Origin of the sequence: Polymorphum gilvum SL003B-26A1, assembly GCF_000192745.1 — a bacterium.
Lineage (GTDB): Bacteria > Pseudomonadota > Alphaproteobacteria > Rhizobiales > Stappiaceae > Polymorphum > Polymorphum gilvum.
In genome coordinates this window covers 1,591,567-1,705,466 of record NC_015259.1, presented here as the reverse complement: position 1 = coordinate 1,705,466, position 113,900 = coordinate 1,591,567, and the positions used below count along the sequence as shown (strand labels likewise).

Below are 113,900 nucleotides of genomic sequence, written 5' to 3'. Positions count from 1 at the left end.
GCAGCGGCGACAGGGCCGAGGGGTCGACGAACGGCGCCTGTCCGGCGATCATCTCGGCGATCAGCCGCCCGGTCACCGGCCCCAGCGTGAAGCCGACATGGCCATGGCCGAAATTGAGCCACAGGCCCGGGGCGATCGGCGAGGCGCCGACGACCGGCAGCGAATCCGGCAGGCACGGCCGGCTGCCCATCCAGGGCTCGGCCTCGGCCGGCGCGCCGAGCGGGAAGATCTCCTTCGCGCAGGCCTTCGCCCGATCGATCTGCACCGGTGTTGGCGGCGCATCGCGCGCAGCGAATTCCACGCCTGTGGTCAGCCGCACGCCCTTTTCCATCGGCGTCAGCACATAGCCGTTTTCCATGTCGACCACCGGTCGGGTCAGCGACACCCCCGATACCGCGCGAAAATGCATGTGGTAGCCGCGCTTGACCGCCATGGGAAACCGATGCCCGAGCGGTCCGAGCACGTCCATCGCCCACGGCCCGAGCGCGACCACCGCGGCGCGACCCCAAACCGGTCCCCGGTCGCTCATCGCTGCCCAGCCGCCCTTGGAGCGCGTCAGGCGGCGCGCGTCCCCGTTGTAGAGATGGCCGCCGAGCTCGCCGACCTTGCGCGCGAAGGCCTTGGTGACGGCGCCGGGATTGGACACCGATTCGGTTTCCGGCCAGAACACGCCGAGGCAGTCGTCTGCGGTCAGTCCCGGTTCAAGTTCGTTGAGATCGAGCGCGCCGAGCTCCTGGTATGCGGCTCCGAAGATGCGCGCATAGTGCCGTGCAGTCTCCGCGGCGGCATAGGCTGCCTCGGTGCGGAACAGGTGGATCCAGCCGGTCCGCCGGTAATAACGCTCGCAGTCGGCGAGCGCTGCCAGCGCCCTGTGTTCGCCGACCGCATGGCGCTCCAGCGCGTCGATCGCATGGGCGAAGCGTTGCAGGGCCACCCGGCTCGACTGGCGGCGCAACGCCTGCAGCCAGGGCAGCAGCCGGGCGAGCGCCTTGAGATCGTAGTTGACCGCAACCGATCGTTTCAGCGCGATCTCGAGCAGCAGCCGCGGCTTGTCGGGAAACGTGACCGGGACGAAGCCGTTGCGCTCGATGATGCCGGCATTGCCGTGCGAGGTCTCCTCGCCGGGCTGCCGACGGTCGATGAGGGCGACCTCCAGTCCCTTGCGCTGGAGCTGCAGCGCCGTCGAGGCCCCGACGATGCCCGCCCCCAGCACGATCACGTCAACTGTCTGCACCCCATGCACCTTCCCGAACGCACGAACCGGATGTTGCACCGGGCATTCTTGGCCATATACCGTGTTTCGCCAACCCGGCACAGGAGTGTTTCTGCAATGATCAGAGGGGCAACGGCCGCGCTCGCGTGGATCGGACGGCGCGGTACGAGCGCCGTCGCGCTCAGCGCGCTGGCCGGCATGGCGGTCCCCCAGTTGTCCGCGCTCGCCCGCCCCTGGGTCGCGGAAGCGATCTTCGTGCTGCTGGTGTTCGCGTTCCTGCGCGTCGATCCGGCCGCCGTCCGCGTGCGCCTGCGCCGGCCGCGTCTCGTCCTGCTCGCCGCCCTTTGGATGACGGTCGCCGTGCCCCTCGTGGCCGGCACCGCGGCGCGCGCGGCCGGCCTTGCCGATCTCCAGCCCGACCTGATGCTCGCGCTGTTCATCGTCACTGCAGCTCCCGCGATCATGTCCGCCCCCGCCTTCATGTATCTGCTCGGCCTCGACGGCGCCCTCAGCCTGACGGTGCTGGTCGCCTCGATCCTGCTCGTGCCGCTGTCGGCGCCGCTGATCGGCGAACTGATGCTCGGCGACGTCCTGCCGGTCGACGGGCTGACCCTTGCGGTCAAGCTGATCTCGCTGCTCGCCGGCTCGATGCTGATCGCCTGGCTCCTGCGCCGGCTCGTCGGGCTGGAGCGGATCGCCGCCGCCCACGACCACATCGACGGGGCCAACGTCCTGCTGCTGCTGTTCTTCGCCGTCGCCGTCATGGATGGCGTCGCCGCCAGCTTCTCTTCGCGTCCGCTGCTGTCGGCCGGCATCGCCCTGCTCACCTTTGCCGTCGCCCTCGCCCAGATCGGCCTGACCCTCCTCGTCTTCGCCCCCGCTGCACGCGGCGACGCCTTCGTCATCGCCCATGCCGTCGGCAACCGCAACATGGGGCTCATGGTCGCCGCCCTCGGCGGCACGCTGCCGGATCTCACCTGGCTCTACTTCGGCCTCGGCCAGTTGCCGATCTACATGCTGCCGCTGTTCCTGCGCCCCTTCTCGCGCCGCTACACCGGCCGTTCCGCGCCGGCCCCGGCGCCGCCGGTGTGACGCAGGCCACGGTTTCGGCCGTCCTGCCGGACTAAAGTAGAACCGACCAGGGAGAACCGATGCCATGCCCCGCCCCATGAAACTGCGCCGCGGCCTCAGCGCCGCCGTACTCCTCGCCGTCGCCATCGGTTACGGCCCGGCCGTCGCCGGCGATGTCGCCGAGGTCGAGATCCTCGGCTTTTCCGCCGACGGCCGTCATTTCGCCTTCGAGGAGTTCGGCCTCCAGGACGGCTCCGGCTTTCCCTATTCCAGCATCTACGTCATCGACGTCGCCCGCGACGCCTGGGTTCCCGGCTCCCCGCTCCGCCGCCGCGACGAGATCGACGACGCACCGCCCTACGATCCCGACGCAGCGCTCGCCAGGACGCGCGAAGCCAACCGCGCCGCAGCCGTGCCGGTCCTGCGCGGTGCCGGCATCGCCGGCTTCGGCACGCTCGTCGGCCACAATCCCCCGACAGAAATGTCCGCCGATCCCCATCACCTGATGGTCGTGCCGCGCCGGGTGCTGCCGCCGATCGACGATCCGCTCGAGTTCGCGCTTACCGAGTTTCCGCTGCCCGCCGGCCACTGCGCCGACTATGGCGCCGAGACCCGCGGCTTCCGCCTGACGCTCGTCCGGAGCGCCCGCACGACCGTGCTCGCCGAGGACAGGACCCTGCCGGCGAGCCGCAACTGCCCGCTCGGCTACTCGATCGAACGTATCCTTACCCACTATCCCGCGGACGGGGATCCAGTCTTCGCCGTGCTGCTTCTCATGGAGACGGTCGGCTTCGAGGGTCCGGACGGCCGCTATCTGGCCGTCACGGGCCGATTCTGACGCTCGCGCGCGCCGCTATCCATCGCTTGTTAGGCTTTGCCGGCAACACTGTTCCGATAACCTGAAGATCCTGCGAAGACGACGAGCATGCGTGCGGAACGGCAACACATCTGGCCGGCAAGGCCGACCATCGCGGCAACGGTGCGGGTCGCCCTGCCCGATGCCGCCCTGTTCGCGCCGCTGTGGGCGCTCGCCATGGCCGGCCTCGCCGCGGGCCACCTGTGGTGGGCCGAACAGGGCCTCACCGCCCGCACCCTGGCGATCGTCCTCCTGTTCGCCGCCGGCGGCCTGCTGGGCTCCTTCGTCGCCTGGATCGCCGCTGCGGTGGTCGCCTGCCTGCGCCGGCACCCGTCGGCCAGGTTCGCCGCCATGGTCCTGTCGCTGGGCATCGGGACGGTCGCCACGACCGCCCTGCTGTTCTTCCTCCAGTTCCGCGCCTATTACGCGCAGTGGCACGACGCGACCCTTTCGAAGGCCTGGATCGTCGAGACGCTGATGACCGGCGCCACGGCCGCCTATCTGTTCGGCATCGAGGGCATGCGTATCCTGCTGCCCTGGGGCCTGCCGCTGCTGCTTCTCGCCGCCCTCGTCTTCACCCGCCGCCAGGCGCTCCCGACCCGAGCCGGTCCGGGCATTCGCCGCCCGTCGCATTGAGCCCCGTCGCGCTCTCTGCTATTGCGCTTCGCGACGCCACCCCCCGCGTCTGCCAAGAACGAGGACAGCGATGATCCCGCGCTATTCGCGACCCGACATGGTCGCCATCTGGTCGCCCGAAACCAAGTTCCGCATCTGGTTCGAGATCGAGGCCCATGCCTGCGACGCGCTGGCCGAGTTGGGCGTGATCCCGAAGGAGGCCGCCAGGACCATCTGGGACAAGGGCGGCGCGGCCACCTTCGACATCGATCGCATCGACGAGATCGAGCGCGAGACCAGGCACGACGTCATCGCCTTCCTGACCCATCTGGCCGAAATCGTCGGCCCGGATGCCCGTTTCGTCCATCAGGGCATGACGTCCTCGGACGTGCTGGACACCTGCTTCAACGTGCAGCTGGTGCGCGCCACCGATCTGCTGCTGAAGGACATGGACGCGCTGCTGGCCGCCCTCAAGCGCCGCGCCTTCGAGCACAAGGACACGGTCTGCATCGGCCGCTCCCACGGCATCCACGCCGAGCCGGTCACCTTCGGCCTGAAAATGGCGGAAGCCTACGCCGAGTTCGACCGCTGCCGCACCCGCCTCGTCAACGCGCGCGAGGAAATCGCCACCTGCGCCATCTCCGGCGCCGTCGGCACCTTCGCCAACATCGATCCGCGCGTCGAGGAGCACGTCGCCCGCGCTATGGGCCTGAAGGCCGAGCCGGTCTCGACCCAGGTCATCCCGCGCGACCGCCACGCCATGTATTTCGCCACGCTCGGCGTCATCGCCTCGTCGATCGAGCGCGTCGCCACCGAGATCCGCCACCTGCAGCGCACCGAGGTCCTGGAAGCCGAGGAATATTTCTCCCCCGGCCAGAAGGGCTCGTCGGCCATGCCGCACAAGCGCAACCCGGTGCTGACCGAGAACCTCACCGGCCTGGCCCGACTGGTGCGCGGCTACGCCATCCCGGCCATGGAGAATGTGGCGCTGTGGCACGAGCGCGACATCTCGCACTCGTCGGTCGAGCGCATGATCGGTCCGGACGCGACCGTCACCCTCGACTTCGCCCTCGCGCGCCTGACCAATGTCATCGACAAGCTCCTGGTCTATCCGGAGCGCATGATCGGCAACATGGACCGGCTCGGCGGCCTGGTGCACTCCCAGCGCATCCTGCTGGCGCTGACCCAGGCCGGCTGCTCGCGCGAGGACGCCTACCGCCTCGTCCAGCGCAACGCCATGAAGGTCTGGGAAAGCTACCAGGTCTCCGGGGCCGCCGGCGTCGACTTCCTCACCGAGCTGCTGAACGACGCCGACGTGCGTCGCTATCTTTCGGAAGAGGACATCAGGGACCGCTTCGATCTCGGCTACCACACCAAGAACGTCGACGTGATCTTCAGGCGGGTGTTCGGCGCGGCGTGACGGCGCCCGTCGGGAGCCCCTCCCGGGTCCGTAGTTGCCACGATGAAAACCGGCGCCGGTGATGCCATACTGAAACGGCATCGTCGGGCGGGCGTGTTTTTACACGCCGGATCGGTCGGCGAGCGGTGTCGACCCCGGGAACCATTCTTGACCTGAACGGTTGTCCGGGTGAAGCGCGAAGCGACCACCGAGCGAGGAAACCCCATGACCCGCAGGAACAGACTGATCGCAGCCCTGGCAGCCGCCGCCATCGGCGTCGCGGCGATCGCCCCCGGCGCCACGGCCCTGCCGCTGCCCAAGGCCGGCCCCGCTGCCGGCGCCGTCGTCGACGACAATCTCGTCCTCGTCCAGAAGCGCCAGCCGCCGCAGCACCCGCACGGCAAGGGCTACTATCACCACCGCGGCCATCCCTACTACAACGGCCACCGCGGCTACCGGGACTACCGTCCCGGCTATCGCCAGTACAACGGCTGGTGGTTCCCGCCCGCCGCCTTCGCTCTCGGCCTGTTCCTCGGCCAGGGGATGGCCCAGCCCGCCCCGCGCGGCCTGCCGGCGGCCCACTACAACTGGTGCCAGCGGCGCTACAAGTCCTATCGGGCCTACGACAACACGTTCCAGCCCTACAACGGCCCGCGCCGCGCCTGCCGGTCTCCCTACTGGCCCTGACCGAGCAGCGATCGCCAGACCCATCGCGACACCCTCGGGGGATGCCGTCACCGGCATCCCCTTTTTCGCGTCGTCGCCCTTGATCGCCCGCCGCCTCCCGCTCTACAGACGGCGCACGCGCCGAACAGGACGGGAGACGGGTCCATGAAGATCGCCGAGGCGGACATCCTCATCGTGCCGGGCTGGGGCGGCTCGGGACCGCAGCACTGGCAGAGCCGCTGGATCGAGCGCTTCTCGACCGCGCGCCGGGTGGAGCAGGACGACTGGGACACGCCCAACCTCGCCGACTGGACGGGCAAGCTCGTCGACGAGGTCCGGTCCTGCACGCGGCCGGTGGTGCTGGTCGCCCATTCCCTCGGCGTCGCCGCCGTGGTCCACGCCCTGCCGCAGGTCCGCCCCCTGGTGCGCGGCGCCTTCCTGGTCGCTGCTCCCGATGTCGACGACAGCGCCCGCGTGCCCGCCCCCTGCCGGGCCTTCGCGCCGCTGCCGACCGCCCCGCTCGGCATCCATGCCTGGCAGATCGCCAGCCGCGACGATCCCTATTGCTCCTTCGAGCGCGCCGACCAGCTGTCGCGCCTGTGGGAGACGACCCTGCTCGATGCCGGCGCGGCCGGCCACATCAACACCGCCTCCGGCCACGGTCCCTGGCCGGAGGGCATGATGAGCTTCGCCCATTTCATGGCCGCGCTGAAATAGCCCCGCTCAGGCGGTGCGCGGGCCCCTGGGCTGGATCAACTCGTTGACGCGCCGAGCGACCAGATAGCTGACCGGCAGCGCGACGATCGCGCCGGCGGCCGCGCAGCCGGCCAGGATCAGCGGGTCGAAGGCATTGACCCCGAACACGGTGAGCGGGATCAGGGCGCCGATCCCGGCGAGGGTCGGGCCGATGACGATGAAAAAGACGACGGCGAGCTTCCACATGGCGGCAAGGCTCCTGTCGGATCTGCAACGGCGGACGGGTCCCGGCCGTCCGGGCGCCGCGCGCCCCCTTCAGACCCGCCCTTGGACGGCGGGAATCCTCGCGCCATTGCCGCCCTGCGTCCTTGCGGCAGATCAACCGGCCGCCTTGACCGCCTGCTGCGCCGCGCCGAGGAACAGCGACATATCGCCGCCATAGGCCATCAGGCGGTAGCCCATCGCCTTCGCCTTGCCGACCGTCTCCGGCTCCAGGCAGAAGATGCCGGCAATCTTGCCCGCCGCCCGCGCCCGCGTCGCGATCTCGGCCGCCGCCGCCAGCGTCTTCTCCCCGCCCGGATCGAGCTTTGCCCCGCCCGACAGTGTCAGCGACAGGTCGCTCGGGCCGACGAACACGCCGTCGATGCCGGGCACGGCGAGGATCTCGTCCAGCGCGGCGATCGCCGCCGGCGTCTCGATCATGGCCAGCGCCAGCGTCTCGTCGTTGGCCCGGACGAGATAGTCCGGCACGCTCAGGCCGGCCAATTGCGCGCCGCGCTGCGGTCCCCAGCTGCGCGCCCCGAGCGGGGGATATTTCATCGCCTCGGCGAAGGCCCGCGCGTCGGCCGCCGAATTGATCATCGGCGCGATCACCGCCTCGGCCCCCATGTCGAGCAGCCGGCTCGCCGTGGCAGTCTCGCCGACCGGAATGCGCACGATCCGGTGCGCGCCGCCCAGCGCGATCGACGCCACGCCCTCGCGCACGCTGGCAAGGTCGTGCAGGCCGTGCTGCATGTCCAGCGTCACCGCCGCATAGCCGGCGCGGCCGAACAGTTCGGCCAGGATCGGCACGGCAAGGGTCGACCAGGCGGTCACGATGGCTTCGTCCGCCTTCAGGCGGCTGGCGAGGATGGGCTGCGCGGGGGTCATGGTAGACGTGTTTCCTCCTTCGGCGTCCGCGTGTCGGCCTGGGCCGGAGGACGGGACGGACGGGCATCAAAGCCGCTTCGCACCGCCTCCGCAAGGGCCACCGCCGCCCGGATCGGCCCGGATCGGCCCGGATCGGCCCTGATCGGTAAGCGCGAACCGGAAACCACGCAGCAAAAAAGGGCTCCCGCGCCGCGGGAGCCCTTGCTTGTCCGAACCGCGCGCCAGCGAAAGGCGGTCAGCCCCCGGTCTGGATCTGCTGGACGGCGGTCTGCAGCAGTTCGTCCATGGTGCGGCGAATCTGGTGGTCGGACTGGTCGACGCCGGCGGCATCGAAGTCGCCGCGGATCTTGCGGAACACGTCCTCGTGGCCCGGCTCCTCGAAATCGGCCCGCACCACTTCCTTGGCATAGTCTTCCGCCTTGTCGCCCGACAGGCCGAGCTTCTCCGCAGCCCACAGGCCGAGCAGCTTGTTCCGGCGGGCGTTGGCCTTGAACCTCAGTTCCTCGTCATGCGCGAACTTGTTCTCGAAACCTTCCTCGCGCTTGTTGAACGTGCTCATCCTGGTGCCTCCTGAACTGCGGACAGTGCGTCCGGCGCCCCTCACATATGGGCCCTGTCTGAGCCTCTGCATAGCCTCGGCACCGACGCAAATCAACGCGATATGCGCGCCATGCCCCATAAGCATGAGAGCCCTGCGGGAAACCGGCAAAGCTTCACGTTGTACTTTGACCGGCGATCGGGTAAGTTCCGCGCCGCTAATGCGGGACTGGATGTCGATGCATCGGTGATTGGTCAGCACTTGCGCCACCCGGCATCGGAACACAAAGGAGTTACCCGCCTCGATGGATTTCCTCAAACGAACACGGTACGTGCCTATGAACCGCCGCCGGCGCATCTATGAAGGCAAGGGCAAGATCCTCTACGAGGGCCCGGAGCCTGGAACCCTGATCCAGCACTTCAAGGACGATGCAACCGCCTTCAACGCCAAGAAACACGAGATTGTCGACGGCAAGGGTGTCCTCAACAACCGCATCTCCGAGTTCATCTTCAACCAGCTGAACGGCATGGGCATTCCGACCCATTTCATTCGCCGGATGAACATGCGCGAACAGCTGATCCGCGAAGTCGAGATCATCCCGCTCGAGGTCGTCGTGCGCAACGTCGCGGCCGGCTCGCTGTCCAAGCGTCTCGGCCTCGAGGAAGGCACCCAGCTGCCGCGCTCGATCATCGAGTTCTACTACAAGAACGACGAACTGGGCGACCCGATGGTGTCCGAAGAGCACATCACCGCCTTCGGCTGGGCCACCCCGCAGGAACTCGACGACATTATGGCGCTCGCCATCCGCGTCAACGACTTCCTGTCCGGCCTGTTCCTCGGCGTCGGCATCCGCCTGGTCGATTTCAAGATCGAGTGCGGCCGCCTGTTCGAAGGCGACATGATGCGGATCGTCGTCGCCGACGAGATCTCGCCGGACAGCTGCCGTCTGTGGGACATCGCCACGAACGAGAAGATGGACAAGGACCGCTTCCGTCGCGACATGGGCGGCCTGCTCGAGGCCTATCAGGAAGTCGCGCGCCGGCTCGGCATCCTGAACGACAACGACCGCCCGACGGGTTCGGGCCCGACCCTGGTCAAGTGACCCGGCGACGCGGCGCCTCCGTGTGAGGATGGCGCCGCGTTCCCCCTGCGACTGACCGCGGGCGCCATCGGCGCCCGTCCGTTTCTGCACCGTGCGGCGACAGACCGCTTCGCAAGAAGGCCACCGGCACATGAAGGCACGCGTAACCGTCACCTTGAAGAACGGCGTCCTCGACCCCCAGGGCAAGGCGATCGAGGGCGCGCTCGGCGCGCTCGGCTTTTCCGGCATCGGCGGCGTGCGCCAGGGCAAGGTGTTCGACATCGAGCTCGACGGCCGCGACGCCGCCGCCGCCCGCACCGACCTCGCCGCCATGTGCGAGAAGCTGCTCGCCAACACGGTGATCGAGAACTATTCGATCGAAATCCTCTGACACGCAGGCCGGCGACGCCATGGACGACGATACCGCCCGCGCGATCCGCTTCCTGGCCGTCAAGGCGGCGGTCTTCATCGTTCTGCCGGCCGTCGTCAGCGTGATCGCCGTTCTCGTGCTGCTGTGATTCGCCTGCCGTAACCGCTCCTGACCACCGGGAACCCGCGACCATGAAATCCGCCGTCATCCTCTGCCCCGGCCTCAACCGCGACCGCGACATGCTCCACGCGCTGGAACTGGTGACCGGCGTGAAGCCGGTGACGGTCTGGCACACCGAGACCAAGATCCCCGACGTCGACCTCATCGTCGTGCCCGGCGGCTTCTCCTACGGCGACTACCTGCGCGCCGGCGCCATCGCCGCACGCTCTCCCGTACTTCGGGCGGTGATCGACAAGGCGGCCAGCGGCGTCTATGTCCTCGGCGTCTGCAACGGCTTCCAGATCCTCACCGAGGCTGGCCTGCTGCCGGGCGCGCTGATGCGCAACGCCCATCTGAAGTTCGTCTGCCGCGAGGTGAAGCTGGAGACGGTCAACACCCGCACCGCCTTCTCCAACCGCTTCGACGCCGGCCAGGTCTGGCGCTGCCCGGTCGCCCACCATGACGGCAACTATTTCGCCGACGCCGAGACACTGAAAGCCATCGAGGACAACGGCCAGGTCGTCTTCCGCTATGCGGAGGGCAGCAACCCGAACGGCTCGATCCACGATATCGCCGGCATCGTCAACGCCAGGGGCAACGTGCTCGGCATGATGCCGCACCCGGAGAACCTGGTCGAACCGCTCCAGGGCGGCACCGACGGCCGACTGCTGTTCGAAAGCCTGATGGGCGAACTGGTCGGCTGACCGTCCCTCCCCGCATCCCCGGCCAAGCGCAGCGGAAACCCGCAGCCCGCTCGCGCATCGTCGCTCCGCAAGGTCGCAGGAGCGCAGCGGTGCGGGCAGAGCCATGCAACCACCGCTCTGCAAACGAGGGAACCCCGGCCTCGCGCTGCTCGCCCGGGGCGACCGCTGGCGGGACGGCGGCCGGGGGGAATGACGGCCGCCCCCTTGCGTGCATCGAGCCCCGCCTCTTGTCGCTGCCCGGCCCGTTGTGCATGCTGGGTGCAGAACGGGGGCTGAAAATGACGGGTGACGACTTTTCGTTCGAGCCGGTGTCCGGCTTCGACCTGCCGCGCTTCGCCGGCATTCCGACCTTCATGCGCCTGCCGCATGTCCCGCTGACCGACCCGCGCGCGGCGCAGGTCGACATCGGCCTCATCGGCGTGCCCTGGGACGGCGGCACCACCAACCGCCCCGGCGCCCGCCACGGCCCGCGCCAGTTGCGCGACGCCTCGACCATGATTCGATTCGTCCATCCGCACACCGGCATCAGCCCGTTCCGGCTGGTCCGCTGCGCCGACCTCGGCGACGCGCCGGTCAATCCGGCCGACGTGCAGGATGCGCTCGCCCGCATCACCGGCTTCTACGACGCGGTCGTCGACCGGGGCATCATGCCGCTCACCGCCGGCGGCGACCATCTCGTCTCGCTGCCGATCCTGCGCGCCCTCGCCCGCTCCGGCCCGCTCGGCATGATCCACTTCGATGCCCATACCGACCTGTTCGACGGCTATTTCGGCGGCTTCCGCTACACCCACGGCACCCCGTTCCGCCGTGCCATCGAGGAAGACCTGCTCGACCCGGAGCGCGTCGTCCAGATCGGCATCCGCGGCACCATGTACGACGGCGAGGACATCGAGTGGGGCCAGGCCCAGGGCGTGCGCATCGTCATGATCGAGGAACTGATGGAGCGCGGCCTCGACGACGTCATGGCCGAGGCACGCGAGCGCGTCGGCCAGGAGCCGACCTATGTCAGCTTCGACATCGACGGCATCGACCCCGCCTATGCGCCGGGCACCGGCACGCCGGAGATCGGCGGCTTCACCACTTTCCAGGCCCAGCGCATGGTGCGCAAGCTGAACGGCCTCAACCTGGTCGGCGCCGATCTGGTCGAGATCTCTCCGCCCTTCGACCCCTCCGGCGGCACCGCCTGGGTCGGAGCCTCGATGATGTTCGAACTGCTCTGCGTCCTCGCCACCGCCCGCGACGAAATCGGCTAGGCCGGCGGGGCGCCACGGTCCGGCAGCGGGCCGGCGGCATGCAAACAGTTCTCCGGCAACTCTCCGGCGGGTCTCAGGAGGGAAGTAGGACACGTTCCGGAGTCTCTCGGACGTCGAATTATACGTATTTATACGCAGTCTCGCCACCCTCGACGCGCGTCAGGGCGCGGCGCAGGCGTCGAATCCGGCCGTTCTGGCGATCGCGATGAGTTCCGGACGATATTCGAAATGCATCGTGTCGAAGTGATACCAGCGTCCGCCCCAGATGAACCCATGCCGTTCGAAGACCTCCACGATCTCCATCGGCACCCTGTTCTTGTAGTATGGCACGTCTCCCGGCCTTCCTCCCGCCCATAGCCAGTAATCGGCATAGGCTGTATCGAGATCTATCGCTGCACCGAAACTGTGAACGGACAGCCTGTCTGTTCCCGCTATGACTCTCCAGTTGAAGGTTCCAGCACTCTTTGACGCGGGCTGCATGACGGTTTCCGGAAGCTTCGCAAGATCGTCTCGAACCTTCAGGAGCGCCCGGTCCATGCCCTGGGCCGTCGTCACTTTCAACCGGGCGCCGAACCAGTCGATGGTGGTCAGCTGTCGGATAACCGCCTCCCGGCTGGCGCCATAGAGGCGCTTCAGCAACGCCTCGGAGCGGACGCGGCCCGGATCGATATCGACCTCCGACCGCGTCTCGCACGGCCCGATCGGATAGGGCTGCGACAGCATGTCCTCCACGTCCGCGCTTTCCAGCGCCTGCGCATGGGTCTTCGTCCGCCCGTCGTCGATGGCGAGCGGCGGGCCGCCGTCGCGGAAGTGCAGTCGCCCGTCCGCCACATGCGACAGGCTCTGCGGATAGGCGGCGACCAGTAGCGCGAGCTTGTCGTCGAGGCTCAGTCCCCATGCCGGCGCGGCATGACCCGCAAGGACGCAGACCAATCCGCACCACAGGGACAAGACATTGAAAAGACGTCTCAATTGACAGTCACATTGACCGAGTTCGGGTAGATCTCGACCCGAATCCAGACGTTCTCGTTGACGATCCGCCACGCCGCGCTCGGGTCGATGTAGCCGTTCAGGATCATCCGCTCCATGCGCTCGCGGTTGTTGGCCGAGGCGAAGAAGCGGTCGCCCTGATCGCCCGGATCGCGGATGCCGAAACGGTGGAAATTGGCCCGGTCCTGGCGGATGATCTGCCAGGGTTCGGTCAGCCTTGCCCCGCGGGAATTGTAATGGTCGGCCGGCCCGAGGAAGGCGACATAGACCTCGAGCAGTCCGCCCTGCGCCCGGCCGGCATCGGAACCGGCCAGGGCTGCGGCCGCAGCCAGACCGGTGATAGCGAAAAACCGTTTCAAGGCGCTGACCATGGCTTGTCCTCCATCCTGTCGATATCCGCAGCCATCCTACAGACCCGTCGCCAGGCCCATGTTGATCTTGGTCAACGGCGCCCGCGATCCGCTATTCTCTCCCATTCCGCCTCCCGATCTGGTAAACCGGCCGTCAAAATCGCCCCCGGCCCCCGAATCCGCCAACGCACCGGACGCCCATGATTCCCAACGACATCAAGATCACGCCCGACCTGGTTGCCGCCCACGGCCTGAAACCCGAGGAATATCAACGCATTCTGGACCTGATCGGGCGCGAGCCGACGTTCACCGAACTCGGCATCTTCTCGGCCATGTGGAACGAGCACTGCTCCTACAAATCGTCGAAGAAGTGGCTGAAAACCCTGCCGACCACCGGTCCGCGGGTCATCCAGGGTCCGGGGGAGAATGCCGGCGTGGTCGACATCGGCGACGGTCAGGCCGTTGTTTTCAAGATGGAAAGCCACAATCATCCGTCCTACATCGAGCCCTACCAGGGCGCGGCGACCGGGGTTGGCGGCATCCTGCGCGACGTCTTCACCATGGGTGCTCGCCCGATCGCGGCGATGAACGCCCTGCGCTTCGGCGAACCGGACCATCCGCGCACCCGGCACCTCGTCTCCGGCGTCGTCGCCGGTGTCGGCGGCTACGGCAATTCCTTCGGCGTGCCAACGGTCGGCGGCGAGGTCGAATTCCATGCCCGCTACAATGGCAACTGTCTCGTCAACGCCTTCGCTGCAGGTCTTGCCCGCACCGATTCTATCTTTCTTTCCAAGGCTGAAGGTATCGGCCTGCCGGTTGTCTACCTCGGTGCCAAGACCGGACGCGACGGCGTCGGCGGCGCCACCATGGCTTCGGCAGAATTCGACGACACCATCGAGGAAAAGCGCCCGACCGTCCAGGTCGGCGATCCGTTCACCGAGAAGTGCCTGCTCGAGGCCTGCCTCGAACTGATGGCGACCGGTGCCGTCATCGCCATCCAGGACATGGGGGCGGCGGGCCTGACCTGCTCGGCAGTCGAGATGGGCGCAAAGGGCGATCTCGGCATCGAACTCGATCTCGACAAGGTGCCGGTGCGTGAAGAGCGCATGTCGGCCTACGAGATGATGCTGTCGGAAAGCCAGGAGCGCATGCTCATGGTCCTGCGGCCCGAGAAGGAAGCCGAGGCGGAAGCCATTTTCCGCAAATGGGGCCTCGACTTCGCCATTGTCGGCAAGACCACCGACACGCTGCGCTTCATCGTCAAGCACCAGGGCGATGTGGTCGCGGACCTGCCGATCAAGGACCTCGGCGACGAGGCGCCCGAATACGACCGGCCTTGGGACCAGTGGCAGAAGCGCCCTATCCTGAACGCAGCCGACATCCCGGAACCTGCCGACTATGCCGAGACCCTGCTGAAGCTCGTCGGCGGCGCCAACGGATCCTCGCGCCGCTGGGTCTACGAACAGTATGACACCCTGATCCAGGGCAACACGGCTGCTCGGCCCGGCGGCGACGCCGGCGTCGTCCGTGTCGAAGGCACCCGCAAGGGCCTTGCATTCACGGTCGACGTCACGCCCCGCTATTGCGAAGCCGACCCGTTCGAAGGCGGCAAGCAGGCCGTCGCCGAGGTCTGGCGCAACCTGACGGCGGTCGGCGCCGAACCGCTGGCCGCGACGGATAACCTCAACTTCGGCAACCCGGAACGCCCCGAGATCATGGGCCAGTTCGTCGGCTGCATCAAAGGCATCGGCGAGGCCTGCCTGGCACTGAGGTTCCCTATCGTCTCGGGCAACGTCTCGCTCTACAACGAGACCCAAGGCAAGGCGATCCTGCCGACGCCGGCCATCGGAGGCGTCGGCCTGCTGCCCGACGTCACCGTCCGCGCCGGGTCGGCCTTTGCCGGCGAGGGCGATACGATCATCATCGTTGGCGGGATTGGATCCCACCTCGGCGCCTCCCAGTACCTTGCGGAGATTCTCGGCCGCGAAGAGGGGACACCCCCACCGGTCGACCTCGCGGCGGAGCGGCGAAACGGGTTGCTGGTGCGCCAGTTCATCGGCGCCCGCCGCGTGACTGCCGTCCATGACGTGTCCTCCGGCGGCCTCGGCGTCACCCTGGCGGAAATGGCCATGGCCAGCGACCTGGGGGCCACCGTGAAGCTGTCCGGGCTGGCCCATGCCGCCCTTTTCGGCGAGGATCAGGGCCGCTATGTCATCACCGCACGAGCGGACGATGTCGACAGCCTGCTGGAGGATGCTGTTGACGCTGGTGTCGAGGCACAGCAGATCGGCACGGTCGGCGGCACCGATTTGACTGTTGAGGGCATCCTCACCATATCCGTTGCAAAGCTGCGGGAGGCACACGAGAATTGGTTCCCAGCCTACATGGCGATGCAGTAGTGCCAGCAAGACCTCCAGAAAAAGACCAGGACAAGGACCGCCCAAATGCCGATGGACGCAAACGAGATCGAAACCCTGATCAAGGCAGCCCTGCCTGACGCAAAGGTCGAGATCCGCGATCTGGCAGGCGACGGCGATCATTACGCTGCAAACGTGATCTCCGAGGCGTTCCGGGGCAAAAGCCGTGTCCAGCAGCATCAGATGGTCTATCAGGCGCTGAAGGGAAACATGGGCGGCGCATTGCACGCCCTGGCGCTGCAGACCAGCGCGCCGGACTGATCGAACCGATCCGACATACGACGGGACCTGCCCACCCCAATTCGACCGAACTCCAGGCCTTCGATGCCTGGCCTATCATCAAGGACGGACACATGAGCATTCAGGACTGGATCAAGAACGAAGTCGACAGCAACGACGTCGTGCTGTTCATGAAGGGTACGCCGAACTTTCCGCAGTGCGGATTCTCGGGTCAGGTCGTGCAGATACTCGACTACCTGGGCGTCGACTACAAGGGCATCAACGTGCTCGAGGACGACGAGATCCGCCAGGGGATCAAGGAATTCTCCAACTGGCCGACCATTCCCCAGCTCTATATCAAGGGGGAGTTCGTCGGCGGGTGCGACATCATCCGCGAAATGTTCCAGAACCGGGAACTGCAGTCGGCCTTCACCGACAAGGGCATCGCGGTCCAGCAGAGCGCCTGACCTGATCGCGTCTTGCCTTCCGGCTGTGGACGGCCGCTCCTGCGAGCGGCCGTCGTTTTGTGCCCGCTCGGCAATTTTTGCCGAATCGCCTAGCATGAACGTCAGGTGAATGCCGGATTAAGGGTCAGTACAGTCGTGTACCGCCATTCTCCGTCCTGTCGGACAAGGACCTGGACAGGTCCGCCAATCAGGGAGCGGGGACGATGTTGAAGCTTTCGATCGCGACTTTGGGTATTGGTCTGGTGGGATATGCCCTCTCGCCGCAGGCGGACGACAGGGCGATGAACCTGCGCCGTGTGGAGTGCTCTACCCTCACGATTTTTGCTCCGGCCGAACGGCTGACGGACGAGGAACTCTGTCGCGCCCACGGCGGGTTGGCCAAGGCGGGCGCCGCGCCGTCCGAATCTGGTCTGGTCATTCTGGTGCGCAACCGCCCGGCGGGCGGGTTCGAGGGACTCGGCGACATCCGTTGAGCGGATCCCACCACCAAGGTTCAGAGGCAGGCATTGCCTCTACTGCGCGGCGAACAGGGAACCGAGCATCGCAAGGCTGGCGCCGCAAGGCTCCTCCGAACTAGAGGACGCTGCCTCGACAGCATCAGCCCTTGGACTCAAGCCATTGAAATCATAAAGGGACCGATCGAGCAGATGCGACGGGCGGGTGTGCGCGAGGGCGCGCGCCATGACCCCGAGCCGGCCCGGCGCCTGTTGTTCCCAGGCCTGCAACATGCGCTTGATCTCCTCGCGCTGCAGGCCGTCCTGGGATCCGCACAGGTTGCAGGGGATGATCGGGAACGCCATGGCACGCGCGAAGCGGGCGATATCGTTTTCGGAGCAATAGGATAGCGGACGCAGAACGAACAGGTCGCCGTCGTCGTTAAGCAGTTTCGGCGGCATCGATGCCAGCCTGCCGCCGTGGAACAGGTTCATGAAGAAGGTTTCGAGGATGTCCTCGCGGTGATGCCCGAGTACAATCGCCTCGCACCCCTGTTCTCTCGCGATGCGATAAAGGATTCCGCGACGCAACCGTGAGCACAGTGAACAATAGGTCTTGTGGGCAGGGATCTTGTCGGTGACGATCGAATAGGTGTCCTCGCGCACGATGACGTGCTTTATTGCGTTCTTCTCGAAGAAGGCCGGCAGGACATCGGCCGGAAACCCCGGCTGAGCCTGATCCAGATTACAGGCGATCAGATCTACTGGCAGTAATCCGCGCCATTTCAGGTCCATGAGGACGGCAAGCAGGGTGTAGCTGTCCTTGCCGCCGGACAGGCAGACCAGCCATTTCGGGGGGTAACCGTCCGCGCGGGCCGGCAGCATGGCGTAGTCCTCGATGGCCTGGCGGGCCTGGCGCAGCAGGCGCTTACGCAGCTTCTTGAACTCGACCGAGGACGGCGCGGAGCGGAACAGCGCCGGGCAGTCGCCGTCTTCCCCCGCCCCGTCGAGATCCGTCTCGGCCGTCGTCGCATTGCCATCCGTCACTGCCTGTCCCCCGTTGCCTTCGGTGGTGCGCTTGCTTCGCCGCGATGTTTATACCCTGCCTCGCCGCCTCGCAATTGTGCCGTCGAAGCGCGACAGGCCGCACAAGGCCTTGGCCGGCCGGCCGGACCGACCCGTCCCGGCCCGGCCCGGCCCGCAGTTTGGCAATCCCCCGAAATGCTGTAGACAGGAACCGGCGGGCCAGCCGCGCGTATACGCATCGACCCGTCCCGTCCCAACGTCCAGCCGGTGCCCGACCCATGACCTACTGCCTTGGAATCCTGTTGCGCGACGGCCTGCTGCTGGCCTCCGACTCGCGCACCAACGCCGGCATCGACCAGATCGCCACCGTGTCCAAGCTGACGGTGTTCGAAACGCCGGGCGAACGGGTGATAACCGTGCTGTCGGCCGGCAACCTGGCGACGACGCAGGCGGTCATCGCCTGGCTGAAGCAAAGCTATGGCAGTGGCGATCAGAGCCGAGATCTCACCTTGTCTCTGACACTCTTCGATGCGGCGCAGAAAGTCGGCGACACCTTGCGCGATGTAATCGCCCGCGAGGCCGAATTCGTCCAACCCCACGGCGATCCGTCCGCGTCCTTCATCATCGGCGGCCAGATCGCCGGCGAGGATCCCCGCCTGTTCCAGATCTACTCTGCCGGAAACTTCATGGAGGCCTCTGAGCGGACACCGTTTCTTCAGATCGGCGAGACCAAGTACGGCAAGCCTATCCTCGACCGGCTGCTGGGCTCGGACACCAGCCCGAGCGAGGCGGCCAAGCTGACGCTGCTGTCCTTCGACGCCACCATGCGAAGCAACCTGTCGGTCGGCCCGCCGTTCGATCTGATGATCTACGACAGGGACAGCTTCACGAGCGCGCGGCAATACTGCTTCAACATCGAGAACGACTATCTGAAGGCGTTGCGAGAGCAGTACAGCGCAGGTCTGCAGGACCTGGTCAAGGGCCTGCCGGAACCGCCCCTCTAGGCGCTCGCAAACACCGCTAGAGACCCGCCGGAAACCCGCCGAAACGCTGCCAAACAAGCAAAAAGGGCTGCCCGAACGGGCAGCCCTTTGACATTCCGATCGCGAACCGGTCAGCGCGAATAGAATTCGACGACCAAGTTCGGTTCCATCTGCACCGGATAGGGAACCTCGGAGAAGCTGGGGATCCGGGCAAAGGTAGCGGTCATCTTGCCATGGTCGGCGTCGATGTAGTCAGGCACGTCGCGCTCGCCCGACTGCGCGGCCTCAAGCACCAAGACCATCTGCTTGGAGCGCTCGCGCACCTCGATGACGTCGCCCGGACGGCAGCGGTAGGAGCCGATGGTGACGCGCTTGCCATTGACCTTGACGTGGCCGTGGCTGACGAACTGGCGCGCGGCGAACACGGTCGGCACAAACTTGGCGCGGTAGACGATGGCGTCGAGACGACGCTCGAGCAGGCCGATCAGGTTCTCCGAGGTGTCGCCCTTCATGCGCGAGGCCTCGGTATAGACCTTCTGGAACTGCTTTTCGGAAATGTTGCCGTAGTAGCCCTTGAGCTTCTGCTTGGCGCGCAGCTGCACGCCGAAGTCGGACAGCTTGCCCTTGCGGCGCTGGCCGTGCTGGCCGGGGCCGTATTCGCGCTTGTTGACCGGGCTCTTGGGGCGACCCCAGATGTTCTCGCCCATGCGGCGGTCGATCTTGTGCTTCACGCTGTGGCGCTTCGACATCGCGGTTTCCTTGTCGTGTCGTGGTTTTTGTAAGGAAACGCGCCCTCCTTTATCCTCAGGCCCGAAGGCCGACGGATCGACAGGGTCCCGGCTGAGCGGCGCCGGCCGGAAACCCGCGGGTGCGTAGTCCGCCCGGAGCCCTGCCCCGCGCGGATCGCGGGTGTCTAGCCGAGGTGGGGCGAAAAGTCAAACGGCCACGCGGGCAAAGCGCGGGGGACGATGGCTTTTCCTCGGTGCCCCGGATACCTGCCGCCGGTAATCGCCAAGAATGCCGCATGCCTCCCGCCCTTCCGGACCAGCACGGCACCGTCTCCCGCCCTTAGCCCGCCACCGTCAGGCCGAAGCCCTGCATCAGGCGGCGGGTGGGGAAGTCGGGGCTGCCGGAGGTGAAGACGGCGTGGTCGGTCTGGGTCCGGTCCTTCAGATGCGCCAGCGCCGGCACCAGGCGGCGGGCCTGGCGGGCGATCGCCTCGGCCGGGTCGAGCCAGTCGACCGGCCACGGCGACAGCCGGCGGAACACGTTGGCGAGGAACGGGTAATGGGTGCAGGCGAGCACCACGATGTCGGTGCGCGCGCCGTCCTTCTCCAGAAAGCAGTCGGCGATCTCGGCGCCGACCGCCTCGTCGGAAAGCGGCTCGCCGCGGATATAGGCCTCGGCCATGGGCGCGAGGTTCTGCGAGCCGACCAGACGCACGTGGCACTGGCTGGCGAAAGACTGGATCAGTTCGCGCGTGTAGGCGCGCCTCACCGTGCCCGGCGTGGCGAGCACGGAAACCAGGCCGGAGCGGGTGCGCTCGGCCGCGGGCTTGATCGCCGGCACGGTGCCGACAAAGGTGCGGTCGGGGAAGGCGGCGCGCAGATCGGCGCCGGCGAGCGTGAAGGCGGTGTTGCAGGCGACGATGGAAACGACCGGATCGAAGCGGTCGAACAGTTCGGCGAACAGCGCCAGCAGCCGGGCGCGCAACGGCGCCTCGTCCCAGCCGCCATAGGGAAAGGCGGCATCGTCGGCGACATAGACGAAGCTGCGCTCCGGCATCAGCACGCGGGCCTCGCGCAGCACGGTGAGGCCGCCGATGCCGCTGTCGAACAGGAGCACGGGGCCGCTCACGCGCTGCCCTCGCCCGCCTCGCCCGCCTCGCCCCCCTCGCCGCCGAGCAGGCCTTCGTCGGTGGCGTCTTCAGGCGGCATGTCCTTGCGCGGCCGGCTCGGCCGGCGCTCCAGGGCGGCTACGATGCCGCGCAGGGTCTTGACTTCCTGGTCGGTCAGCCGCGCCTTCTGGAAGATGTTGCGGATGTTGCGCACCATGTGCGGGCGCCGCTCGACCGGGCGCAGGAAGCCGGCGCCGTCGAGCGCGCCTTCCAGATGCTCGAAGAAGCGCAGGAGGTCGGCCTTGCCGGCCGGCGGATTGGCATCCTCGTCGAGGGCAAAGGGCAGCGCGCCGCGCGTCGCCGTCTTGCGCCACTCGTAGGCGCAGACCAGCACCGCCTGGGCGATGTTGAGCGAGGCGAAGGCCGGGTCGACCGGCAGGGTGACGATCTCGTCGGCGAGCGCCACCTCGTCGTTGTTGAGGCCCCAGCGCTCGCGGCCGAACAGGTAGCCGGTGGCGAGCCCCGTGGCGCCGTAGCCAACCACGGTCGCCGCCGCCTCGTCGGGGCCGCGCACCGGCTTGGCGACCTCGCGCGACCGCGCCGTGGTGGCGAAGACGAAGGAAAGGTCGGCGACCGCCGCCTCCAGGCTGTCGAACACCTGCACGGCATCGATGACATGGTCGGCGCGGCTCGCCGCCGCGCGCGCCTTGTCGCTCGGCCAGCCGTCGCGCGGGTTGACCAGGCGCAGGTCGACGAGGCCGAAATTGGCCATGGCGCGGGCGGCGGTGCCGATGTTCTCACCGAGTTGCGGCTCGCACAGGATCACCGCCGGCGGACGGATATCCACGGCCAGCGCCTCGTCGCGTATATTGGCGTTGCGTGTCATGGGCCGGGGATGTAGCGGAAGCCGCGGCGAAATGCCAGCGCGCGGTTGACGCGCCGCAGGCGGCAGGCAGGCGGCTCGGTGCGTATCGTCCCCCCGTCGTCTCCCCGTCTTCCCGATGACGCAGGCCGGGCCTATCCTCGGCGGCACCGAAACACGCGACGAAAGGCGAAACCCCATGGCAGACAGCGCACGGCAGAGCGCCGACTACAGCGAGAAGGTGCGGGAAAGCTGGGTCTGGTTCCTGCTGCTCGGGATCCTGCTCGTGGCCGGCGGCCTTGTGCTCGTCGCCGCGCCGCTCGCCTCGTCGATCGCCATAACCCTGCTGATCGCGCTGGTGCTGGTCGGCGGCGGCGCGGTGCAGATCTACCACGCCTTCCGGTGCCAGGGCTGGACCGGTTTCCTATGGGACCTGATCACCGGCCTGATCGCGCTGATCGGCGGCGTCGTGATCTACACCCAACCGCTCGCCGGCACGCTGGCGCTGACGCTGGTGGTCGCCGCCGTGTTCCTCGCGCAAGGAGCGGGACAACTCGTCTTCGCCTTCCGCCTCAGGCCGCACGACGGCTGGGGCTGGATCGCGGCGGCCGGCGTCGTCTCGCTCGCCGCCGGGGTGCTGATCTGGTTCGAGTTCCCCTCCTCCGCTGCTTGGGCGCTCGGCCTGGTCGCCGGCCTGTCGGTCGCCTTCAACGGCTGGAGCTACATCACCATCGCGCTCGCCGCACGCCCTGTCGCTTAAAGTATGACCGGCGGCCACTGGCGCTCGATTGAATGCAAGCGTATACATCTGACCGGATCCGCCGCGGCGGGTCCGGCAACCGAGTTGCGAGCGAATGGCGAGCAAGTTGCGACTGGGGGGCGGTTCGACTAAAACTGCGGCGAAACGGGAGGGTCCACCGCAACCGGGACCCAGCGGCGGGAGGCCGCAGGGCGTCTCGAGGGTCCGCTGATTTCGTCGATCGGGCGCGGCCGGGGCGGATGCCGGCGCGCCTGCCGCTTCCTTCCGATCCCACATCCAGCCTCAGGAACGACACCATGGCCGAAAACGGACGTCCAGACATCCTCTACACCAAGGTCGACGAAGCCCCGGAACTGGCGAGCGCCTCGCTGCTGCCGATCATTCGCGCCTTCACCAAGCAGGCCGGTATCACCGTCGGCATCAAGGACATCTCGCTCGCCGGCCGTATCCTGGCCGCCTTCCCCGACTACCTGGCCGACGCGCAGAAGCAGCCGGACGACCTCGCCGAACTCGGCACGCTGGTCACCGAGCCGGACGCCAACGTCATCAAGCTGCCCAACATCTCGGCCTCGCAGCCACAGCTGAACGCGGCGATCAAGGAATTGCAGGCGCAGGGCTACAAGCTGCCCGACTATCCGTCCGAGCCGGCGACCGAGGAGGAGAAGTCGGTCAAGGCGCGTTACGACGCCATCAAGGGCTCGGCCGTCAACCCGGTGCTGCGCGAGGGCAATTCCGATCGCCGCGCGCCCAAGGCGGTGAAGGAATACGCCAAGAAGAACCCGCATTCGATGGGCGCCTGGGCACCGACATCCAGGACCCATGTCGCGACCATGGAGCATGACGACTTCGCCTCCAACGAGAAGTCCGTGACCGTCCCCTCCGCCTCCGCCGGCAAGGCGCGCATCGAGCATGTCGCCAAGGACGGCACGGTGACCGTGCTGAAGGACAACTTCGCCCTGGAAGCCGGCGACGTCGTCGACGGCACATTCATGAGCGCGAAGGCGCTGGCCAAGTTCCTCGTGGAGCAGATCGCCGACGCCAAGGCGCAGGGCGTGCTGTTCTCGGTGCACCTGAAGGCGACCATGATGAAGGTCTCCGACCCGATCATCTTCGGCCACGTGGTCTCGGCCTTCCTGAAGGACGTCTTCGCCACGCATGCCGAAACCTTCGCCGCGCTCGGCGTCAACCCGGACCTCGGCCTCGGCGACCTGGAGGCCAAGGTCGCCACCCTGCCGCAGCCCAAGCGCGGCGACGTGGAAGCCGACATCAAGGCCGCACTCGACGCCGGCCCGGCCATGTACATGGTGAACTCCGACAAAGGCATCACCAACCTGCACGTCTCCTCCGACGTCATCATCGACGCGTCCATGCCGGCCCTGATCCGCGCCGGCGGCAAGGGCTGGGGCCCGGACGGCAAGGAGCACGACGCCAAGTGCGTGATCCCGGACAGCTCCTACGCCGGCGTCTATGACGCGGTCATCGAGTTCTGCAAAAAGAACGGCGCGCTCGACCCGGCCAAGATGGGCACCGTGCCGAACGTCGGCCTGATGGCGCAGAAGGCCGAGGAATACGGCTCGCATCCGCAGACCTTCAAGGCGGCCAGCGACGGCACCATCCGCATCGTCGACGCGGCCGGCAGGACCCTGATCGAGCACGCCGTCGAGGCCGGCGACATCTGGCGCGCCTGTCTTACCAAGGATGCCCCGATCCGCGACTGGGTCAAGCTCGGCGTCAGCCGCGCCCGCCTGTCGGGCATGCCGGGCGTGTTCTGGCTGGACAGGAACCGGGCCCACGATGCGGAACTGATCAAGAAGGTCGAAACCTACCTGCCGGAACACGACACCTCCGGCCTCGACCTGAAGATCATGGCCCCCGCCGACGCGGCGCGCTACTCGACCGAGCGCATCGCCAAGGGCCTCGACACCATCTCGATCACCGGCAACGTGTTGCGCGACTACCTGACCGACCTCTACCCGATCCTGGAGGTCGGCACCTCGGCCAAGATGCTGTCGATCGTGCCGCTGATGAACGGCGGTGGCCTGTTCGAGACCGGCGCCGGCGGCTCGGCGCCCAAGCACGTGCAGCAGCTGGTGGAGGAGAACTACCTGCGCTGGGATTCGCTCGGCGAGTTCTGCGCGCTCGGCGCCTCGCTCGAGCACCTGGCAAACGCCAAGGGCAACGCCAAGGCCCAGGTGCTCGCCGACACGCTCGACAAGGCGATCGAGAAACTGCTCGACGAGAACAAGTCGCCGCAGCGCCGGGTCGGCCAGATCGACAACCGCGGCAGCCACTTCTACCTCGCGATGTACTGGGCACAGGCGCTCGCCGCCCAGGACAGGGACGCGGCGCTGAAGGCGCATTTCACGCCGATCGCCGACGCCCTGACGACGAACGAGGCAAAGATCGTCGCCGAGCTGAACGGGGTGCAGGGCAAGCCGGCTGACATCGGCGGTTACTACCACGCCCCGGCCGACAAGGTCGTCGCCGTGATGCGCCCGAGCGCGACGCTGAACGCGATCATCGGCTGAGCCTCACAGAAAAGCGTAAGAAACCCTCGGGGGCGGCCATCGGCCGCCCTTTCCATTTTGACGCGTCTCGTCGCCCTGCGTCGGCGGTGTGCCGCAGCAACGGCGGCGCTACCCGGCCGATCGGGCCTCGATCCAGGAAAGGTAGGAGGCACTGCCGGCCGTGATCGGGAAGACGTAGATCGCCGGCTCCTCGTAGCTGTGCATCGCCCGGATCAGCGCCTCGATCCTCGGCCAGGCGGCGTCGGCGGCCTTCAGCATCACGCGTATCTCGCGGTCCTCGGCGAGCTTGCCGTCCCAGACGTAGAGGCTGTCGATCTCGTCGAGATGGGCGCAGGCGACGAGGCCCGCCTCGACGCAGGCCCGCGCGATGGCGCGTGCTTCCTCCCTCGTGGCGGTGGTGGTGCAGACGGCGATCGGCATCGTTTCGGTCTCCCGGCACGGCTTCGCCAAGTGCCTACACCACCCGCCGCCTGAAGGCCAGACGAGGGCCCGCGCCGGCGACGCATCGAGGTGGCCCCAGCCCCTTCCCGGCCTCACAGCACCTTTTCGAAGAAGAAATCCGGATAGGGATCGTCGTTGAAGCGATCGATCTCCCGCCAGCCGGTCTTCCGGTAGAGAGCGATCGCTTCCGGCAGCGCACGGTTGGTGTCGAGGCGCAGGACCCTGATCGACAGGTCGCGCGCCGTCTCTTCCGCCGCCTGCATGAGCCTGCGGGCAAGGCCGAGGCCGCGCGCGGCGGGAGCCACCCAGAGCCGCTTGATTTCGGCGTAGCCGTGGTCCGTGCCCTTCAGCCCCACGCAGCCGAGCGGCAGGCCATCGGACAGGGCGACGATGAAGGCGCCGCGCGGACGGCGCATGTCCGCGGCGTCCGGATCACGCGAGCGGGAAGCCTCGAAGCCTGTCTCGAAACGCCGGTTCAGTTCCGCGTAATATTCGCCAAGGCAGTAGCGGGCCGCGTCGTCACGCGGATCCATCTCCTGCACAAGCCAGTGCTGCCGGCCGAGGGCGGAGGCGATCAGGTCCATGGCCGCGAGCAAGACGTCCGGATCGGAATGGGAGGCCAGCAGGCGTTCCGCCCGTTCGTTGGACAGCGCCTCATAGACGCCGAATTCGCATCGCCCGGCCTCGGTCAGTTCCGCCCGGCGTCTTCGGGCATCGACCGGGTCGGGCGTGACGACGATCAGCCCTTCTTCCTCCAGCCCGCGCAGGAGACGGCTCATCAGCCCCGAATCCAGACCGAGATAGGCACGCACGGCCGCCACGTCGGCACGGCCGTGGCCGATGGCATTGAGCACGCGCGCAGCGCCGAGCGGGCGGCCTCGACCGAGAAACGAGGTGTCGAGCGCCCCGACCTGGGAGGTGACGGCCCGGCTGAAACGACGGACTCGGGAAATCGGATCAAGCATGATTTATCTGACTTAAGTCAGATAAATCGGACTGTCAATCGGGACGCAGGACCAAGCAGCCTTCAGAGGCATCCCACGGGCGGCAAGGAGGGCCGAACCGGTCACAAGGGCACGCGCCGTCGCACCGGGTCCCGCATTGCGGTCGAACGCCTCCCTCTCGGCCAGGGGAAATGCTAAACCACCCCCACCCGTTGCGCGTCGGTGGCAAAAATTGTATACGGACGCACACAATCCTCCCTTCCCCCAAGACGAGGCCCGCAGACCCATGGCGAAGATCAAGGTTGACAATCCGGTCGTCGACATCGACGGCGACGAGATGACCCGGATCATCTGGCAGTTCATCAAGGACAAGCTGATCCACCCCTATCTCGACATCGACCTGGAATACTACGACCTGTCGATCCAGGAGCGCGATCGCACCGACGACCAGGTGACGGTGGATGCTGCCAACGCGATCAGGAAGCACGGCGTCGGCGTCAAATGCGCGACCATCACGCCGGACGAGGCGCGGGTCGAGGAATTCGGCCTGAAGAAGATGTGGCGCTCGCCCAACGGCACCATCCGCAACATCCTCGGCGGCGTCATTTTCCGCGAGCCGATCATCTGCCGTAACGTGCCGCGCCTGGTGCCGGGCTGGACCCAGCCGATCATCGTTGGCCGCCACGCCTTCGGCGACCAGTACCGCGCCACCGACTTCCGCTTCCCCGGCAAGGGCAAGCTGACCATCAAGTTCGTCGGCGAGGACGGCCAGACCATCGAGCACGAGGTGTTCCAGGCGCCCGGCGCCGGCGTCGCCATGGCCATGTACAACCTCGACGATTCGATCCGCGACTTCGCCCGCGCCTCGTTCAACTACGCGCTCCAGCGCGAGGTGCCGTGCTACCTGTCGACCAAGAACACCATCCTCAAGGCCTATGACGGCCGCTTCAAGGACCTGTTCCAGGAGATCTTCGACGCTGAATTCAAGGATGCCTATGCCGACAAGAAGATCTGGTACGAGCATCGCCTGATCGACGACATGGTCGCCGCCAGCCTGAAATGGTCGGGAGGCTACGTCTGGGCCTGCAAGAACTACGACGGCGACGTGCAATCCGACATCGTCGCCCAGGGTTTCGGCTCGCTCGGGCTGATGACGAGCGTGCTGATGACGCCGGACGGCAAGACGGTGGAGGCCGAGGCCGCGCACGGCACGGTCACCCGACACTACCGCCAGCATCAGGAAGGCCACGAGACCTCGACCAACTCCATCGCCTCGATCTTCGCGTGGACGCGCGGGCTCGCCCACCGCGCCAAGCTGGACGGTAACGCCGCCCTGGCCGGCTTTGCCCGGACGCTGGAGAAGGTCTGCATCGACACCGTCGAGGCCGGTTTCATGACCAAGGACCTCGCCCTGCTGGTCGGTCCGGACCAGAAATGGCTGACCACCACCGGCTTCCTGGACAAGATCGACGACAACCTGCGCCGGGCGATGGCGGCCGAATAGCGCCTGGGAGCACGGGTCCCCCCACAAGCCGAGGCGCCCATCGGCGCCCTCGGCTTGTCGACAAACGTGTAGCCTCTCCCGTGTCATACCGGCCAAGCGTGAGCTGCGAGCCGGAACCGGAGAGCCACGGTATCGATGATGTCAATGAAGGAGACCGAGAGGGCCTCGGCTCACCGATCCCGCATCTGCACTTCGCTGCGTGCGGGAGGACGAGTTTCTTTCTTGGGGGGTGTCAGCACTCCGAGGACGCCGATCGGCGCCCTGCCTCATCCGTCGGTGGGCCTGACCTCTTCGGGGCCGTCGCCAGTCTCCGCGGCCGGCTCCGCGAACAGTTCGGGCTCAGGTTCCCCGGCTGACCCGCCCCCCTCCTCCTCGACCATGCCGGGCTGCTGCAGTTCCTCCTCGGCCAGGTCGCCGACCTCCTTGCGCCCCATCGCCGTACGCTCCCCGGCCTCCTTGAGGATGCGCCTGGCCAGGTCCGGATTGCGGTCCATCAGCCGGCGCAGGTCGTCGGCCTCCAACTCCAGCAGTTGGACGCGCGAGGACGCCCGCACGGTGGCCGCGCGGCGGCGTTCCCCGAGCAGCGCCAGTTCGCCGACGAAGCCGCCCTCGCCGAGCCGCAGGGTCTCGCCCGGCAGGATCAATTCGATCTCGCCGGAAGCGACGAAATACATCGAGGCGGCGAGGTCGCCGCGCTCGGCGATCACCTGGCCGGCGCCGACACGATGGGCGCGCAGCAGCTTGGTGACCTCTGCGATCTCGGCCGCCTTGAGATCCTCGAACAGCGGCACACGCGACACCATCGACCAGGTGACGACGAATTCGCGGCTGTGGATCTCGCGCGCGAAGGCCGAGGCGATAATGCCGACCGGTAACGCCAACATGGCGTAGCCCAGCAGCATGACGAGGCCGGCAAGCATCTTGCCGGCGACGGAAACGGGAACGACGTCGCCGTAGCCGACCGTGGTGGCGGTCGTGATCGCCCACCACATGGCATGGGGAATGGAAGCGAAGGCATCCGGCTGGACATCCCGCTCGACCAGGTACATCAGCGTCGCGGCGAACAGGATGATGCCGCCGATGATCATGAAGGATCCGATCAGCGCGCGCTGCTCCGAGGCGATGGCGGACAGCAGCGAGCGCAACGCCGGGGAGTAGCGCACCAGCTTGAAGAAGCGCGCCAGGCGCAGGATGACCACGACCGCGAAAGCGGACCCGGGCAGCACGAAGACGAGCAGCAGCGGCAGGGCAGCGAGCAGGTCGATGATCGCGGTCGGCTGCAGGACATAGCGGAGCCGGCCGCCAACCGGTCCAAACCGGCGCAGCGGCGGGTGAAGGTCGGCGACATAGAGGCGCAGGCCATATTCCAGAGCGAACACCACGCCCGTGGCAAACTGGAGGTCGGCGAGCACGTCGCCATAAACGGCTCGGATGCCGGCGACCGTCTCAAGCACCGACACGACGACATTGACGACGATCAGTCCGATCAGTCCGCGGGTCACCCAGCGGCCGGCCCGGTCGCTCTCGCGCCCGTCCTCGAGAAGCTCGTAGAGTCGCTTCTTCATCACGCCTGGCACGTTGGTTGCTCCCGCCGGCCCGCGCGGGACACCCGCACGGCGGTCCTTCATAGACCATTTCCTCCTGAATTTTCGTAAAACGAAGACAGGACGGCACCGGGTGCGGTTCGCCCGCACGGCAGGGCCGAAGCGCGCCGCGAAGGCGGCGGGCCTGCGGCGCGGCCCCGGATGCGACCGGTCTGCGGTCGCGCTCAGAGCCCGGCGAGATGCGCCTCGATCGCGGCGACCGCCGCCTCGGCCCTCGCGCCGTCCGGACCGCCCGCCTGGGCCATGTCCGGCCGGCCGCCGCCGCCACGCCCGCCGAGCGCCTCGGAGCCGAGGCGGACGAGATCGACGGCGCTGACCCGGTCGGTCAGATCCTTGCTGACGGCGGTGACGATCGCCGCCTTGCCGTCCTCTGCGACGCTGATCAGCACGACCACGCCCGAGCCGACCTGGGCCATGGTCTCGTCGGCCAGACCCTTGAGATCCTTGGGGTTGATGCCCTCGACGATGCGCGCCATCAAGCGGAGCGAACCGACCATCTTCACGACCGCGGCACCCGCCTCGCCGCCACCGCCGCCCATGGCGAGCTTCTTCTTCGCCTCTGCCAGTTCGCGTTCGAGCCGCCTGCGGTCCTCGACCAACTGGGCGACCCGCGCGGTGACGTCCGCGGCGCCGACCTTGAGCAGGCCGGCCAGTTCGCGCACGCGCGCGTCCTGCTCGTCGAGATAGGCCCGCGCGACCGGGCCGGTCAGCGCCTCGATGCGGCGCACGCCCGCAGCCACCGCCCCTTCCGTCACCAGCCGGACCAGACCGATGTCGCCGGTGCGGCGCACATGCGTGCCGCCGCACAGCTCGACCGAATAGGCCTTGCCGGCCTTGTCACCATGCAGCGCCGTGCCCATCGACACGACGCGTACCTCGTCGCCGTATTTCTCGCCGAACAGCGCCATGGCGCCACTCTCGATCGCCTCGTCGACGGCCATCAGACGCGTTTCGACGGCTGCGTTCTGCAGCACGATCTCGTTGGCATAGTCCTCGACGACCTTGAGCTCGTCCTCGCTCATCGGCTTGGGGTGGGAGAAGTCGAAGCGCAGACGCTCGGGGCTGACCAGCGAGCCCTTCTGCGCAACATGGCCGCCGAGCACCTCGCGCAGGGCCTCGTGCAGGAGATGGGTGGCCGAATGGTTGGAGCGGATCGCCGTACGCCGGTCCGGATCGACGATCATGTCGAGCGCAAGACCCACGCTCAGCGTGCCCTCCTCGACGGTGACCGCATGGACGAACAGCCCGTCGGCCTTCTTCTGGGTGTCGGTGACGCGCGCCTTGACGCCGAGGGCATGCAGGCTGCCGGTGTCGCCGACCTGACCGCCGGACTCGCCGTAGAACGGCGTCTGGTTGAAGACGGCAAAGCCGGACTGGCCGGTCGCCAGTTCGCTCACTTCCCGGCCGTCGGCGACCAGCGCCGCAACCGCGCCTTCGGCGCGCTCGGCCTCGTAGCCGAGGAATTCGGTGGCGCCGCATTTCTCCTTGAGGCCGAACCAGACCGCATCGGTCGCCGCCTCGCCCGAGCCGGCCCAGGCCGCCCGGGCCTCCGCCTTCTGGCGTTCCATGGCAGCGGCGAAGCCCGCGGTATCGACGCCGATGCCGCGCGCGCGCAGGGCGTCCTGCGTGAGGTCGAGGGGGAATCCGTAGGTGTCGTAGAGCCTGAAGGCCGTCTCGCCGTCCAGTTCGCCGCCCTCCGACAGGTCGACGGTGGCGGCGTCGAGCAGGCCGAGGCCGCGTTCCAGCGTCTTGCGGAAGCGGCCCTCTTCCAGACGCAGGGTCTCCGTGATCAGAGCCTCGGCGCGGACGAGCTCGGGATAGGCGCGGCCCATCTCGCGGATCAGCGCCGGCACCAGCCTCCACATCAGCGGCTCCTGCGCGCCGAGCAGATGGGCATGGCGCATGCCTCGGCGCATGATCCGGCGCAGGACGTAGCCGCGTCCCTCGTTGGACGGCAGCACGCCGTCGGCGATCAAGAAGCAGGACGAGCGCAGGTGGTCGGCGATGACCCGGTGGCTGGCACGCGCCGATCCGTCGGCCTCGACGCCGGTAGCGTTCACCGACGCGGAGATCAGCGCCCGGAACAGGTCGATGTCGTAGTTGTCGTGGACGCCTTGCAACACGGCGGCGATGCGCTCCAGGCCCATGCCGGTGTCGATCGACGGACGCGGCAGCGGGAGGCGCGCCTGCGGCGTCTGCTCATACTGCATGAATACGAGATTCCAGATCTCGATGAAGCGGTCGCCGTCCTCCTCGGCGCTGCCCGGAGGACCGCCCCAGATGTGCTCGCCGTGGTCGTAGAAGATCTCCGAGCACGGACCGCAGGGGCCGGTATCACCCATGGTCCAGAAGTTGTCCGAGGTCGGAATGCGGATGATGCGGTCGTCGGAGAAGCCGGCGATCTTCTTCCACAGGCCGTGCGCCTCGTCGTCCTCGGCGAACACGGTGACCAGCAGGCGGTCCTTCGCGAGGCCGAACTCCTTCGTGATCAGCGTCCAGGCGAGTTCGATCGCGCGCTCCTTGAAATAGTCGCCGAAGGAGAAGTTGCCGAGCATCTCGAAGAAGGTGTGGTGGCGCGCCGTGTAGCCGACGTTGTCGAGGTCGTTGTGCTTGCCGCCGGCACGCACCACCTTCTGCGACGTGGCGGCGCGCGCGTAGTCGCGCTTTTCCAGTCCGGTGAAGACGTTCTTGAACTGGACCATGCCGGCATTGGTGAACATCAGCGTCGGATCGTTGCGCGGAACCAGCGGGCCGGACTCCACCACCTGGTGCCCGTTCTTGGCAAAATAGTCCAGAAACGCCGATCTGATTTCGTTTACGCCGCTCATGTGGGTCTCGCTCTGATCCTGTCGTCCGCGTCTCGTCCGCAGTCGGGCCGGCGCGGGAGACGCCGCGCAGGGCGCGCGCGGGAGGGTCTCCGCGCCGGTCTGCCGTGCGCAAGGAAGTCGTTGCCTTTTAGCTTTCGGCCTCCTGAGTGTCCAGAACCCAGCGCCCCAAGCGCCCAGCAGAACAACGAAAAACGCCTCCGGAGGGGTCCGGAGGCGTGGTGCCAGGGATATCTGGAAGAGATGCCGGCCAGGTTGTCCGAAAGGGGGTGTCCGGACAGCGACATCCAGGCAGCGACGTCGAGGGGCGTCGTCAGGGCGAAGCCTTCAGTCGTCGAGCCCGGCCTCGTCGACCCCGTCCGGATCGATGATCGCGTCGGACAGCAGGCCGGCGTTCTGGCGGATTGCCAACTCGATCTCGGCGGCGATCTCCGGGTTCTCGCGCAGGAACTGCTTGGCGTTCTCGCGTCCCTGGCCGAGCCTCTGGCTGTTGTAGGAGAACCAGGCGCCAGACTTCTCGACGATGCCGGCCTTGACGCCGAGGTCGACCAACTCGCCCATCTTGGAAACGCCCTCGCCGTAGATGACGTCGAACTCAACCTGACGGAACGGCGGGGCCAGCTTGTTCTTGACCACCTTGACCCGGGTCTGGTTGCCGATCACCTCGTCGCGGTCCTTGATCGAGCCGATGCGGCGGATGTCGAGGCGCACAGAGGCGTAGAACTTGAGCGCGTTGCCGCCGGTCGTGGTTTCCGGCGAGCCGAACATGACGCCGATCTTCATGCGGATCTGGTTGATGAAGATGACCATGCAGTTAGACTTGGAAATCGAGGCGGTCAGCTTGCGCAGCGCCTGGCTCATCAGCCGCGCCTGCATGCCCGGCAGGCTGTCGCCCATCTCGCCTTCCAGTTCGGCCTTGGGCGTCAGCGCCGCGACGGAATCGATCACCAGCACCTCGATGGCGCCCGAGCGCACCAGCGTGTCGGCGATCTCCAGAGCTTGCTCGCCGGCGTCCGGCTGGGAGATCAGCAGGTCGTCGATGTTGACGCCGAGCTTGCGGGCATAGACCGGGTCGAGCGCATGCTCTGCGTCGATGAAGGCGCAGATGCCGCCGAGCTTCTGCGCCTCGGCGATGGTGTGCAGGGCGAGCGTCGTCTTGCCCGAGGATTCCGGACCGTAGATCTCGACGATGCGCCCGCGCGGCAGGCCGCCGACGCCGAGCGCGATGTCGAGCCCGAGAGAGCCGGTGGAGACGGTCTGGACCTCGACGGCCTGGCCCTGGCCCAGGCGCATGATGGAGCCCTTGCCGAAGGCCCGTTCGATCTGCGACAGCGCTGCATCCAGCGCCTTGGTCTTGTCCATCTGGCTGCTCTCTACAAGGCGAAGTGAACTTTGCGACATGGGTTCAGGCTCCTTATTCCACGATGGACCCGCCGTTTCAAACCAAGCTTTTGTACTCCATTTGTTCCAACTCGCCAAGGGAAAACAAAAAGCTGAAAAAACACGATAAAATTCATCATGTTCAGTGTATGTTCCAGCTCTTTCCGCTAAAATTTACGTAGCGGAATTTTTTTGGCCGACACGACGATCCGCCGCCGCCGGACAGAATCGGGTCCGCTTGCCGTCGCGCGCCGCCGCTGCTACATCCGCTCGTCCCTGCGAGGCCTGCCGCCATGCCGTATCCGCCCCAGCCCGCCGCCGCCTGCTTCGGCGCCATCCATGTCGACGTGATCGCGCACGCGACGCGCCCGGCCCGGCGCGAAACGTCGACGCCGGGCGTGACGGAGACGGCGCCGGGCGGCGTGGCCACCAATGTCGCGCGCACGCTGGTACGCCTCGGCATCTCCTGCGCACTGGCGGGCGCGCTCGGACGCGACGCCGACGGCGACCGCCTGGCCGCGGAACTTGCGCGCGAGGGTATCTCGCTCGGGGCCGTCCAGCGCCGCGACCTTCCGACCGGCCGCTATCTCGCCGTGCACGATCCCGACGGCAGCCTCGCCGCCGCCGTGGTCGACGCCCGCATCACCGACACCCTGGACGCCGACGCCCTCGCCCTCGATCACCCGGAAATCGCGGCGGCAGGCCTCTGGTTCGCCGAAGCGAACCTGCCCGGCGCGGTGCTCGAACGGATCGCGCTGGCGGCCGGCGACCGACATCTCGCCGCCGATGCCGTCTCCATCGCCAAGGCGCCACGGCTCGAGGCGGTTCTCGCCCGCCTCGACCTGCTGGTCCTCAACCGGGCGGAAGCGGCCGCCCTCACCGGCCTGCCGGAAGCCGTGCCGCTTTCCGACCACGGCGAGCGGCTGGCCCAACGCGGCGTGCGCGCGCTGGCCATCAGCGACGGCGCCGCGCCGCTGCACTGGCGCGACGGCACAACCCAGGGCTCGATCGCACCGCGTCCCTGCACCATCGTCGACGTCACCGGGGCGGGCGACGCCCTGATCGCCGGAACCCTGGCGGCGCTGGTCCGCGACCGGCCACTGGCACAGGCGCTGGAGACGGGCCTGCGCGCCGCCGAATGCGCCCTCGGCGGATCCGGCGCCGTGCCCTCCGGTATGACCTGGCCGGTCGTCGCCGGCATGGATCGCGATTGAACGCTGCCCCGCCGCGTGGCTATAAGCGGCACGACGAGGACACGCGAGCGGGAGAACGATCGTGACGGCTGGATCCGGTGCCGAGACAAATGCCGCCGCCGAGCTGATCGCGGCGAGCGCCGAGGTCGCGGCGGCACGCGCCGAGGACCGCCCGCTGGTGGCGCTCGAATCGACCATCATCACCCACGGCATGCCGTGGCCGAAAAACGTCGAGACCGCGCGCCAGGTCGAGGCAGACGTGCGCGCCGCCGGTGCGGTGCCGGCGACCATCGCCGTGCTCGACGGCAGGATCCGCATCGGCCTCGACGACGGCGACCTGGAGCGACTCGCGCGCGCCGAACGGGTGATGAAATGCTCGCGCGCCGATCTCGCCTATGCGGTCGCCACCGGCCGGCCCGGATCGACCACGGTCGCGGCGACCATGATGGCCGCCCATGCCGCCGGCATCACCGTCTTCGCCACCGGCGGCATCGGCGGCGTGCACAAGGGAGCGGAGCACAGCTTCGACATCTCCGCCGACCTCGACGAGCTGGCGCGCACGCCCGTCTGCGTGGTGGCGGCCGGCGCGAAGGCGCTGCTCGACCTGCCCAAGACCCTGGAGGTCCTGGAGACCCGCGGCGTGCCGGTGGTCGGCTACCGCACCGGCGAACTGCCGGCGTTCTGGTCACGCAAGAGCGGTCTCGCCGCCCCGTACCGGCTCGACAGCGCGGAGGAAATCGCCCGGCTGCTGGCGACGCGGCGGCTGTTCGGCAACCACGGCGGCGTTCTCGTCGCCAACCCGGTGCCGGAAGAGGCAGAGATCCCGCGCGCCGAGATGGCCGATTACATCGACGCGGCCCTGGCCGAGGCGGCGCGCCGGTCGATCCGCGGCAAGGACGTCACCCCCTTCGTGCTGGCGCTAATCCTCGACCTGACCGGCGGGCGCAGCCTCGAAACCAACATCGCGCTGGTGCGCAACAACGCCCGCCTGGCGGCCGAAATCGCCATCGCCGCCGCGCGGTAGCCCAGGGACGCACGATACGTCATCCGTCTGCCGCGCCGACTGTCGCGTTCCGGTGACAGGGCGGGCGGATATGGTCGGGCGGGCAGCGCGAAGCGTTGACTCCACCGGTCCGGCCTGCCCTATTTTATCCGGCTCGAAACCATGGCGCGGCCCGGTCCTGGCGGAGGCTGGTCAACCGGGAGCGGCATGCAGCAGCGGCAAGCAGGAGCGGCAACATGACGGAGACGGCCCTTACCCCCCTTCAGTACCTGGACCGGGCAGTCGGCGCGCTGCGCAACCTGGGACTGATGCCGGAGACCCAGCAGGAGGCGCCGATCAACGCGCTGCTGGAACAGATTTCCGACCTGTCGCCGGACAAGATCGCCGTCATCACCCGTACCCTCGGCCAGGCTTCGACCTTCAACGAGATCGTGCGTACCCAGATCCAGGCGATGACCATCGGCGAGCGCTACGAGGCGATCACCGAGGCCTTCAACTCGATCCGCGACGACGCCAAGGCGCTGGTCGACCAGCTCGCCGACGGCAGGATCTCGCTCATGGAAAACCTGTCCAACAGGTGGCGCGACATGCGCCGCGGCACGATCTCCGACCGTTTCGACGACATCCGCAAGACCTATGTCGATGTCGCTCGCGACACCAAGGACCAGATCGCCCGCGAGCAGACGATCCTGAACGCCTATCTCGACTACCGTGGCGCACTCAAGCAGGCCGAGGTGCTGGCGCTGGAGGTCCTGAACACCGCGACGGCAAAGCTCGACGGTGCCAAGGCGACGCTCGAGACCGCATCCAAGGCCGTCGCCGACTTCACCGGCGACGATCCCGCGGCCAAGGCGCGGCTGGAACTTGCCCGCGACGAGAAGATGCGCGCGATGCAGGAGGAGGAGAAGCGCTACCAGGTCGCCAAGGACCTCGCCGACAACCTGACCATCGGCTACAACACCTCCGAGGTGATCATGGCGCGCCTGATGCAGACGACCAGCGCCAAGGAGCGGGTCTATGCGCAGGCTGTCAGCTTCTTCTCGACCAACGAGTCCGTGCTGACCGCGCTCAACGCCTCCTTCACCGGACTGCAGGGCCTGCACGAGTCGACCGAGACGCTGAACGCCATGAAGGAGGGAGTCTCCAAGAGCCTGGAGACCCTGGCCGAAATCGGCGACGCGGTACAGGAGGCGGCGCTGAAGGCAGGCTACGGCCCGACGGTGCAGGCGGCTTCCGTGAAGATGCTGGTCGACTCCGTGGTCAATTTCCAGGTCCACTCGCGCGAGATCATCAACGAGATGCGCGAGCTGTCGACGAAGAATTCGGAGGAGATCCGTCAAGCCGTCGAGGAGGGCAAGCGCCGGTTGGCGCGGCTGGCTGCGGAAGGCAACGCTTTGCGGAGGTGATCCGCAACCGGACGGCCCGGACGGTACGGCCCGGGCGCCCGGCATCGGAGTGACAGGATGGCGGACAGGCCGGCGGACGAACGGGCTCCCCTCGACGAACTGATGATGGCCATGGATGTCGTGGACACGTTGCGCCACGACGAAGCCCTGGTGATGAAGGAACTCGGCGTCGAAGACCGGGACGCCCGCATGATCGAGCGTCTGCGCGAGATATATGCCTCCCAGGGCATCGAGGTACCCGACCGCACCCTGCGCGAGGGCGTCGAGGGGCTAAAGCAGGACCGCTTCGTCTATGCGCCGCCGGCTTCCGGTTTCGCGCGCCTGCTTGCCCTTGCCTATGTCCGGCGCCTGGTCTGGTCGAAATGGCTGGCCATCGCGGTGATCGTCGTCGGCCTCGCCGCGGTCGCCTGGCAGGTCCTTGTGATCGCGCCGCGCGAACGGGCAGCGGAAACGCTGCGCATCGAGCTGACGCAGGAGATCCCCGCCGCGCTCGATGCCGTCGCAGCCGCAATCGCCGGCATGAGCGCCGACGCGACCGCGCTCGAGCGCGCCACGGCCCTTGCCGCGGACGGACGGCGCGCGGCAGGCGCCGGAGAGGCCGCAGCGGCCCGGAAGGCGGTTTCGGACCTCAAGGCCCTGGAAACGGAACTGGCAACCACATTCGAGGTGCGCATCGTGTCGCGGCCCGGAACACCGACCGGCGTCACCCGCATTCCCGACGTCAACCGCTCGACGCGCAACTACTATCTCGTGGTCGAGGCCATCGGCCCGGACGGCAGGCCGATCGAACGAACCATCGTGTCGGAGGAAGACGGCCAGCCGAAGCGGGTCAGGATCTGGGCCCAGCGCGTGCCCCAGGCGGTGTTCGACGACGTGCGCGACGACAAGCAGACGGACGGCATCGTCCAGAACGCGCTCCTCGGCATTAAGGTCCGCGGCAAACTTTCCATCGACTGGACCAGACCCGTCGTGAGCGGAGCGATCACCGCATGGTGACACGAACGGCAGGAGCGTGAGACGATGCTGAGCGGACGCCAGACCCTCGGATCCATCGAACAGGCGTTGTCCGACCTGCGTCGCGAGGAGGCCGAACTCAACCACAGGATCGACCGGGCGACCCGGGCGATCTCTGACCTGCACGCCCAGCAGGGCGAAGCCTACCGGGAACTCGCCCGCTTCCGCCTGGAGACGCAGGCAGCCGAAGCGCTCGGCGGTCGTCTCAGCACGGCGGCGCGGCAGGCGCGCCGACTGCTGGACGAACGGAACGAGAAACTGCAGGCACTGACGGAGGAGACGCGTCAGGCGGATGCCCGGCGCGGCGAACGCCAGCGCGAACGCGACCGCCTTGCCGAGGAGCGCGAGGCAGCCGCCGACCGGCTCGACAAGCTGATGGGTGCTGTCGAAACCCGGCTGGCCGGCGATCCGGCCTTCCTCGCCCAGCGCGAGCGGGCCGAAACCGCCTTGCGCACCGCCGAGGCCGCGCGCGAGAAGGCGCGTACGGCGGAAGCCGACCGGGCAGCCAAGGGCAAGGCCTACGAGAACGACCCGCTGTTCGTCTACCTCTGGGGTCGCGGCTTCGGCACCGCGCAATACGACCGGCGCGGGCTGGTGCGCACCCTCGACCGCTGGGTCGCGGGCCTGATCCGGTTCCAGGATGCCCGGCCCAACTACGCCCTGCTGACCCAGATCCCCGACCGGCTGGCGCGCCATGCGGAACGGTGCGAGGAGGCCGCCCGGGCCGAGGCGGACGCGCTCGCCGCGTTCAGCCGCAAGGCGGCGACAGATCTGGCTGGCGAAGATATCGCCCAGCGCATCGACGACCTCGGCGACACGCTGGCGGCGCTCGACAGGGAGCTTGAAGGGCTGGAGGACCAGACCGCCGCCCTTCAAGCGACGCTGCAGACCTATGCCTCAGGCGAAGACGAGATCTACAAGGCGGCCGAGAGCGCCCTGTCCGAGGCGCTGAAGGGGGACGACCTGCGCGATCTTTGGCGAGAGGCGCTGGCGACCCCGTCCCCCGACGACGAGAAGATCGTCCGCCGTCTGGAGGATCTCGGCGAGCGCATCGAAGACCTGAGCCGGGAGGTGCGCCAGGACCGGGAGTTGCAGCGCAACCTGATCCGCCGGGGGGACGAACTCACCAAGGTATCGCGCCAGTTCCGCCAGAGCGGCTACGACGATTGGGATTCAACCTTCTCCGACGACAACCTGACCACCGTGCTGCTCGGCGAACTGGTGAAGGGCGCGATCTCCGGGTCGGACTACTGGGCAAGGGCGAAAAAGGCCCACGGCCGCAAGCAGGTTCGCGGCGGCCGGACGGCCTTTCCCGGCGGCTTCGGCCTGCCGCATACGATGGGCGGCGGCTCCGGCGGACGCTCCGGAGGCGGCGGCCGATCGGGCGGCGACGGCTTTTCGACCGGAGAGACATTCTGACGCCGAACGGCGCGACGACAGGGAGGCGGCCCGCATGACAGACCCGATCCTCTACCGGCGGCAGGCCGCGTACAACTTCTGGATGACGAACAAGCTCTACGCGACCTGCGGGCAGATGAGCGATGCGGAGCGCAAGGCCGACCGCGGCGCCTTCTTCCGCTCGATCCACTCGACCCTGAACCACCTGCTGTTCGGCGACCGGATCTGGATGGGGCGCTTCACCGGCCGCAGCCACGAGCACCGTGGCATGGGCGTCGACATCTACGACGACTTCGGCGAGCTCGAGCAGGCACACCGGGCCATGGCGGCCGAGATCGAGGCCTTCGCCGCCGGCCTGACGCCGGAATGGCTGGCCGGCACGCTGCGCTGGACCAACACGACCGGAACGCGGACGCTGGAACGACCGCGCTGGCTGCTCGTTTCCCACCTGTTCAACCACCAGACCCATCACCGGGGCCAGATCACCACACTTCTGTCACAGTCGGGACTCGATATCGGCGTGACCGACCTACCCTTCATGCCGGACCTTGGTGACTGACAGCCCATCCGTCGTTCCAGGGAAGGGAAAATAAACCAAGAAAGGGCTAGCATGCTCGCACCGTGCCCCCGCCCCCTCAGCATCAAGGACCGCGCCATGCGCAAGCTGCTCCTCCCCGTCCTCCTCCTTGCCGGCCTCGCCGCCTGTCAGTCGTCTCCGCCGCAGCGCGCCAGCCTGCCCCAGCAGCCGACGCTGACCATTCCCGACGGCGCCCAGTCGGTGACCATCGCCGCCGGCCCAGAGGCGGTCCGAGAGGCGCTCGTGTCCAGCGCGAAGGAACGCGGCACGGCAGTTGTCCAGGACGAAGCAAACATGGTGGTCATGGAGCGCAAGATGGCCGGCGACACGGCCGCGCTCGATGCCGAGTTCGGTCCGTCCGACAACGGCGACCGCATCATCCGCATCCGGGTGCGCTTCACCGGCGAGCCATGCCGGACCCTGGCGGTGCAGGACCTCGCCGTCGTCAACAACGCGCGCACGGCCCTGGAGCAGAGCTTCGTGCTGCCGGGCAATCCCAATACCCTGCAGAGCCTGCAGGGGCTCAAGCAGCGAGCCGAGCGACGCTCCGGCTGCCCGGCCGTGTGACCGGCCCGGCGGGGCTTGTCATTCAGCTGTTGAGCACGTCCTTCACGGTCGTCGCCAGCTGTTTCAGCGTGAAGGGCTTGGGCAGGAAGAAAAACTTCTCGTTCTCCGGCAGGTTCTCCTCGAAGGCATCCTCGGCATAGCCCGAGACGAAGATGATCTTCAGGTCCGGCCGGGTCTTGCGCAGTTCCTTCAACAGCGTCGGGCCGTCCATTTCCGGCATCACCACGTCGGAGACGACGAGGTCGACCTTGCCGCCGGTCTCCTCCATGACGTCGAGCGCCTCGGTGCCCGAGGCTGCCTCGTGCACGGTATAGCCGCGCGAAGCCAGCGCCCTGGCGGCGAAGGCGCGCACCGCCTCCTCGTCCTCGACCAGCAGGATGGTCGCCGAGCCGGTCAGGTCGGCGACCTTTTCCGTTTCCTCGACCGGCTTCTTCTCGGCGATGGGAACGTCCTTGGGAATGTGACGCGGCAGGAACAGGCGGAACGTGGTGCCGACGCCGACCTCGCTGCTGCAGAAGATGTAGCCGCCGGTCTGCTTGACGATGCCGTAGACCGTCGACAGGCCGAGACCGGTGCCCTTGCCGACCTCCTTGGTCGAGAAGAACGGCTCGAAGATCTTCTCCATGATCTCGGGCGGCATGCCGTGGCCGGTGTCCTCGACTTCGATCAGGGTGTATTCGCCCGGCGGCATGCCGCGGGTGTTTTCGAACCGGGTCGATTCGGCCGCCGACACGTTCGATGTGCGGATCGTCAGCCGGCCGCCGTCGGCCATGGCATCGCCGGCGTTGACCGCCAGATTGACGATGACCTGCTCGAGCTGGTTCAGGTCGGCCATCACCGGCCACAGGTCGCGGCCGTGGATGACCTTGAGCTCGACCTTCTCGCCAAGCAGCCGGTCGAGCAGGATCGACAAGTCGGCGAGCACGTCATTGAGGGCCAGTTGCTGCGGACGCAGCGTCTGGCGACGGGAGAACGCCAGCAGCTGGCGGACGAGGCCGGCCGCCCGGTTGGCGTTCTGCTTGATGTTCATGATGTCCTGGAACGACGGATCGGTCGGCCGGTGGCTGGCCAGAAGCAGGTCGGAGAAGCCGATGATTGCGGTAAGCACGTTGTTGAAATCATGCGCCACGCCACCCGCGAGTTGACCGATCGCCTGCATCTTCTGGCTCTGGGCGAACTGCGCCTCAAGCGCCCGCTGCTGCGTCGTCTCCAAGGCGTAGACGATGGCAGCCTCGCCGTCGCCTTCGCCATCCTGCACCGCCGAAACGTAGAAGGTCGCCGAGCGCCCGTCCGAGGCGTTGGCGAGCGGCACGTCGACGGGCGCGATCTCGCCGTAACCCTTGGCTGCCGCCGCCAGTGCCTTCGAGAATTCTTCCCTGCCCTGTTCGGCGACGAAGCCCTCCAGCTTCGGTCCATCGCCGGACAGATCCACCGGCCCGAACAGGCGTAGGAATGGCGCGTTGGTGCGCAGGACGCGGCCTTCCGCGTCGAGCGAGGCGATCGCGATCGGCGTGTTGTTGAAGAAGCGGGCGAAGCGGACCTCGGCCGCCCGCAGCGCTTCCGAAACCTCCTCCCCGCGCGAGCGGTTGAGCACCAGGGTGCGGCTGTCGCCCGGCTTGCCGTCGGCGCCGAAGGGCACCCGATGCAGCAGACGAACCGGCAAGCCGCGACCGTTGCGGGTAACGAGATCGAGGTCGAGCGTCTCGCTCTTGACCTCACCTGCCTGACCGCGGACGGAACGGACCAGTTCCGCGCCGTCGCCACGAATGATGTCGGACAGGTCCAGTTCGCCGGCCTGGAACTGGGCAAGGTCGTAGCCGAGCCAGTCGGCCAGCGTGGCGTTGAGATAGACCAGCCTTCCACGCCCGTCACAGGAAAAGAAACCGGCCGGTGCGTGATCGAGGAAATTGATGACCCGCTGCAGTTCCTGGAATGAACTTTCCTGTTCAGTCCGGTCACGGGTGATGTCTGCCAGTTGCCAGACCGTCAGCATCCGGCCGGAACCGCCCTCACGGCGCGGGATCACCAGGGGGCGCACCGAAACCCGGTACCAGCGCGCGCCGCCGTCCGAACCGTTGAGCGGGTACGGCAGGCGGACTTCCTCCTGCGCACGGCGGCTCTCGCGCATCGCCTGGGACAGGCGGAAGATCGCGTCGGCGGCATCCGGATCGCTCGAAAACACGCGTTCGACGGTCCGCACCTCGGCCGCCGTCTCCGCACCGGTCAGCGACGCGTAGGCCTGGTTGGCATAGATCAGCCGCCCCTCAGTGTCGGTCACCAGCGCGCCCTCGTCGAGCGAATCGACGAAGGCGGCACCGAGCGAGCTGCCGCCCGTCCTGGAGGAAAACCGCAGCAGCCCAATGGCGCCTGCGAACAGCGAGAACACGCCGACCACGGACAGGATGCCGAGCAGGGTCAGGACATAGGGTTCGGCGCGATCCCGCCCCATCAGCGCGAAGGTCGCTGCGGCCGCGATCAGCGCCACGGCCAAAAGCATCAGCAGGCCAATGTTGCCGCTGCGCTCCGCCCGATCGACGACCGGTTCGACCGGCTGTCCGTCCCGTTCAGTCATTCCGTGTTTCTCCCTCCCGACTCGCGGGATTCGGCGTGTGTCGCAGCATTCGTTCCCGCGACGGGAAATTCAACCGATCCCTAGTCACTTCGAGCGCCAGGTCCTGCGTTTTCTCATCCGGAACACGAAGCCGATGACCTCGGCAACGGCCTTGTAGTGATCCTCGGGAATCTCCCGGTCGACATCGACGCTGGCATAGAGGGCGCGCGCCAAGGGAGGATTCTCGACGACCGGCACCTCATGCTGGCGGGCGACCTCACGGATCTTCAGCGCGATCGCGTCGGTGCCCTTGGCAACGCACAGCGGTGCGCCCATACCTTCCTCGTATCTGAGCGCGACGGCGTAGTGCGTCGGGTTGGTGACGACCACGGTCGCCTGCGGGACCGCGGCCATCATACGCTTGCGGCTGCGTTCCATGCGCAACTGCCGGATCTTGCCCTTGACCAGCGGGTCGCCTTCGGTCTGCTTGTACTCCTCCTTGAGCTCGCGCATGCTCATCTTCTGCTTTTCGAACCACTTGTGGCGCTGCCACACGTAGTCGGCGCCAGCGACGACGGTCATGATCGCCAGGACCGCGGCCAGCAGCTGAAGCACCAGTCCGCGGGCTTCCTCCAGCAGCGACGAGACATCGACGAAGATGACCGCTTCGGCGCGGTCGCGCTGCGGCCAAAGCACCGCGACCATGACGGCGCCGACGATCACGATCTTCAGCATGCCCTTGGCGAAGTTCATCAGGCTCTGCCCCGAGAACAGGCGCTTGAAGCCGGACAGGGGCGAGACCTTGGAAAGCTTAGGCTTGATCGGCTCGGCGGTGAAGACGGCTTCGTGCTGCACCAGATTGCCGGCCACGGCCATGGCGACCAAGGCGAGCAGCGGCAGTCCGACGATCAGCGCCACCGACTGGCCGGTGTCTCGCCAAAGCGCCTTCAGGGCATAGCCGTCGGCAGGGATCTCGTGGGCATGCTCCAGATACCACTTGAGTTGGGTGCCGAGTTCGGTCGTCACCGCCGGCGCGAAGAGAGCGATCATCATCGCCGCGCCGGCGAGCGTGAACCAGGTGCTGACTTCCTGCGATTTCGGCAGATCCCCCTTCTCGTGCGCTTCCTTGAGGCGCTTTTGCGTGGGGTCCTCTGTTTTCTCCGAGTCGTCGGTATCATCGGCCATGGCGCGCTACCCGACCGTGAACCGCCCGATCGCCTCCTCGAAGTGACCCAGGTACCAGGTCATCAAGGTGGCGAGCAGGACGAGGAGCAGCCCAAGGCCGAGCGCGATGTTCACCGGCATGGCGATGAAGAAGATCTGCATCTGCGGCATGAGCTTGTTGAGCAGTCCGAGGCCGAAATAGAACACCAGCCCGACGACCAGGAACGGCGCGCTCATACGCACCGCGATGGAGAACATTCCCGCCACGATCTGCGTGGCCAGGGTGGCGAAATCGGCGACCGGAAGCCATTCGCCGGGCGGGAACAGGGTGAAGCTGTCGTGCAGCGCGGCGATGATGAGGAAATGCGTGTCGGTGACGAACACCAGAGTGACGCCGAGAATGGCCAGGAAGTTGCCGACCAGCGCGCCCTGCTGTCCCGACATGGTGACGTCTGTGCCCAGCGCCGACGCCAGGCTCGACTGGTTGGCGATGATCATGCCGGCGATCTGCAGCACCGAAGTGATCATGCGGGCGCACAGGCCGATGCCGAAGCCGATCGCCAGTTCGCCGGCCAGCAGGATGCCAAGGCCGCCGGGATCGGAGACCAGCCCGGCTGGATAGGCCCGTGCGCCGATCGGATAGAAGACCAAGGTCAGCGCCAGCGCCACTGTCAGGCGCAGCCGCATAGGGATCGAGCTTTCCCCGAGCGCGGGCAGCAGCATCAGCATGGTGCCGAGGCGCGCGAAGATCAGCATGAACACCGCCGCGATCTCGGGAAGGAACGACAGTTCCAGGGTCATCGGCGCGGCCCGTCGTCACGACGTGGCGAGGATCAGTTCGCTGATCCGAGCCATGAAGGCCGCGAGGAGTTGCCCCATGAAGGGAAGCGTGACGATCATGGTGACGAAGATGGCCAGGATCTTGGGCACGAAAACGAGGGTCATTTCCTGGATCTGGGTCAGGGCCTGGAACAGCGCGATGACCACGCCGACGACGAGGCCGACGACCATGATCGGCGCCGAGACGAGGATCAGCGTCCAGACCCCCTCGCGCGCCACGTCCAGGACTTCCGGTCCGGTCATCTGCGTTCCCTCGCGCGTCCGGCCGAACGGCCCGGACGGATCAGATCGGCATGCGCATGATTTCCTCGTATGCGGAAATCACCCGGTCGCGCACCGAGACCATGGTCTCGAGCGCCACTTCGGTTTCGGCGATCGCAGTGACCACGTCAACGACGTCCGCCTTGCCTTGCACAAGTCCGATCGTCTTCTGGTCGGTTTCCCGGCCTTTTTCCACCACGGAATTGACAGCCTCGCGCACCAGGCCACCGAAGTCGACGGAACTGGTCGGCGTCTCGGCCTCCGCCTGCCTGGCGAGGCGCGCAGCCATCTGATAGGCGTTGGCAGCGACACTGGGGGTTGCCATGGTATTCGCTCCTCAGGAAAGTCGTTTCCGCCCGCGCCTAGCCGCGCAGGATGTCGATGGTCCGCTGCAGCATCCGCCGCGTTGACTCGATCACGTTCAGGTTCGCCTCGTACGAGCGCTGCGCCTCGCGCATGTCGACCGTCTCGACCAAGGAATTCACGTTGGGGACACGGACGTTGCCGTTAGCGTCGGCAGCGGGATGGCCGGGTTCGTAGCGGGTCGGAAACTCCGACCGGTCCTCGGCGAGCTTGCCGAGTTCGACGAGTTCCGCCTGCAGATCCCTGTCGAAACGGTTCTTGAAGGTCGGGATCTTGCGCCGGTACGGATCCTCGTCCGGGGTACGGCCGGTCGAATCCGCGTTGGCGAGATTCTCGGCAATGACACGGATGCGGCCGTTCTGGGCCTTCAGGCCAGATGCGGAGATGAACAGCGATTTCACGAGATCCATGACGGAACTCCCCTGGCTGATGCGGCCCGAGATCAGGCGGACTTGGACAGCGCCGTCCGGATCAGGCCGATGCTGCGCGTGTAGAGAGCGGTTGCGGCCTGGAAATCCATCTGGTTTTCCGTAACCTTCATCATCTGCTCCTCGAGCACGACGTTATTGCCGTTCGGCGTCGTCTCGAAGGTTTCGCTCGCCTCTTCCATCTTGCTCGCTGCGGTCATGACGCCGGGCAGATGGCCGGCCTGGGTCCTCGCCGTGGCCAGGCCGGCCGGCTTGAGATCTACCTGCTTGGAGAGGTCGAAGGGCTTGAGATCCCGCGCCCGGTACTGGGGTGAGTCCGCATTCGCAACATTCTCCGACAGCAGCGACTGGCGGGTCTGGTGCCACTGCATCTTGGACTTCAGGGCCTGGAACATCGGCAGATTGGTCAGAGCCATGCGAGTCACCATTCGTTAACCAATTGGGCAAACATTGCCGACCAAAAGGTTAACGAATGGTTAACGTCGCTCCATGCAAACCCAGCCAAGTCGGCACTTTTCCGTGGAGCACCGCACCCCTAGATGGTTCATTTTGCATCGAACGGCATCGACAGGGCGGCAATTTCTGCCCAGTTCTGTTAACTTTTCCGAAGAATGAAGAATCGTTTAACACAAAAGTCGCCCGCCTAGGGGCACAGACGACCGTCCCTGAGGCGCGCAAAAGCAATGGACCCGGGTCGGGCAACGGCATTCCACAGTATACCTGCCCTGCGTCAAATGCTATCTGCTGGTGCGCTTCGGGCGGGGAAAGAGCCAATACGGGACGCGGGCATGCACCGCAAACCCGAGATCCAGTGAGGTGGGTATGTACGAGTGGATCGCGGAAACCTTTGGCGTGGGGGACGGCATAGCGAGAGCAATGGCCTTCATCATAGCCATGGCCATCGTCCTCGGGCTCATCGGGCTTTTTGTCTTCATCCTGCGTCAGTTAACCGGCGCACGGGTCAATGCAGGCCGCAACCGGCAGCCTCGAATTGCCGTGATGGACGCAGCAAACATTGACGCCCGCCGACGCCTGCTTCTGGTCCGGCGTGACAATGTCGAACATCTCATCCTGGTCGGCGGTCCGACCGACGTGGTGGTCGAGCAGAATATCGTGCGCGGCATGCCGGTCTCGGCAACCTATCCGCGCCAGGGCGGCATCGCCGTGACTGCGCCGGCGACCCAGCCGATACCGACGGGCGAGCCCGAACCCGCGCCAGCGCCGGTTTCGACGCCGGCGCCCGTGACGGCTCCCACCCCGATCCGCGCCTCCGCCCCGGCACCTGCGGCAACAGCTCGTCCGCACGAAACGGCCCTGACGGCGCTGAGGGCACGCAGCGAGCCGACGGAGGCGGAAAACGTCAAGGCGCTGCGCCCGCGCCTCGGCAGCGACGCGCCCGCAGCGGCGCGTGCGCCTGCAGTGTCGCGCGCAAGCGAAGCACCTCATCCGGTCGCCCCCCGGCCGGCCGAACGGTCGGCGGCTTTCGGTATTCGATCCGAACTCGGCAGCAAGGCCGGCGCTTCGGTCGCCGCGGCCGGCGCCGCCGTCGCGGACCTGGCCCGCAGCCTTTCCAAGGCCGGAGAACGCAACGCGGCTGCTTCCGACACCAGCGAAATCCGACGCCAGGTAACGCCGCCTTCCTCCGGCCCCGCCGCCAGGGCCAGGACCGCATTCCCGAATGCGGCGCCCACGGCCCCTGCGCCGATGACGGCCAGCACCCCGCCGGTGACGCCGTCCCCCGTCAGGCCCAAGCCGCCAATGCCTGCAGCGGCGGACGCTGGGGAAGGACCGGCCAAGACTTCGGAGATCCCCGCCGTGGCATCCACGCCGGCGACTGGTAACGCCCGGGTCGAAACCCCTGAAGCGCCTCCCCCTGTTGCGGCGGCAAGGCAGGCGCCCGCAGCCAATGCGCCGGTGCCGCCCGTGCCCCCCGAGCCGCGGACCGCAGAGATCGCCCCCCCGTCCGCAGCAGAACCCCCGGCGCAGCCGAGCCCGAACGCACCGGATGCACCTGCCGAACCGCCCGTCACCGCCGAACCAGCGGTCGCGGATGCCCAAAGCGGACAACCGAACGAGCAACCCCAAACGGGCCCCACAGCCGTCGAGACGACCGAACCGCGCCAGGCGTCCGTTGTAGATCGGGCCGCAGTCACGGATCAGGCCGCAACGACCGCACAGGAGGCTCCCGAACCGCCCCCCCCCCGGCAGGAGGAGAACGCAGGGGTCAACGCCATCGAAGAGGAGATGGCGAAGTTGCTCAACGAAATCACCGAGCAAGGACGCAAATGAGACACTCTCTCGGCCGCCCGCGTAGGCGGTTGGGGATTCCGGCCGTCGGCATTGCCGCCGCCATTGGACTGGCGGCAGCAATCGGCCCCGCCGGTGCGCAGGACCTGACGATCGGGTTCGGCGAGGGCGCCAGCCTGACCGAACGCGCCGTCCAACTCGTCGCCCTGCTGACGGTGCTCAGCCTCGCACCCTCGATCCTCGTGATGGTCACGAGTTTCACAAGGATCGTGGTGGTGCTGTCGCTGCTGCGTTCGGCTATCGGTCTTCAGACGGCGCCGCCCAACATGGTCATGGTCAGTCTGGCCCTGTTCCTCACCGCCTTCATCATGGCCCCGACGCTGCAGGTCGCCTATGAAGAGGGTGTGCAGCCGCTGGTCGAGGGAACCATCGAATTCGACCAGGCATTCGAACGCGCTTCCACCCCTTTCCACGCCTTCATGTTGTCCCAGGTCAGGGAGAAGGATCTGGCGCTGTTCCAGGAGCTCTCCGGGCAGGAGGCTCCGGAAACACAGGAAGACCTGTCGTTCCAGACGCTCATCCCGGCTTTCATGATCAGCGAGTTGCGCCGCGCGTTCGAGATCGGCTTCCTGCTCTACCTGCCCTTCCTGATCATCGATCTCGTCGTCGCGTCGGTGCTGATGTCGATGGGCATGATGATGCTGCCGCCGGTGGTCATCTCCCTGCCCTTCAAGCTGATTTTCTTCGTTCTGGTCGACGGCTGGAACCTCGTCGCCGGCAGTCTCGTCCGCAGTTTCGGCGGCGGCTGAAGCCGGCGCTCAGCCGTTGCCGGTCGGCGCGGACGCGGCGACCGACTGGTCACCGGTCGGCGACGGCGACATGTACTGGCGCCGGTACTCCTCGAGGAACGTATCGAGGGTGTCGGTCGCGGCAAGCCCCTTGGCCACTTCGAGGAACTCCACTCCCTGCGAGGCGATCGGCCGGGTCACGACCTCGAATGCAAGCGCTTCCTGGCTGTCGGCCATCTTGGGCGCGTATTTGGTCCTCAGCCGGTCGAGGCTGAGCTGGTCGCCGGCCAGGGAGTACGCGATGCCGGCCTTGAGAATGTCGTTGCGCTCCAGTTCTTCGAGCGGAATGGTGTCCGACCAGCGCGAGCCGTACATCGCTTCGAGCTGCTCGCCCGCCTCGCGCCAGCTCTGGGCCGCCCAGAAGGTATCGGCGCGCAAACGGTCGACATCGGAGCCGCGCATGTTGCGCACCAGTTCGAGGGCGAGATCCGGCCGGCCGCTTTCGGTCAACGCCCGGGCCTCGACGATGTTGCGCTGCCGGTCGAGCGCCGTCGGAAGATTGGCCTGACGGGTCCGGTTCAGAACCCGCAGCGCCCGTTCCGGCTTGCGGTCCATCAGATAGATGGCCCCGAGGTCGGCCGCGATCTGGGCGCGCGCCGCGCCCTTGAGCCGGTTGTCGACCTGATGCTGCAGAAGCTCCGCGGCCTGATTGAGCAGGTCCACCTCGACCAGGCGCTTGGCGAGGCTGCGTACCATCTCGTCGCCCTGACGCCCGACCGGGGTCATCTCGCGGAAATCATAGAATAACGACAGAGCGCGAACCGGCGACATCTCGTTGGCCTTGCCGTCCAGGAACAAGGAGGCAAACAGCGCGCCCATCTCTTCCTGAAGCAGCCGGGTCGTCTGCGAATCCGGATCGGCCTGGATCGCCGACTTCATGGCCTCGAAGGCCTCGCGATAACGGCCCTTTTCGGCATAGAGCTGGGCGAGGAACCGCAGCGTCCTTAACTCGATCTCGTCGCCGCGCCAGGCCGTGGCCAGACCGGCAAGGTCCTCGATGGCCCTGTCGATGTCGATCTCGCCGTCCCGATATCGGATGCGCAGGGCACGGTAGCGGGCTTCTGCGGCGCGCGGCCGGTCATCCGTCCGCGACACCAGGTCGAAGGCCGTCAGCGCCTCCAGGGACCGGCCTGACGCATCGGCAACGCGCCCGCGCAAAAGGTCGTAGCGGGCAGCCTGAGCCGATGAGATCAAGCTCGGCTCGATCTCCGCCAGCATTGCGTTGGCCATGCCGAAGTCGTTCACCTCAACCATGGTCTGGGCCGCGGCGAGATTGAACTCGGTCTGAAGATTGAGCGGATAGTTGCCAATCACGGCCCGACCGCGCGGAATGGCAGTGCGCGCCTGCGCCCAGTCGCCGAGCGCGACGCTGACGATGCTCTGCCACACCGCGGCATCCGGACTGTTCCTGAGGTCGGTCCGATTGAGATGATCATAGGCCTCGGCCGGACGCCCCGCCAGCGTCTGCGCCGCACCCATCATCAAATTGAAGGCGCTGTCCTCGGCGAGCGCAGGATCTTCCTCGAGGGCGAGCCGCATCAGGCCCAGGGCTTCATGGGCGAACGAATGGGCGAGATAGAAGCGCGCCAGATCCATTCGTGCCGCCCGCTGGCGCCCGACCGGAGCGGTAACGAGAGCGTTTTCGAGTTCGGTCCGGCGCTTTAGGAAACTGAGAGGATTCTCGGTCGTCAGCGAGACGAACTCGACGTAGCCGGGCTGGTCCGGATCGGCAATGGAATTGAACACGCCCGAGCCGCCGCGGAGGTGCTTGTTCGACAGCGTCAGGCCGTCCTTCTTCTGGATGATGACGTCGTCGCCGACGATCTCCATCGTCACGCCGTCCGACTTGAACACGACGGCCACGCCGTGGGCAGACGACAGCGCGTCCAGATCGACGAAGCTCTGCGGCTTCAGCAGGCCGCGGGCAGGACCGAACCCGGTTGCCGCTTGGATCGTGTCGCCGACGAACGGATCGACGATCGTGCGCACCATGTGCGGCCCCTTGAACGGAACGCGCAGGACCGAGCCGCCATCGCCACGCACGTTGCGTTCCATCGACAGCGGCTTCGACGGCTCGACGATCATGTCGCCGAAGACGAGGTTCCAGGCATTACCCTCGGCGCCGACGGTCGCCAACGCCGATGAACTCACATCGACGCGAAGGACCTGGAAGCCATCGTCCTGGGTCACGACGATATCGCCCGCCATGTCGCCGAGCGCCGAATGCATTCCCCGCACGTCGATGGTCACGTCGGTATCGAACACCATCCACAGGCTGTTGTTGCGCCGGAACACTGACGTTGCCACCGGTTCGCGGAACGGAAACACGACCCGTACGGTACTGCCGATGCGCCGCGCCTCCGCCGACACGAAATTGCGGACTTCCGCAGCATGGTCAGCCGGCGGACTTTCTGGAGAAATCTCCTCCGGCTCGGCCGTCAGTTCGCGGCCGCCGAACGTCGCCCGCCAAGCCTCCTGCAGGCCCTGCTCGGGCGGAATCTGGGCCAGTTCGATCGCCGGCGGCACCTCGGGCGCCTGCGGCGCGACTGCGGCAGGCGGAACCGGGACAGGTGACGGCGCCGTGTCTGCGGCCGCCGACGGCTCCATAGCGGGCGAAGCGGGCAAAGCGGGCGAAGCCGGCCCTGCATCTTGCGGCGCAGCCGAAATCTCTACGGGAACCGCATCCGACTCGCTCGACGGAGCGTCAGGCGCCTGTTCGCCTAGCGGAACTGGCTTTGCACGCGGCATGGCTGCGGACGAAGCAGCGGCCTGAATCTCGAACTGAACCTCATCGGCTGGCGGCACGGAGGCGTCCTCCAGCACCGGCGGGTCGCCTGTCGCTGCGGGCGGCGGCGCAGGCGCGGGCACCGCCTCCGCCGTCTGAGGCGGTGTGCCTTCCGCTGTCTCCGCACCGCTACCGGAGTCCTGCGGATCGCCCGCAGCGGGGTCTCCCGCTTTCGTATCCGCGTTGCGCAGCCCGGCGGCCACAATCACTTCGGATTGGCCCTCGGTCCGGTCAGCCGACAGAGCGGCGTTGATCGCCCTGTTGACCGGATCGCGTCCTTCCATGCTCTCAGGCGTGATATCGATCACATAGGTCTGGTCCTCGCGGAACGCTCGGATGTCGACGGACGGCTCCAGGCGCATGAGGAACTTGAGTTTGCCCTCGTCGATGAAGGAGGTCGCATCGATGACGCCCTTCGGCAGCCTTGCGCGCAGGTTGCCGATATCGAGCTGGGCGGGGTGGTTGAAGGTCACCCGGACGATATCCTCTTCGCGCACGAAGGCTGTGTCGAACCGGATGCTCCAGTCGAATACGAGACGCGTGAAGGTCGGATGCTCGCCGATACGCAGATCGACGGTTGGCCCCTCCTTGACCTTGAGCCGCGCCTGTTCAAGTGCGCGTACCTGGCGCATGGCCTCCTCGGCCCGTTTGGCCAGCTCACGCACGACCTCGTCCGGCAGTCCGGGCGGCAGACCCTGCCAGTTCGGCGGTAGGATATCGACGAAAAGCTTCTCGCCCGCTTCCAGCGTGTTGATGCGGAACTTGCCCTTCAGGGCGAAGCGGATAGCGCTGCCGTCGGGATCGCGCCGGGCGATGGCAATGTAGTCCGACAGTTGCAGCGGCACGTCGTCAACGTCGATCGCAATCGGATTTTCGAAGGCGATGCGCAGGACACCGCTGGTCACCGCGGCATCATAATAGGGCAGAAGCGTGCGATCCTTGAACGTGAGGATCATCCGCCCGTAACCCTGGGCAGGAAAGGCTTCCAGCGTGGCGATTTCCTCCGCCCCTGCGCGAAGCGGCAGGACACCGAGAAACGCTGCGAGCACCAGAGCCTGGACGCGACCGAGAGTCCGCCCAGGCAAAGCCCGGAACGTTGCGGGGACCAAGATCCTCGCCCGACCCAGTGCATGGCTCACACGCGTCCACAAATCCCGTTCTATCCTCCGGATTCTATCGTTGCCGGCACACTAGAAGCTCGGCCTTAACACGGCCTTACATCAACCGCGTAAACCCAAGGAAACCGCCTAGTTCGAGCGTATCTTGGGCAGATCGGAGCCGGACGCCGGAACGGCTGCCTGATCGTCCCCGCCACGCGCGATCGCCACCGTCAGCCGCTCCGCCGCTTCCGGCGACATTCTCGCAAGGACGTCGGCCATCTTGCGCGGCTTCATCTGCCGAACGACCTTGAGCAGCACTTCCAGTTCGAGACGGTCGAAAATCCGGGCAGCGTCCTTGGCCTTCATGGATTCGTACATCGTCACGAGCCCGGCGATCTCATTCTCTTCCTGCTTGCGCTTCTCGTCCACGACCTGTTCGATCCGCTGCTCCAGCGACTTCAGTTCGTCGACGCGCTTCTGCAGGCGCTCCTCGGTCGCCTGCAGAAGCTTTTCGCGCAGGTCGAGTTGTCCTTCCTGCTCCTGCAGGACCTTTCGCCGTTCACCAAGACTTTCCAGCACCGCGCGTTCGGCTGCCGAGCCGCCGATCTCGAGCGAGTCCGGCAGTGGCGGCGGCATGACCTCCGAAGCGTCTGTCACCGAAGCTTCGGCTGTCGCAGCCTCGTCGGGAACGGCCGGCACAGGCGGCGGAGAGGCATCTTGTGCCTGCGCTTCCCGGATCGGCATCACGGTGGAAGGCTCGCCCAGCACGATGCCGAGCAGCTTCAACCCCAGCAAGGCGCTAGCCGCAATCCCGACAAGAGGAAGCAGGCGCAGATTCAAGCAGCCGCCTCCCCCGCACGCTTACGGAACCGTTCCAGGCGCGCGGTCGCTTCGGCTGCCGCCGCACGAATATCGCGCGCGGTGACCGGAGCCGCCACCGCAGCCTGTCGCTGGGGCTCCGCGACCGGGGCTTGCGAGGCGCGCACCTCGGCATGGCGCAGCGCCGGTTCGACGTGTCTTGCGGCCGCTTCGGCGGCCTGGGCAGAGCGCGCCGCCTCGGCAATCTGGCTGATGCGGGCAAGGACCTGCTCGCCCTGGCCGAGCTGTTCGGCCAGCAGCCTGGACATGGCTTCCGCTTCCGAGAGTCGGCCTCCGAGGGTCTTGTCGACATCCGTGGCCGTCGCCTTGAGGCCGAGGATTGCGCGTTCGGCGATTTCCGTCGCTGTGATGAGTTCTGAGATGGTCGCCCGAAGCGTTTCCTCGTCCGCCCGCAACCGCTGCAGACGTCGGTTCAGGATCCAGCAGTAGCCGATCGTGACCAGGAGCAGGACCGCAACCAGGCTTTCGATGATCATTCCGAGGGGCAACGTGCTCATGACGGTTCCATTTCCTTCTGCATGGCCCGCTCGAAGGCGGCGAGTGTCATCTTCGGACGGCGCAGGCCACGCGTGACGCGAATCGCGATCGAATCTTCAACCTTGCCCAGTGTACCCTCTGTCAGGGGCACGTTGCCGCATTTGATGGTGATCGGATCATGAGGATCAACATCGAAGATCAGCGTCTGACCGACATCCAGGCTTAGGACACGGCCGAGCGGCAGGTGGGTTTCGTAGAGCACGGCATCCACCTCGATCTCGGCCGCATGGATCTCGCTCGCCAGATGCCCTTCCCAGATCGGATCGCGGCCGAACTTCTCGCCCATGAACATCTGCAGGAGCAGATCGCGGATCGGCTCCAGAGTGGCATAGGGCATCATGATCTCGATCGTGCCGCCGCGGTCCTCCATGTCGATGCGCAATTCGACAAGGATCGCCGCGTTCGCAGGCCGCGATATGGCGGCAAAGCGCGGATTCGTCTCAAGACGTTCAAGGTTGAAATGGACAGGTGAAAGCGGCGCGAACGCCTGTTCGGCATCGGCCAGGATGATCTCGACCATCCGCCGCACGAGGTTGGTTTCGATGGTCGTGTAGGGGCGACCTTCGACACGCACCGCCGTCGTGCCGCGCCCGCCGCCGAGCAGAACGTCGATGATCGAGTAGATCAGGCTCGACTCGACCGTCACGAGCCCGAAGCCGTCCCACTCCTCCGCCTTGAACACACCGAGGATGGCCGGCAGCGGGATAGAGTTCAGGTAGTCGCCGAAACGCACCGAGCTGATCGAATCCAGCGACACTTCCACATTGTCGGAGGTGAAGTTGCGCAGCGAGGTCGTGGTCAGCCGCACCAGGCGGTCGAACACGATTTCGAGCATCGGCAGACGCTCGTAGGACACCATCGCCGAGTTGATGAGCGCACGGATGCCGCTCTGGTCGCCGGCGATCGTATCCTCGATGTTGAAGCCGAGGAGGTTGTCGATTTCCTCCTGATTCAGCACGCGGTCGGCGCCGCGGGTGGCGTTCTCAAGCTCCGGCTCGCTGTCGTCGATCATGGCGGCCCATTGCGCCGCCATGTCGTCGGCGTTGCCGACGCCCTGCTCTTCCAGCGCAGCCCCCCAGGCCGCCGCCAGATCGTCGTCGTCGTCGTCGCCCGCCCCCTGCTCGGCAAGCGCGGCACCCCAGGCATCAGCCAGGTTCATGTCGGACAGATCATCGTCGTCTTCGTCAGCCATGCCGCACCCTGCTTTTCACACCTACTGGACCAGGATTTCCTTGAACAGCACCCCGTCGACCCGCGCCGGATGGACCGAAAGGTTTATCCGGCGCAGCAGTTCCTCCTTGAGCCGGAACAGGCCCGCCGAACCCTCGAGATCCGCCGGCCTGAGCTCGCGCAGATAGATCTGGAAGGCATCCATGATTCTCGGCAGGAAGGGCTTGATCCGCTCGATCATCTCCTTGTCCTGCACCTCCAGGGCGATGCGGACCTTGAGGTAGGTCGTGCGCCCCTCGGTCGACAGGTTCACCGTCATTTCCGGCAGGTCGTAGAACACCACTGGTTTCTGGGCTTCCCGGATCGCTCCGTCCTCGCCGACCATCGGCGGTGGCTCGCTGCTCGAGAACAGGAAGAAATAGGCACCAGCCCCGAGCGCCAGCAACAGGACCAGCCCGCCGGCCCCGATGATGATCAGCTTCTTCCTCTTTCCGCCGCCGGCGACCTCGCCGCCCTCTTCGGCGTTTGCATCCGCATCCGCTGCCATTCGGCTCCCCGACAGACCAAGCGCATCCTCACGCGCGTATTAAGTTTCTAAAGAGTTAATGGTTAACGAGTGGTTACCAAATCGTTAACGCCTAGGCCCGGCAGCAATTGCCGACTGGTTAATTTTTTCCGAACGAAACTGCCGGGCAAAACGAGCACCATCTATTTTCTCCTTATTTTTCAAAGCCAATTGCTCTGGCACAGGTCCTGCAAAAGGTAGCGTGGACGGCCAGCCTGGGGAGGTTGGTCGCCCACCGGGGAGCAAAGGAATCGTTAATTATGGAGAACGCGCAGTTAATAAGCCTGTCGCGGCAGGTGACTTTGCGCCGTCAGCTCGACGTGGCCGCCAACAATATGGCGAACATGAACACGAGCGGCTTCAAGGCGCAGCGACTCACGTTCGAGGAATATGTCATGCCGGTCGCCCGGGCGAGCGAGTTCAAGGGCGGCGACATGAAGCTGTCCTACGTCCAGGACTACCAGACGATCACGAATTTCCTGTCCGGCAGCATCATCCTCACGGGCAATCCCCTCGACCTCGCCGTCGACGGCGACGGCTGGTTGGCGGTCCAGACCGAGGACGGGGAAGCCTACACGCGCAACGGGGCGCTTCATCTCGACAACACCGGCACGCTCGTGACCGCCGAGGGTCGCCCCGTTCTGACCGACGGAGGCCCCATTCAGTTCACGCGCGAGGACGGCAAGATCGACATCTCGGATGACGGAACCATTTCCACCGAACTCGGCCTGCGGGGTCGGCTCCGGCTGGTGACCTTCGACCAGCCCCAGAATGCCCGGGCGATCGGCAACAACCTCCTTCTCTATGACGATCCCCAGCCGGTTACCCGCGTCAAGGTGATCCAGGGCGGCCTTGAGAATTCGAACGTGCAGGGCGTCGTCGAGGTCACGCAGATCATCGACATCACGAGAAAATACGAAACGGTAAGCAAGCTGCTGAACCAAAGCGACGAATTGCTGCGCCAGGCCATCGAGCGGCTGGGCACGATCAAGGCCTGATCGTCAGGAGAACGGATAAATGAAAGCACTTCACATCGCCGCCACCGGCATGAAGGCGCAAGAACTGAACGTCGAAGTCATTTCGAACAACGTCGCCAACATGCGGACCACCGGCTACAAGCGCCAGCGTGCCGACTTCCAGGACCTGCTCTATCAGAACCTGCGCCGGATGGGCACCGACTCCTCCAACGCCGGTACGATCGTGCCGACCGGTGTCCAGATTGGCTCGGGCGTCAAGACCGCCGCAACCGCCCGGATCATGACCCAGGGCACGATCGAGCAGACGGGCAAGGACATGGATGTCGCCATCCGCGGCGAGGGGTTCTTCCAGATCCAGCTTCCGGACGGTACCACGGCCTATACACGGGACGGATCGTTCGAGCGCGACGCGAACGGCACCCTGGTGACCATCGACGGCTACACGCTCGATCCCGGCATCGTCATTCCGAATGACGCACGCGACCTGACCATTTCGGCAAACGGCACGGTCCAGGCGGTCGTCGGCGTCGCGACGCAGCAGTTCGGCCAGATCCAGCTCGCGCGGTTCGTCAACAAGTCCGGCCTCGAGGCGATCGGCGACAACCTGTACCTGGAGACCGAAGCGAGCGGCCAGCCCCAGGTCGGCATCCCCGGCGAGGAAGGCTACGGCGACCTGCAGCAGAGCTATCTGGAAATGTCCAACGTCGACGCGGTGTCCGAGATTTCGGACCTGATCGCGGCACAGCGCGCCTACGAAATGAATTCCCGCATCATCCAGGCCGCCGACGAAATGTACTCGACCACCACCAACATCCGGTAGGGACGATCACCATGAAATCCCTGTTTGTCGCAGCGGTCGTGACCCTCCTGTGCCTGCCTGCGCCGGCTTGGGCCAAGCCGGCTCTGCGGTCCGAAGTGACCGCGACGTCCGAGATCGTCACGGTCGGAGACTTCTACGACGAGGCCGGAGCCGCAGCCGACGAACCGCTGTTCCGCGCGCCCGACCTCGGCACCAGCGGAACCGTTTCCGCCCAGATCGTCGCCGAACGGGCACGCGCTGCCGGCCTCACCCAGGCGGGCACCGACGGCTTGCGTGAGGTGACCGTCCACCGCCACAGCATCGTTTTCGACGCCCATCGGCTCGCCACCCTGGTCGCTGAAACCCTGTCCCGACACGACGGAACGCTGTCGGCCCAGGCGCTTGAGGTCTCCTTTGCCCGCACGCCGCCGACGCTTCATGCGGATCCGGCGGCGGCCCAGCCGATCCGTATCGAACGCCCCCTCTGGTCGCGCAGCGACGGGCGCTTCGACGTGGTCGTCCACATCGCCGGCGCGGCCCGAAGCCAGACACTGACGCTGAGCGGGGTCGCCCGCGAAATGGTCGATGTGATCGCGCTGCTCCAGCCGATCGGCCGTGGTTCGATCCTCAAGCCCGAGGACCTGACCGTCATCCGTCTGCCTCGCCAACGGGTTCCAAGCCGAGCAGTGACCTCGCCCGACGAGATCGTCGGCCTTGCCGCCCGTACGACCCTGCGCCCGGGCCAGCCGTTGTCCCGGACCGATTTCGAACGTCCGCTGATCGTTGCCCGCGGCGAGAAGGTGACCCTCCTCTACGAAATGTCGGGCATGAAGCTGACGGCGCGCGGCCAGGCCATGAGTGCCGGCGCAGAAGGCGACGAGATCGACGTCATGAACCTCCAGTCCCGCCGGATCATCACCGGAACGGTCGTCGCACGCGGCCAGATCCGCGTCGGCAGAGCCCATGAGTTCGTCGCCGCCCTCCAGGAGAACGCCCGATGACCCGCCCCCTTGCCACTCCCCTGATGGCCACCGCGATAGCGTTTCTCGTCGGGGCCTGCGGGGCTCCGGACAGGCTGTCCCAGGTCGGCCGGACACCGCCGCTCAACGCCATTCAGGATCCGACCACGACCCCGGGCTACCGCCCGGTACAGATGCCGATGCCCGCTCCGCAGCCGGCCCACTACAATCCCAACTCGCTTTGGAAGTCGGGCAACCGCGCCTTCTTCGAGGACCAGCGCGCCAAGCAGATCGGCGACATCCTCACCGTCATGGTGACCATTTCCGACAAGGCGCAGTTCGACAACCAGACCAAGCGGGCACGAAGCGGCTCGGACTCGACCGGCGCCGGCGGTGCGCTCGGTGCTGCGATCGACAAGATCTTCCTGCCGGCCGGCATGGACGCCAGCAGCCTGGCGACGCTCAACAGTTCTTCGAACTATCAGGGCAGCGGCTCCGTCGACCGCGAGGAGAAACTGCAAACGACCGTCGCCGCCGTCGTGACGCAGGTCCTGCCGAACGGCAATCTGGTGATCGAGGGGCGTCAGGAGATCCGGGTCAATTTCGAGGTGCGGGAGTTGGTGGTCGCCGGCATTGTCCGGCCTGAGGACATTGCCTCCGACAACACGATCGCCAGCGAGAAGATCGCGGAGGCCCGCATCGGCTACGGCGGTCGCGGCCAGATCACCGACGTTCAGCAACCCCGCTACGGCACCCAGGTGCTCGACATCCTCCTGCCTTTCTGACCGGCACGTTCCGGTTCCCCCTCCCCCGATCGCGGACGGCATTCTAGAGGCCGTGCGCGGTTGACAACGGGCACGGCGCCTCGCTCCCCGAACGCCGTGCCCGTTTTCTTTCCGCTCATGCATTGCGATACGGATATCAAAAGCAAAAAGCCTTCCGGAAGGAGATCCGGAAGGCTTTGATCGTTTCGACGCGGCGCGCACACGCCACCTGTCAGACCGTCGATCAGTCGTCGCGGTAAACTTTCTCGCGACGCTCGTGGGCTTCCTGAGCTTCGATCGACAGCGTCGCGATCGGCCGGGCATCCAGCCGCTTGACGGAAATCGGCTCGCCGGTCTCTTCGCAATAGCCATAGCTGCCGTCTTCGATGCGTTCCAAAGCCGCATCGATCTTAGAAATCAGCTTCCGTTGGCGATCACGGGCGCGCAATTCGATCGACCGGTCGGTCTCCGAGGAAGCGCGATCCGCAAAATCGGGATGATTCTGGCTTTCTTCCTGGAGATGCGCCAGCGTTTCCCGGCTCTCCCTCAGGATGTCCTCTTTCCACGCGAGCAGCTTGTTGCGGAAATACTCCCGCTGCCGCTCGTTCATAAACGGCTCGTCCTCGGAAGGTCGATAATCAGACGCAAGCTCAACCGTCATCGAAAACTCCGGTCATCGATAGGACGGGCGCAATATATCGTCGCGACTCGCCCCCGACAACGGTCGATCCATGAAAAAACTGTTAAGCAATTTTCATTTGAATTCAGAAAGTTAACGACAACGACCGCAGGAGCGGCCGGATCCGCCACCCCGTCAGGCGGCGCTAGTCCGGGTATTTTCCGTGCTTGGCGAGCTCAACCCTCACGCGCAGCTCTATCTCGTCGATGACGGCTTCCATACCGGCATCGTCGCTCATCTGCCGGTCCGCCAACTGCCGGGCGAGGTCCTCCAGACGTCCTGGCGAAACGACACCCGCCAGGAGATCCGCTTTCATGGCATCCAGCGAATCCAGCATCGTATGGCCCCGTCTTCCGGCGAGATCGCGGCTGTCGGGCTCGACGGAAACTTCCTGCAAGGCAAGTAGAGAATCGATGCCATGAATGGCCCCTCCGGAGGTGAGCGATGCGGCAGGATGACTGTCGCCGTCCAGATCCGGCACGAAACCGTCCGTCGTCCCGTCGGCGCGCTTCTTTCCAGAGCGGGACTGTACCGCGGAGATCGGTTTGTTGCCGGTGATGCGCATGAGCTTCCGAACCCGCGGCCCGTTCAAGCGGGCACCCCTGACAGAATCTTCCTAGAGGGTAAATGAATCGCCCCCTGATCGGCAACAATTGCCGGCCCTCACGGCGCAAATCGGTTGACGACCCCCGGTAGGAAAAATATTAAATATATTTATCAGTTACTTATCACTGATTTGGGACGTCAGGCGAAAATGGCATGGTGTTCGCATTGTGCACGCCGCACTCTGTCACTGTCCGGATCGGTCCGAATGACGCCTTCCATCCTCTTCCGCATCAGCGCCGTTTTCGTCGTCCTGGCCCTACTCTCGTCGGCAGCCCTCTCGGCATCGCGGATCAAGGACATCGCGGACTTCGAAGGTATCCGGGATAACCAGCTGATCGGGTACGGCCTGGTCGTCGGCCTGAACGGCACCGGTGACTCCCTGCGCAATGCGCCCTTCACCCGGCAAAGTCTGCAGGCGATGCTGGAACGGCTGGGAGTCAACACCCGCGGTGTCGACCTGAACACCAAGAATGTGGCCGCGGTCATGGTCACCGCAAACCTGCCGGCCTTTTCCACCCAGGGCACCCGGCTCGACGTCAGTGTCAGCGCGCTAGGCGATTCCGAGAGCCTGCAGGGCGGCACGCTGCTGGTGACGCCACTGCTCGGCGCGGACGGCGAGGTCTACGCTATCGCGCAGGGCTCGGTCGCGATCGGCGGCTTTTCCGCCCAGGGCGATGCCGCCTCGATCGTGCGCGGCGTACCGACCTCCGGCCGGATCGCCAACGGCGCGCTGATCGAACGCGAGCTCGATTTCAAGCTCGCCTCGATGACCTCGGTCCGCCTGGCGCTGCGCAATCCCGACCTGACCACGTCGCGCCGCATTGCCCTGTCGATCAACGAACTGATCGGCCTGCCGACCGCGGAGCCGATCGATCCCGCCACGGTCCGCATCGACCTGCCGCGCCAATATGAAGGCAACATCGTCGACCTGCTGACCGACATCGAGCAGTTGATCATCGAGCCGGACCTGCCGGCGCGGGTGGTGATCGACGAGAACTCCGGCATCATCGTCATGGGCCAGAACGTCAAGGTGTCGACTGTGGCCGTCGCCCAGGGCAACCTGACCGTCACGATCGCCGAGACCCCGGAGGTCTCCCAGCCCCTGCCCTTCGCCAACGGCGAGACCGTGGTCGTGCCCCGCTCGGAAGTGACGGTGACCGAGCAGACCGACCGCAAGCTCGCCGTCGTGCCCGAAACGATCACGCTCCAGCAACTGGTGGACGGCTTGAACGCCCTCGGCATCGGCCCGCGCGACATGATCTCGATCCTGCAGGCGATCAAGGCCTCGGGCGCCCTCCAGGCCGAAATCGAGGTGCTGTGATGCTAGCCCAGATCGACACCGCACGCTTCCAGATCGCCGCCCAGGCCACCGGCGCGGCCGCAGATGCGGCACAGACACCCGGCCGCAGCGCGTCCTCGATCAAGGACACAGCCAAGGCTTTCGAGGCCGTCTTCCTCAACACGATGCTGCAGTCGATGTTCACGGGGCTGGGCGATGGCGGCAGCTGGGGGGCAGGCCCCGGATCAGATGCCTGGCAGGGCATGCTGATCGAAGAATTCTCCAAGAACATCGCGGCAGCCGGCGGCATCGGCATTGCAGCAACCGTAGAACGCGAACTGCTCGCCTTCCAGGAGTTCCAACCTTGACGGACCACACCGACCAGGCCACGAAGCTACCCTTTTCAACCGCCCGGCCGGGCAGTCCTATGGAAGCGGAACAGTTCTGCTCGAGCGTCTGCCAGACCATGGAGCGGCTGCTCGACCTGATCGAGCGGGAGACGGAACTGGTGCGCGCCGGCCAATTGATGGCCGCCGGAGAGTTACAGGCCGACAAGGCTTTGCTCATCCACCACTACACGCAGGGTGTCATCTATGCCAAGGAGCACGCTGTCGCCCTCGGCAATCTGGCGCCGGCTGCAGTTCAGGCCTTGCGTCGTCAGCATTCGGAATTCCAGCCCGTCCTGCGCATCAATCTGGCTGTCCTGTCGACCGCCCGCGAGGTGGCCAACAACATCGTCGCGGTCGTGGCCAAGACCGTGGGCGCCAAGCAGCGCAGCACGACCTACGGCCCCGGCGGGACGGCGCCGCAGGCGCCACGGGCAGCCGAAGGCATTGCCGTCAACCGGTCCCTGTAAGCGCCATAGCGAATCACCCGGGAATTCATCGTCACTCTAATTCTAACGTTTCCATTAACGCGGGATTCATTCCCTTGCGTTATGGTGCAGTCAGTACCATCGGGTCATGTGTTGAGTTCACCCGAAGGAGGCAGCCATGGAAGCGGGAGTCGTCCGGACCCCATTGCCATCTTACGTGGCAATCACGCCGGAAACGCGGGCTCCTGACCGGAACAAGCCCGCGGCAGAAACGGAATTGCCAGCCTCGCAGACGGTCAAGCCGTCGGCGGAGAGTGCGCATGCTCGCGGCGCGGCGACGGAACGGTCCGGCGCATTCGAGCGCCATGCCCAGTCTGCCGCCAAGGATCTCGTCCGCAAGAACATGCTCGACCCCGAGAGTGAGTCCCTGATCTATGTCGCCATGGATCGGGAGTCGGGTGAAGTGGTACGGCAAGTGCCGAGCGAAACGCTGCGCAAGCTCCGCGCCTATGCAAAGGCCGTCACCGAACAGAGCCCCGGCCCGACACAGACGTTGATCCGCACCGCCTGATTTCCCCGCGCCCGGCCTTTCTCGACCCCGCCCCGACCACGAGGCGGGGTTTTCGTTGTCCGTCTTCCCATACGACGATGTCAGTCGCAGCGGGCCCCACGGTTAATGAAATAATCCGAAAGAAATTAACCTAAATATTTAGTAAATTTAACCGTAAAGTTTTACCTAAACTTAAACTTAAACTTGAGTAACCAATCTGATTTACATGTAATACAATCTTTCGGAGCCAGAGTTCCGTCGTCATTCAGAACGAATGACACAAGACAACCAGAAGGAACTCTGAGAATGTCCAACGTAACTCTCTCGAGCGCGGTGCGCACGAACCTGAACGCGCTTCAGGCCACGTCCCAGATGATGAGCTCGGTGCAAGAACGCCTGTCGACCGGCAAGAAGGTCAACTCGGCGCTCGACAACCCGAACTCCTTCTTCACCGCCAAGGGACTGGAAAACCGCGCCAGCGACCTGTCCACCCTGCTCGACGACATGGGCCAGTCGGTCCAGACCCTGAAGGCCGCCGACAAGGGCATTTCGGCCATCTCCGACCTGGTCGACGCCGCCAAGGCCAAGGCCAACCAGGCCGCCCAGACCTCGAACCAGAAGGAGCGGGCGCAGTACACCAAGGAGTTCAACGAACTCCTGACCCAGATCGAGGACGTCGCCAAGGATGCCGGCTACAAGGGCAAGAACCTGCTCGGCGGCACCGGCAACGACCTGCTCGTCACCTTCAACGAGAAGGGCTCGTCCAAGCTCTCGATCACGGCGGTGGATTTCACCGACACGACCAGCACGACCGGCCTGAACCTGTCCGATCTCGCCTCCGGCACCTCGGGCACGTCGACCATCAACCTGACCGCCGGCACCACCACGGCCGCGCTGACGGCCGGCAGCCTGCTGACCGCCGATGACGAGTTCGCCGCCGGCGACGTCCTGACCCTGACCGACACCAACGGCACCGAACTCGGCAAGTTCGAGATCACCGCCACCACCACGGTCAAGGACCTGCAGGACTTCCTCGGCGACGTCGACGGCGTCAGCACCGACCTGACCGGCGGCGCGCTCACCGTCACCTCCGACTTCAAGCTGTCGGTCTCTTCCAGCAGCACCGCCTTCAACTCGAATGCGGCGCTGACGACCAACAACGCAACCGAGTCCGGCTTCGCCAAGGACAGCGACATCAATGCGGTCCTCAGCAAGCTTCAGAAGGCCCAGGACACGTTGCGCTCGCAGGCGTCGACCTTCGGCACCAACCTGTCGATCGTGCAGAACCGTCAGGACTTCACCAAGGCGATGATCAACACGCTGCAGGAAGGCGCCGGCAAGCTGACGCTGGCCGACACCAACGAGGAAGGCGCGAACCTGCTCGCCCTGCAGACCCAGCAGTCCCTCGCCTCCACGGCGCTGTCGCTGGCAGCCCAGGCCGACCAGAACGTCCTGCGTCTGTTCTGATCCAAGCTGGCAATCAATCGTAAAAAATGGCGACGGCGGGCTTCGGCCCGCCGTTTTCTTTTGCCTGCGCGAATGCTCGAAAATCCTCGGCAAACGCCAACTGCCCACCGCCACAGTACAACAGCCCCACCCCCTTTCCAAAGCGTGTTTACACTTGGTTAACCTTAAATTTGAAGGCGTTAACCATTGATTAGGGTTACCAAATCATGATCCTAGCCAACCCGCTCAGGACGAGCGGTTGGAATTTTTGGACCCAGGAAAGGGACTAGTAATGGCTGACAATATTACCCTGTCGGCTGCCGTACGGCAGAACCTGCTCACCCTCCAGACCACAGCCGATCTGATGTCGGGCGTCCAGAACAAGCTGGCGACCGGCTTGAAGGTGAACTCCGCGCTCGACAATCCGAACTCCTTCTTCACCGCCTCGGGTCTGTCCAACCGCGCGAACGATCTCGGAACCCTGCTCGACGACATGGGCCAGGTGATCCAGACGATGAAGGCCGCCGACGAAGGCATCCAGTCGATCACCAAGCTGGTCGAGACCGCCAAGGCCAAGGCCAACCAGGCCCTGCAGACCCAGAGCCAGTACGAGCGCAAGCGCTATGCCGAGCAGTACAACGACCTGCTCAAGCAGATCGAGGACGTCGCCAAGGACTCGTCCTACAAGGGCAAGAACCTGCTCGGTGGAACCGGCAACGACCTGACCGCGATCTTCAACGAGGACAACACCTCCAAGCTAACGATCAACGCCGTCGACTACACCGACACCACCCTGTCCCAGGGCCTCAACCTGTCCGACCTCGCCGAAGCCAAGGGCGGCGCAGCCTCGTTCCAGCTTGAGGGCGGATCTGCGTCCATCACGTTCCTCAACGCCTCCAGCGACGCCCTGAGCTCGGGCTCCCTGCTGAGCGACGCGACCGGCATTGAGGTCGGCGACGTCATCCAGCTGCGGACGGCGGCGTCGGGCGGCGGCGCGGGCGTGACCGGCTTCACCAACATCACCGTCGGTGCCAACACCAAGGTCCAGGACCTCGTCGACCAGATCAACGGCGTCGCCGGCGTGAAGGCCGAGTTCGACGAGAAGACCGGCGCGCTGAAGATCACCTCCAACGACGACGTCTATCTGCACAACACCAATGCCAGCGCCGCGACCCCGGCTCCGGCGGACATGGTTTCCGTCACCTCGTCCAACTTCACGGCAGCCAGCCAGCTTCTGACCGGGTCGGCCTCCTATGCGGTCGGCGACATCCTGACCCTGGAGGACGGTAACGGCTACGAGCTCGGCTCGCTCGAGATCACGGACAAGACGACGGTCAAGGACCTGACCGATTTCATCAACGACTTCAACGGCGTGAAGGCCAGCTTCTCTGGCAGCACCGGCAAGATCACCATTGAAAGCGACGTCACGCTCGGTCTGACCAGCACCAACACCAACAACTTCAATGCCTCGACCTTCACGGCCGACAGTGACGGCGTGAATGTCACGGCCGTCCAGGACTCGGGCTTTGCCACCGACAACGAGATCAACAAGGTCATCGACCGGTTGAACAACGCGCTGTCGAACCTGCGCTCGCAGGCGTCCGAGTTCGGCACCAACCTGTCGACCGTGGAAATCCGCCAGAACTACACCAAGAAGATGATCAACACCCTCCAGGAAGGCGCCGGCAAGCTGACACTCGCCGACACCAACCAGGAAGGCGCGAACCTGCTCGCCCTGCAGACCCGCCAGCAGCTCGCATCGACCTCGCTGTCCTTCGCCTCCCAGGCGGACCAGACCGTGCTGTCCCTCTTCTAAGACGGCGCGCCGGACGCACGACACACAACCTGACATGCCGCGACGGCGGGCCGGTGGCCCGCCGTTTCCTTTTGCGCCGAAGGCGGGCACAGGATGCGGCAGCCCCCTGCTCGATCGCCGCAGCAACGACGACTATCGATACTTAAGCGAGAGTTAACGTCCGCATTAACCATTCATTAAGGTTAACACTTAATTATCGCCTCCAGACGTTCAGGAAAAACGTCGTGCCAAGCCCAGGAGAGGCGTAAACGTATGTCTGACAATATCACTCTGTCGGCTGCCGTACGGCAGAACCTGCTCACCCTCCAGACCACCGCGGACATGATGTCGGGCGTCCAGAACAGACTGGCGACCGGCTTGAAGGTGAATTCCGCGCTCGACAATCCGAACTCCTTCTTCACCGCCTCAGGCCTGAACAACCGGGCCAACGACCTGTCCACCCTGCTCGACGACATGGGCCAGGTGATCCAGACGATGAAGGCCGCCGACGAAGGCATCCAGTCGATCACCAAGCTGGTCGAGACCGCCAAGGCCAAGGCCAACCAGGCCCTGCAGACCCAAAGCCAGTACGAACGCAAGCGCTACACCGAGCAATACAACGACCTGCTCAAACAGATCGAAAGCGTCGCCAAGGACTCGTCCTACAAGGGCAAAAACCTGCTCGCCGGCACCGGCAACGACCTGACCGCGATCTTCAACGAGGACAACACCTCCAAGCTGACGATCAACGCCGTCGACTATACCGAAACGAACCTGTCCCAGGGCCTCAACCTGTCCCGACTGCTCGAGGGCAAGGGTGGCGCGACATCCTTCCAGCTTGAGGGCGGATCTGCGTCCATCACGCTCCTCAACGCCACCAGCGATGCCCTGAGCTCGGGCTCCCTGCTGAGCGATGCGACCGGCATCGAGGTCGGCGACGTCATCCAGCTGCGGACGGCGGCGTCGGGCGGCGGCGCGGGCGTGACCGGCTTCACCAACATCACCGTCGGTGCCAACACCAAGGTCCAGGACCTCGTCGACCAGATCAACGGCGTCGCCGGCGTGAAGGCCGAGTTCGACGAGAAGACCGGCGCGCTGAAGATCACCTCCAACGACGACGTCTATCTGCACAACACCAACGCCGGCGCCGCGACCCCGGCTCCGGCGGACATGGTTTCCGTCACCTCGTCCAACTTCGCGGCGGCCAACCAGCTTCTGACCGGTTCCGGCTCCTATGCGGTCGGCGACATCCTGACCCTGGAGGACGGTAACGGCTACGAACTCGGCTCGCTCGAGATCACGGACAAGACGACGGTCAAGGACCTGACCGATTTCATCAACGACTTCAACGGCGTGAAGGCCAGCTTCTCGACCGTGACCGGCAAGATCACGATCGAGAGCGACGTCACGCTCAACCTGATGAGCACGAACGCAAGCAACTTTAACGCCACCGGCTTCACGGCCGACAGCGATGGCGTCAACGTGAACGCCATGCAGGAATCCGGCTTTGCCACCGACAACGAGATCAACAAGGTCATCGACCGGTTGAACAACGCGCTGTCGAACCTGCGCGCACAGGCGTCCGAGTTCGGCACCAACCTGTCGACCGTGGAAATCCGCCAGAACTACACCAAGAAGATGATCAACACCCTCCAGGAAGGCGCCGGCAAGCTGACACTCGCCGACACCAACCAGGAAGGCGCGAACCTGCTCGCCCTGCAGACCCGCCAGCAGCTCGCATCGACCTCGCTGTCCTTCGCCTCCCAGGCGGACCAGACCGTGCTGTCCCTCTTCTAAGAAGAATCACAGCACAGGCGATTCCCGATCTGGCAGCCCTCGCGGCGGAGCTCCGGCTCCGCCGCCATTGCTGTTTGCCCCCCCGGAATCGCCCGACAGCAACTGAAATTACCTATTCCAGTCAATGTGTTATCAGAAAGCGCTTGGTAACTCGGCGTGGCGAAGTATTAACAGGTGCAAATGGCGTTTACTTTTCATTAAGAAAGAGAGTCAGAACATCGTTAACGATCGTTAACCTGATCCATCTGCACAGATCGGTGAGCCGCAATGAGCGATATCGTCCTTTCCAGCGCCGTCAGGGAAAACCTGCTCTCGCTCAAGAATACCGCCAGCTTGATGTCCACGACCCAGAACCGGCTCGCGACAGGGCTGAAGGTCAACACGGCGCTCGACAACCCCAATTCCTACTTCACGGCAGCCGGTCTCAACGACCGTGCCAAGGACCTGAACAACCTGCTCGACAACATGGGGCAGGCCGTCCAGACCATCAAGGCGGCAGACAACGGTATCACCTCGATCACCAAGCTGGTCGAATCCGCCAAGGCGATCGCCAACCAGGCGCTGCAGACTCAGAGCGAGTATGAGCGCAAGGTCTATGCCGAGCGCTACAACGACCTGCTGAGCCAGATCGAAACGCTCGCCCGCGACGCCAGCTACAAGGGCAAGAACCTGCTGGCCGGCGCCGGCAACGATCTGACCGTCATCTTCAACGAGGACAGCACCTCGAACCTGAAGATCAAGCCGGTCGACTTCACCGACACCACCCTCGAGAACGGCCTCGCGCTCTATGATCTCGCCACCGGCTCCGGGGCGACGTCCTCCTTCTCGCTTGCCGCCGGAAAGACCACGCTTGACTTGACCGGCCTGCAGGCCTCCTCCGACCTGACCGATCTCGCCGACTGGGCGAACGGCGACGTCGTGACGATCACGGACGGCACGACGAGCAAGACCTTCACGGTCGGCTCTGGCCCCGGGCAGATCCGGACCGTCCAGGATTATGTCAACGCCATCAATAGCCTAGGCGGGCTTAAGGCTTCCTTCGACGAAGGCACCGACCAGATTACCGTCGTCTCCGGCATGGCTTCCGGGCTTTCCCTGAGCATCTCAAAGGACGCCGCCGGCGGCGGCAACGCAACCAACGGCGGTATCGGCACCGGCACGACCGTTCTGACGACCACCGCCATGACCGCGAATGCGACCCTGACCTCCTCGGGCGGCTATCAGGTCGGCGACGTCCTGCGCATCGTCGACGGCAACGGTTACGAGGCGGCCGCGCTCGAGATCTCTGAGACCACGACGGTTGACGACCTCGTCAAGCTGATCAACGGCGTCAAGGGGTTGAAGGCCGGCTTCTCCGCCGGCACCATCAGCCTGATCGGCGACATCTCCTTCAACCTGAAAAGCAACAACAACGACTTCAACGTCGGCGACCTTGCGACAACCGACGGAACGGTCAAGCTGACCGCAGTCGACTCCGACTTCAAGGATGACACCGACATTGAACGAACGCTGCAGGCGATCAACGCGGCGCTGGCGACGCTGCGGTCGACCGCCTCGTCGTTCGGGACCATGCTGTCGACCGTCGAGATTCGCCAGAAGTTCACCGGACAGCTGATCAACACGCTCGAGGTCGGCGCCGGGGCTCTGACCATCGCCGACATGAACCAGGAAGGCGCCAACATGCTGGCCCTGCAGACGCGCCAGCAGCTGTCCTCGACGGCGCTGTCTCTTGCGAACCAGGCCGAGCAGAGCGTCCTCAGCCTGTTCGGTTAATCGATGGATCGAAACCGTTAAAAAAGGGCTCGCGAGCGTTAACCTTTTGGTTAACATTCGTGAACGATACTCTGGTTCGGAGGTCTGGCAATGGCGCTCAAGGTGGAGCTGAAGCCGGGAGAGCGGATCATCGTTGGCGACTCGATCATAACCAACGACAATCAACGCACCCGTCTTTTCATCGAGGGCCAGGCGCCCATCCTTCGCGAGAAAGACATTCTCACACCCGCAACAGCGGATACTCCAGCCAAACGCATTTATCTTGCGGTGCAGCTGATGTATCTGTCGAGCGATATAGAGAAAATTAAGGACAACTACTTTACTCTGGTGAATGACATAATTCAGGCGGCGCCAAGCACGATCCCCTACGTGACCCGGGTCAGCAATTCGATCCTGGTTGGCGCCTTCTACAAGGCTCTGAAAGAAGCCAAGAAGCTCATCGAGTACGAGAGGACGCTGATCGGTCATGTACAAGCAGGCAGCGCAGGCTTACCAGAAGACGAGCCAGGTGGCGGTATCGCCACGGGAACTGGAGGCCACTCTTCTGATGAAAGCGGCGGCCAGACTGCAACTGATCAAGGATGAATGGGACGGGTCGAGTTTCGCCGAAAAGGACGACGCGCTCGCATACAACCGCAAGCTCTGGACCGTTCTGGTCACGTCTGCCACAGGTGCGGAAAGTCACCTTCCCCAAGATCTGAAGAACAATCTCGCCTCGCTCGGTGTCTTCGTGTTCAAGCACACGATCAACGTGCTCATCGACCCGGCGCCGGAAAAGCTCGACACGCTGATCTTCATCAACCGCAGCATCGCCGAAGGCCTGCGCGCCCAGCCGGCCTGACAGCCACGTGCTGATCGACATCTTGACGGGGCGCGTCCGGCGTCGTTCGGTGCCGTGTGCACGGGACGGCTGCATGATCTCAGCCACCGAAGATCGATTTCCCTGAATCTATTGAACCCGACCCGGCGCCGGCAAGCGCTCTGCCGGATCCCCGGCTAGATGTAATTGGTCAAAGAGAGATTGAGCACGATCGACGTCGCGCGATAGGACGCCTCGATGTTGGTCTGCATCTGCAAAAGCTCGATCGCAACGGTTTCCTTGTCGATCCCCTCGATCTTGTCGATCGTTCCAAGGTAGCTCGACTTCATCAGCGTGTGCCGGTCGGAGGTGTAACCGATCGTCTTGTAGGCGACCGCAATTTCGGTGGTGATACCGACAATGCCCGACCGGTCGGTGCCGAGCGGCTGGAGCGTCGACTTGAGATCGCCCGCCAGCGCGGAGTAGTAGTTTTCCGCAGTCGCGGTCCCGGACGAAAAGTCGGCAGCAACGAAGGTCGCCAGTGTCTTGACGACATCGGCGAGCCCCTGTTCGTTGGCGCGCACGCCGTAGCCGATCCGGAGGTTGTCATCGACGACGGCGGTCTTGTCGGTGCGCGCATTGGCGGTCGGCGTGTTCTCGCCGCGATACCAGGCGACTGTGGCGCTTCCGCCCGCGATCAGTCCCGTGGCCGTGTCGAAGGGGGGGCCAGCGACCCGCATCGGCTCGGCACCGCCGAACGTGTCGAAGAACGAGTCGGCCGCCCATGTGTCCGACGCCGCCCGCAGGCTGGTCTGCGCCTCCTCCTGAAGGGCAGCCGTAACAGCCGCGCGCAGATTGGCCGCGGTCTCGGCAAGATCGTTGCCGATCTGGAATACCCCCTCCCCGCCGGCGCTGGCGCTGGCCGTCAGGTCCACCGTGACGAGTCGTCCGTCGGGCGGCAGGGCGAGTTCGATGGAAATCGTTTCGCCCGGCACCGGCTGGCCCGAGAATTCGACGTCGAAACCGTCCGGATCGCCGCCGAGCGGACCGGTGATCGTCACGTTGGAAAGCGTCGACGTCACGGCCGAAATATCGAAGCCGAAGTCGTGGGCGCCGTCTTCCGTGACCGAGAAGGTCGACGTCAACGGATCACCGAAGCCATCGAGAACCGTCGTCAGGGCCGAGACGTCCAGCCGGCCCATGCCCCCTGCCCCGAGGTTCGCCTGAGCGAACTCGTCGAGGACCGTCAGCAGACCGGCCTTGCCGTCGCGGCCATGCAGGATCTGGTCGACTTCAAGGACCGGGTTGGTGTTGGCATCGCTGCCGCCGAACAGGTAGTGGCCGCCGATCTCCGCGTTGAGCAGGCTGATCACCTCGTGCAGCAGGATTTCGGCCGTCGCCTGCGTCGACGTCTGGCCATCGGACTGGAGCTCGAAATTGTTGAGATCCATTGTGTCCTTGGCTTCGATGCGCAGCTTCTCCATGCGATCGAGCGTCAGGTTGAGTGTCTCAATGTGCAGCTTGGCCATCGTGATGGTCTGCTCGTAGGATTCGATCCGGGTCACCTTCTGGGTGAGTTCCAGATCGAGGAGCCGCTGGTTGCCGATGCCGCCGTAGGTGGTCGCTTTCTTGCCGCTTGCCAGTTGCGCGGTCTTCTCCGTCATGCTGTTGCTCAGCTTCGACAACTGCTGGGTCAGGTAGGTGCGCGAGGTGGTGATCGTGCCGTAAGCCATGACAAGTCCTAGACCGAGTTCAAGAGAACGTCGAACATTTCCTTCGCTGCCTGCATCACCCGTGCATTTGCCGCGTAGGCATTCTGGAGTTCGATGAGGAAGGCCAACTCCGCGTCGACATCGACGGCATAGCTTTCCTCGTAGCGGATCGCCAGGTTGGAGGTGATCGTCTCATGCGCCTGACTGGTCAGCACCGCCTTCTCGGACTGCTCGCCCTGAAAGGCGACCACCTGGTTGACGTAGTCGAGCATAGTGCCCTTGAACGGATCCCCGCCACTGCCGATGCCGGCGGCCGGATCGAAGGTGATCGTCGTCGTGGCGAGCGCGTCGAGAAGGTATTGCGGCCGCGAGGAATCCTTACCGGAGTTGGCCGCCGGCACGGTCTCGTAGATGACCAGTTGGGACGGGTCGTTGATCACCGCAGGATTCAACCGGATCGAGCCTGCAAAGCCGGTCTTCTGGCCGCCGCCTTCAAGCGCGCCGGTATAGAGGCTCATGCCGTTGCCGGCATCGACGAACAAGGCGAGGCCTAGGCCCTGGTTGGCGGGGTCCGTGACCGTGACATTCCCCGACAGACTGCTGACGACGGTGTTCGTCCCCGTATCACCGAGCACCACGAGGTTGCCGAGGCCGTCGTCGCTGACGTTGAGATCCGTGGCCGAGAGGGCCGCGATGATCTGGGTGACATAGCCGGCAGGAACCCCGCCGGATATGTCGATGCCGTAGACCGTGTCGCCCGCGGTCGGCGTCGTTGCACCGTCGAGTGGCAGCAGCGACGGATCCTCTACAGCAACGAAGGTAACGGTCTGTGTCGTACCGGCGGAATCGACGTAGCGGAGCGAGACCGTGTTGCCGGGCTGCAGACCGGACAGGTCCAGCTCATAGCCGACGTCGGTGCCGTCGGTGGCGTCCTCGCTGGCCACGGTGACGTTCGAGAAGGCAAGTGAGAGTTGCGCCGCGATCTCGTCGAGCTGGGCCTGCGCCTGGACGAGCGCGTCGTCGCGCAGTTCCAGCAACGCCATCAGCGAACCGGAGCTTGAGGAGGCGCCGAGGTCGTAGCGCGTGCCGCCGTAGGTGGTCACGGTGATGCCGCCGCCGGGCTGACCTGCGCCGAGCGTGCCGGTGGGATCGAAGGACAGGCTCGAGGCGTGGCCGTCGCCGTAGAGCATCTGCCCGTTACGGGTGTTGATCTGCAAGCCGCCGCTGCCATCCTGGGTGATGCTGATGTCGGCATAGCCCGACAGTTGCTCCAGATAGCGGTCGCGCTGATCGACAAGATTGGCCGTGTTGGCGCCGACCGCCTTCGCCGCCTCGATCTTCTCGTCGATGAGTTCGATCTGGCCAAGCAACTGATTGACCTCGCCGACCTGCATGCGGATCAGGCTGTCGGTTTCCTGCCGCATCGACTGGAGTAACTCGTAGGACGAATTGAGCTGGCGGGCGAGCGTGTCCGCGACGCTGAGGACCTCCTGGCGCGCAGCGTAGCTGTCCGGCGTGTTGACCAGCGTCGACAGACCCGCGGTCAGGTCCGACATCAGCGAGGGCAGCGACGACGAGTTGTCGATGGTGCCGAAGATCTCGTCCAGCCGCTCGGTGTAGGCCGCCACGGTCTTGGAATAGTTGGCATCCGCCAGACTGCCCCAGTAGGCGGACTGGATCGCCTCGTTGACCTGGCGGCGGATTTCGGTCGACAGGATGCCGGAAACGTTGCCGCCGTTGTCGAAATAGACGTGGGCGCTGACTGATTTCGTCGTATAGCCGGCAACATTGGCGTTGGCGACATTGGCTGCGGTGACGTCGATCTGCTTCTGATTGTAGGAAAGACCGAACAGCGCCGTATGCAGGGCGGACGTCAAACCCATTCTAGCGCCTCCTGAAACCTAGGAAATCCGGCCGCGGATGCCTCGACCGGACACCCGCAGCCGGCGGTTCCGCCGTTACCGTACCATGTTGAGTGCGTCGTTCAGCATCTGGTCGGCCGAAGTGACCACCTTCGAGTTGGCCGAATAGGCCTGCTGGGTGATGATCAGCTTGGAGAACTCAGCCGCGATGTCGGCATTGGAGGATTCCAGCGCGTTGGCGACGATCGTCCCCCCGTTGCCGTAGGCGGCTTTCCCGGAGCTCGGCGTCGCCGCGAAGGCGGAGCCGTCGACGCGGCGCAGGTTCTGGTCCGCCTGGAAGGTGGCGAGCGGGATCTCGAACAGGGATCGGGTCTGCTGGTTCGAATAGGAGGCGATGATCCGGCCCGCACCGTCGATCGACAGGCCCACGACCTGGCCGGCCGCGTAGCCGTCCTGGTTCAGGCTGACCGACGAGGCCAGACCCTTGGGGTCGGCATATTGCGTCAGCGAGCCCTTCTTGAAGGAAAATTCGATGTCGCCGGCGTTGACGCCGGCGACGGTCAGGTCGTCGATGACGAAGGAGGCGCCGCCTGCGCCGACGGTGTTGGTACCGGCCGGGGTCAGCGTGTCCATCACGCCGGCGGCGTCGAAGGTAACCTCACCGATCAGATACCAGCCCGTGACAGCGTCGCCGCCGCTGGAATAGTAGGCGTTCCAGGTGTTGGCCGCGGTTTGCGCCCAGCGGACCTCGACGTTCAAGGGCGTGCCGTTCTGGTCGTAGACGGTGATGGACTGACCGGAGATCGACGAATTGAGGAAGTCGTCGATATCCGCCACTGCGATGTCCGAAGTCGTTGTAATCGCACCGGAGGTATCGAGATACTGGCTGCCCGGCACCGACGTGTCGGCATTGTTCGTCTGCGGATAACTCGGCAGGTTGGCCTGATACTTGATCTCCGACGTCGCCTGCGCCGGCAGCGGCTGGCTGCCGATCTGGATCACTTCCGGATTGTCGCCGACCGCGTTGCCAGTACGCGCATCGAGCGGAAAGCCCATCAGATAGTATCCGGCAGAGTTCACCATGTAACCATCTTCGTTGAGTTCGAAATCTCCGGCGCGCGTATAGTATTCGGTCGTTGCAAAGGTCGTTTGACCATCAATTACCGCATCGGCCTGCGTCACAACGAAGTATCCAGCACCGTTGATTGCCATGTAGGTATCAACTTGCGAAGCAACGATATCTCCTTGCAGCGTATTGGTCGCGCGCGACGTGGCATAAGTCGTTCCTGCCGCCTGCCTCGCCTGCACGGCGCCAGTACTCGACACAAGATCCGAAAACGTCGTGTCCAGACGCTTGTAGCCGATCGTCTGAGAGTTTGCGACGTTGCCGGAAATATTCTCGAGTGCGCTCGCCTGCGCAGTAAGTCCGGAAGTTGCAGCGTTGATAGCCCCGTAGATACTCATCCAGATTCCCCGTCAGTGCCCAATGCACGCATTCAATGACTGGATTGGGGATCGCAAGCGTCATGCCAGTTTGAGCAAACAAATTTTATCGTTATATTTCAATTTATTAATGGGAATATCCGGATGCATGAAGACGTTCCGAAGGCAGACCTTTCCTGCCCTGCACGGAAAAAAATGCCCGGGCGGGCCGGCAAAACAGTCCCGGCACCCCCCTGCGGCAGCCTCCTGAGACAGGCCGGAAACCCTCCGGAAACCCTCCGGAAGCTCGCCGGAACCCTGCGGCCTGTTGCGCGCTCCTGCCGACCTTGCGCGGGCCGGGGCCGCACCCTACTCTCCAGCGCGGAAAGATCGACCAGAGAGGCCCGGATGCGTTTCGAGGGGACCAAGAGTTACATTGCGACCGAAGACCTGCGCGTGGCGGTCAATGCGGCGATCGCCCTCCAGCGCCCCCTGCTGGTGAAGGGCGAGCCGGGCACCGGCAAGACCGTTCTGGCCAACGAGGTTGCCGACGCCATCGGCGCGCCGCTGATCGAATGGCATGTCAAGTCGACCACCAAGGCCCAGCAGGGACTTTACGAGTACGACGCGGTGTCGCGGCTGCGCGACAGCCAGCTCGGCGACGAGCGGGTCAAGGACATCCGCAACTACATCCGCAAGGGCAAGCTGTGGGAGGCGTTCCAGGCGGAGCGGAGGCCGGTGCTGCTGATCGACGAGATCGACAAGGCCGACATCGAATTCCCAAACGACCTGCTGCAGGAACTCGACCGGATGGAGTTCTTCGTCTACGAAACCGGCGAGACCGTCAAGGCGCGCCAGCGGCCGGTGGTGATCATCACCTCCAACAACGAGAAGGATCTGCCGGACGCATTCCTGCGCCGGTGCTTCTTCCACTACATCAAGTTCCCCGACCGCGAGACCATGGCGGACATCGTCGCGGTGCATTTCCCCGGCCTGAAGGAGCGTCTGCTCAAGGAGGCGCTGACGCTGTTCTACGACATCCGCGACGTGCCGGGTCTGAAGAAGAAGCCCTCCACCTCCGAGCTGATCGACTGGATCAAGCTGCTGCTCAACGAGGACATCGATGCGTCGGTGCTGCGCGAGCGCGATCCCAAGCGCCTGATCCCGCCGCTGCACGGCGCGCTTCTGAAGAACGAGCAGGACGTCCACCTGTTCGAACGGCTCGCCTTCATGGCGCGGCGGGAAAGCCGCTAGCGGCATGGCCCGTCCGGTCTCCGACCGTCGAGCCTCCCCCTGTCGAGGCAAGGTCGCCGCGGCAGCCGCGCTGGCATGCGCCATCCAGATCCTGACTGCCGCGCCGGGCCAGGGAACCGGCAGCGACAGGTCTCGCCAGGTCCAGGGCGAATACGAGGTGGGCTGGGTGAACGATGCCCAGGGCATGCGCCACTACTCGGGCCTGAGTTGCCCGAACCGGGTCGGGACCATGACACGGACAAAGGTGCTCGCCGCCACAGACCGCCGCGCCGCCGGCTGTGTCTATGCCGGCGACGGCAGCTTCCAGGCCGTCGTCCGCCAGCACGTGAAGGGCACCGGCCGCTCCGATGCCACCGCCTTCGCCGAGCGGTACAGGGCCGCCGGCCTCGAGCAGGTGACGATGACAGGCATTTCCGGCAGCGGCGTGACTTTCCGCATGGGCGACGGCGACGGACGGACGACCTGCGAGACCTTGTGGCACCTCTCCGGCGCCTCGGCAGACTATACGCTCTGGTTTTCCTACAGCCTGCCGGAACATGGCACGGCGGTCGCACCTGCGTTCGAGGCATTTCAGAACACGCTCGCGCGGCAGAACTAGGTCCGTCCCGCGCGCCGGACCACGCAAGGCCGGCCCGAAGACCGCGACCAGCCCGAGCTGCGCTTGCCGGGGTGCCGCACGGGTTGGCCGGCCGCGACGAAGCGGGACCGTCCGGCTCCGCTATCAATCGACCCGGTCCCGCGAGAAGGCGTAGACGGCGCAGCCCGCGCCCAGCACCAGCGCGAAAAAGCCGAACAGAACGGAATAGGTCTGCACCGGATCCCCGCCATGAGCGGCCGACGCCGCGACCTGGACGCGACCGCTGAGCATCTGGAACAGGCCGACGCCGCCGATGGTGAACAGGTTGAGCAGGGTCACGCCGCGGCCGACCAGATGCGGCGGGAAGAACGCGCGGCCGTGGGCCATCATCATCGGGAACGACGACCCGAACAGGCCGACGCCAGCGATCAGGGCCGCCGCCGTCCACCAGCCGGAGGCGGGAAACAGCCACAGCAGCGCGAGACAGGCCGTGCCGGCCAGGTTGCCGACCAGAACCACGCCCTTACGGGTGCCGAACACGCGGTCGAGCGGCCCGTACAGGAAATTGCCGAGCACCATGGCGAGCGCCATCAGCAGCGTCACCTGACCGACCTGTTCCGGCGTCGCGTCGAAGACCTCGGCGAAGTAGGGGCCGGCCCACAGGCCGCGGATGCCGCCGGACGGCGCGTAGTTGACGACCAGCATGGGCACGATGAGCCAAATCGCCGGCGTGCGCAGGATGTCCCACATCGATCCGTCGTCGTCGCGCCGTTCGGCTCTGGGCGGATCCTGGACGAAGCGGAGCAAGCCGAGAGCCACTGCGAAGGTGATCGCCGCAAGCCCGATCACCGTCTCGCGCCAGCCGAACGCTTCGATCGCGACGGCCATCGGCAGGGCGGAGGCGAGATTGCCGACCGACCCCGCGCCGATGATCGCGCCAGCCAATGTGCCGAACACGGCCGGCGAATACATCCGGGCGAAGATGTAGAACGACGCCATCAGGACGGGCGAGCAGCCGACGCCGATCAGCATCATTGCGGCCGAGATCGCCCACGGGGATTGTGCAGCGGCAAACAGCAGGGCTCCGCCACCCCCGCCGAGCGCCAACAGCACCGCCGCAGTCAGCCGCGGTCCGACCCGGTCCAGCGCCCAGCCGACCGGCAGCTGCATGAGCGCGAAGGCCAGGAACCACAGGCCGGAGGCATCGGCCAGATCATCCGCCGTCACCCCGATATCCGCCTGCAGGACCGGAGCCATCACGGCGAGGAATGCGCGGTAAAACTGGCTGAGAACATAGGCGAGCAACAGGCTCGCGATTCCGACTCGCATGACTTCTCCTCAGGCTCGGAAGCGGGCCTTCCGTCGCGCTGGCTGCCGCCCACGGCCAATTCGCGCCGCCCGCACGCAGGTCACGGCCGGCCGGCGGCCGACATGCCCTGTTTTCCGCCATGAGCTGGCCAAATAATGAGCAGACCATGGCCGAGCCTCGCCGTCGATGCAACGGCGCAAAAACGTCCAAGGGCAATCGTCGGGGAAAACAGTTGCGCCGGCCCCCGGGTGCCACGTCAGGCACGCGCCGCGCCCCTGGCCGCGCGTTCGTCGATCCGGTCGGCAAGACGCAGGCGACCGTACTCGAACCGGGTCGCCAGGCGTCCGATCAGTCCGCCGCCCCAGCGCACGGCAAAGGGCGCGAACAGACGCCAGCGATCGTCGCCGTCGCAGATGCCGCTGGCGACCAGATCGGCCACCGTCGCCGACGTGTTGAGGCCATGGCCGCCGAGCGCCGTCGCGGCCCACAGCCCCGGCCTGACCGGACCGACGAGGGGCATCTTACGTACCGAATAACCCATCAGTCCCGACCAGGCATGATCGATGCGGACGTCGCCCAGTTGCGGAAAGACCTTCAGGATGTCGGCCTTGAGCAGATCGGCGAGCCTGGAGGGCTCGGACCGGCGGGTGGTGATCCGGCCGCCCCACAAAAGACGGCCGCCCGCCACGACACGGAAGTAGTCCCCGCAGCGGCGGGTGTCGGCGACGCAGCCGGGAAAGCGGATCGCTTCCGCAAGCCGCGCGCCGAGCGGCTCGGTGACCACGACATGGGTCGCCACCGGCAGGATCGCGCGGTCGACCGGGGCGTAGGTGTGGTGCAGGACCCCATAGGCGCTGGTCGCCAGCACGACTGTTTCGGCATGGACGACGCCGATGTCGGTCTCCACGCGCCATCCCGCGCCGATCCTGGCGATCCGGCTGACCGGGCTGCCCTCGAAGATCCAGCCGCCGGCCGCCTCGCAGCAGCGCGCCACCTCCTGCGCATAGGCGAGCGGATCGATGTGGAAGGCATCCGGGTCGAACAAGGCGCCATGATAGACCGGCGTCCGCAGCACCTCGCGCAGATGCTCGCGCGGCCAGAAGGCCTGTTCGACACCGTATTTCTGCGCCAGGGCGTCCCGGCTCCGCTTAAGGGCGCCGGTTCCGGCATGACGCAACACCTTCAGCTTGCCGCGCCCGGAAACGATGTCTTGCCGCCCCGACGCGACGATGGTATCGCGCACATAGGCGACGCCGGCGCAAGAGAGGGCATAGAGCGCCCGTGCCTGATCGAGACCGACCCGGCGTTCGAGCGTGTCGAGACCTTCCGAGAAGCCAGCGGACACGAAACCGGCATTGCGGCCCGAAGCGCCCCAGCCGATCCGTTCGCCCTCCAGAAGGATGACCCGCCTGCCGCGCCGGGCAAGCTCGCGTGCCGTCGTCAGCCCGGCGAGACCGCCGCCGATGACGCAGACGTCGGCGTGGGCACGTCCTTCGAGAGACAAACGCAGGGTGTCGTCGCCGATACGCTCGCGGTAATAGGACGCTGCATGCGCATTCGGCACGGACATCTACTCAACCCACCAACCACACCAGTCGAACACCCTTCTAGTAAAAGACTTTCCGACAATCAACTCCCTTACGGATATGCCGTTGCGTCAATTTTATGATGAGCAGACAAAAAAGACGATGAACTATATTTGGAAATGTTCAAAACTGCATGGCACGATATCCGAATGCTGAAATTTTAAACTTGAGTTCCGCCAGAATCTTTGCCCGGAACGCAGGGCGGCGTGACCGCTGTCGTGCATTCGTAGTTTGCCGAAGCCGGAAAACGCACGCAGACCATTTTCCGCCGGACAAGCGTGAACTACTGTCGTCGCATCGACGATCCGACCGGAAGGCCCTTCATGCTTCGTCTCCTGCTGCTGCGCCATGCCAAGTCCGACTGGGCCGATGCGTCCCTCGCCGACTTCGATCGCCCGCTGAACGAGCGCGGCGACCAATCGGCGGCCCGCATGAGCGCCTACCTCAAGGCAGAAGGCCTTTATCCGGACCGGATCCTGTGCTCGACCGCCCTGCGCACCCGCCAGACGCTGGCGCGGCTGCTGCCGGAGCTGCACCGGGACGCGGAGGTCAGCCTCATGCGCGCGCTCTACGATGACGGAGAGCTGGATTACATCCCCCATATCCGCAGCCGCGGCGGCAACGTCCGCACGCTGATGGTCATCGGCCACAATCCGGCGACCGAAGACACCGCCCGCGAGCTGGTTATCGAGGGACGGGCCGAGGACCTGCACGCGCTCAACGAAAAGTACCCGACCGGCGCGCTGGCGGTGATCGAGTGCCCGACCGAGACCTGGGCCGGCCTGACGGCTCAGACCTGCCGGCTGGAGCGCTTCGTCCGGCCCCGGCTGCTGGAGACGTGAGACCGCCGATTGCGGCACGCGGCCGGCGCACCTACATGAGCGCGCGGAGACGCCGACTTGATACGACTGACCCATCTCGCCGACGACGCGCGGCTGGCCCTCGAGGCCCTTGCCGATACGGCGAGCGACCTTGCCGTTCCCTCGCTGCGGCTTGGGGTGACCGGGCTTGCCCGGGCCGGCAAGACGGTGTTCATCACCGCGCTGGTGCATAACCTCGTGCATGGCGGGCGGCTGCCGCTGTTTTCCGCCGCCGCAAGCGGACGCATCGCCCGGGCCTACCTGCAGCCGCAGCCCGACGACCAGGTGCCGCGCTTCGACTACGAGGCCCATGTCGCCGCGCTGGTCGACGACCGCGTCTGGCCGCAATCCACCCGCCAGGTGTCGGAGCTGCGGCTCACGATCGAGTACGAATCCGCTTCCTATCTGTCGCGCCGGTTCGGCCGCGGCCGCCTGCATCTCGACATCGTCGACTATCCGGGCGAATGGCTGCTCGACCTGCCGCTGCTGAGCCGGGACTATGCCGCCTTCGCCGGCGAGGCGCTGCGCCTCGCAAGGGCCCCGGCACGCGCCGGCATCGCCGCCGACTGGCTCGCCGCCCTTGCGCAGACCAACCCCGACGCACCCGAGAGCGAGGGCGAGGCACGCCGGCTGGCCGGGACCTTCACCACCTATCTGGCCGCCTGCCGGGCGGACGAGCACGCCCTGTCGATGCTGCCGCCCGGACGCTTCCTGATGCCCGGCGACCTCGACGGTTCGCCGGCGCTGACCTTCGCGCCGCTCGACCTGGCGCGCAGCCCCGGACCGGGGCGGCCCGGTAGCCTGCGCGCGATGATGGAGCGGCGTTACGAGGCCTACAAGAAGCACGTCATCCGGCCGTTCTTCCGCGAGCATTTCGCCCGCCTCGACCGCCAGATCGTGCTGGTCGACGCCCTGCACGCGCTCAACGCCGGTCCCGGCGCCCTGGCCGACCTCGAGACGGCCCTCGCAGAGGTGCTAACCGCGTTCCGCCCCGGCCGGCGCAGCTGGCTCGCCTCGATCCTGACCCGACGCATCGACCGTATCCTGTTCGCCGCCACCAAGGCCGACCACCTGCACCGCGACGACCATGACCGGCTGGAGGCGATCCTCAGGCGGCTGGTCGCGCGCGGCATCGAGCATGCCGAGTTCAGGGGCGCCAGGGTCGACGTGCTGGCGCTCGCGGCGGTTCGCGCGACGCGCGAAGCGAGCCTGCGCCACGCCGGCCAGGAGTTGCCCGCCATCCTCGGCACGCCGCTGCCGGGCGAGCGCGTGAACGGCGACAGCTATGACGGGCGGACCGAAATCGCCATGTTTCCCGGGGACTTGCCGGAGGATCCGGACTCGCTTTTCGCAGTTCCTGAATCGGCTTCCGAAGAAGGTCGCGGCGGTGCGGCGAAACCGGCACGCGAAGACGTTGAAGCTGAATCGAAACCTGAAGCGGGCCTGCGCTTCGTCCGCTTCCGCCCGCCGAAGCTGGAGCGCACGGCGGAGGGCGTGAGCCTGTCGCTGCCGCACATCCGTCTCGACCGGGCGCTCGATTTCCTGATCGGGGACGGCCTCGCATGACCGACCCGACCCCCGCAAACGCCGCCCGCCGCCCGCCACGCAAGCCGACGGCGTTCCGCCTCGACGACGAGCGGGTGCGCTTCGACGCCGACGATCTCGGCGAGCCGCTGTCCGACGAGGCGCGCATCGTGCCCGCGCGCGAGAGCACCGACGAGGCGCCGCCGCCGGCGCCCGAGCCGGGCCGCGGGATCCGCTTCGGCCGCTGGCTCGCCGCCGGTCTCGGTGGCCTGATGCTGCTCGCCGCCGGGCTTGCCGTCGACGGCTTCGTGCGCGATCTGTTTGCGCGCACCGACTGGCTGGGCTGGACGGGGCTGGCGCTCGCCGGCCTGGCGCTCGCCGGCCTCCTCGGCCTCGCCGCCCGCGAGGCGGCCGGCCTCGCCCGGCTGCGCCGCATCGACCACCTGCGCGCGGCGCTCGCCGCCGCCGCCGAGGCCGACGACGCCAAGGCCGCTCGTGCCGCGCTGGCCGATCTCCTCGTGCTCTACGGCGAGCGGGCGGAGACCGCGCACGGGCGGGCAGCGCTCGCCGCGCACCTGCGCGAGGTGATCGACGGCCGCGACCTGGTCGTGCTGGCCGAACGCGAGCTGCTCGCGCCGCTCGACGTCACGGCACGGCGCCTGGTCGCCGACAGCGCCAAGCGGGTGTCGCTGGTCACTGCGGTCAGCCCGCGCGCGCTGATCGACCTGATCGTCGTGCTGGCCGAGAACCTCCGCCTGATCCGCCGCCTGTCGGCGCTTTACGGCGGCCGACCGGGCACGCTCGGCTTCCTGCGTCTTGCCCGCCACGTCGCCGCCCACCTGGCCGTCACCGGCGGCATGGCGGCGGGCGACAGCCTGGTCTCTCAGGTGCTCGGCCACGGGCTGGCCGCCCGCCTGTCGGCGCGCCTCGGCGAGGGCGTCGTCAACGGCCTCCTGACCGCGCGCATCGGCATCGCCGCCGCCGACGTCTGCCGCCCGGCGCCCTACATCGGCGGACGCGGGCCGCGCATCGCCGACTTCATGACCGACCTGGTCAAGACGCTGCCCGACGAGGGCAAGGAGACGGGGCGGCGCTGAGGCCCTCAACCAAGACCTTGGCAAGGCAACCGGCAAACAAAAAAGCCGTCGCGGAATCAGTTTGTTGATGCCGATCAACGATTGCTAAGGCTTTGTCTGCTAAAGGCGTGCCATTGCATCCGATTTCGGGGGGTACCGCACATGGCAGCAGGCAACGCAAACGGCTCGGCGAACGGGGCATCGGGCGCCCCACGACGCCCACGGACGCGACGGGCGGCAGCGCCCGCCGTTTCCGAAATCCTGCCGGCAGAGCCAGGGCCAGCAGAGCCGGGACCGGCGGACGCGGCACCGGCCGAGGCCGCGCCGGTCGCAAGCCAGCCGGTCGCAAGCGAGCCGGTCGCCGCAGAAACCTCCCCCACCGGCGGCGAGCTGCGCCACCGCCTGGCCGAGATGCGCCGCGACCCGGCCGCCATCCACCAGATGTTCGAAAGCGGCGAATACCCCTACGCGACCAGAATGCGCCGCGCCGCTTACGAGCAGCGCAAGGCCAGACTGCAGGCCGAACTGCTGAAGGCCCAGCGCTGGATCCAGGACAGCGGCCAGCGCGTGATCCTGCTGTTCGAGGGCCGCGACGCCGCCGGCAAGGGCGGCACCATCAAGCGCTTCATGGAACACCTGAACCCGCGCGGTGCCACCGTCGTCGCGCTGCAGAAGCCGACCGAGCGCGAGCGCACGCAATGGTTCTTCCAGCGCTACATCCAGCACCTGCCGGCCGGCGGGGAGATGGTGCTGTTCGACCGCTCCTGGTACAACCGCGCCGGCGTCGAGCGGGTGATGGGCTTCTGCAAGCCGCACCAGTACCTGGAGTTCATGCGCCAGTGCCCGGAATTCGAGCGCATGCTGGTGCGCGACGGCGTGCTGCTGTTCAAGTACTGGTTCTCGGTTACCCGCGAGGAGCAGCGGCGCCGCTTCATTGAACGCCAGACCGACCCGCTCAAGCAGTGGAAGCTGTCGCCGATCGACCTCGCCTCGCTCGACAAGTGGGACGACTACACCGAGGCCAAGGAGGCGATGTTCTTCTACACCGACACCGCCGACGCGCCCTGGACCATCGTCAAGTCCAACGACAAGAAGCGCGCCCGGCTGAACTGCATGGAGCATTTCCTCAACGCCCTGCCCTACCCGGACAAGGACCACAAGGTGGTCGGCGAGCCCGACCCGCTGATCGTCGGCTCCAGCCAGCACGTCATCGGCCGCGACCTCCACATCCTCGGCAAGTCGCTGCATCCGGACCTGAAGGGCGGACGCGGACAGGCGGCAACGCCGGCGTAGGCCAACGGCGGCGCGGGACGGCCGGCAACGCCCTCCCGGCAACGTTTTGCGGGCAGGCGCCGGGCAAGCCTCACCCGTCGGCAAAGGCGATCAACCGGCCGGCGACCAGCGCCGTGGGCCAGACGAGTAGGGAGAGCAGGCCGGCAAGCCGCGTGTGGCGCGTCTGCGCGCTGCCGAGCCACAGGCCGTGGCGCAGATGCAGTGCCAGGGCAGAGACCGTGCCGAGCCCGACCAGCGCCATCTTCGCCTGGAACGGCGCGAGCGACAGGTAGTCCGGCGCGCGCACCGAGAACAGCAGCACGCCGGCGCCGCTCGCCAGCACCAAGCCGCAGGCCGCGACCGGCACCAGCACCCGGGCGAGTGCCTGCACCGACACGCCGCGCCACAGCCCGACCAGCCGCAGGTCCATCGGCACGATGGCGCCGATCAGCAGGGCAATGCCGAGGACATGCGCGGCACTGACCAGCGCGTAGCCCCATCGTGCCGACCGCAGCCAGACCGCCGCGTCGGTGGCGGCGAGCCAGGCTGCGCCCGCCTGGACCAGTTCAGTCACGGCCGGGATAGAGGTCGTAGTCGCGTCCGCCGATACGGATCTTTTCGGCCTTCAGCAGCCGGTCGTCGAGGTTTGCCGACGGCTCGCCGATGATGGTGATCTCCGTGCCGACGGCGAGGTCGCCGTCCCTCAGGCCCGCCCGCTGGTTGCGCCACGGCTGGCCGACCTCGACGGTCCAGACGTCGCCCTCCGCGTCGACCTTCAGCATGCCATGCGGATTACCGAGCCGGACCTCGACGATGACGCCGACAAGCTGCAGGTTGCGGCCGGTGGTCCAGCTCCAGCCGTGATGGGCAGCCGCCGGATCAGCGCGAAGCCCCGCAAGCGCCACCAGCAGGCCGAAGACCAGGGTTTCACGTCGCATGGTGCCGTTTCCCTCCCGTTCGATCACCGGCGGGCATATAGCGCATGGCGCCGCGCCGGCCAGCAGGTCAGGGGCGGCGCCAGCATTGGTGCGCCACGTGCTCCAGTCCGCGAGGTGTGCGTCGGTCGGGTGAAATCCCCCTCGGCCAGTAACAGCCGTATATCATTGGCGAGTCATCGACTCCATTTTCACCCGAAAGGCGTTTCTCAAGTGGACATCCCCCGGATCTTCAACGTCACCGAAAGCGCTCACCGCATCCATAACCCGTTCACGCCCGAAAAGCTCGCCACCCTCGGCGCGGCGTTGCGTCTGGAACCAGAGACCCGTGTCCTGGACCTTGGCAGCGGTTCAGGCGAGATGCTGTGCACCTGGGCACGCGATCACCGGATTGGTGGCACCGGTATCGACAAGAGCCAGCTGTTCACCGAGCAGGCGAAGCTGCGCGCCAAAGAACTTGGGGTCGCCGATCGAGTCGAGTTCATCCACGGCGACGCTGCCGGTTACGTCGCCGATGAAAAGGTCGGTGTCGCAGCCTGTGTCGGCGCCACGTGGATCGGCGGGGGCGTCGCCGGCACCATCGCGCTTCTGGCGCAGAGCCTCCACACCGGAGGGATCATTCTCATCGGCGAGCCATACTGGCTGCGGTTGCCGCCCACGGAAGACATTGCCAAAGGATGCCTTGCCGGATCAATCTCCGACTTCCTCATGCTTCCCGGGCTTCTCGCATCGTTCCACACCCTCGGCTACGACGTTGTCGAAATGGTTCTGGCGGACCAGGACGGCTGGGACAGGTACGAGGCGGCCAAGTGGCTCACGATGCGCCGGTGGCTCGATGCGAATCCCGGCGACGATCTCGCGAAAGACATTCGCGCCCAGTTGAGCTCGGAACCCGAACGCTACGCCGCGTACACGCGCGAATACCTAGGCTGGGGCGTGTTCGCGCTGATGGCTCGGTGACGCATGACAGGCGGCATCCGACGGCGGCCACGTGGAGAAAGAGCGACGTCGCGAAGTCGACCTGAGAGCCCAGCGCCGCGCGCCTCGACAGCCCCTCCGGCAGCCGCTACCCTTCGCCCATGTTCATCTCCTTCTTCGCCGAGCTGAAGGGCGCCGGCCTGCCGGTGTCCCTGCGCGAATACCTGACGCTGATGGAAGCGCTGGACCTCGACCTGGCCGAACGGCGGGTCGAGGACTTCTATTATCTGGCCCGCGCCACGCTGGTGAAGGACGAGTCCAACCTCGACAAGTTCGACCGGGTGTTCGGCCATGTCTTCAAGGGCCTCGACCTGCTGTCGGACGCACCTGCCGCGGAGATCCCGGAGGACTGGCTCAGGAAGCTTGCCGAGAAGCACCTGAGCGAGGAGGAAAAGGCGCTGATCGAATCGCTCGGCGGCTTCGACACGCTGATGGAGACGCTGAAGAAGCGGCTGGAGGAGCAGAAGGAGCGCCACCAGGGCGGCAGCAAGTGGATCGGCACCGCCGGCACGTCGCCCTTCGGCGCCTACGGCTACAATCCGGAGGGCGTGCGCATCGGCCAGCACGAAAGCCGCCACCGGCGCGCGGTCAAGGTGTGGGACAAGCGCGAGTTCAAGGATCTCGACGACAGCGTCGAGCTCGGCACGCGCAACATCAAGGTGGCGCTGAAGCGGCTGCGCAAGTTCGCCCGCACCGGCGCGGCCGAGGAACTCGACCTCGACGGCACGATCCGCTCGACCGCCCACAAGGGCCTGCTCGACGTCAAGATGCGGCCCGAACGGCGCAACGCGGTCAAGGTGCTGCTGTTCTTCGATATCGGCGGCTCGATGGACGACCACATCAAGGTCTGCGAGGAATTGTTCTCGGCCGCACGCTCGGAATTCAAGGTGATGGAGCATTTCTACTTCCATAACTGCCTCTACGAGACAGTGTGGAAGGACAATCGCCGCCGGCACTCGGAGCGCATCGCCACCTTCGACGTGCTGCACAAGTATCCCGCCGACTACAAGGTGATCTTCGTCGGCGATGCCTCGATGAGCCCCTACGAGATTGCCTATGCCGGCGGGTCGGTCGAGCACTGGAACGAGGAACCGGGCAGCGCCTGGATGCAGCGGGTGACCGATCTCTATTCCAGCGCCGTCTGGCTGAACCCGGTGCCCGAACGGCACTGGGACTACACCCATTCGATCCGGATGATCCGCGAGCTGATGAGCGGACGCATGTTCCCGCTCACCCTCGACGGACTGAACCGCGCCATGAAGGAGCTGGCGCGCTAGCGATTTCCTGCCGACCGGCTCGTGTCGATCCGGTCGGACCAGGCTTCAGCCGGACCTGCTCAGCCCTTGTTCGGGCGCAGCACCATCACCGAACACGGCGCATGGCGCACGATATGGGCGGCATTGGAGCCGATCAGGTAGGTCGACAGCGCCGGCTTGTGCGAGCCCATGACGATCAGGTCGGCCTTGGCGGCTTCGGCCTCCTCGATGACCTCGTGATAGACCGAGCCGAGGCGGACGGCGACCGACACGGAGCCCTCCGGCAGGCCGAGGCCCTTGGCAAGGTCCTCCAGCAGATTCCGGGTCTCGGCGACGGCGGTCTTCTCGAAGTCTTCCGGCAGATAGCTGGCGACGAAGCCCTGGGTATGCGCGAGTACCGCGACCAGGCGGACCTTGCCGTCGTAGTCGCGCGCGAACCGCGCCGCCGTCTCCAGCGCCGGGGTCGAGAAGCTGGTTTCGCCCGGGTCGACCGGTACAAGAATGGTGTTGAACATCGTTCCCTCCTAACGGTTTAGGGCGGCCAACCTGCCATGCCGGACGAGGCCCGGCGTTGAGGAATGTCAAGTCCGGCGCGGTTCCTGGAAATATCGCCCGGGCGTGACGCCGAAGGCCTTGCGAAAGGTCGCGACGAAGGCGCTCGGCCCCTCGTAGCCGAGGCTGTGCGAGACGTCCGACACGCTGGCGCCGCCGGCGAGCAGCTCCAGCGAGCGGAACAGCTTCACCTGCCGACACCAGGTGCGGTAGGTCAGCCCGGTCTCGCGCACCATCCGCCGCTCGAACGAGCGCACCGACAGGGCGCTGGCCGCGGCGGCGTCGGCCAGCGCGGGAAGGTCGGCCGGACAACGCACGATCTTTTCGCACAGGGCGCGCAGGCGCAGTTCGCGCGGCATCGGCAGCCGCAGCGGCGAGGCAGGCAGCAGCGCCATCTGGTCGAGGATGACGGCGGCAAGGCGCGCCGCCGGGCCCTCGACCGTTTCGGCGCGCGGATAGGTCATGAACGCCAGGATCAGTTCCCTGAGCAGCGCGGTCATCTGGAGCACGCGCGGCTCGCCCGGCATGTCGGCCGCCACCTCGGCCGAGACATAGAGGTAGCGGACCTCGGTGTCGGTCAGATAGCGGGTCTCGTGGGCGAAGCGCGGAGGCAGCCACACGGCGCGCTCGGGCGGCACGAAGAAGGTGCCGACCTCCGTGTCGATGGCGATCGAGCCGCGCACCAGATGGAACAACTGCGCGACGTCATGAGCATGCCAGGCCGTGACCGCTCCGGCCGCCTCCTCGGTGGCGAGGCCGACGACCTGTGCCGGCAGTGGACCGGTCGGAAACCGGCGCAGGTCTGGATGGATCGGCACGCAGCCCCCAAGATTGACGTTTCGGCGACATATGATGACAAAACCGCGCTAACGCGCAAGGCCTGCGCGGGTCTATTGCTGCGATCGACGAACACCTCTCCCAGCTACGACGACCCAGACACCCGATGACCTACTTTTCGAGAAGCGCCGACCCGGCGGCGGCGACCGGCTGGCGGTCGCCCGCCGTGCTGCTGATGATCATGGCCGGCGCGATGCAGCTGTCCTTCGCCGGCTGGTGGAACCTGATGAACAATTTCGCGGTGCAGGAACTCGCCTTCACCGGCCGCGAGATCGGCATCCAGCAGTCGATCCGCGAGATCCCCGGTTTCCTGAGCTTCGCCGCCATCTACCTGCTGCTGTTCATGCGCGAGCAGACGCTGGCCTATACGTCTCTGGCCTTCCTCGGCATCGGCGTCGCGGTCACCGGCTATTTCCCGACCACGATGGGCTTCTACGTGACGACGCTGATCATGTCGATCGGCTTCCACTACTACGAGACCATGGCGCAGTCGCTGTCGCTGCAGTGGCTGCCCAAGCAGACGGCCGCCGCCAGCATGGGCAAGATCATTTCCGTCGGCGCCTTCGCCCAGCTGATCGCCTACGGCCTGATCTATTTCGGCTGGAAGACCTACGACCTGTCGTTCACCACCGTCTTCCTGATCGCCGGTAGCATGACCGTGCTGGTCCTGGTCTTCCTGCTCGCCGCCTATCCCAGCTTCCGGGAGGGGGTGCCGCAGCACAAGAAGCTGATCCTCCGCAAGCGCTACTGGCTCTACTACGCCCTGACCTTCATGTCCGGCGCGCGGCGGCAGATCTTCACCGTCTTCGCCGGTTTCCTGATGGTCGAGCGCTTCGGCTACGACGTCCATGAGGTCGCCGGCCTGTTCCTGGTCAACGGCGTCTTCAGCATGCTGCTGGCGCCGAAGATCGGCGCGCTGATCGTGCGCTTCGGCGAGCGCAAGGCGCTGATCGTGGAATACATCGGCCTGATCGGCGTGTTCGCCAGCTACGCCTTTGTCACCGACGCGACGGCGGCTGCCGCACTCTACGTGATCGACCACGCCTTCTACGCCATCGCCATCGCGATCAAGACCTATTTCCAGAAGATCGCCGACCCGGCGGACATCGCGCCGACGGCCGGCGTCGCCTTCACCATCAACCACATTGCAGCCGTCGGCATCCCGGTCACCTTCGGCCTGCTGTGGCTGGTGTCGCCGGCCGCCGTGTTCCTTGCCGGCGCCGCCATGGCCGCGGTCAGCCTGGTGCTGTCGACGCTCATCCCCGCGGAACCGGCTCCGGGCAACGAGGTCGCCCTGCCCTGGCGCGGCAGGGCGCCCCAGGCCGCCGAGTGAGCCGCTATTCGTGCCGCAGCGCCTCGATCGGGTCGAGGCGCGCGGCCTGGCGGGCGGGGAAGTAGCCGAACACCACGCCGACGAGGGCCGAGAAGACGAAGGCGACGGCGATGATCGACGGGTCGAGCACGAAGGGCATCTGCATCACGGTGACCGCTCCGGCGGCAAGGGCGATGCCGGCCAGGATGCCGAGCACGCCGCCGAACAGCGACAGCACCACGGCCTCGACCAGGAACTGCAAGAGCACCTGACGCTCGAGCGCGCCGATGGCGAGACGGATACCGATCTCGCGGGTGCGCTCGGTCACCGACACCAGCATGATGTTCATGATGCCGATGCCGCCGACCAGCAGGCTGACGGCGGCGACCGCGCCAAGCAGGCCGGTCAGCACGGTGGTGGTCGAGGTCATGGTCGCCACGATCTGCTTCATGTCGCGGACATGGAAGTCGTCGTCCTTGCCCGGAGTGATGTTGCGTCGCTCGCGCAGGATCGCCTCGATGTCGGCCTGGACCTTGCCGGTGTCGACGCCGTCGCGCGCCGACACGGAGATCATCGCGATGTCGGTGCTACCGAGCAGGCGGCGCTGGACGGCGCGCAGCGGCATGATCACCGTATTGTCCTGGTCCTGCCCGAAGCCGGTCTGGCCCTTCTCCTCCAGCAGGCCGACGACCTCGCAGGACAGGCCCCTGACCCGCATGCGCTTGCCGATCGGGTCCTGATTCTGGAACAACTCCTCCTTGATGGTCTGGCCGACGATACACACCGGACGGCCGGCCCGGAGGTCGCTGTCGAGGAACTCGCGTCCCCTGACCACCGGCCAGTCCTGGGTGACGAAATAGGCATTGTCCGTGCCCCACACGGAGACGGTGCGGTTCTCGTTGCCGACCACGGCGGTGGCGCTGGTGGAGACCGTCGGGGCAACGGCGCGCACGCTGTAGAGCTGGGCGCGCAGAACCTCGACGTCGAAGCGGTCGAACGCCTTGGCGTCGGTGCGCACGCCGCCGGGCCCGCGTTCGGCGACACCCGGACGCACGACCAGCAGATTGCTGCCGAGACGGGCCAGGCTGGCGGTGACCTGGGCAGTGGTGCTGTGGCCGATCGACACCATGCCGATCACCGCGGCGACGCCGATGACGATGCCGAGCACCGTCAGCGTCGAGCGCAGGGCGTTGCGTCGGATCGCCTGGAACGCCAGCTTGATCGTTTCCCACCACATCACGCGACCACCTGGTTGAGCCTGTCGCTGGCCACGCGGCCGTCGACGAACTGGATCGTGCGGCCTGCGAAGGCGGCCATTTCCTTCTCGTGGGTGACCATGGCGATGGTGATGCCGCGCTCGCGGTTGAGCCGCACCAGCAGTTCCATGATCTCGCGGCTGCGCGCCGTGTCGAGGTTGCCGGTCGGCTCGTCGGCGAGCAGCAGCACCGGATCGGTGGCGATCGCGCGCGCGATGGCGACACGCTGCTGCTGGCCGCCGGAGAGTTCCGCCGGCGTGTGGGTCTCGCGGCCGGACAGGCCGACCTGGTCGAGCGCAAGCAGGGCACGCATACGCCGCTCACCCGCCGGCAGGCCGCGGTAGATCAACGGCAGTTCGACATTGTCGAGGGCGCTGATGCGGGCGAGCAGGTTGAAGCCCTGGAACACGAAGCCGATGAAATGGCGCCGCAGCAGGGCGCGCTGATTGCGTGTCAGTGCCCCGACATCCGTGCCGTCGAACAGGTAGCTGCCCGAGGTCGGCGTGTCGAGGCAGCCGAGGATGTTCATGGCCGTCGACTTGCCGGAGCCGGACGGGCCCATGATGGCGACGAATTCGCCGCGCGCGATCGCCAGGTCGACGCCGTCGAGGGCATGGACGGCCGTCTCGCCGGCGCCATAGACCTTGCTCACCGACCGGAAGGCGATCAGTGGAGCCACGTCCTCGTGCGGGTCGGCTGAAGCCGGCAAGGTCACCTCCTACCGGCCGGTGCTCAGTCTGTCGACGATGACCGCGTCGCCCTCGGCAAGTTCGCCCTCGACGATCCGGGTCGAGACGCCGTCCGTGACGCCGGTCACCACCGGCACGGCGACGGGCGCGCCGGCGCGCAGGACATAGACCTGGCGCGTGCTGTCGCGGCGGACGTTCTCGCTAGCGGAGCGGAAGCGCGGCGGGCCGAACAGGTTGCGCAGCCCGATGCCGGAACCGGACGCAGCGTCCGTTTGCGGCGGCTCGTAGCGCAGTGCGACATTCGGCACCATCAGCACGTCCCTGGCCTCCTCGATGACGATCTCCGCGGTCGCTGTCATGCCCGGGCGAAGCAGCAATTCGCCGTTGTCGACCTTCAGTTCCGCCTTGTAGGTGACGACGCCCTCGGCGGATTCCGGCGCATAGCGGACCTTGTGGATCGTTGCCGGGAACACGCGGTCAGGGTAGGCGTCGACGGTGAAGCTCGCCGTCTGGCCCTCGCGCACCAGGCCGACGTCGGCCTCGTCGATGTCGACCCGCAGGTCCATCTCGCTGAGGTCCTCGGCAACTGTGAACAGCACCGGTGCCTGCAGCGAACTGGCGACGTACTGGCCCGGGTCGACCTGACGGTCGAGCACGATGCCGTCGATCGGCGAGCAGATGCAGGCCTTCTGCAGGTTGGTCTCCGCGATCTGGAGATCCGCCTTGGCGACCTCGATGGCAGCTTCGGCGCTTTCCACCCCGGCGAGCGCGCGGTCGTAGGCAGCCTGGGCCTCCTCCAGGTTGCTCTGGGCGACGACGCTGCGGTCCATCAGCCGGCGCATGCGGTCGAGCGCGCTGCGCTTCTCCTCGACCGTCGCCGTGGCCTCCAGCAGCGCCGCCTGCTTCGCCCGCAGGGACGCGCGGGCATGCGCCACCTCGGCATTCAGCTTGTCGGTGTCGAGTTCGGCCAGCACTTGGCCGGCGGCGACCCGGTCGTTGTAGTCGGCGCCCACCTTGCGGATCATGCCGGACAGCTCGCTGGAGATGTCGACCTGATTGGTCGGCTCGACGGTTCCCGTTGCGGTCACGGAAATCGTCATGTCGCCGCGCGTGACCCTTTCGGTAACATAACGCACGCCGCCTTCGGATCCGTCCATATAGGCGAAGCGGTAGGCGGCCGCGCCGCCGATGGCGAGCGCAAGCAGGATGTAGACGGCGCGCCTGCGCAGCCGCGACCGGCCGGTGGCCTTCTCCGCGCCGAGAACGGCAGCGATGCTTTCGTCCTGTTTCGGGTCCGCCTGCTTCGTCATTGACCACTGTCCCTCGAAACTGTCCCCGCACCGTCTCCCAGCCGGGAGCGGAGAACCATGATCTCAATCAACGATGCGGCCGGGGAGCGGCAACGGAAGAATTGTAAAGAAGTGTAACCGCTCGCGGCCGTACAGACGAGCCGCGGGTCGCGCCGACCCGATCGCGCGGCGCCAGGTCGGCCGCGCGCCGGAGTGCAGAGGCGATGTTCGGGTGACCTGCGCGGCGCGTCAGGCCTGGCGTTCGGGAACGTGCACGACGAGACCGTCGAGCGCCGCGGTGACCTTGATCTGGCAGGACAGGCGCGAGGTCGGCCGGACGTCGTAGGCGAAGTCCAGCATGTCCTCCTCCATCGGCTCGGGATGGCCGACCCTTTCGGCCCACGCCTCGTCAACATAGACGTGGCAGGTGGCGCAAGCGCAGGCGCCGCCGCATTCGGCCTCGATCCCCGGCACCATGTTCTTGATGGCGTTTTCCATCACGGTCGTGCCTTCGGCGGCATCGACTTCATGGCGGGAACCGTCGGCGGTGATATAGGTGATGTGAGGCATGGCAAGCGCGTCCGACCATTGGGAGAAGGCTGATCTTCCCCCGACATAAAGGTTCCGGACGAAAGGTCAAGAAGCCTGACCGGTCACGCGCCGACCAGATCGCGGATGAAGCCGTTAGCTTCCGCCACGGCCGCCTCGAGCGCCACCAGCGGCGGCACGCGCCCGGCGCGCAGTTCTGCCTCGACGCCTTCGCAGACGAAGGCGACCCGATGTGCGCCGATGCCGCGGGCCGAGCCCTTCAGCGTGTGCACCAGATCGGCACAGCTGGCGTTGTCGGCACAGCCCTCCAGCCGTGCCATTAGCGTGCCAGACTGCTTCAGGAACAGCCGCAGCACTTCCTGTTCGAGCGACCGGTTGCCGAGCGTGTTGGTGGCCAGGAAGACCAGATCGACCGGCGCGTGATCGCGTGCGTGCGGCCGGTGCTTGCCGGCGGATTGATGGACGGTCCGTGCCATTGCTGAAACCCCGTTGCTCAGGACCCGGAAGCGACGACTCGCGGCTCCGGTTCCGCTAGACGAGCGAGAAGCTTGCGGTCAATTCCGCAAAGGCGAGGTTAAGATCGCGGGGTGTCGCCGATGCACGCCGGCACCTGTCCCCAACAAAGTGAATCTTTGGTTAACGAGGGGAAAGAACTGAGCCGCTCAGCGCGCCCGCATCGCCCCAGGACCATCCCCGTCACCAGCCCCAGGCGCATCGGACCGCGCGTCGGCATCATCGGTCGAACCGGCGCCGAGATCCACAGAGCCGAGCGCCTCGACGCCCTTCCCGGTCAGCCTGCAAACCAGCCAGTCGGGTTTGATTGGATTGGAAAACCAAGGCTCTGCCCAGCCTGCGGCGATGCAGGCGCGGATCGTGCGGGCCGGGATCTCGCGGCCGCCCTCGTCGAACAGGGGCAGCTTTCCGCCGGGCTGACGAAGTCCCCGTTCCAGCCAGCGCCGCTGCGCCGCGCTCGGAGTCCCGGTGCGGGGAGTGGGCTGCGAAGAGGTGTCGCCCGCCTTCTGCGGGGACGCGGTCGCCGGTGCTTCTCGGGTCGGTTTTGCCATGGTCAAGCTGCCTCTTCGCTCCGATGCACAATGGCGTTTCTTGTTCATTAAAGGAGATTGTGCCATTAGGTTAAAGGATGCGGCAAGGTGGGGAGAAGGCTGTCCGACGATGCGTGGACGGCCGATGATGCGGCGCTCTTCTTGCCAAAACCGTCAGGCGGGCCCACGCGACACCAAGGTCGCATCCGCCCGGCGGACCGTTCGGCTGGCTTCGGCCGCCGTTGAGTAATGAGTACGGACGTGAGGCGATCCAAGATGGCAAATCCCCCGAAGGTGAAAGACCCGGCGGAAGCTGCGTTGTCGGCAGTTGAAGAGGCGCTCAAGCTTGATTTCGGCGGCCCCGAGAAGGGATCGGCAGACGGCACTGCGGCTCCCACGGCGGCGCTTGGCGAACAGGCCACGTCCGACAAGACATCGACCGGCACGTCCGAACGCGACGGCGGGGACTCCGGCACAGCGTCGCGCCGCCGCGGCCGGGGCAGCCGTCCGCCCGCGGCGAACGACGACCGGCGGACCATCGGCAACCTGATTTTCGCGCTCCAGCGCCGTCCGTCCACGGCGCCCTTCTGGGTCGCGCTGCTGCTGACGGTCGCCTGGGGGGCGGTCGGCTCGGCGCTGACCCTGTCCACCTTCGGCGACCAGATCGACGCGCTCACCGGCATCGAACAGCTTGCCGGCTCGCCGGCGCTGATCCTGGCCGGCGTCGGCGTCGTCGTGCCGATCCTGTTCTTCTGGGTCATGGCCATGATGATCTGGCGCGCGCAGGAGATGCGCATCGTCGCCCGCGGCATGACCGAGGTCGCCCTGCGCCTCGCCGAGCCGGAGGACATGGCCAAGGAATCGGTGCTCAGCGTCGGCCAGGCGATCCGCCGCGAGGTCGCCGCCATGGGCGACGGCATCGAGCGCGCGATCGCGCGGGCCAGCGAACTCGAAGTGCTGGTCCACAACGAGGTGTCCTCGCTCGAACGCTCCTACAACGACAACGAACTGAAGATCCGCGCCCTGATCGAGGAACTGGTCAGCCAGCGCGAAGCCATCATCGCCAACGCCGAGCGCGTGCGCGAATCGATTTCCGGCGCCCACGAGCAGTTCGCCGGCCAGCTGTCGGTCACGTCCGAGGAGATCGCCCGGACCGTCGACAGCGCCACCGACCGGCTGGTCAATGCCGTCGAGGACCGGATCGCCGAACTGACCGGCACCGTCGACAACCGCATCGACACGCTGAGCGCAAGCCTGACCAGTTCCGGCAACGATCTTGTCGAATCGCTGACGGTGCGGGCGGACGACTATGTCTCGCGCCTGACCACCTCGGGCAGCGAAATGGTCGACAACCTGTCGCGCACCGGCAACGAGTTGTGGGAGACGCTGACGCTGCGCGGTCAGGAGGTCAATGACCGCTTCGCCGCGACGGCAAGCGACTTCGTCGAGACCCTGAGCGCACGCGGCGGCGAGATCAACGACACGCTGAACACCCGCACGCAGGAGTTCACCGAAGCGCTCGAGCGCACGGGCTCGTCGGTCGGCGACACGATCACCCGGCGCGGCGAGGAGATCAACGCGACCCTTGCGCTGACCAGCGGCCGCCTCATCGACACCATCACCGCCCGCACCGAGGACCTGATCGGCACGGTCGACACCCGCGTCACGGACCTCGATACCTCGCTCAGCCGCACCGGCGAGCGCGTCGTCGAGAGCATTTCGCAGCGCGGCCAGGAAGTCACCGACACGATTTCCGTCAAGGGTGCCGAGATCGTCGAGACGCTCGCCGAGCGCAGCACGGAAGTCGCCGAGATCCTGCGCGGCACCGGCGAATCCATCGTCGTCGACCTGTCCCTGCGCGGTGGCGAGATCGCCGCCAAGCTGGACGACACGGCGGCGACGCTGACCGAGACCATCACCGGGCGCGGCGGCGAACTTGCCGAGCGCCTCGGCTCGATCAGCGAACGGATCGAGACCGCCATCACCGTCAACGGCGCGGATCTCGACGATCGCCTCGCCGCCCGCGGACAGGAGATGGCGATGCTCATCGAGAGCCAGACCAGCGGCTTCCGCGAGACTCTCGAGGCCGCTTCGGCCGACATTTCCGCCACCCTCGGCCACCGCACCACCGAACTGGCGCAGAAGCTGGCCGAGACCGGCACCGAGTTGGCGCGTCTCATCGGCACGCGCGGCGAACGCGTAACCAGCGACATCGGCGCGGTCGGCGACAAGATCGCCGAAACGCTCGACAGCCGCGGCCAGGCCTTGCAGGAAGGTCTCGCCGCCCGCCTCGGCGAACTGGAGCAGATCGTCGCCGAACGCGGCAGCCACCTGGTCGAAGCCTTCGACGGGCGCTCCGAGACGCTGGCCCAGACGCTCGACCAGCGCCTCGCCACGCTCGACGCGACCTTCGACAGCCGCATCGGCAGCCTGGATTCCTCGCTCGACAGCCGCATCAACAGCCTGGACCTGACCCTGGAGCAGCGCACTGCCGCCTTCGAGGCGGCACTGGAAACCCGCTCCGCCCTGCTCGCCGACGCGATTGCAAGCCGGACCGAGACGCTGAGCTCGACGCTGGAGGAGAAGTCGCGCACCATCGCCGACGTGCTGGCCGACAAGTCCGACGCCATCACCTTCGAGCTCAGCCGCCGGATCGAGACGGCCGGCGAGTCCCTTGCCGAACGGGCCGAGGACGTCGGGCGCTTCATGGGCGAGCGTGTCGATGCGGCCGCCGCCGCCATGACGGAAAAGGCGGAGCATCTGTCGGAGACCATGCTCACCGGCACCGAACGGATCGACCAGACCCTGGATTCGCGGGCCCGCCAGATCAGCGAGACGCTGATCGCGCGCACCCGCGAGATCGCCAAGGCCTTCGTCGACGGTCAGGCGGAGATGACCAATGCCCTCGACAGCCGTCTCGACCAGGCCGGCAGCGTGCTGGCTCGCCAGAGCGCCGAACTGACCGAGTCCCTGTCCGAGCGCATCGCCGAGTTCAACGTCTCGCTAGGCGCCAAGGTGTTCGAGGTCGCCGAGACGCTCGACACCCGCGCCAACCAACTGGAAACGGTCCTCAACGACCGTCTGGCGTCGATCTCCGGCACCCTGCGCACGGAGGCCGAGCGCGCCCGCGACGCCCTCACCGACGCGATGGCGCAGGCGAGCGAGACGCTGAACGGCGAGAGCAGCCGCGTCCGCGACATGGTGCTGGAAGCGGTATCCCATGCCGCCGCCTCGCTGGCCGAAGAGCGCACCCGCACCGTGGAAACCGTCACCGGCACCTTCGCCGACGTCACCGGCAAGCTGTCGGGCGAAGGCGACCGGCTGCGCCAGCTCGTGCTCGGCGCCGTCGGCGAGGCCCGCGGGGTTCTGGTCGGCGAAAGTCAGAAGGCTGCCGGCGCGGTCAGCGCCGCGATGACCGAAGCCACCAGCGCGCTGTCGGGCGAAGGCAGCCGCGTCCGCGACCTGGTGCTGTCGGCAGTCGCCGAGGCGGCACGCAGCATGGCCGCCGAAAGCGAGAAGGCCCGCACGCTCTATGTCGGCACGTTGGCAGATTTCTCCGGTTCTCTGACCGGCGAGAGCGCCAGGGTGCGCGAGGATCTCGCCCGCACTATCGCGGAAATCTCCGGCAACCTGTCGGCCGAAAGCGAGCAGGCGCGCCTGACGCTGACGCGCACCGCAGAAGAGATGCGCAACCTGATGTCCGGCGAGGCCGACATCGTGCGCACCCGCGTCTCGGGTGCCGTGCAGCAGGCGGCCGAACTCCTGTCGCAGCGCGGCAACGCCGTCGCCAAGGAACTGCTGGACAAGGCCAGCGAGCTCAACGCCGCCTTCGGCACGCGCTCGGACGAGTTCGCGAAGCTGGTCGGCACCGACGGCAACGAACTGATCGCGGCCATCGAGGCGCGCGCCAGCGACCTGACCACCCGGGTCGCCGAGATCCATCGGGCAATCCTCGATGCGGTTGCCGTCAAGGGGCGCGAGGTCACCGACATCTTCGCCCAGAACGGATTGGAAGCGACCCGGTCTCTGGTCGACGCCGGCGACCGGATCATCTCCGGCATCGACGAGCGCAGCCAGCGTGCCGTGGCCATGCTCGACGAGACCAAGCAGCGCCTCGAAGCGGACGTCTCCGACATCCTGCAGCGGCTGGAGCAGTCCAACGCAACGCTGCAGGACGTCATGGCGAGCGCCGGCACCAACCTGTCGGAGATCGAGACCAATCTCGCCCGCCGCGCCGGCGAGTTCCGCACCGCCGTCGACCGCGCGGTGCGCGAGACCAGCGCCTCGACTGGCCTGATCGACGAGCAGGTCACTGCGCTCAAGGACGTCACCAACACGGTTCTGGCCGACATCAAGGCGCTCACGGCGCGCTTCGGCCAGCAGAGCCAGGACCTGACGGCGGCAGCCCGCCATCTCGAGGACACCAACCGGGCGGTCGAAAGCCGCGTCGGTGAACGCAAGACCGCCATCGAGGCGGTGGCCGACACGCTGCTGGCCAAGACCGAAACGGTCGACACGCTGATGCGCACCTTCACCAACACGCTGGCGGAAACCCTCGAGACCGCCGACGACAAGGCCCGCGAGGCCGCCTCCATGCTGGGTGCGGCAGCGGAAGCCGCCTCGCGCCAGGTCGCGGAGCAGTTCGAATCCATGCGGCTGACCGCCGGCATGGAAGGCCAGCGCGCCCGCGACGCGATCCGCTCCGTGCAGGACGAGATCATGGCCGAGATGGGCCGGACGGTGTCCGAGGCATCCGAGCGCTTCAACGAGGCGGCGTCGCGCATGCGCGACGTCGCCCGCGAGGTGCACCGCGAACTGGAAGCGACGCGCAAGGAACTGAAGGACGGCGTGCTGAACCTGCCGGAGGAGGCGGAGGAATCCACCGCCGCCCTGCGCAAGGTGGTCAACGAGCAGATCCGGGCGCTGACCGAGCTGTCGGAGATCGTTGCCCGCCAGTCCAACGCCCTCGACATCTCGCGTCCGCAGGAACGGGTCGCATCCGCCGCGTTCCCGGCATCGGGCCGCTCGTCCGCATCGCCGCGCAGCGAGGCGGAGCCGCGCTCCGCGGCAGCGCCGCAGCGGCCTGCCGAGCCGGCGCGCCGCACCCCGGCGCCCGAGCCCTCAGCAGGAGTCGGCACCGAGCCGCCTGCCAAGGGCTGGGTCGCAGACCTGCTGCGCCGCGCTTCGCGCGACGAGGAGACAGGGGCCGGAGCGAGCAAACCTGGCCGCTCGGCGCTGCACATGGTCGAGAGCCTCAACTCGCTGTCGATGGACATCGCCCGGGCGATCGACCACGAGACCTTCATCGACCTGTGGGACCGCTACAAGCGCGGCGAGCGACACGTGTTCACGCGCCGCCTGTACACCCTGCAGGGCCAGCAGACCTTCGACGAGATCCGGCAGAAATACGGCCGCGATCCTGAATTCAGGACCGCCGTCGATCGCTACATTACCGACTTCGAGCAGCTTCTTGCCCAGGTCTCGCGCAACGACCGCGACAACATGCTGGGCCAGACCTACCTCACCTCGGACACGGGCAAGGTCTACACCATGCTCGCCCATGCCAGCGGCCGCCTCGACTAAGGCGTCGCCAGCCAGAAAACGCGAAAGGAGGCCCGGCGGATGCGCCGGGCCTCCGCTTGTTGATGAACTTACAGCCTCTCCGGTGTCATTCCGGCCAAGCGGAGCACGAGCCGGAACCGGAGAGCCGCGGTGTCAACCATCTCAATGAAGGAGGCCGATAGGCCCCCGACTCACCGATCCCGCATCTGCGCTTCGCTGCGTGCGGGATGCGCGTTTGGAGGTTTGTCCGCAGTCGGACCCGGCGGAGATGCCGAACCTCCTGCATTCAGGGCTTCGAGAGGCGGCGGCCTACGGCTCACACCTTGTCGAGTACCCAGACCGCGATCTCGCGGAACACCTGGTCGGCGGCCCGGTTCATGGCCGCGACGGCCCTGTCGACCGTCGTGCCGCCGGCCGGGACCACGGCGGTGAACACACGCGAGGCGACGGTGCGCCCGTTGCGGTCATTGATCAGCTTGGCGGCAATCTCGACGACGGCGCGGTCCGGCCCGTCGATATTGAGCTCGAAGGAGCGCAGATCCGTCTGCAGCTGGAAGTCGATCAGCAGGCCCTCGCCCGGCAAACCGACGCCGCGCAGCCGGCCCGTGTTCTCCAGGGTCTGGACCAGCTTCGCCTGCACCACGTTGGGCAACGTATCGGCCCAGGCTGCCTGCGGGAAGTAGCTGTAGGCGGGGCCCTTGTCGACAACGGCGATGTTGCCGGTGTCGAGCGCCTTGAGCGCACGCGGCGCGGGCACCAGCACCTGGACGGGGCGGCTGCGGCCGTCGGCGATGTCGTCGGGTGCGGTCAGCCCGTAGAGAGCCGACGGGGCCGTGCTGGCGCAGCCGCCGAGAAGCAGCCCCACGCCCGCCAGGGCGAGCAGGCTCCGCCGCCCAAGTCCTTTCCCGACCTCGTCCATTCCCTCGCGCCCCCGGCTCCCTCGTTGCGCCTCAGTCATATCAGCGCCTCTGCCCGCCGCCAAACCGCGGCACGTCCTCGCCGCCGAAGATCACCCGGTTCGGATTGCGGTCGAAATTCTCGACCGCCCGCTGGATGCTGACGAAGGTCCGGTTGACCTGGCCGAGCGCGGCCGTCAGGTCGGCCGTTCCCTGGTTGGCGAATTTCGACAGCCCGCTGGCTATGCCGTCGGCACGGCTTTCGAAGGCCTCGGCCACCTTGCGGATCGCCTCGGCCGCCCGCGTCGCCTCGACGATGAAGCCCTCTCCGTCGCCATCGACCATGGTGCCGACCTTGCTGACGATCTCGTCGACCCGTGCCGAGGCGGCATTGAGATTGGTCGCGATCTGCTTCGCGTCGGTTATGATCTGGTCGACGTCGGCGGTGCGCGCCGACAGGTCGGCGGACATCTTCTCGATGGTGCCGGCGGCATTGCGGGCCGATGCGATGGTCGCCTCGATCGCCTCACCCTGACCGGACAGCTTTCCGGTGACCTCTTCGACCGACGCCACGATGTTGGATACCTTCTGAGGATCGATCGCCTGAACCACCTCGGTCGTGCGTTCGACGCCTGTGCCGATCTTGCCGACCACATCGCGCGCGCCGGCGATGAAGGCTGAAATGTCCTCCTCCCGGGCCCGTATCGACGACGATACGGAGCGGATATTGTCCATGGTCTCACCGGTGCTGGCAATCAGCGTGTCGAGTTCGGCAGAACGCTTCTCCAGAACCGCGCCCAGCGCACCGGCGCCGGCCACCGCCTTTTCGACGTCCTCCGGCCTGACGGCCTTGATCACGGCCTCGACGCCATCCATCCCGGCGTTCAGCCGTTCGGTGAACTGCTGCAGGTTGGCGGTCGCGCTCTCCGCCTCTGCCACCATCTGCCGAATATCCGGGGCGATCTCCTTGAGCGAGGCGGTGAAGTCGGTGACGTTGCCGACCATCTCCTCGACCTTGTCAGACGGTACGGCGGCGAGAATCCGCTCCCCCTGCTCGACGAGCCCCTCCATCCGTCCCGACAGACTGCTGAAGGCCTCCGTCGCCTTGCCGACGCTGGCCATGAATCCCTCGACGCCGTCCGCGTTCTCGGCCAGGGCTTTGGAGAAGGTCTCCACGTTCCTGACGATCTCCGAGATCGCCGGGCGGCTCTCCTGCAGCACGGAATTCAGGGTGTCGAGCGTGGTGTCGGCCTTCTTGAGCACGTCCCGGCCGTTCTCGAGGATGTCGTCGAAGAACGACCGGTCGGCATAGATCACCGGTTCGCTTTCCATGTCGGGCTGGATAAGCAACGGTGTCTCGGTCGAGCCGCCCTTGAGGTCGACATAGGCGACGCCGGTCAGACCCTGAAAGCCAAGTGTCGCCCGGATGTCCCGACGCAGGGGCGCGTTCGGGTTCACGCGGATGGTGGCAATGACCACCTGGGGATCCGTCTGGTCGAAGTCGAGACTGCCGACATCGCCGATCTTGATACCGTTGAACAGTACCTGACCGCCGATCGGCAGGCCCGTGACCGGACCAGGAAAGATCACCTTGACGTTGACGCTCTGGCGCGAATCCACCGTCGCCGCCAGCCAATAGATGAACACGAAGGCAGCGAAGAGGATGCCGAGGACGAACCCGCCGATCAGGACATAATTTGCGCGGGTTTCCATCAGAGCCCCTTCAAACCCGGCGCAGGGCGCGCTCACCCCGAAAATACGCCTTCACCCACGGATGGTCGCTGGCCATCATGTCGTCGATCGTTCCCGCCAACAAGACCCGCTTCTCGGCCAGAACGGCGATCCGGTCGCAGATCGAATGCAGGCTGTCCAGGTCGTGCGTGACCATGTAGACGGTCAGCCCGAGCGTCTGGCGCAATTTCGCGATCAGCCCATCGAACGCGGCCGCACCGATCGGGTCAAGTCCCGACGTCGGCTCGTCCAGAAACACCAGATCCGGATCGAGCGCAAGAGCGCGGGCCAGACTGGCGCGCTTGACCATGCCCCCCGACAGTTCCGACGGGTATTTGTCGGCTGCATCGCGCGGCAGACCGACCAGTTCCAGCTTCAGCCAGGCGAGTTCGTCCATCAATTGCTGCGACAGCGTGGTGTACTCGCGCATCGGCACCTGGATATTCTGCTTCACCGTCAGCGACGAAAACAGCGCGCCCTGCTGAAACAGCACGCCCCAGCGGCGCTCGATCTGGTTGCGCTGTTCCGGCGCAGCGGTGTCGAGATCCTGCCCGAACACCTCGATCCGCCCGGACCGGCGCGGCGTCAGGCCGAGGATGGCGCGCATGAGCACCGACTTGCCCGTCCCCGAGCCGCCGACGAAGCCGAGCACCTCGCCGCGGTAGACGTCGAGATCGAGATGTTCGAGCACCAGCTTGGAGCCGAAGCCGACCGTGACGTCGCGTGCGGCAAGGATCACCTCTCGGCTCTGGCCGGCAAGTGCCGGCGGCTGGTCGGTCCTTTGGCCGGCGAGTGCCGGTGCCTGGCTGGCAATGGTGTGCGTCGCGCCCATCGCCTCACCCTAGACGTCGATCGCCGCGAAGAAAATCGCGAACAGGCCGTCGACGACGATGACCAGGAAGATCGCCTTGACCACCGACATGGTCGTATGGCGGCCGAGGGAATCGGCCGAACCGCCGACCTTGAGACCCTCGACGCAGGCGATCAGGCCGATGATCAGCGCCATGAACGGCGCCTTGACCATGCCGACAAGGAAGGTCTGGAACGAGATGGCCTCCTCCAGCCGGGCCATGTAGGCGGCCGGCGGGATGCCGAGGTAGGACCAGGTGACGAGGCCGGAACCGAACAGGGCGGCGATGTCGGAGACGAAGGTCAGCACCGGCATGGCAACCATCAGCGCCAACAGGCGCGGCAGGATCAGGACCTCGGTCACGCTCAGGCCGATGACATGGAGGGCGTCGATCTCCTCCTGCATCTTCATCGATCCGAGTTCGGCGGTGAAGGCCGATCCCGACCGGCCAGCGACCATGATCGCGGTCAAGAGCACGCCGATCTCGCGCAGGACCAGCACGCCGGCGAGGTCGACGACAAACAGGTCGGCGCCGAACTGGCGCAGGTAGAAGCCGCCCTGCTGGGCGATGATCGCGCCGATCAGGAAACTCATCAGCGCGATGATCGGCACGGCGCCGATGCACGACTTGTCGAACTGGACCGCGATCGATATGCCGCGCAGCCGCCCGGGTCGGAACAGGACGCCGGCGACCACGACGCTGAGCGAGCCCAGGATGTGCATCATCGCCACGAGGTCCTTGCCGGCGTCGACGACATGGCGGCCGGTCGTCTCCAGGACGCTGACGATGGAATAGCGATACCGTTCCGGCGACCACGGCGGCGGGTGGTGGGCGTCGACCTCGGACAGCAGCAATTCGTACTTGGGCGCCACACCCGTCAGGATCACCCGCACGCCCGCGAATTCGATCCGGCCGCGCATGCGGTGGAGCAGCCAGGCGCCCGAGGTGTCCAGAACGGAGATCCCCGAAAGGTCGATCCGAACCGTTCCCACGTCGGAGGTGTCGATCACGCCGAGCGCGGCTTCGGCGTCCATCGCGGTGTGGATGGTCCAGTCGCCGGACAGGGCGACGGCGAGACGGTCGCCGTCGCGGCCGATCCTGCAGGCCGGCTTCGTGGGTTCATCCAGAAAGGCCATGTCGCGACGAGCACGCCCCCTTGCCGCTGTGAAGGACATCCTCGTATACCTGACAGGAAGGCTGGGCGTCCAGACGAACCGGCCCTCCCCCTTCTGCGACTGGACACCTGCCATGGATATTGCCCACCCATATCTGATGTTTCTCGGCGACGTACCGGACTCCCTGGCAGCGAAGACCGCCCTCGGTGTGGTCGACTGGCGCAGGGAATGGTGTCTCGGCCAACTCAGGCTGCCCGGCTGCCAGGCTGATGCGGGACTGCCGGAGATGGGCATCGCGGAAGCCGCGGCCAAAGGGGTGCGGACGATGATCGTCGGCGCGGTCAATGCCGGCGGGCGGCTGCCGGACCACTGGGTCGCCTCGATCGTCGCCGCGCTGGATGCCGGCCTCGACGTCGCCAGCGGCCTGCATGTCCGGCTCGGCTCGATCCCGGCCATCCGCGAGGCGTCCGAGCGCAACGGCCGCAAGCTGTTCGACGTGCGCCACACCAGTGAGACCTTCGCCACCGGCAAGGGCAGCAAGCGCAGCGGCAGGCGCATCCTGACCGTCGGCACCGACTGCTCGGTCGGCAAGAAATACACCGCCCTGGCCCTTGAGCGGGAAATGCGCGCGCAGGGCTACGACTGCGACTTCCGCGCCACCGGCCAGACCGGCGTGTTCATTTCCGGGCGCGGCGTCGCCATCGACGCGGTCGTTGCGGATTTCATCTCCGGCGCGGTCGAATGGCTGTCGCCGGCCGCCGCCGACAGCCACTGGGACGTCATCGAGGGCCAGGGCTCTCTGTTCCACCCCTCCTTCGCCGGCGTCAGCCTCGGGCTGCTGCACGGCGCCCAGCCGGACGCCTTCGTCGTCTGCCACGAGCCCACCCGCACGGCGATGCGCGGCGTCGCCACGCCCCTGCCGACGATCCGCGAGGTCGTCGACCTTACGATCCGCTGCGGCAGTCTGACCAATCCAGCAATCCGCTGCATCGGCATCGCGGTCAACACGGCCGCGCTCGGCGAGACGGAGGCGCGCACCTACCTGCTGAGCCTGGAGAGCGAATACGGCCTGCCGGCGACCGATCCGGTTCGCTTCGGCGTCGCCGGCATCGTCGCACGCGTCGCCTCGGAGTTCGGCACGCCATGACACGCATGCTTGAGGCCGTCCACGAACGCTGGGAGATCGCGGGCGGCTTCGCCATCTCGCGCGGCAGCCGCACCCATGCGGACGTCGTCGTGGCGACGATCCGCGACGGCGCGCACCTCGGGCGCGGCGAATGCGTGCCCTACGCCCGCTACGGCGAGAGCATCGACGGCGTGCTCGCCCAGATCGCCTCGACGGCCCCCCTCATCGAGGCCGGCCTGACGCGGACCGACCTGCAGGCCTTACTGCCCGCCGGAGCGGCGCGCAACGCGCTCGACTGCGCGTTGTGGGACCTGGAGGCGAAGCGTGCGGCCAGCACGGCAGCCGCCCTCGCCGGCCTCGCGTCGCTGAAACCGCTGACCACAGCCTTCACCATCAGCGTCGGCACGCCGGAGAAGATGGCCGCGGACGCCGGCAAGGCCGCGTCCAGGCCGCTGCTCAAGGTCAAGCTCGGCGGTGCCGGTGATGTCGAGCGCATCGCCGCCGTTCGTGCGGCCGCGCCGCAAGCGCGCCTGATCGTCGACGCCAACGAGGCCTGGGATCCGTCCTGCTTCGCCGACAACATGGCCGCCTGCGTCACCGCCGGCGTGGAACTGATCGAACAACCCTTGCCGAGCGGCGACGACGGCCTGCTGGCGACGGTCGCCCGCCCGATCACGATCTGCGCTGACGAAAGCCTGCACACACGCGACGATCTCTCCGCCCTGCGCATCCGCTACGACGCGGTCAACATCAAGCTGGACAAGGCCGGCGGCCTGACCGAGGCGCTGCTGCTGGCGAAAGAGGCGCGCGCGCACGGCTTCGCGGTCATGGTCGGCTGCATGCTGGGCACCTCCCTCGCCATGGCGCCTGCAGTGTTGGTGGCGCAGGACGCCGACTACGTCGACCTCGACGGGCCGCTCCTGCTCAGCCGCGACCGCGAACCCGGCCTGAGGTTCGAGGCGAGCCGCCTCTATCCGCCGGAGCCCGCGCTCTGGGGCTGAGACGCAGGCCCGTCCTTCGCCTCCATCGCCCGCTGCATGCGTCCCTTGACGACGGCGAGGCCGCCGAGCGCCGCCGCCGAGGATAGCGACATGGCCCAGAACGCCCATTCCGGTGCTGCCGCATAGAGCGGGCCGCAGGCCGCCATGCCGGCCGCCATCAGGATGCCGGTCGACGTCGCCGCCAGGCTCTGGCCGGTCGCCGCCCAGCGTGCGGGCACCACCTGCGACAGGAAGCCGACGGTGCCCAGATGCACGGCACCGAAACTGAGGCCGTGGAGACCCTGCAGCACGGCCATCGGGACCGGCGCCACCGCGAGCGGAAACAGGGCCCATCGCAGCACAGCCGCCAGCGCGCCGATGGCCAGCAGCTGGATCGGACCGATCCACGCCGGCAGGCGACCGGCGAAGGAGAACAGCGCAATCTCGGTGACCACGCCGAGCGACCACAGCACGCCGATGGCGGCTTCTGCGACCCCCGTATCGCGCCAGAAGATCGTGCCGAACGCATAGTAGGCCGCGTGGCTTCCCTGCAGCAGACCGATGACGGCCAGGGCGCCCAGGAACCACGGCCTTGCCAACACGGCCGGCTTCGCGCCCTGCCCGGCCGCCTCGTTCCGCTGCCCTCTGTGCATTGGCGGCAGCGTCGCCGCAACCACGCCAGTCGCAAGCAGGGAGAACAGGATTCCGGCAACGATCGGCAGCGTCGACCATGCCGCTATGACCCAGCCGCCGGCCAGATTGGCGACGATGAAGGCGATCGACCCCCACAGCCTCATGCGGCCGTAATCGCCGCCGTCCTCGCGCACAACGTCCAGCGCATAGGCATCGGCGAGCGGCACGATCGGGGACCAGAAGATCATCAGGCAGACGACGGCGGCAAGCGTCGCCGGATAGCCTGAGGTTGCTGCAAACAGGATGAGCGTGGCAACGCCGGCGAGTGAATAGCCGAGGATCGACAGCCGCCGTCGCCCGGTCCGGTCGGACAGGCCGGTAAGGATCGGGCCAGCCGCGATCCTGGCCGCCGTCGCAAGTCCCAGGATGACACCGATTTCCGAAACGGAAAGGGAGCGGGCCGCAAGCACGAGCGGAAAGAACGGCAGGAAAAGTCCCATGCCGAGGAAGTGGACGGCGAACAGGCCGCTCACCCGCGTCGACAGGCCGGATGCCGTTTGCTGCATGGAATGCGTCCGAAATCTGAGAACCCAAAAATTTCTTAACTCTTTGGGCTTTAACATTTGTCCGAGTGTCGACCCTCCGGCGAATCGGCGGACGGCGGCGTGGCGAACAAGGCATCGAGACATTTACGATGGCATCAAGCGAACCGCCAGTCCTGATCCAGGAAAACGAATACAACACCCTCGAGCAGACGCTTTCTGAGTCCGATCGCGGGCGGCGATTCCTGGCGGAATACCTGCGCCGGCATCGCAGTTCGGAGACGACGTCGATCCTCGACGCGATCGGGCGGCTGGAAAGGCTCATGCGCCGCGAGCGCACGGTGCCTGATCTCGACCGCATCCGGCTCGACATCGCCGACATGCACGAGGCCATCGAGCGCACCAAGCGCGAGATCGCCAACATCAAGCAGGAGGAGGCGGACGGTAACCGCTTCACCGACGCGTCGCTCGAACTCGATGCCATCGTCACCCAGACCGAGGGCGCGACCCAGGACATCCTCAACGCCGCCGAGAAGATCCAAGAGCAGGCGTGGATCCTGCGCGAGGCCGGCGCCGACGAGACCGTGTGCGACGAGATCGACGCCAAGGCGACCGAGATCTTCATGGCCTGCTCGTTCCAGGACCTGACCGGCCAGCGCACACAGAAGGTCGTCCAGGTGCTCCGCTACCTCGAGAGCCGCATCAACCTGATGATCGGCATCTGGGGCATCGAGGAGGTCACCGCGGAAGAAACCGCCGGTCCGGTGGACACGCGTCCGGATGCTCATCTGCTGAACGGACCGCAGCGGGCGGGCATGGGCGTCAGCCAGACAGACATCGACGACATGCTGGGGGCAGAGGCCACGGCAGCCGATCCGACTGCCGACATCGACTTCGATTCGATCGACATCGGCGACGACGAGCCGCATTCCGTCGACGCGGACGCTGACGCATCGCTCGGCCTCGATCCGGGCGACGATACCTTCGGCTTCGATCCGGGCGAGGAACTCGACGCGGCGACCATCGATTCCATCTTCGACGAGACGCCGTCGTCCGAGGACACGGACGTCGACGACCTCGACCTGTCTGGAGAAATGGACGAGGACAAGATCGCCAAGCTTTTCGACCTGGTCGGCAAGGCCGCCGAGTCCTCCGCGGATGCCGCCTGGGAGGAGGAAGAGGAACGCGCGACGGTCGATCTTGTCGACGACGATCCGCTCGCGCAGCTCACCGAGGCGGAACGCCAGTCGCTTTTTAGCTGAGCCCCGGATTTCCGACTGACGAAAAGGCGCTGCATCCCCTGCGGCGCTGAGGCTGCCGACGACCTCCAAACGCGTCATCCCGCACGCAGCGAAGCGCAGATGCGGATCGGTGAGCCGGGGGCCTCTCGGTCTCCTTCGTTGAGATGGTTGACGCCGTGGCTCTCCGGTTCCGGCTCGCGCTCCGCTTGGCCGGAATGACAGCGGAGAGGCTGCAAGTTTGTCGGCACTCTGGGCGCCGCATCCCCTGCGGCACCTTTCGTTTAACCCTGCAACGACGAGGCTTGGCCGGGATCAGCCGGCGAGGACCTGCTGGAAGAAGGTCTTCGCCTGAGAGCCAAGGGTATGAGCCTGGCTCCTGAGATCGGCCGACATCGTCGAGATCTGCTCGGCGGAGGCGCGCGTCCCCGTCACCGCACCCTGGACCGCCACGACCTCCTGCGACACCGTCGCCGTGCCCGCAGCCGCCGTCTGGACATTGCGCGAGATCTCGCTGGTCGCGGCCATCTGCTGCTCCACCGCCGCCGCGATCTCCGAGGCGATCCGGGCGACCTGCTCGACGGTCTCGGTGATCCGCTGGATGTCGTCGACCGACTGGCGCGTCGCCTTCTGGATGGCCGCCACCTGCTCGGTGATCTCCTCGGTCGCCTTGGTCGTCTGGCTGGCCAGTTCCTTCACTTCCGCCGCCACGACGGCGAAGCCGCGGCCCATCTCGCCGGCGCGGGCCGCCTCGATGGTGGCGTTGAGCGCCAGGAGGTTGGTCTGCCCGGCTATGTCGGAGATCAACTCGATGACCGAGCCGACGGTCTCCGCCGCGCCCGACAGGCTCCGGACCGACTCGTTGGTGCGCCGCGCACCGTCCAACGCCTCCTGTGATATGGTGCGCGAGGCGATTGCCTGGCGACTGATCTCGGCAATGGACGCGGTCATCTCCTCGGTCGCCGCGGCGCTGGAGTGGACGCCGCGCGAGGTCTCCGCGCTCGAGCGCTCCATCGCCTCGACCCGTACGCTCGTCTCGCGCGCGACACCGGTCAGGGCGCCGGCGGTCTGGCCAAGCGCCTCAGAAGCGTTTCCGAGGGCCTGCAGCGCACCGTTCATGACGGCGTCGAAATCGCGCACGGCGAGCTTGATCTGCTCCTCGCGCGCCATCGCCCGCTCGATCATCGCCTCGCTGTAGGTCGAGATCGCCATGTCCATGTCCAGCAGCACGACCTTGGTCACCACGCCGGTCAGGCGCGCCGCCTTCGGCCCCGAGAAGCGGTGCCTAGCGCCGAGCACGCCGATCAGCTTGGTCAGGATGTAGCCGTAGCCGCCGATGTACCAGCTCGGCTCAAGCCCGATCCGCACATGCGCCCGTCCGATGCGCAAGGCACTCTCGTAATAAGCCTCGCCGAAACCGCCGCAGAACAGCTGCTTCCAGTGTTTCAGCTGCGCCGAGACCAGCCGGGCTTCCTGCCCGCCGGCGATCGCGGCAAGCGTCGGAACCCGCCTGACATGATCGTAGAAGCCGTTGAGAATGTCCGGCAGCGCCGGTTCGATCAGAGCCCAGATCTCTTTCGCAATATGCATTTCGTCGCGACCGATCTGCAGGAAGGATAACCGGTCGGCCATGGACTGGGTGGACATTCGTACTCCATAAAAAAAATCGCGCACAGGCCACCGCGGCAGCGACATCTGCTTTCGATATTAGCGACCAACCGTGCGAGCCCAACAGGGCGGCTTTTAAGTATATTCTTTCAATGAATCGTTAAGCGGACATTTAAAATACAAAAGCCGGAACAAAGTGAAAGACGCAGAGTAATATAAATTAGCCTAGAGGATGATAAATAATAAATCTGGTAAATGCTATGGAATATAAATTAAAATTGACATCGTGAAAAATAAGCTAAAATCAAAAATTACATACAATAGGAAATGGGAAAATAATAAGAAATATGCACCATATATTCCGCAGAGGAAGATAACTCCGAGTGCGGCAGCGGTCAGAGCGCCAGCGCCAGCGCCCGCATCATCATCTGCGGATCGACGTTGCCGCCGGACAGCACCAGGGCAACGCAGGAACACGCCGCCGGAACCTTGCCGCCAAGCACAGCGGCGAGCGCGACCGCCCCGCCCGGTTCGACGACGAGCTTGAGTTCGCTGAAGGCGAAGGCGACGGCCGCAAGCGCTTCCCGGTCCGATACGACGAGACCCGAGGCGCGGCGGCGGCTGAGGATGGCAAAGCCGGTTTCGCCGGGCCTCTCGGTCAGGATCGCGTCGCAGACCGAGCCTCCCGTGCGCGCGTTTTCCAGCCTGCGGCCGGCGGCAAGGGAGCGCGCATAGTCGTCGAAGCCTTCGGGTTCGGCAGTGAAGACGCGGCACGCCGGCAGGTCGTCCTCGAGCGCAAGCGCGATGCCGCCGGTCAACCCGCCGCCGCCCGTGCAGGAGACGATAGCGTCCGGCTCGACGCCAAGCTCGCGTGCCTGCTCGGCCATTTCAAGGCCCACGGTGCCCTGCCCGGCGATCACGCCGGGATCGTTGAACGGATGCACGAAGGTTGCCCCCGACGCCCGGCACAGGTCGGCGGCGATCGCCTCGCGGTCCTCTTCGCCGCGCCGGTAGGTGACCACCTCGGCACCGAGGCGGCGCGTGCGCGCCAACTTGATCGCCGGCGCGTCCTCCGGCATCACGATCGTCGCCGGCATGCCGAGCAGGCGCGCCGCCTCTGCCACGCCCTGGGCATGGTTGCCGGAGGAACAGGCGACGACGCCGGCAGCCCGCCGGTCCGCGGGGATCATCGAC

Annotated in this window: 106 protein-coding genes and 1 pseudogene (2 of these 107 only partly in view); 55 read left to right on the top strand and 52 right to left on the bottom strand. The window is 66.3% G+C overall.

The annotated features are described in order from the left end of the window. Positions 1 to 1,243: the 5' portion of an NAD(P)/FAD-dependent oxidoreductase gene (locus SL003B_RS08030; RefSeq protein ID WP_148259424.1), read on the bottom strand. 11 nt of this gene lie to the left of the window's left edge; 1,243 of the gene's 1,254 nt are visible here — the first part of the coding sequence; it begins with the start codon at positions 1,241 to 1,243; the stop codon falls past the left edge of the window. An 87-nt stretch (positions 1,244 to 1,330) separates the two neighbouring features. Here SL003B_RS08030 and SL003B_RS08025 point away from each other — a divergent pair, with 87 nt between their 5' ends. The 6 genes from SL003B_RS08025 (at position 1,331) to SL003B_RS08000 (ending at position 6,537) form a co-directional block, all read left to right on the top strand. Beyond that, positions 1,331 to 2,305, top strand: coding sequence for a sodium:proton symporter (locus tag SL003B_RS08025; protein ID WP_013652336.1), 975 nt, complete (start codon positions 1,331 to 1,333; stop codon positions 2,303 to 2,305). Between the two features lie 64 nt (positions 2,306 to 2,369). Further along, on the top strand, positions 2,370 to 3,122 hold the full coding sequence (locus SL003B_RS08020) for a DUF2259 domain-containing protein (RefSeq protein WP_013652335.1): 753 nt from the start codon (positions 2,370 to 2,372) through the stop codon (positions 3,120 to 3,122). An 87-nt stretch (positions 3,123 to 3,209) separates the two neighbouring features. After that, positions 3,210 to 3,776, top strand: a complete 567-nt coding sequence (locus SL003B_RS08015; RefSeq protein WP_013652334.1) for a hypothetical protein — start codon at positions 3,210 to 3,212, stop codon at positions 3,774 to 3,776. A 70-nt stretch (positions 3,777 to 3,846) separates the two neighbouring features. Beyond that, positions 3,847 to 5,175 carry an adenylosuccinate lyase gene (gene purB, locus SL003B_RS08010; protein ID WP_013652333.1) on the top strand — a complete coding sequence of 443 codons (1,329 nt, stop codon included), beginning with the start codon at positions 3,847 to 3,849 and terminating at the stop codon, positions 5,173 to 5,175. Positions 5,176 to 5,379: 204 nt separating this feature from the next. Next, the gene (locus SL003B_RS08005; protein WP_013652332.1) at positions 5,380 to 5,841 is read left to right on the top strand and encodes a BA14K family protein; all 462 of its coding nucleotides are present in this window, start codon (positions 5,380 to 5,382) and stop codon (positions 5,839 to 5,841) included. Positions 5,842 to 5,985: 144 nt separating this feature from the next. After that, positions 5,986 to 6,537, top strand: a complete 552-nt coding sequence (locus tag SL003B_RS08000; RefSeq protein WP_013652331.1) for an RBBP9/YdeN family alpha/beta hydrolase — start codon at positions 5,986 to 5,988, stop codon at positions 6,535 to 6,537. A gap of 6 nt (positions 6,538 to 6,543) precedes the next feature. Here SL003B_RS08000 and SL003B_RS07995 read toward each other — a convergent pair whose 3' ends face one another. The 3 genes from SL003B_RS07995 to SL003B_RS07985 all read right to left on the bottom strand — a co-directional run bounded on the left by SL003B_RS07995 (position 6,544) and on the right by SL003B_RS07985 (position 8,224). Next, on the bottom strand, positions 6,544 to 6,762 hold the full coding sequence (locus tag SL003B_RS07995; protein ID WP_013652330.1) for a hypothetical protein: 219 nt from the start codon (positions 6,760 to 6,762) through the stop codon (positions 6,544 to 6,546). Between the two features lie 132 nt (positions 6,763 to 6,894). Beyond that, positions 6,895 to 7,665 (bottom strand): HpcH/HpaI aldolase family protein, encoded by a 771-nt coding sequence (locus tag SL003B_RS07990; RefSeq protein ID WP_013652329.1) that lies wholly within the window; start codon positions 7,663 to 7,665, stop codon positions 6,895 to 6,897. A gap of 235 nt (positions 7,666 to 7,900) precedes the next feature. Next, the gene (locus SL003B_RS07985; RefSeq protein ID WP_013652328.1) at positions 7,901 to 8,224 is read right to left on the bottom strand and encodes a DUF1476 domain-containing protein; all 324 of its coding nucleotides are present in this window, start codon (positions 8,222 to 8,224) and stop codon (positions 7,901 to 7,903) included. A 316-nt stretch (positions 8,225 to 8,540) separates the two neighbouring features. On the opposite strand from SL003B_RS07985, the gene purC reads away from it, so the two are divergent. The 5 genes from purC (at position 8,541) to speB (ending at position 11,770) form a co-directional block, all read left to right on the top strand. Beyond that, positions 8,541 to 9,305, top strand: a complete 765-nt coding sequence (purC, locus tag SL003B_RS07980) for a phosphoribosylaminoimidazolesuccinocarboxamide synthase (protein ID WP_013652327.1) — start codon at positions 8,541 to 8,543, stop codon at positions 9,303 to 9,305. A gap of 130 nt (positions 9,306 to 9,435) precedes the next feature. Beyond that, positions 9,436 to 9,675: a phosphoribosylformylglycinamidine synthase subunit PurS gene (gene purS, locus SL003B_RS07975; protein ID WP_013652326.1), complete on the top strand. Its 240-nt coding sequence runs from the start codon at positions 9,436 to 9,438 to the stop codon at positions 9,673 to 9,675. Positions 9,676 to 9,694: 19 nt separating this feature from the next. Then, entirely contained in the window at positions 9,695 to 9,802 is a 108-nt protein-coding gene (locus tag SL003B_RS24050) for a phosphoribosylformylglycinamidine synthase-associated small membrane protein (RefSeq protein WP_041375438.1), read from the top strand. A 43-nt stretch (positions 9,803 to 9,845) separates the two neighbouring features. Beyond that, positions 9,846 to 10,517, top strand: a complete 672-nt coding sequence (gene purQ, locus SL003B_RS07965; protein ID WP_013652325.1) for a phosphoribosylformylglycinamidine synthase subunit PurQ — start codon at positions 9,846 to 9,848, stop codon at positions 10,515 to 10,517. 278 nt (positions 10,518 to 10,795) lie between these two features. Next, positions 10,796 to 11,770, top strand: a complete 975-nt coding sequence (speB, locus tag SL003B_RS07960; protein WP_041375437.1) for an agmatinase — start codon at positions 10,796 to 10,798, stop codon at positions 11,768 to 11,770. Between the two features lie 159 nt (positions 11,771 to 11,929). Here speB and SL003B_RS07955 read toward each other — a convergent pair whose 3' ends face one another. Together SL003B_RS07955 and SL003B_RS07950 are read right to left on the bottom strand one after the other, a co-directional pair. Then, a complete protein-coding gene (locus SL003B_RS07955) occupies positions 11,930 to 12,814 on the bottom strand; it encodes a M15 family metallopeptidase (RefSeq protein WP_206771964.1) in 885 nt (294 codons plus the stop codon). Next, a complete protein-coding gene (locus tag SL003B_RS07950; RefSeq protein ID WP_013652322.1) occupies positions 12,739 to 13,131 on the bottom strand; it encodes a hypothetical protein in 393 nt (130 codons plus the stop codon). Before SL003B_RS07950 ends, SL003B_RS07955 begins: the two co-directional genes overlap by 76 nt. Positions 13,132 to 13,310: 179 nt before the next feature. On the opposite strand from SL003B_RS07950, the gene purL reads away from it, so the two are divergent. The 4 genes from purL to SL003B_RS07930 all read left to right on the top strand — a co-directional run bounded on the left by purL (position 13,311) and on the right by SL003B_RS07930 (position 16,686). Beyond that, entirely contained in the window at positions 13,311 to 15,509 is a 2,199-nt protein-coding gene (gene purL / locus SL003B_RS07945; RefSeq protein ID WP_013652321.1) for a phosphoribosylformylglycinamidine synthase subunit PurL, read from the top strand. 45 nt (positions 15,510 to 15,554) lie between these two features. Beyond that, positions 15,555 to 15,788, top strand: a complete 234-nt coding sequence (locus SL003B_RS07940; RefSeq protein WP_013652320.1) for a BolA family protein — start codon at positions 15,555 to 15,557, stop codon at positions 15,786 to 15,788. A 92-nt stretch (positions 15,789 to 15,880) separates the two neighbouring features. Next, entirely contained in the window at positions 15,881 to 16,213 is a 333-nt protein-coding gene (gene grxD / locus SL003B_RS07935) for a Grx4 family monothiol glutaredoxin (protein ID WP_013652319.1), read from the top strand. Between the two features lie 203 nt (positions 16,214 to 16,416). Then, positions 16,417 to 16,686: a hypothetical protein gene (locus SL003B_RS07930; RefSeq protein WP_013652318.1), complete on the top strand. Its 270-nt coding sequence runs from the start codon at positions 16,417 to 16,419 to the stop codon at positions 16,684 to 16,686. A gap of 39 nt (positions 16,687 to 16,725) precedes the next feature. Here SL003B_RS07930 and ttcA read toward each other — a convergent pair whose 3' ends face one another. Beyond that, positions 16,726 to 17,694, bottom strand: a complete 969-nt coding sequence (gene ttcA, locus SL003B_RS07925) for a tRNA 2-thiocytidine(32) synthetase TtcA (RefSeq protein WP_013652317.1) — start codon at positions 17,692 to 17,694, stop codon at positions 16,726 to 16,728. Positions 17,695 to 17,951: 257 nt separating this feature from the next. Between ttcA and SL003B_RS07920 the strand changes: the two genes are divergently transcribed. Beyond that, positions 17,952 to 18,677 (top strand): proteasome-type protease, encoded by a 726-nt coding sequence (locus SL003B_RS07920; RefSeq protein WP_013652316.1) that lies wholly within the window; start codon positions 17,952 to 17,954, stop codon positions 18,675 to 18,677. A 110-nt stretch (positions 18,678 to 18,787) separates the two neighbouring features. On the opposite strand, the gene rpsD is transcribed toward SL003B_RS07920, so the two are convergent. From rpsD to SL003B_RS07905, 3 genes are all read right to left on the bottom strand, one after another. Then, positions 18,788 to 19,405: a 30S ribosomal protein S4 gene (gene rpsD / locus SL003B_RS07915; protein WP_013652315.1), complete on the bottom strand. Its 618-nt coding sequence runs from the start codon at positions 19,403 to 19,405 to the stop codon at positions 18,788 to 18,790. 319 nt (positions 19,406 to 19,724) lie between these two features. Then, on the bottom strand, positions 19,725 to 20,513 hold the full coding sequence (gene murI / locus SL003B_RS07910; RefSeq protein ID WP_041375436.1) for a glutamate racemase: 789 nt from the start codon (positions 20,511 to 20,513) through the stop codon (positions 19,725 to 19,727). Then, positions 20,510 to 21,340, bottom strand: a complete 831-nt coding sequence (locus SL003B_RS07905; protein ID WP_242390350.1) for an RNA methyltransferase — start codon at positions 21,338 to 21,340, stop codon at positions 20,510 to 20,512. The genes murI and SL003B_RS07905 overlap by 4 nt, the downstream gene beginning before the upstream one ends. A 214-nt stretch (positions 21,341 to 21,554) precedes the next feature. Between SL003B_RS07905 and SL003B_RS07900 the strand changes: the two genes are divergently transcribed. Together SL003B_RS07900 and SL003B_RS07895 are read left to right on the top strand one after the other, a co-directional pair. Next, on the top strand, positions 21,555 to 22,115 hold the full coding sequence (locus SL003B_RS07900; RefSeq protein ID WP_013652312.1) for an HdeD family acid-resistance protein: 561 nt from the start codon (positions 21,555 to 21,557) through the stop codon (positions 22,113 to 22,115). 296 nt (positions 22,116 to 22,411) lie between these two features. Then, complete coding sequence (locus SL003B_RS07895) at positions 22,412 to 24,643, top strand: NADP-dependent isocitrate dehydrogenase (protein WP_041375435.1); 2,232 nt, start codon at positions 22,412 to 22,414, stop codon at positions 24,641 to 24,643. Between the two features lie 108 nt (positions 24,644 to 24,751). Here SL003B_RS07895 and cutA read toward each other — a convergent pair whose 3' ends face one another. Together cutA and SL003B_RS07885 are read right to left on the bottom strand one after the other, a co-directional pair. After that, on the bottom strand, positions 24,752 to 25,063 hold the full coding sequence (gene cutA, locus SL003B_RS07890) for a divalent-cation tolerance protein CutA (protein WP_013652310.1): 312 nt from the start codon (positions 25,061 to 25,063) through the stop codon (positions 24,752 to 24,754). 113 nt (positions 25,064 to 25,176) lie between these two features. Further along, positions 25,177 to 26,049 carry a bifunctional helix-turn-helix transcriptional regulator/GNAT family N-acetyltransferase gene (locus SL003B_RS07885; RefSeq protein WP_013652309.1) on the bottom strand — a complete coding sequence of 291 codons (873 nt, stop codon included), beginning with the start codon at positions 26,047 to 26,049 and terminating at the stop codon, positions 25,177 to 25,179. Between the two features lie 265 nt (positions 26,050 to 26,314). Here SL003B_RS07885 and SL003B_RS07880 point away from each other — a divergent pair, with 265 nt between their 5' ends. Next, positions 26,315 to 27,532 carry an NADP-dependent isocitrate dehydrogenase gene (locus SL003B_RS07880; RefSeq protein WP_013652308.1) on the top strand — a complete coding sequence of 406 codons (1,218 nt, stop codon included), beginning with the start codon at positions 26,315 to 26,317 and terminating at the stop codon, positions 27,530 to 27,532. Positions 27,533 to 27,798: 266 nt separating this feature from the next. Here SL003B_RS07880 and SL003B_RS24105 read toward each other — a convergent pair whose 3' ends face one another. The 4 genes and pseudogenes from SL003B_RS24105 to recA form a co-directional block, all read right to left on the bottom strand. After that, complete coding sequence (locus tag SL003B_RS24105; RefSeq protein WP_422613602.1) at positions 27,799 to 28,335, bottom strand: cyclic nucleotide-binding domain-containing protein; 537 nt, start codon at positions 28,333 to 28,335, stop codon at positions 27,799 to 27,801. A 93-nt stretch (positions 28,336 to 28,428) separates the two neighbouring features. Continuing rightward, positions 28,429 to 29,097, bottom strand: a pseudogene (locus SL003B_RS24100) (ion transporter); the annotation flags it as partial. Positions 29,098 to 29,300: 203 nt separating this feature from the next. Further along, entirely contained in the window at positions 29,301 to 31,964 is a 2,664-nt protein-coding gene (gene alaS, locus SL003B_RS07870) for an alanine--tRNA ligase (protein ID WP_013652306.1), read from the bottom strand. Positions 31,965 to 32,288: 324 nt separating this feature from the next. Beyond that, positions 32,289 to 33,362 (bottom strand): recombinase RecA, encoded by a 1,074-nt coding sequence (gene recA, locus SL003B_RS07865; protein ID WP_041375434.1) that lies wholly within the window; start codon positions 33,360 to 33,362, stop codon positions 32,289 to 32,291. Positions 33,363 to 33,634: 272 nt separating this feature from the next. On the opposite strand from recA, the gene SL003B_RS07860 reads away from it, so the two are divergent. From SL003B_RS07860 to SL003B_RS07830, 7 genes are all read left to right on the top strand, one after another. Then, positions 33,635 to 34,555: a PfkB family carbohydrate kinase gene (locus SL003B_RS07860; protein ID WP_013652304.1), complete on the top strand. Its 921-nt coding sequence runs from the start codon at positions 33,635 to 33,637 to the stop codon at positions 34,553 to 34,555. A gap of 61 nt (positions 34,556 to 34,616) precedes the next feature. Then, positions 34,617 to 35,558 carry a pseudouridine-5'-phosphate glycosidase gene (locus SL003B_RS07855; RefSeq protein ID WP_013652303.1) on the top strand — a complete coding sequence of 314 codons (942 nt, stop codon included), beginning with the start codon at positions 34,617 to 34,619 and terminating at the stop codon, positions 35,556 to 35,558. 215 nt (positions 35,559 to 35,773) lie between these two features. After that, entirely contained in the window at positions 35,774 to 36,943 is a 1,170-nt protein-coding gene (locus tag SL003B_RS07850) for a hypothetical protein (protein ID WP_013652302.1), read from the top strand. 57 nt (positions 36,944 to 37,000) lie between these two features. Continuing rightward, the gene (locus SL003B_RS07845; RefSeq protein ID WP_013652301.1) at positions 37,001 to 37,939 is read left to right on the top strand and encodes a DUF6384 family protein; all 939 of its coding nucleotides are present in this window, start codon (positions 37,001 to 37,003) and stop codon (positions 37,937 to 37,939) included. A 24-nt stretch (positions 37,940 to 37,963) separates the two neighbouring features. Then, positions 37,964 to 39,376, top strand: a complete 1,413-nt coding sequence (locus SL003B_RS07840) for a coiled-coil domain-containing protein (RefSeq protein WP_013652300.1) — start codon at positions 37,964 to 37,966, stop codon at positions 39,374 to 39,376. 34 nt (positions 39,377 to 39,410) lie between these two features. Further along, positions 39,411 to 39,914, top strand: a complete 504-nt coding sequence (locus SL003B_RS07835; protein WP_013652299.1) for a DinB family protein — start codon at positions 39,411 to 39,413, stop codon at positions 39,912 to 39,914. A 96-nt stretch (positions 39,915 to 40,010) separates the two neighbouring features. Further along, positions 40,011 to 40,499: a hypothetical protein gene (locus SL003B_RS07830; protein ID WP_013652298.1), complete on the top strand. Its 489-nt coding sequence runs from the start codon at positions 40,011 to 40,013 to the stop codon at positions 40,497 to 40,499. A 22-nt stretch (positions 40,500 to 40,521) separates the two neighbouring features. Here SL003B_RS07830 and cckA read toward each other — a convergent pair whose 3' ends face one another. From cckA to flgB, 7 genes are all read right to left on the bottom strand, one after another. Further along, on the bottom strand, positions 40,522 to 43,071 hold the full coding sequence (cckA, locus tag SL003B_RS07825) for a cell cycle histidine kinase CckA (RefSeq protein WP_013652297.1): 2,550 nt from the start codon (positions 43,069 to 43,071) through the stop codon (positions 40,522 to 40,524). 84 nt (positions 43,072 to 43,155) lie between these two features. Beyond that, complete coding sequence (gene flhB, locus SL003B_RS07820; protein ID WP_013652296.1) at positions 43,156 to 44,235, bottom strand: flagellar biosynthesis protein FlhB; 1,080 nt, start codon at positions 44,233 to 44,235, stop codon at positions 43,156 to 43,158. 6 nt (positions 44,236 to 44,241) lie between these two features. Next, on the bottom strand, positions 44,242 to 45,015 hold the full coding sequence (fliR, locus tag SL003B_RS07815; protein ID WP_013652295.1) for a flagellar biosynthetic protein FliR: 774 nt from the start codon (positions 45,013 to 45,015) through the stop codon (positions 44,242 to 44,244). Between the two features lie 15 nt (positions 45,016 to 45,030). After that, entirely contained in the window at positions 45,031 to 45,297 is a 267-nt protein-coding gene (fliQ, locus tag SL003B_RS07810; RefSeq protein WP_013652294.1) for a flagellar biosynthesis protein FliQ, read from the bottom strand. Positions 45,298 to 45,337: 40 nt separating this feature from the next. Continuing rightward, entirely contained in the window at positions 45,338 to 45,640 is a 303-nt protein-coding gene (fliE, locus tag SL003B_RS07805; protein ID WP_013652293.1) for a flagellar hook-basal body complex protein FliE, read from the bottom strand. 37 nt (positions 45,641 to 45,677) lie between these two features. Next, positions 45,678 to 46,088: a flagellar basal body rod protein FlgC gene (flgC, locus tag SL003B_RS07800; protein ID WP_013652292.1), complete on the bottom strand. Its 411-nt coding sequence runs from the start codon at positions 46,086 to 46,088 to the stop codon at positions 45,678 to 45,680. Between the two features lie 32 nt (positions 46,089 to 46,120). Further along, a complete protein-coding gene (gene flgB, locus SL003B_RS07795; protein ID WP_013652291.1) occupies positions 46,121 to 46,522 on the bottom strand; it encodes a flagellar basal body rod protein FlgB in 402 nt (133 codons plus the stop codon). Positions 46,523 to 46,928: 406 nt separating this feature from the next. Here flgB and SL003B_RS23665 point away from each other — a divergent pair, with 406 nt between their 5' ends. Next, a complete protein-coding gene (locus SL003B_RS23665) occupies positions 46,929 to 48,395 on the top strand; it encodes a flagellar biosynthetic protein FliO (protein ID WP_013652290.1) in 1,467 nt (488 codons plus the stop codon). After that, positions 48,392 to 49,162, top strand: coding sequence for a flagellar type III secretion system pore protein FliP (gene fliP / locus SL003B_RS07785; protein WP_041375433.1), 771 nt, complete (start codon positions 48,392 to 48,394; stop codon positions 49,160 to 49,162). The genes SL003B_RS23665 and fliP overlap by 4 nt, the downstream gene beginning before the upstream one ends. A gap of 9 nt (positions 49,163 to 49,171) precedes the next feature. On the opposite strand, the gene SL003B_RS07780 is transcribed toward fliP, so the two are convergent. The 5 genes from SL003B_RS07780 to SL003B_RS07760 all read right to left on the bottom strand — a co-directional run bounded on the left by SL003B_RS07780 (position 49,172) and on the right by SL003B_RS07760 (position 56,219). After that, complete coding sequence (locus SL003B_RS07780) at positions 49,172 to 53,035, bottom strand: hypothetical protein (protein ID WP_013652288.1); 3,864 nt, start codon at positions 53,033 to 53,035, stop codon at positions 49,172 to 49,174. A 198-nt stretch (positions 53,036 to 53,233) separates the two neighbouring features. Beyond that, positions 53,234 to 53,926, bottom strand: a complete 693-nt coding sequence (locus SL003B_RS07775) for a MotE family protein (protein ID WP_041375432.1) — start codon at positions 53,924 to 53,926, stop codon at positions 53,234 to 53,236. After that, positions 53,923 to 54,462, bottom strand: coding sequence for a DUF6468 domain-containing protein (locus SL003B_RS07770; RefSeq protein ID WP_013652286.1), 540 nt, complete (start codon positions 54,460 to 54,462; stop codon positions 53,923 to 53,925). Before SL003B_RS07770 ends, SL003B_RS07775 begins: the two co-directional genes overlap by 4 nt. After that, the gene (gene fliM / locus SL003B_RS07765; protein ID WP_013652285.1) at positions 54,459 to 55,694 is read right to left on the bottom strand and encodes a flagellar motor switch protein FliM; all 1,236 of its coding nucleotides are present in this window, start codon (positions 55,692 to 55,694) and stop codon (positions 54,459 to 54,461) included. Before fliM ends, SL003B_RS07770 begins: the two co-directional genes overlap by 4 nt. Positions 55,695 to 55,715: 21 nt before the next feature. Next, positions 55,716 to 56,219: a flagellar basal body-associated FliL family protein gene (locus SL003B_RS07760; protein ID WP_013652284.1), complete on the bottom strand. Its 504-nt coding sequence runs from the start codon at positions 56,217 to 56,219 to the stop codon at positions 55,716 to 55,718. Between the two features lie 278 nt (positions 56,220 to 56,497). Here SL003B_RS07760 and flgF point away from each other — a divergent pair, with 278 nt between their 5' ends. From flgF to flgH, 4 genes are read left to right on the top strand one after another with little or no spacing between them, the layout of a single operon-like run. Further along, positions 56,498 to 57,235, top strand: a complete 738-nt coding sequence (flgF, locus tag SL003B_RS07755) for a flagellar basal-body rod protein FlgF (RefSeq protein ID WP_013652283.1) — start codon at positions 56,498 to 56,500, stop codon at positions 57,233 to 57,235. A 19-nt stretch (positions 57,236 to 57,254) separates the two neighbouring features. Next, complete coding sequence (flgG, locus tag SL003B_RS07750) at positions 57,255 to 58,034, top strand: flagellar basal-body rod protein FlgG (RefSeq protein ID WP_013652282.1); 780 nt, start codon at positions 57,255 to 57,257, stop codon at positions 58,032 to 58,034. Positions 58,035 to 58,045: 11 nt separating this feature from the next. Next, positions 58,046 to 59,014: a flagellar basal body P-ring formation chaperone FlgA gene (flgA, locus tag SL003B_RS07745; protein ID WP_013652281.1), complete on the top strand. Its 969-nt coding sequence runs from the start codon at positions 58,046 to 58,048 to the stop codon at positions 59,012 to 59,014. Continuing rightward, positions 59,011 to 59,757: a flagellar basal body L-ring protein FlgH gene (gene flgH, locus SL003B_RS07740; RefSeq protein ID WP_013652280.1), complete on the top strand. Its 747-nt coding sequence runs from the start codon at positions 59,011 to 59,013 to the stop codon at positions 59,755 to 59,757. Before flgA ends, flgH begins: the two co-directional genes overlap by 4 nt. Before the next feature lie 223 nt (positions 59,758 to 59,980). On the opposite strand, the gene dksA is transcribed toward flgH, so the two are convergent. Next, complete coding sequence (gene dksA, locus SL003B_RS07735; RefSeq protein WP_013652279.1) at positions 59,981 to 60,397, bottom strand: RNA polymerase-binding protein DksA; 417 nt, start codon at positions 60,395 to 60,397, stop codon at positions 59,981 to 59,983. 163 nt (positions 60,398 to 60,560) lie between these two features. Then, the gene (locus SL003B_RS07730; RefSeq protein WP_013652278.1) at positions 60,561 to 60,980 is read right to left on the bottom strand and encodes a flagellar assembly protein FliX; all 420 of its coding nucleotides are present in this window, start codon (positions 60,978 to 60,980) and stop codon (positions 60,561 to 60,563) included. Positions 60,981 to 61,226: 246 nt separating this feature from the next. Here SL003B_RS07730 and SL003B_RS07725 point away from each other — a divergent pair, with 246 nt between their 5' ends. The 10 genes from SL003B_RS07725 (at position 61,227) to flaF (ending at position 71,316) form a co-directional block, all read left to right on the top strand. Next, positions 61,227 to 62,342 (top strand): flagellar basal body P-ring protein FlgI, encoded by a 1,116-nt coding sequence (locus SL003B_RS07725; RefSeq protein ID WP_013652277.1) that lies wholly within the window; start codon positions 61,227 to 61,229, stop codon positions 62,340 to 62,342. After that, a complete protein-coding gene (locus SL003B_RS07720; RefSeq protein ID WP_013652276.1) occupies positions 62,342 to 62,668 on the top strand; it encodes a rod-binding protein in 327 nt (108 codons plus the stop codon). Before SL003B_RS07725 ends, SL003B_RS07720 begins: the two co-directional genes overlap by 1 nt. Continuing rightward, positions 62,665 to 63,156, top strand: coding sequence for a flagellar protein FlgN (locus SL003B_RS07715; RefSeq protein WP_242390348.1), 492 nt, complete (start codon positions 62,665 to 62,667; stop codon positions 63,154 to 63,156). The genes SL003B_RS07720 and SL003B_RS07715 overlap by 4 nt, the downstream gene beginning before the upstream one ends. A 136-nt stretch (positions 63,157 to 63,292) precedes the next feature. After that, complete coding sequence (locus SL003B_RS07710) at positions 63,293 to 63,685, top strand: hypothetical protein (protein ID WP_041375431.1); 393 nt, start codon at positions 63,293 to 63,295, stop codon at positions 63,683 to 63,685. Between the two features lie 285 nt (positions 63,686 to 63,970). Further along, a complete protein-coding gene (locus SL003B_RS07705; RefSeq protein ID WP_013652273.1) occupies positions 63,971 to 65,131 on the top strand; it encodes a flagellin N-terminal helical domain-containing protein in 1,161 nt (386 codons plus the stop codon). Between the two features lie 271 nt (positions 65,132 to 65,402). Next, positions 65,403 to 66,926, top strand: coding sequence for a flagellin N-terminal helical domain-containing protein (locus tag SL003B_RS07700; RefSeq protein WP_013652272.1), 1,524 nt, complete (start codon positions 65,403 to 65,405; stop codon positions 66,924 to 66,926). Between the two features lie 252 nt (positions 66,927 to 67,178). Further along, positions 67,179 to 68,702 carry a flagellin N-terminal helical domain-containing protein gene (locus SL003B_RS07695; protein ID WP_013652271.1) on the top strand — a complete coding sequence of 508 codons (1,524 nt, stop codon included), beginning with the start codon at positions 67,179 to 67,181 and terminating at the stop codon, positions 68,700 to 68,702. Positions 68,703 to 68,969: 267 nt separating this feature from the next. Beyond that, a complete protein-coding gene (locus tag SL003B_RS07690) occupies positions 68,970 to 70,475 on the top strand; it encodes a flagellin N-terminal helical domain-containing protein (protein ID WP_013652270.1) in 1,506 nt (501 codons plus the stop codon). 90 nt (positions 70,476 to 70,565) lie between these two features. Then, the gene (gene flbT, locus SL003B_RS07685) at positions 70,566 to 71,060 is read left to right on the top strand and encodes a flagellar biosynthesis repressor FlbT (RefSeq protein ID WP_013652269.1); all 495 of its coding nucleotides are present in this window, start codon (positions 70,566 to 70,568) and stop codon (positions 71,058 to 71,060) included. After that, on the top strand, positions 70,942 to 71,316 hold the full coding sequence (gene flaF, locus SL003B_RS22735) for a flagellar biosynthesis regulator FlaF (protein ID WP_148259269.1): 375 nt from the start codon (positions 70,942 to 70,944) through the stop codon (positions 71,314 to 71,316). The genes flbT and flaF overlap by 119 nt, the downstream gene beginning before the upstream one ends. A gap of 155 nt (positions 71,317 to 71,471) precedes the next feature. On the opposite strand, the gene SL003B_RS07675 is transcribed toward flaF, so the two are convergent. The 3 genes from SL003B_RS07675 to SL003B_RS07665 all read right to left on the bottom strand — a co-directional run bounded on the left by SL003B_RS07675 (position 71,472) and on the right by SL003B_RS07665 (position 76,312). After that, positions 71,472 to 73,007, bottom strand: a complete 1,536-nt coding sequence (locus SL003B_RS07675) for a flagellar protein (protein WP_013652267.1) — start codon at positions 73,005 to 73,007, stop codon at positions 71,472 to 71,474. Between the two features lie 8 nt (positions 73,008 to 73,015). Further along, positions 73,016 to 74,869, bottom strand: coding sequence for a flagellar hook-associated protein FlgK (gene flgK, locus SL003B_RS07670; protein ID WP_013652266.1), 1,854 nt, complete (start codon positions 74,867 to 74,869; stop codon positions 73,016 to 73,018). A 75-nt stretch (positions 74,870 to 74,944) separates the two neighbouring features. Then, the gene (locus SL003B_RS07665; RefSeq protein WP_041375430.1) at positions 74,945 to 76,312 is read right to left on the bottom strand and encodes a flagellar hook protein FlgE; all 1,368 of its coding nucleotides are present in this window, start codon (positions 76,310 to 76,312) and stop codon (positions 74,945 to 74,947) included. Positions 76,313 to 76,678: 366 nt separating this feature from the next. Between SL003B_RS07665 and SL003B_RS07660 the strand changes: the two genes are divergently transcribed. After that, positions 76,679 to 77,524, top strand: a complete 846-nt coding sequence (locus SL003B_RS07660; protein WP_013652263.1) for an AAA family ATPase — start codon at positions 76,679 to 76,681, stop codon at positions 77,522 to 77,524. 4 nt (positions 77,525 to 77,528) lie between these two features. Then, entirely contained in the window at positions 77,529 to 78,122 is a 594-nt protein-coding gene (locus SL003B_RS07655; RefSeq protein ID WP_013652262.1) for a hypothetical protein, read from the top strand. Positions 78,123 to 78,245: 123 nt separating this feature from the next. On the opposite strand, the gene SL003B_RS07650 is transcribed toward SL003B_RS07655, so the two are convergent. Together SL003B_RS07650 and SL003B_RS07645 are read right to left on the bottom strand one after the other, a co-directional pair. Continuing rightward, on the bottom strand, positions 78,246 to 79,430 hold the full coding sequence (locus tag SL003B_RS07650; RefSeq protein ID WP_013652261.1) for an MFS transporter: 1,185 nt from the start codon (positions 79,428 to 79,430) through the stop codon (positions 78,246 to 78,248). A gap of 236 nt (positions 79,431 to 79,666) precedes the next feature. Continuing rightward, complete coding sequence (locus tag SL003B_RS07645; protein WP_049792562.1) at positions 79,667 to 80,980, bottom strand: NAD(P)/FAD-dependent oxidoreductase; 1,314 nt, start codon at positions 80,978 to 80,980, stop codon at positions 79,667 to 79,669. Positions 80,981 to 81,319: 339 nt separating this feature from the next. Between SL003B_RS07645 and SL003B_RS07640 the strand changes: the two genes are divergently transcribed. The 4 genes from SL003B_RS07640 to ppk2 all read left to right on the top strand — a co-directional run bounded on the left by SL003B_RS07640 (position 81,320) and on the right by ppk2 (position 85,749). Beyond that, positions 81,320 to 81,838, top strand: coding sequence for a SixA phosphatase family protein (locus SL003B_RS07640; protein ID WP_041375948.1), 519 nt, complete (start codon positions 81,320 to 81,322; stop codon positions 81,836 to 81,838). Between the two features lie 57 nt (positions 81,839 to 81,895). Continuing rightward, positions 81,896 to 83,422, top strand: coding sequence for a YcjX family GTP-binding protein (locus SL003B_RS07635; RefSeq protein ID WP_013652258.1), 1,527 nt, complete (start codon positions 81,896 to 81,898; stop codon positions 83,420 to 83,422). Continuing rightward, entirely contained in the window at positions 83,419 to 84,477 is a 1,059-nt protein-coding gene (locus tag SL003B_RS07630; protein ID WP_013652257.1) for a YcjF family protein, read from the top strand. Before SL003B_RS07635 ends, SL003B_RS07630 begins: the two co-directional genes overlap by 4 nt. Positions 84,478 to 84,618: 141 nt before the next feature. After that, positions 84,619 to 85,749 (top strand): polyphosphate kinase 2, encoded by a 1,131-nt coding sequence (gene ppk2 / locus SL003B_RS07625; RefSeq protein WP_013652256.1) that lies wholly within the window; start codon positions 84,619 to 84,621, stop codon positions 85,747 to 85,749. Between the two features lie 70 nt (positions 85,750 to 85,819). Here the strand turns inward: ppk2 and SL003B_RS07620 are convergent, their stop codons facing one another. After that, positions 85,820 to 86,302: a hypothetical protein gene (locus tag SL003B_RS07620; protein WP_013652255.1), complete on the bottom strand. Its 483-nt coding sequence runs from the start codon at positions 86,300 to 86,302 to the stop codon at positions 85,820 to 85,822. After that, positions 86,295 to 86,666, bottom strand: a complete 372-nt coding sequence (locus SL003B_RS07615) for a DUF6152 family protein (RefSeq protein WP_013652254.1) — start codon at positions 86,664 to 86,666, stop codon at positions 86,295 to 86,297. Before SL003B_RS07615 ends, SL003B_RS07620 begins: the two co-directional genes overlap by 8 nt. 210 nt (positions 86,667 to 86,876) lie before the next feature. Between SL003B_RS07615 and SL003B_RS07610 the strand changes: the two genes are divergently transcribed. After that, positions 86,877 to 87,623 (top strand): SAM-dependent methyltransferase, encoded by a 747-nt coding sequence (locus SL003B_RS07610; protein WP_013652253.1) that lies wholly within the window; start codon positions 86,877 to 86,879, stop codon positions 87,621 to 87,623. A gap of 119 nt (positions 87,624 to 87,742) precedes the next feature. Further along, positions 87,743 to 88,918 (top strand): vWA domain-containing protein, encoded by a 1,176-nt coding sequence (locus SL003B_RS07605; protein ID WP_013652252.1) that lies wholly within the window; start codon positions 87,743 to 87,745, stop codon positions 88,916 to 88,918. Between the two features lie 59 nt (positions 88,919 to 88,977). Here the strand turns inward: SL003B_RS07605 and SL003B_RS07600 are convergent, their stop codons facing one another. Together SL003B_RS07600 and SL003B_RS07595 are read right to left on the bottom strand one after the other, a co-directional pair. After that, positions 88,978 to 89,412, bottom strand: coding sequence for a universal stress protein (locus SL003B_RS07600; protein WP_013652251.1), 435 nt, complete (start codon positions 89,410 to 89,412; stop codon positions 88,978 to 88,980). 66 nt (positions 89,413 to 89,478) lie between these two features. Further along, positions 89,479 to 90,267 carry an AraC family transcriptional regulator gene (locus tag SL003B_RS07595; RefSeq protein WP_013652250.1) on the bottom strand — a complete coding sequence of 263 codons (789 nt, stop codon included), beginning with the start codon at positions 90,265 to 90,267 and terminating at the stop codon, positions 89,479 to 89,481. A 125-nt stretch (positions 90,268 to 90,392) separates the two neighbouring features. On the opposite strand from SL003B_RS07595, the gene SL003B_RS07590 reads away from it, so the two are divergent. Beyond that, positions 90,393 to 91,619, top strand: a complete 1,227-nt coding sequence (locus SL003B_RS07590) for an MFS transporter (RefSeq protein ID WP_013652249.1) — start codon at positions 90,393 to 90,395, stop codon at positions 91,617 to 91,619. Between the two features lie 4 nt (positions 91,620 to 91,623). Here the strand turns inward: SL003B_RS07590 and SL003B_RS07585 are convergent, their stop codons facing one another. The 6 genes from SL003B_RS07585 to SL003B_RS22730 form a co-directional block, all read right to left on the bottom strand. Further along, positions 91,624 to 92,835, bottom strand: coding sequence for an ABC transporter permease (locus SL003B_RS07585; protein ID WP_013652248.1), 1,212 nt, complete (start codon positions 92,833 to 92,835; stop codon positions 91,624 to 91,626). Then, positions 92,835 to 93,563, bottom strand: coding sequence for an ABC transporter ATP-binding protein (locus SL003B_RS07580; protein ID WP_013652247.1), 729 nt, complete (start codon positions 93,561 to 93,563; stop codon positions 92,835 to 92,837). Before SL003B_RS07580 ends, SL003B_RS07585 begins: the two co-directional genes overlap by 1 nt. Positions 93,564 to 93,572: 9 nt before the next feature. Continuing rightward, positions 93,573 to 94,853, bottom strand: coding sequence for an efflux RND transporter periplasmic adaptor subunit (locus SL003B_RS07575; protein WP_013652246.1), 1,281 nt, complete (start codon positions 94,851 to 94,853; stop codon positions 93,573 to 93,575). Between the two features lie 228 nt (positions 94,854 to 95,081). Then, a complete protein-coding gene (locus SL003B_RS07570) occupies positions 95,082 to 95,402 on the bottom strand; it encodes a 2Fe-2S iron-sulfur cluster-binding protein (protein ID WP_013652245.1) in 321 nt (106 codons plus the stop codon). An 83-nt stretch (positions 95,403 to 95,485) separates the two neighbouring features. Continuing rightward, the gene (locus SL003B_RS07565; protein WP_013652244.1) at positions 95,486 to 95,857 is read right to left on the bottom strand and encodes an Hpt domain-containing protein; all 372 of its coding nucleotides are present in this window, start codon (positions 95,855 to 95,857) and stop codon (positions 95,486 to 95,488) included. A gap of 186 nt (positions 95,858 to 96,043) precedes the next feature. After that, the gene (locus tag SL003B_RS22730) at positions 96,044 to 96,445 is read right to left on the bottom strand and encodes a hypothetical protein (protein ID WP_206772029.1); all 402 of its coding nucleotides are present in this window, start codon (positions 96,443 to 96,445) and stop codon (positions 96,044 to 96,046) included. 255 nt (positions 96,446 to 96,700) lie between these two features. On the opposite strand from SL003B_RS22730, the gene SL003B_RS07560 reads away from it, so the two are divergent. Further along, on the top strand, positions 96,701 to 102,007 hold the full coding sequence (locus SL003B_RS07560) for an apolipoprotein A-IV repeat region-like domain-containing protein (RefSeq protein WP_013652242.1): 5,307 nt from the start codon (positions 96,701 to 96,703) through the stop codon (positions 102,005 to 102,007). A 295-nt stretch (positions 102,008 to 102,302) separates the two neighbouring features. On the opposite strand, the gene SL003B_RS07555 is transcribed toward SL003B_RS07560, so the two are convergent. Genes SL003B_RS07555 through SL003B_RS07540 form a run of 4 tightly spaced genes read right to left on the bottom strand, consistent with a single transcriptional unit; the run spans position 102,303 to position 106,600 of the window. Next, positions 102,303 to 102,905 carry an ABC-type transport auxiliary lipoprotein family protein gene (locus tag SL003B_RS07555; protein ID WP_013652241.1) on the bottom strand — a complete coding sequence of 201 codons (603 nt, stop codon included), beginning with the start codon at positions 102,903 to 102,905 and terminating at the stop codon, positions 102,303 to 102,305. Positions 102,906 to 102,945: 40 nt separating this feature from the next. Continuing rightward, on the bottom strand, positions 102,946 to 104,595 hold the full coding sequence (locus SL003B_RS07550; protein WP_013652240.1) for an MlaD family protein: 1,650 nt from the start codon (positions 104,593 to 104,595) through the stop codon (positions 102,946 to 102,948). A 10-nt stretch (positions 104,596 to 104,605) separates the two neighbouring features. After that, positions 104,606 to 105,445 (bottom strand): ABC transporter ATP-binding protein, encoded by an 840-nt coding sequence (locus tag SL003B_RS07545; protein WP_013652239.1) that lies wholly within the window; start codon positions 105,443 to 105,445, stop codon positions 104,606 to 104,608. A 9-nt stretch (positions 105,446 to 105,454) separates the two neighbouring features. Next, positions 105,455 to 106,600, bottom strand: a complete 1,146-nt coding sequence (locus SL003B_RS07540; protein WP_013652238.1) for an ABC transporter permease — start codon at positions 106,598 to 106,600, stop codon at positions 105,455 to 105,457. Between the two features lie 112 nt (positions 106,601 to 106,712). Here SL003B_RS07540 and dgcN point away from each other — a divergent pair, with 112 nt between their 5' ends. Both dgcN and dgcA read left to right on the top strand, forming a co-directional pair. After that, a complete protein-coding gene (gene dgcN, locus SL003B_RS07535; protein ID WP_013652237.1) occupies positions 106,713 to 107,726 on the top strand; it encodes an N-acetyltransferase DgcN in 1,014 nt (337 codons plus the stop codon). Positions 107,727 to 107,731: 5 nt separating this feature from the next. Then, positions 107,732 to 108,706 carry an N-acetyl-D-Glu racemase DgcA gene (gene dgcA, locus SL003B_RS07530; RefSeq protein ID WP_206771979.1) on the top strand — a complete coding sequence of 325 codons (975 nt, stop codon included), beginning with the start codon at positions 107,732 to 107,734 and terminating at the stop codon, positions 108,704 to 108,706. On the opposite strand, the gene SL003B_RS07525 is transcribed toward dgcA, so the two are convergent. Next, positions 108,676 to 109,884, bottom strand: a complete 1,209-nt coding sequence (locus tag SL003B_RS07525) for an MFS transporter (protein ID WP_013652235.1) — start codon at positions 109,882 to 109,884, stop codon at positions 108,676 to 108,678. The genes dgcA and SL003B_RS07525 overlap by 31 nt on opposite strands. Before the next feature lie 128 nt (positions 109,885 to 110,012). Between SL003B_RS07525 and SL003B_RS22265 the strand changes: the two genes are divergently transcribed. After that, positions 110,013 to 111,122, top strand: a complete 1,110-nt coding sequence (locus SL003B_RS22265; RefSeq protein WP_013652234.1) for a protein phosphatase CheZ — start codon at positions 110,013 to 110,015, stop codon at positions 111,120 to 111,122. Between the two features lie 291 nt (positions 111,123 to 111,413). Here the strand turns inward: SL003B_RS22265 and SL003B_RS07515 are convergent, their stop codons facing one another. Together SL003B_RS07515 and SL003B_RS07510 are read right to left on the bottom strand one after the other, a co-directional pair. Further along, positions 111,414 to 112,745: a globin-coupled sensor protein gene (locus SL003B_RS07515; RefSeq protein WP_013652233.1), complete on the bottom strand. Its 1,332-nt coding sequence runs from the start codon at positions 112,743 to 112,745 to the stop codon at positions 111,414 to 111,416. A 356-nt stretch (positions 112,746 to 113,101) separates the two neighbouring features. Beyond that, positions 113,102 to 113,900: the 3' portion of a threonine ammonia-lyase gene (locus SL003B_RS07510; RefSeq protein WP_013652232.1), read on the bottom strand. The gene runs 185 nt beyond the window's last position; only the last 799 of its 984 coding nucleotides appear in the window; its start codon lies beyond the right edge, outside the window; it ends in the stop codon at positions 113,102 to 113,104.

Coding starts and splice junctions, on each gene's coding strand:
- SL003B_RS08025 (WP_013652336.1), top strand. CDS start 1,331: ATGATCAGAGGGGCAACGGCCGCGCTCGCGTGGATCGGACGGCGCGGT.
- SL003B_RS08020 (WP_013652335.1), top strand. CDS start 2,370: ATGCCCCGCCCCATGAAACTGCGCCGCGGCCTCAGCGCCGCCGTACTC.
- SL003B_RS08015 (WP_013652334.1), top strand. CDS start 3,210: ATGCGTGCGGAACGGCAACACATCTGGCCGGCAAGGCCGACCATCGCG.
- purB (WP_013652333.1), top strand. CDS start 3,847: ATGATCCCGCGCTATTCGCGACCCGACATGGTCGCCATCTGGTCGCCC.
- SL003B_RS08005 (WP_013652332.1), top strand. CDS start 5,380: ATGACCCGCAGGAACAGACTGATCGCAGCCCTGGCAGCCGCCGCCATC.
- SL003B_RS08000 (WP_013652331.1), top strand. CDS start 5,986: ATGAAGATCGCCGAGGCGGACATCCTCATCGTGCCGGGCTGGGGCGGC.
- SL003B_RS07995 (WP_013652330.1), bottom strand. CDS start 6,762: ATGTGGAAGCTCGCCGTCGTCTTTTTCATCGTCATCGGCCCGACCCTC.
- SL003B_RS07990 (WP_013652329.1), bottom strand. CDS start 7,665: ATGACCCCCGCGCAGCCCATCCTCGCCAGCCGCCTGAAGGCGGACGAA.
- SL003B_RS07985 (WP_013652328.1), bottom strand. CDS start 8,224: ATGAGCACGTTCAACAAGCGCGAGGAAGGTTTCGAGAACAAGTTCGCG.
- purC (WP_013652327.1), top strand. CDS start 8,541: ATGAACCGCCGCCGGCGCATCTATGAAGGCAAGGGCAAGATCCTCTAC.
- purS (WP_013652326.1), top strand. CDS start 9,436: ATGAAGGCACGCGTAACCGTCACCTTGAAGAACGGCGTCCTCGACCCC.
- SL003B_RS24050 (WP_041375438.1), top strand. CDS start 9,695: ATGGACGACGATACCGCCCGCGCGATCCGCTTCCTGGCCGTCAAGGCG.
- purQ (WP_013652325.1), top strand. CDS start 9,846: ATGAAATCCGCCGTCATCCTCTGCCCCGGCCTCAACCGCGACCGCGAC.
- speB (WP_041375437.1), top strand. CDS start 10,796: ATGACGGGTGACGACTTTTCGTTCGAGCCGGTGTCCGGCTTCGACCTG.
- SL003B_RS07950 (WP_013652322.1), bottom strand. CDS start 13,131: ATGGTCAGCGCCTTGAAACGGTTTTTCGCTATCACCGGTCTGGCTGCG.
- purL (WP_013652321.1), top strand. CDS start 13,311: ATGATTCCCAACGACATCAAGATCACGCCCGACCTGGTTGCCGCCCAC.
- SL003B_RS07940 (WP_013652320.1), top strand. CDS start 15,555: ATGCCGATGGACGCAAACGAGATCGAAACCCTGATCAAGGCAGCCCTG.
- grxD (WP_013652319.1), top strand. CDS start 15,881: ATGAGCATTCAGGACTGGATCAAGAACGAAGTCGACAGCAACGACGTC.
- SL003B_RS07930 (WP_013652318.1), top strand. CDS start 16,417: ATGTTGAAGCTTTCGATCGCGACTTTGGGTATTGGTCTGGTGGGATAT.
- SL003B_RS07920 (WP_013652316.1), top strand. CDS start 17,952: ATGACCTACTGCCTTGGAATCCTGTTGCGCGACGGCCTGCTGCTGGCC.
- rpsD (WP_013652315.1), bottom strand. CDS start 19,405: ATGTCGAAGCGCCACAGCGTGAAGCACAAGATCGACCGCCGCATGGGC.
- SL003B_RS07900 (WP_013652312.1), top strand. CDS start 21,555: ATGGCAGACAGCGCACGGCAGAGCGCCGACTACAGCGAGAAGGTGCGG.
- SL003B_RS07895 (WP_041375435.1), top strand. CDS start 22,412: ATGGCCGAAAACGGACGTCCAGACATCCTCTACACCAAGGTCGACGAA.
- cutA (WP_013652310.1), bottom strand. CDS start 25,063: ATGCCGATCGCCGTCTGCACCACCACCGCCACGAGGGAGGAAGCACGC.
- SL003B_RS07885 (WP_013652309.1), bottom strand. CDS start 26,049: ATGCTTGATCCGATTTCCCGAGTCCGTCGTTTCAGCCGGGCCGTCACC.
- SL003B_RS07880 (WP_013652308.1), top strand. CDS start 26,315: ATGGCGAAGATCAAGGTTGACAATCCGGTCGTCGACATCGACGGCGAC.
- SL003B_RS24105 (WP_422613602.1), bottom strand. CDS start 28,335: ATGGTGTCGCGTGTGCCGCTGTTCGAGGATCTCAAGGCGGCCGAGATC.
- alaS (WP_013652306.1), bottom strand. CDS start 31,964: ATGAGCGGCGTAAACGAAATCAGATCGGCGTTTCTGGACTATTTTGCC.
- recA (WP_041375434.1), bottom strand. CDS start 33,362: ATGTCGCAAAGTTCACTTCGCCTTGTAGAGAGCAGCCAGATGGACAAG.
- SL003B_RS07860 (WP_013652304.1), top strand. CDS start 33,635: ATGCCGTATCCGCCCCAGCCCGCCGCCGCCTGCTTCGGCGCCATCCAT.
- SL003B_RS07850 (WP_013652302.1), top strand. CDS start 35,774: ATGACGGAGACGGCCCTTACCCCCCTTCAGTACCTGGACCGGGCAGTC.
- SL003B_RS07845 (WP_013652301.1), top strand. CDS start 37,001: ATGGCGGACAGGCCGGCGGACGAACGGGCTCCCCTCGACGAACTGATG.
- SL003B_RS07840 (WP_013652300.1), top strand. CDS start 37,964: ATGCTGAGCGGACGCCAGACCCTCGGATCCATCGAACAGGCGTTGTCC.
- SL003B_RS07835 (WP_013652299.1), top strand. CDS start 39,411: ATGACAGACCCGATCCTCTACCGGCGGCAGGCCGCGTACAACTTCTGG.
- SL003B_RS07830 (WP_013652298.1), top strand. CDS start 40,011: ATGCGCAAGCTGCTCCTCCCCGTCCTCCTCCTTGCCGGCCTCGCCGCC.
- cckA (WP_013652297.1), bottom strand. CDS start 43,071: ATGACTGAACGGGACGGACAGCCGGTCGAACCGGTCGTCGATCGGGCG.
- flhB (WP_013652296.1), bottom strand. CDS start 44,235: ATGGCCGATGATACCGACGACTCGGAGAAAACAGAGGACCCCACGCAA.
- fliR (WP_013652295.1), bottom strand. CDS start 45,015: ATGACCCTGGAACTGTCGTTCCTTCCCGAGATCGCGGCGGTGTTCATG.
- fliQ (WP_013652294.1), bottom strand. CDS start 45,297: ATGACCGGACCGGAAGTCCTGGACGTGGCGCGCGAGGGGGTCTGGACG.
- fliE (WP_013652293.1), bottom strand. CDS start 45,640: ATGGCAACCCCCAGTGTCGCTGCCAACGCCTATCAGATGGCTGCGCGC.
- flgC (WP_013652292.1), bottom strand. CDS start 46,088: ATGGATCTCGTGAAATCGCTGTTCATCTCCGCATCTGGCCTGAAGGCC.
- flgB (WP_013652291.1), bottom strand. CDS start 46,522: ATGGCTCTGACCAATCTGCCGATGTTCCAGGCCCTGAAGTCCAAGATG.
- SL003B_RS23665 (WP_013652290.1), top strand. CDS start 46,929: ATGTACGAGTGGATCGCGGAAACCTTTGGCGTGGGGGACGGCATAGCG.
- fliP (WP_041375433.1), top strand. CDS start 48,392: ATGAGACACTCTCTCGGCCGCCCGCGTAGGCGGTTGGGGATTCCGGCC.
- SL003B_RS07770 (WP_013652286.1), bottom strand. CDS start 54,462: ATGAGCACGTTGCCCCTCGGAATGATCATCGAAAGCCTGGTTGCGGTC.
- fliM (WP_013652285.1), bottom strand. CDS start 55,694: ATGGCTGACGAAGACGACGATGATCTGTCCGACATGAACCTGGCTGAT.
- SL003B_RS07760 (WP_013652284.1), bottom strand. CDS start 56,219: ATGGCAGCGGATGCGGATGCAAACGCCGAAGAGGGCGGCGAGGTCGCC.
- flgF (WP_013652283.1), top strand. CDS start 56,498: ATGGAGAACGCGCAGTTAATAAGCCTGTCGCGGCAGGTGACTTTGCGC.
- flgG (WP_013652282.1), top strand. CDS start 57,255: ATGAAAGCACTTCACATCGCCGCCACCGGCATGAAGGCGCAAGAACTG.
- flgA (WP_013652281.1), top strand. CDS start 58,046: ATGAAATCCCTGTTTGTCGCAGCGGTCGTGACCCTCCTGTGCCTGCCT.
- flgH (WP_013652280.1), top strand. CDS start 59,011: ATGACCCGCCCCCTTGCCACTCCCCTGATGGCCACCGCGATAGCGTTT.
- dksA (WP_013652279.1), bottom strand. CDS start 60,397: ATGACGGTTGAGCTTGCGTCTGATTATCGACCTTCCGAGGACGAGCCG.
- SL003B_RS07730 (WP_013652278.1), bottom strand. CDS start 60,980: ATGCGCATCACCGGCAACAAACCGATCTCCGCGGTACAGTCCCGCTCT.
- SL003B_RS07725 (WP_013652277.1), top strand. CDS start 61,227: ATGACGCCTTCCATCCTCTTCCGCATCAGCGCCGTTTTCGTCGTCCTG.
- SL003B_RS07720 (WP_013652276.1), top strand. CDS start 62,342: ATGCTAGCCCAGATCGACACCGCACGCTTCCAGATCGCCGCCCAGGCC.
- SL003B_RS07710 (WP_041375431.1), top strand. CDS start 63,293: ATGGAAGCGGGAGTCGTCCGGACCCCATTGCCATCTTACGTGGCAATC.
- SL003B_RS07705 (WP_013652273.1), top strand. CDS start 63,971: ATGTCCAACGTAACTCTCTCGAGCGCGGTGCGCACGAACCTGAACGCG.
- SL003B_RS07700 (WP_013652272.1), top strand. CDS start 65,403: ATGGCTGACAATATTACCCTGTCGGCTGCCGTACGGCAGAACCTGCTC.
- SL003B_RS07695 (WP_013652271.1), top strand. CDS start 67,179: ATGTCTGACAATATCACTCTGTCGGCTGCCGTACGGCAGAACCTGCTC.
- SL003B_RS07690 (WP_013652270.1), top strand. CDS start 68,970: ATGAGCGATATCGTCCTTTCCAGCGCCGTCAGGGAAAACCTGCTCTCG.
- flbT (WP_013652269.1), top strand. CDS start 70,566: ATGGCGCTCAAGGTGGAGCTGAAGCCGGGAGAGCGGATCATCGTTGGC.
- flaF (WP_148259269.1), top strand. CDS start 70,942: ATGTACAAGCAGGCAGCGCAGGCTTACCAGAAGACGAGCCAGGTGGCG.
- SL003B_RS07675 (WP_013652267.1), bottom strand. CDS start 73,007: ATGGCTTACGGCACGATCACCACCTCGCGCACCTACCTGACCCAGCAG.
- flgK (WP_013652266.1), bottom strand. CDS start 74,869: ATGGGTTTGACGTCCGCCCTGCATACGGCGCTGTTCGGTCTTTCCTAC.
- SL003B_RS07665 (WP_041375430.1), bottom strand. CDS start 76,312: ATGAGTATCTACGGGGCTATCAACGCTGCAACTTCCGGACTTACTGCG.
- SL003B_RS07660 (WP_013652263.1), top strand. CDS start 76,679: ATGCGTTTCGAGGGGACCAAGAGTTACATTGCGACCGAAGACCTGCGC.
- SL003B_RS07655 (WP_013652262.1), top strand. CDS start 77,529: ATGGCCCGTCCGGTCTCCGACCGTCGAGCCTCCCCCTGTCGAGGCAAG.
- SL003B_RS07650 (WP_013652261.1), bottom strand. CDS start 79,430: ATGCGAGTCGGAATCGCGAGCCTGTTGCTCGCCTATGTTCTCAGCCAG.
- SL003B_RS07645 (WP_049792562.1), bottom strand. CDS start 80,980: ATGTCCGTGCCGAATGCGCATGCAGCGTCCTATTACCGCGAGCGTATC.
- SL003B_RS07640 (WP_041375948.1), top strand. CDS start 81,320: ATGCTTCGTCTCCTGCTGCTGCGCCATGCCAAGTCCGACTGGGCCGAT.
- SL003B_RS07630 (WP_013652257.1), top strand. CDS start 83,419: ATGACCGACCCGACCCCCGCAAACGCCGCCCGCCGCCCGCCACGCAAG.
- ppk2 (WP_013652256.1), top strand. CDS start 84,619: ATGGCAGCAGGCAACGCAAACGGCTCGGCGAACGGGGCATCGGGCGCC.
- SL003B_RS07615 (WP_013652254.1), bottom strand. CDS start 86,666: ATGCGACGTGAAACCCTGGTCTTCGGCCTGCTGGTGGCGCTTGCGGGG.
- SL003B_RS07605 (WP_013652252.1), top strand. CDS start 87,743: ATGTTCATCTCCTTCTTCGCCGAGCTGAAGGGCGCCGGCCTGCCGGTG.
- SL003B_RS07600 (WP_013652251.1), bottom strand. CDS start 89,412: ATGTTCAACACCATTCTTGTACCGGTCGACCCGGGCGAAACCAGCTTC.
- SL003B_RS07590 (WP_013652249.1), top strand. CDS start 90,393: ATGACCTACTTTTCGAGAAGCGCCGACCCGGCGGCGGCGACCGGCTGG.
- SL003B_RS07585 (WP_013652248.1), bottom strand. CDS start 92,835: ATGTGGTGGGAAACGATCAAGCTGGCGTTCCAGGCGATCCGACGCAAC.
- SL003B_RS07575 (WP_013652246.1), bottom strand. CDS start 94,853: ATGACGAAGCAGGCGGACCCGAAACAGGACGAAAGCATCGCTGCCGTT.
- SL003B_RS07570 (WP_013652245.1), bottom strand. CDS start 95,402: ATGCCTCACATCACCTATATCACCGCCGACGGTTCCCGCCATGAAGTC.
- SL003B_RS07565 (WP_013652244.1), bottom strand. CDS start 95,857: ATGGCACGGACCGTCCATCAATCCGCCGGCAAGCACCGGCCGCACGCA.
- SL003B_RS22730 (WP_206772029.1), bottom strand. CDS start 96,445: ATGGCAAAACCGACCCGAGAAGCACCGGCGACCGCGTCCCCGCAGAAG.
- SL003B_RS07560 (WP_013652242.1), top strand. CDS start 96,701: ATGGCAAATCCCCCGAAGGTGAAAGACCCGGCGGAAGCTGCGTTGTCG.
- SL003B_RS07555 (WP_013652241.1), bottom strand. CDS start 102,905: ATGGACGAGGTCGGGAAAGGACTTGGGCGGCGGAGCCTGCTCGCCCTG.
- SL003B_RS07550 (WP_013652240.1), bottom strand. CDS start 104,595: ATGGAAACCCGCGCAAATTATGTCCTGATCGGCGGGTTCGTCCTCGGC.
- SL003B_RS07545 (WP_013652239.1), bottom strand. CDS start 105,445: ATGGGCGCGACGCACACCATTGCCAGCCAGGCACCGGCACTCGCCGGC.
- SL003B_RS07540 (WP_013652238.1), bottom strand. CDS start 106,600: ATGGCCTTTCTGGATGAACCCACGAAGCCGGCCTGCAGGATCGGCCGC.
- dgcN (WP_013652237.1), top strand. CDS start 106,713: ATGGATATTGCCCACCCATATCTGATGTTTCTCGGCGACGTACCGGAC.
- dgcA (WP_206771979.1), top strand. CDS start 107,732: ATGCTTGAGGCCGTCCACGAACGCTGGGAGATCGCGGGCGGCTTCGCC.
- SL003B_RS07525 (WP_013652235.1), bottom strand. CDS start 109,884: ATGCAGCAAACGGCATCCGGCCTGTCGACGCGGGTGAGCGGCCTGTTC.
- SL003B_RS22265 (WP_013652234.1), top strand. CDS start 110,013: ATGGCATCAAGCGAACCGCCAGTCCTGATCCAGGAAAACGAATACAAC.
- SL003B_RS07515 (WP_013652233.1), bottom strand. CDS start 112,745: ATGTCCACCCAGTCCATGGCCGACCGGTTATCCTTCCTGCAGATCGGT.